Here is a 113,542-nt window from a genome sequence, read left to right as displayed (position 1 = left end):
GAATTACTAAGTCTTGAAAAAATTGAAGAAAATATTTACCGGGGGCAAAGCCGTAATCTGGTCGGTAAGCGGGTCTTTGGTGGGCAGGTGTTGGGGCAGGCCTTACGCGCGGCATCCTATACCGCAGATCGTCCGGCACATTCATTACATGCCTATTTTTTATATGGCGGAGATGTCAACGCACCGATTATTTATGAAGTGGACCGATTGCGTGATGGCAAGAGTTTTGTCAGTCGTCAGGTGCGTGCCATTCAGCATGGGCGGACGATTTTTACCGCCATGATTTCATTTGCCAGCCCGGAAGAAGGCTTGAATTATCAGATTTCTGAACCGGAATATCCTGCGGTTGAAGACCTGAAAAGTGAAGCAGAGCTCAAAGCACAGCTGGTCGAATTTGTGCCGGAAAATGTGCGTGCCAGTTTTATGCGTGACCGTCATGTGGACATTCGTCCGGTCAATCCACAAAATCCATTCCAGCCACAGCCTGAAGCCCCATCATACGCTCACTATATCCGCACCCATGGTCAGATTTCCCAGAAGGTTGATGAAATTTCATTGCATCAGGCTATTGCGGCTTTCTACTCGGACTTTACCTTAATGACTACGGCTTTGCGTCCACACGGTCTAAGTTATATTTCCCCAAGCCTGCAATGTGCCAGCATTGACCATGCCATGTATTTCCATAAGCCATTCCGTGTTGATGAATGGATGCTCTATGATATGGAGGCCACCATTAGTGCCAGTTCGCGCGGACTGAATTTTGGCCGTATGTGGCAAAATGGTGAGCTGGTGTGCAGCACCACTCAGGAAGGTTTGATCCGCTTGCGTGAAATTGAAACCCAATAAGGCTCAAAATGGCATAAAAAACCGGAGCTTCTGTCCGGTTTTTTTATGCTTGTCTTGATCATTGTGATTTAGTGGCAGCGAGGGATATCCTCGGAGATGTCTTTATGGCAGCCATGGTTTGGATGGGCAAATGCCAAGGGAATATGCAGAAGTAGCACGGTCATAAGCATGATTTTTTTCATATCGATTCTCTTTTAATTATTGGCTGGATGAGTATTTATTCATAAGCAGATTTTATGCCATCAGTTCCTCAAGGTATTGTTGATTCAGACAAAGTGAGCCACTGGCTTTAATCTATTTATGCTGAGCTTGTGACAAAAAATTCCTCGATTCTAAAAATAGGCCATGGCATAGTGCCTGACAGGACTTAATGATAAAAAGCATGTCGTGATGAGCTTAAATACACAAATATTGATTGCTGCGATTTTAGGGGTGGCATTTGGGTTTCTGTTAAACCTGTTTCCAAATACCCAGTTTTTCGATATCAGCCTCTATGGTTTGGGCCTAGCCAGCAGCATTTTTATTGGTTTATTAAAAATGCTGCTGATTCCACTGATTTTTAGTTCGATTGTGGTCGGGGTTTCGAATTTGCAGGCCGGTGGACAGTTGGGCCGAGTTTGGAAAATCACTCTACTGTGCTGTGTCACTACCACCACCTTAGCGCTCATTTTAGGCTTAAGCTGTGCGCATCTGTTTAATGTAGGCAAGGGCGTAGATATTGTGATGTTTCAGGATGCCATGAACAGTCATCAAACGCCCGATACCTTAACGCCATCGTCCTTCTTCACCAATTTTATTCAAAATACCCTGATTAATCCTTTTAAAGCCTTTGCTGAAGGCAATGTGCTAGCGGTAGTGGTATTTGCCCTGTTTATTGGCGTGGCTCTGGTCAAAGGCGGAGATAATTTCCGCAGTGTGCGTAAATTAAGCCTGCAATTTTTTGACATCATGATGCTGATGATTAGCTGGGTGATGAAGCTGGCACCGTTGGGGATTTTTGCCTTACTGGCGAAACTGATTTCAACCGAAGATATTTCCGTGTTAAGCCGTCTGGCGGAATTTGCCGCAGTGGTGACAGGCACCACCATTTTTCATGGTGCGGTGGTGTTGCCTTTGTTGCTATGGATTTTTGGCAAGATGAGTCCGATCACTTTCTTTAAGGGTACACGCGCTGCGCTGATTACCGCATTTGCCACCAGTTCCAGTTCGGCCACCATGCCACTGTCGATGAAATGCACGCAGGAAAATTTAAAGGTACGTCCACAAACCGCAGGCTTTGTCATTCCTTTGGGCACTCAGCTGAACATGGATGGCACGGCGCTGTATGAAGCTGCGGCCGCACTTTTTATTGCCAACCTGATGGGGCTGGACTTAAGTTTGGGCCAGCAACTGGTGGTCTGTGCAACTGCCATGATTGCCTCGCTGGGTGCGCCGGGTATTCCAAGTGCCGGTATGGTGACCATGATTATGGTGCTGCAATCAGTCGGTTTACCGGCAGAAGCCGTTGCCATCTTGCTGCCGATTGACCGTTTGCTGGATACCGTGCGTACCGTGGTCAATGTTCAGGGCGACATGATGATCAGTGTCGTGGTCGATCGTTATAGCCGTGAACCGCAAGTTGATTAGTCTAGTTCCAAGCTGGGATTAAATACAATTTCCCAGACATGACCATCGGGATCTTGGAAATAACCCGCATAGCCACCGTAAAAGGTAGCTTGTGCGGGTTTAATGATTCTGGCACCGGCATGTGCTGCTTGAGCCATGACCTGATCGACTTCCAGTGGGCTATAGACATTTTGCCCCAAGGTCATTTGAGTGGCGCACATCGGCGTCAGTTCCAGTCCGGTATCCTGTTGAATGCTGCTTTGCGGCCATAAAGCGAGTTTCAGGCCTGGCTGTAGTTCAATAAAGGCCACCGCACCATATTCAAACTCCTGCCCCATGATTCCTTCACAGTGTAGGCCCAAGCCGTCGCGATAAAAATGCAGAGATGCTTCCAGATCACGCACTCCGAGAGTAATGACTGAAATCCGTGCTTGCATAGGGTTATCCTTATTGTTGTTTTCCTGAACTTTTATCTTAGAACAAATCAAAAGCAGGACATAAAACCCGACTGTGTGGAAATTGTATACAGAAATTTTAGTGTTATATGGATGATAAAAAGGACTAGGTCACTTTGGGCAGATGAATAGAATTGCTCATGAATCAGCTGAGTTTGATGTTCCTTAAACGGGAGAGAAGTTTCATCATACTGTCCTTATTATTTTTCTGTGCAGTACTGTAGTTGAGCTTAAGGTCAGTATGAAAAAATGTCCCGCATTGTGATGAGCAATACAGGACACAGGAATATCAATGGATGAGGATTTTTGTCAGACAGACCCGATTAATCCGCTTGTCGGCTCTGATCGGTAGCATCTTCTGCAATTTCAGTCTCGCATTCTTCCTCTGCCAGTTCTAACGATTCGAGTGGTTCATCCAGATCATCAAGACTGGCTGCAGGGATGCTGTCCAGATCAAATTGGCTTGATTGTTCAAGGGTAAAGTTCAAACGGCCGCCCATCACACTGGCCAGCTCTTCGAGGCCTTGCTTGTTGAGGGATGAAAACAATTGAATGGAGAAATCCAGCTTCATTTTTTTCAATGCCGCTTTCACTTCCTGCAAGGCTTTGGATGCCGGTCCACGATTCAGTTTGTCTGATTTGGTCAGCAAGACATGCACGAACAATTTACGTGAATAGGCCCATTCCAGCATCATTACGTCAAAATGTTGCAGCGGATGACGGATATCCATCAGCAGTACCAGACCTTGCAAACTCTGACGATGAATCAGGTAGTTTTCCAGTTCTTTTTGCCAGACAATTTTCATTGCTTCAGGTACAGCTGCATAACCATAACCCGGCAAATCGACCAGACGCTGCTCTGGATTGCCAAGGCTGAAGAAGTTAATCATTTGGGTACGGCCCGGCTTTTTAGAGGCACGTGCCAGCTGTTTTTGGTTGGTTAAGGCATTAATCGCACTGGATTTTCCAGCATTAGAACGTCCAGCAAAAGCGACTTCATAACCAGTATCTTCAACGCAAAGGCTCAGCTTTGGCGCACTCATCAAAAATTCGGCTTTACGCAACCAGTTCAATGCGCGAACAGAGTACTCAGTAATGGCAGGATCAACTTTTTTCTCATAGCTGATCTTTTGCTTGGGCGCATGGGCTGTCTTACTGTTTTTGGATTTTCCTCTGCTGTGATGCATAACTCAACTTCAATAAATGATCTACAAGCGAACATTATAAAGGAAGTCGTTCGGGCAAGCGAACTTTGCAAGCGCAGGAATTAGAGATTGATCATCTGGATTGGAGATTGAGTGGTGTATTTGGCTGCCGGAGAGTTATTTAAAACCTGAGCTAGGGTGTATTGATCTAGGCTTAGATAAAACTGTTCTACTGCCTGATCGAGAAAGCCTTTTAGTCCGCACTGAGAACGCAGTACGCAGGGTGGGGTATTGCATTCGACAATCTGGTTTTCACCTTGCAGGATACGTACGACTTGACCCAGGTTCAATTCAAGAGCATCGGGGTTGAGTCCAATACCGCCGCCTTTGCCTCGCGTGGTAATCAGCCAGTTCTGTTTGCCCATAAAATGCACAATTTTCACTAAATGGTTTTTAGACACATGCAAGTCTTGGGCAATTTCTGCAATGGTATAAGGCATATCCCGTGGCTGGGCAATATACATTAAGATACGCAGAGCATAGTCGGTGAATTTATTTAATTGCATGATCGTGCTGATATTTTTCAAAAAATGAATAGATAAGGGCTAGTCTAGCATAACTAGACCAGCCCCCTCTTTATTTTATGCTGACCCAACAGGCTAGTGTTTTACGCCACCTGTGCCAAAGGCTTCACTGTGAATGTTTTCAGCAGGGATGCCGCGAGCAACCAGCGTCTTTTGCTGTTCAGCCATAAATGGCATTGGACCACACAGATAGTAGTCGGCATTGACAGGTAACAATGCGCTATCCAAGGTGCTTAAGTCCAGGCGACCGGCAACATCATAATCTTCACCTAATTTATCGCCTGAATGTGGGAATTCATAAGCGGTAAATGTGCTAAGACGAGGATATTTTGCTTTCAACTCCTGAATATGTTGATGCATTGCATGTACTTGTTTGCTACGGCAGGCATGGATAAAGGTCATAGGCTGTGGCATATCCAGAGTCACCAGCTGATTCAGCATGGCAATCATTGGAGTCAGGCCTACACCTCCACTAATGAACACATTACGCTTATGTGGGTCGATCAGGTAAAAGTTACCTGTTGGTGCAGAAACTTCAATTTCTGAACCTTCTGGCAAGCTATGTAGGGTGTTCGACACCCAACCTGGAACCATGTCGCCTTTTTGGTCTTCACGTTTTACCGAGATACGTAAATAATCCGCTTGTGGGCAAGTGGAAAGCGTATATTGACGAGGCTGTTTCAAGCCAAGTTCTTCAACGAAAACACGCACTGAAATATATTGGCCGGCTTCGTATTTCGGCAATGCGCCGCCATCGACAGGTTGAAGATAGAAAGAGGTGATTTCATCGCTTTCAACTACTTTCTTGGCAATCTTGAAGTTACGCCAGCCTAACCAGCTACCTTTGGTTTGTTGATGCTGATCGTAAATGGCTTTTTCAGTGCTGATGAACAGGTTTGCCAGTTGACCATAAGCTGCTGCCCAAGCGCCAATGAGTGGATCGTCCATTGAAATGCTTAGAACTTCACTGATGGAATGAAGCAGGTTTTCACCAACAATATTATAGTCAGGGGCTTGAATGTTCAGGCTAACGTGTTTGTGTGCGATTAACTCAACTACAGGCAAAAGCACAGAAGGATCTTCAATGTTTTCAGCATAAGCCAACACGGCGCCTGCAAGAGCTTGTGCCTGTGCACCACTGCGCTGGTGCCCCATATTAAATGTTTCTTTTAGATCTGGATTATTGCCCAACATACGGTTATAAAAATAACCAGTTAATGCTACGCCATTTTCACGGAGTACAGGAACAGTGGCTTTTACTAGGTCAATTTGCTGCGGAGTCATGTTTGATCTCTCATGGCGGTTATTTATAAGATGTATTCAAAATACATGTTATAAAATCTTTTTACAACACCTATTTTTGGTTAAACCATAAAAAAATTATGGAATATAAGAATATCCGATGGTTTGATTGCTTTTGATTTGTAAACCAGATTATTTTCTGCCATTAGTGAATCTTCTAAATAGCGGACTATTTTGCCCGGTCGAGCCTCCTAAGCTGCTTGTAGCACGGATGGCAAAAGTACAGGCAGTATCTTGAATCAGCTTTTTATACTGTTGGGCGGAACGTTCAGCGTGTTTTTTCTGCTCTAGTGTTAGGTGCTGTTATTGGTGCAGCTGTTGTGTGGACAGAACTTCTGCTTCGCTGGGTTACTGCTTTCTAAAGCGGTTTTTCTTTTTTGTTTGATGCACTTGCTGCTACTTGGTTTTGTAACTTTTCAATAGACATTCAAAATCCAGACTTTGTTTATCCATGCTGGTAATTACGCTATGGCTGATCAGTAGGTTAGGTTTTTCCGGCTGCATTGAATTAATTGGATTGAAGAAAGAGTAGGCGGGTATTCGGCCGCAGCCAAAAAATACCAGCCTCCCCATAGGTGAATTTTTCTGTCAAAACACGAGGATCATCTTTTTACCAGTTCCGACTACCCCGGCAATCAAACCGTGGTGCCGGGGAAAATTGTGAATGTAAAACAATTTTTGGGTGTGTACTGGTAGCGTTTTCCTGACGCTGATGATAGGTAGATCCTTTTTATTCTTTAATTTTTTGCTGGTTTAACTGCTGTAATGCCTGTTTGATATCCTGGATTAAATCTTGAGGATGTTCGAGTCCGATACAAAAACGGACTAAAAGTCCTTCTTTTAAGTGGGAATGTTCCAGTACACGCATATCTTTCAGGTTGTACAGCATGACCAGACTGATCGGTCCGCCCCAGCTAAAGCCCAGTTTAAACAGTTCCAGTGCATCGCAGAAGCGACGGATATCTTCCAGAGTATATTCGGGCTTAAAAATCACACTGACCAGACCGGCACTGTATTCTTCCCTGCAAATTTCTTTCCAATGTTGATGTCCTGCTGATTCAGCATCGGCAGGATGTAACACCTGTACAAACTCAGGTTGCTGTTTTAACCAATTCAGCAATGTTAAACAGCTTTTAGACTGGTGTTGATAGCGCACCTGCATTGAAGCCAGACTACGTTGTACCTGTGCCACATCATCGCCCGACACACTAATCCCTTGAATGGCATGCATCCGGAATAATTGATGATGCAGTTTCTGGTCACGGGTCACTATCGAACCCATCAAGATATCACCGCCACCACTTGGATATTTGGTCAATGCATGCACGGTCACATCTACACTTAAATGCTCATCGCCAAAATCGAAGGCATTAAAAGCCAGCCCTGCACCCCAGGTATTATCGAGTGCTGTCAGTATGTTATGCGCTTTGGCTTTTTTCACCAGATTGATCAGGTCGGGAAATTCCAGGGTCACGGAACCTGCTGCTTCTAACCAGATGAGTTTGGCTTTATTGGTAGGCTGGAAAGTCTCTGCATCAATCGGGTTATACACTTTAATGCTAATACCATAACGCGTTTGCAGGTTATGCAGGTGTTCCATATTTGGACCATAAATGTTGTCTGCCACCCAGACTTCATCCCCCTGGGTAAGAAAACATGAATTCACTAAATTAATAGCTGATAAGCCACTTGGTGCCAGCAGGCAATATTTTCCGCCTTCGATCTGGGCAATGTTGTCGCCTAAAGTAAAGGTTGTCGGTGTGCCGTGGGTGCCATAACTATAATCATAATCATCGCTCCAGTGGCGATTAAACAGTGCATCGGTGTTCTCAAAAATAATCGTCGATGCACGAAACACGGGAGGTTGAACGGTAGAAATATATTGTGGGGCTTTTCGTGGTGCGTGAATGAGTGCTGTTTGTGAGTTTTTTTTCAAGGTGATGCTCTAAGTCGTACCAAAATTAGTCTTAGCTTAAGAGAAACACGCAGATTAGGCTATATAAATGCCGAAATGTATAGAAACCTTAATTCACGCCTAAAGTTGGCTTCATTCTTGCTAAAACTATGGCAGAGCTAAAACAATAGGCGGAGGCGCATGAAGTCGCATTTAAGAGTACATTATTTTCAGCATATTGCTGGTGAAGGGTTCGGCAGTTGTTATCAATTCTTAAAACAGCATCACGCTAAAATTACCGCAACGGAATTTTTTGCCTTACCTGTAGATCGACCACTTGATATCGAGGCTTTGCCGCAAGTGGAAGATGTAGATTTGCTTATCATTATGGGGGGAACAATGAGTGTTAATGATGAAGCAAATTATCCCTGGTTAAAAGTAGAAAAGCGCTGGATCAGGCGTTATTTATCTATGGGTAAACCGGCCATTGGTTTGTGTCTGGGCGGGCAATTGATTGCCAATGCTTTGGGGGCGGCAGTCAGGCGCAATGAACAGCAGGAGTTAGGTTTGACAGAGGTACGTAAGGTGAAACATGTGTCTGAAGAGTGTTTTGAGTTGCCAGAACAGTTTAAGGTCATGCAATGGCACAGTGAAACCTTTGAAATCCCGAAAGGCGCTATTCATCTGGCGGAAAATGATGCCTGTCGCAATCAAATGTATCAAATTGGAAAAAATGTCTTGGGATTTCAATTTCATCCTGAAATAACCCCAGAGGTACTGCAACTGTTTTTAGAAAATGATGAAGAGTTAGAGAGCTTTTCCGGTCAATATGTGCAAACGGAACGTCAATTAAAAAGTATGTCAAAAAGTGACTTTATTAAAGGAAATCAAATACTAAACCAAGCGATAGAGTACGTTTTACAAAAAACTGCATGCTGAGTTATTTTTAAACAAAACACTAAAAGGATAAACAGAAAAAAAGAGGAAAAAGTTAAAAAGGGATTTGCTTAAGCGTTAAACAATCGCTATAATGGGCGACCCTTTGATGAAAGGGGGTTGGCTACGAATAAAGTAGTTAACATCGTGACAGTCGTGGCATCGATCATGACCTTAGTGATAATTCACTGCTCTTGACACTTGCCCACATAAAGTGGGGTGAGATGCGTCAAGAGTGATTCTTTATATATATTTGGCTTGGAGTTAACTGGTATGTCTAACCAGAGAATTCGTATCCGTCTTAAGTCTTTTGATCACCGTTTAATTGATCAATCAGCTCAAGAGATCGTAGAAACAGCAAAACGTACTGGCGCACAAGTGTGTGGTCCAATCCCGATGCCTACTCGCATCGAACGTTTCAACGTTTTAACATCACCACACGTTAACAAAGATGCGCGTGACCAATACGAGATCCGCACTTACAAACGTTTGATCGACATCGTTCAACCTACAGATAAAACTGTTGATGCATTGATGAAGTTGGATCTTGCAGCTGGTGTTGATGTTCAGATCGCTTTGGGTTAAGGCTTTCGGTTAATTAACGCTCTAAGTTAATTAGGCCGCTTTTTTAGAGGTTTATGCACATGGCTATTGGTTTAGTCGGTCGCAAGTGCGGTATGACTCGTATCTTTACAGATGCTGGTGTTTCTGTACCTGTAACAGTGATTGAGGTTGATCCTAACCGCATCACTCAAATCAAAACGCTTGAAACTGATGGTTATCAAGCGATTCAAATCACTACTGGTGAACGTCGCGAATCTCGCGTAACTAACGCTCAGAAAGGTCACTTTGCTAAAGCGGGTGTTGCTGCTGGTCGTCTGGTTCAGGAATTCCGCGTATCAGAAGCTGAGCTTGAAGGTCGTGAAGTTGGCGCTACTATCGGTGTAGATCTGTTTACAGTAGGTCAAATTGTTGACGTAACTGGCCAGTCTAAAGGTAAAGGCTTCCAAGGTGGTGTTAAGCGTTGGAACTTCCGTACTCAAGACGCTACTCACGGTAACTCTGTTTCTCACCGTGTTCTAGGTTCTACAGGTCAAAACCAGACTCCTGGTCGCGTGTTCAAAGGCAAAAAAATGGCTGGCCATTTAGGTGCTGAACGCGTAACTACACAGGGTCTTGAAATCGTTGCTATCGACGCTGAACGTTCAGTTCTGGTTGTTAAAGGCGCGGTTCCTGGTGCTACTGGTGGCGACGTAACTGTTCGTCCTACGATCAAGGCCTGAGGGGAAATAACGTGAATTTAAATACTGTTTCCGGCTCTGCTGTTGAATTATCTGAAGTTGCTTTCGGTCGTGAATTTAACGAAGCTCTTGTACACCAAGTTGTTACAGCTTACTTAGCTGGTGGTCGTCAAGGCTCGAAAGCTCAGAAATCACGTGCTGACGTATCTGGCGGTGGTAAAAAGCCATTCCGTCAAAAAGGTACTGGCCGTGCGCGTGCTGGTTCTATTCGTAGCCCGATCTGGGTAGGTGGTGGTAAAACTTTTGCTGCTCGTCCACAAGATTGGTCTCAAAAAGTTAACCGTAAAATGTACCGCGGTGCTATGCAATGCATCCTGGCTGAACTTGTTCGTCAAGATCGCTTGGTTTTAGTTGAAGAGTTTGCTGTTGCTGCTCCAAAAACTAAAGAGTTGCTTGCAAAACTTAACGACTTGAATGCTACTCGTGCATTAATCGTTACTGATGCTGTTGATGAGAACTTGTATCTTGCTGCGCGCAACATTCCACACGTTGATGTGGTTGATGCTGCTGCAATTGATCCTGTTAGCTTGATCGCGTTCGACAAAGTTGTTATGTCTGTAGCTGCTGCTAAGAAAATTGAGGTAGAACTCGGATGAACAACGAACGTATCTATCAAGTCCTGCAAGGACCTGTATTCTCAGAAAAAGCACAAGTTTTAGGTGAAACTGCTGGTGTTCAAGTTTTTAAAGTTGCATTAAATGCAAACAAACTTGAAATCAAAAAAGCAGTGGAACAACTCTTTGGTGTTCAAGTTGTTAAAGTTAACACAACGATCACTAAAGGTAAGACTAAACGCTTTGGTAAAACATTAGGACGTCGTTCTGATGTTAAAAAAGCATACGTCACCCTGAAAGCTGGCCAAGATGTTGAAATGGCTGACTTGGGCGATACCGCTGAAAGCGCAGCGGAATAAGGACGAGAATTATGCCTATTCAAAAATGTAAGCCAACGTCACCAGGACGTCGCTTTGTAGAGAAAGTCGTTCACGACCATCTTCACAAAGGCGCGCCTTATGCTCCGTTGGTTGAAGCTAAAAAACGTACTGGTGGTCGTAATAACAACGGTCACATTACAACTCGTCACGTTGGTGGTGGTCATAAACAACACTACCGTATCGTTGACTTCAAACGTAACAAAGACGGCATTCCAGCTGTAGTTGAACGTATTGAATACGATCCTAACCGTACAGCTCATATTGCTTTATTGAAATATGCTGACGGTGAACGTCGTTACATCATTGCGCCTAAAGGTTTGCGTGCTGGTGATAAAGTACAATCTGGTAACGATGCTCCAATTCGTCCAGGTAACTGCTTGCCACTTCGCAACATGCCTATCGGTTCTACTCTTCACAACATCGAGCTTAAAATCGGTAAAGGCGCGCAATTAGCTCGTTCAGCTGGTACTTCTGTTCAGTTGTTGGGTCGTGACGGTTCTTACGCTATCGTTCGTTTACGTTCTGGTGAAATGCGTAAAATTCACGTTGAATGCCGTGCTGTTTTGGGTGAAGTTTCTAACTCAGAAAGCAACCTTCGTTCACTAGGTAAAGCTGGTGCATCACGCTGGCGTGGTGTTCGTCCTACCGTTCGTGGTATGGCGATGAACCCAGTTGACCATCCACACGGTGGTGGTGAAGGGCGTAACAAAGGTATTCAACCTGTAAGCCCATGGGGTCAAAAAGCTAAAGGGTACAAGACACGTACCAACAAGCGTACGACTAAGATGATTATTCGCGACCGTCGCGTTAAGTAACAAGTAAAGGAATCTGACAATGCCTCGTTCTCTGAAAAAAGGCCCATTCGTCGATGCGCACTTGTTCGCTAAGGTTGAAGCGGCTGTAGCGAGTAACTCTCGCAAGCCGATCAAAACTTGGTCGCGTCGTTCGATGATTCTCCCAGATTTTGTTGGTCTAACAATTTCTGTTCATAATGGTCGTAACCATGTTCCAGTGATTGTATCTGAACATATGGTTGGTCATAAACTCGGTGAATTCGCGCCAACTCGTACCTATCGTGGTCACGGTGTTGACAAGAAATCTAAACGTTAAGGTGCGATGATGGAAGTTACTGCTAAATTACGCGGTGCCGCTATCTCGGCACAAAAAGCACGTTTGGTTGCAGATCTGATCCGTGGCAAATCTGTTGCTCACGCTTTAAATATCTTGAACTTCAGCAACAAAAAAGCTGCAGTTTTAGTTAAAAAAGCGTTGGAATCTGCGATTGCAAACGCTGAACATAATAACAGTTTAGATGTAGACGACCTTACAGTATCTACGATTTACGTTGATGAAGGCATCAGCCTTAAACGTATTATGCCACGTGCTAAAGGCCGTGCAGATCGTATTACTAAGCGTACTTGTCACATCACCGTTAAGGTAGGGGTTTGATATGGGTCAGAAGGTTCATCCAATCGGTATCCGCCTAGGTGTTGTGAAACGTCATAACGCTAACTGGTATGCGAATCCGAAACAATACGCTGAATACTTGCTTAAAGATTTGCAAGTTCGTGAGTTTTTAATTAAAAAACTTAAGAATGCAATGATCAGCAATATTCTTATCGAACGTCCTACAGGCGCTGCTAAAATTACTATTAGCACTGCTCGTCCTGGTATCGTTATCGGTAAAAAAGGCGAAGACATTGAGAAATTACAACGCGAATTAACATCTATTATGGGTGTTCCTGCGCAAGTAAGCATCAACGAAATCGATCGCCCAGACTTAGACGCTCGTTTAGTTGCTGAAGCGATCGCTTCTCAATTAGAGAAACGTGTAATGTTCCGTCGTGCTATGAAGCGTGCGGTTCAAAACACTATGCGTGCTGGTGCTAAAGGTATCAAAGTTGAAGTTTCTGGTCGTTTAGGTGGTGCTGAGATTGCTCGTACTGAGTGGTATCGTGAAGGTCGTGTACCTTTGCATACGCTTCGTGCAGACATCGACTACGCTACTATGCGTGCTGAAACTACTTACGGTACGATTGGTGTTAAAGTTTGGATTTTCCGTGGTGAGATTTTAGGTGGCATGAAACAAGTCATGAACCCTGCTCCTGCTGAAGAACGTCCAGCTAAACGCGGTCGCGGTCGTGGTGAAGGTCAAGAGCGTCGTGGTCGTCGCAATGATCGTTCTGCTGAAAAAGGAGAATAATCCATGTTGCAACCTAAACGTACTAAATTCCGCAAAGTGCAAAAAGGCCGTAACACTGGTCTAGCACACCGTGGTAGCACAGTATCTTTCGGTACTATCGCACTTAAATCTATTGAACGTGGTCAAATGACTGCGCGTCAAATTGAAGCTGCGCGTCGTACAATTAGCCGTCGTATTAAACGTGGTGGTAAGATCTTTATCCGTGTTTTCCCGGACAAGCCAATTACTGAAAAACCATTAGAAGTTCGTATGGGTAAAGGTAAAGGTTCTGTGGAATACTGGGTTTGCCAAATCAAACCAGGTAAAGTCTTGTACGAAATTGATGGTGTTAACGAAGAATTGGCTCGTGAAGCATTTACGCTTGCAGCTGCTAAACTTCCGTTTAAAACCACTATCGTGACTCGGACGGTAATGTAATGAAAACTAAAGATCTACGTGAAAAATCGGTAGAAGAGTTGACAGCTTTGCTTGATGAGCAACAGCTTAACCAATTCCGTCTTCGTATGGCTAAGGCAACTGGTCAATTGGGTAAATCGCATGAAGTTGCGCTTACTCGTAAGACTATTGCTCGTATCAAGACACTCCTTACCGAAAAACAGGGGAACGGACAATGAGTGAACAAACAGTTCGCACGTTAACCGGTAAAGTTGTAAGCGACAAAATGGACAAGTCTATTGTTGTGCTTATTGAACGCCGCGTTCAACACCCGTTGTATGGCAAATCAATCCGCCGTTCAACTAAATTACACGCTCATGATGAGAACAATGTTGCTAAAACTGGCGACGTAGTGACCATTAAAGAAAGCCGCCCAATTTCTAAAACTAAGTCTTGGACTTTAGTTGAAGTGATTGAAGCAGCTGCTGAGTAATTAGACGTTCTTGTTGCATCATCGGTTAATTTCGAGTACTCTTTGAGCCTTTCGAAATGTGACCGGTGATGCTCGGTTTTGGAGTAGGGCAATGATTCAAACCGAAAGTATGCTCGACGTAGCAGACAACAGTGGTGCTCGCCGCGTACAATGTATTAAAGTACTTGGTGGTTCACATCGTCGTTATGCTTCTGTTGGCGACATTATTAAAGTTACTGTAAAAGAAGCTATTCCACGCGCACGTGTTAAAAAAGGTGACGTGATGAATGCTGTAGTTGTACGTACAAAATTTGGTATCCGTCGTCCAGACGGTTCAGTGATTCGTTTCGACGATAACGCTGCTGTAATTTTGAACAACAACAAAGCGCCGATTGCAACTCGTATTTTCGGACCAGTGACTCGTGAACTTCGTACTGAACAGTTCATGAAAATCATTTCATTGGCTCCTGAAGTTCTATAAGAGGCACTCATGGCTAAGATTAAAAAAGGCGATCAAGTAATTGTGATCGCAGGTAAAGAAAAAGGCAAACAGGGTACTGTATTGTCAGTTTCTAATGACCGCGTTAAGGTTGAAGGCCTTAACTTGGTGAAGAAGCATCAAAAGCCTAACCGAGCTACTGGCGCTGAAGGCGGCATCGTAACTCAAGAAGCTGAGCTTCATATCTCAAACGTGGCAATTTTTAATGCTACAACCCAAAAGGCTGACCGTGTTGGTTACCAAACGATTGAAGGCGTGAAAACTCGCGTTTACAAATCTAATGGTGAATCAGTGGCGGTAGCGAAGTAATAGGTTGAAATAGGCAATGGCCAGACTTAAAACACGTTACAACGACGTACTTAAAGCTCAGTTACAAGAGCAATTGGGCGTTAAAAATGTGATGGAGATTCCTCGCATCACTAAAATCACCATTAACATGGGTGTTGGTGCAGCATCAGCTGACAAGAAATTGTTAGATGGCGCTCTTTCTGATATGCAAGCGATTGCTGGTCAAAAACCAGTTCTTACTCTAGCTCGCAAATCAATCGCTGGTTTCAAAATCCGTGATGGTTGGCCGATTGGTTGTAAAGTTACTTTACGCGGCGAACAAATGTACGAATTCTTAGACCGTTTGATCTCTATCGCGATCCCTCGTATTCGTGACTTCCGCGGTTTTTCTGCGAAATCATTTGATGGTCGTGGTAACTATTCGATGGGTTTGAAGGAACAAATCATGTTCCCTGAAATCGATTTCGATAAGATTGATCGTATTCGTGGTATGGACATTACCATTACTACGACTGCTCGCACCGATGACGAAGGCCGTGCGCTTATGCGTGCATTCGGCTTCCCGTTCAAATAAGAGGTCGATATGGCTAAGAAAGGTATGATTAATCGCGAATTGAAACGCGAAAAAACAGTTGCTAAATTTGCTGCAAAACGTGCTGAATTAAAAGCTACGATTGCAAATGTAAATGCGAGCGACGAAGAACGTTTCGATGCGATGATGAAGTTACAGGCATTACCACGTAATGCGTCTCCAGTACGTCTACGTAACCGTTGTGGTTTAACTGGTCGTCCTCATGGTTACTTCCGTAAGTTCGGTTTAAGCCGTAACAAATTACGCGATACAGTAATGCAAGGTGATGTACCGGGCGTTGTTAAGGCAAGCTGGTAAGGAGCACTATAAATGAGTATGCAAGATACCGTTGCCGACATGTTAACCCGTGTTCGTAACGCACAAATGGCAAAGAAACAAACTGTTTCTATGCCAAATTCTAAGTTGAAGGTTGCAATTGCAAACGTACTTCAACAAGAAGGTTATATTTCAAACGTAGAAGTTGCAGATGCTGAAGGCAAACCAACTTTAACACTTACGTTAAAATATTTTGAAGGCAAACCAGTTATCGAAACTGTGAAACGTGTAAGCCGTCCAGGTCTACGCCAGTATCGCGGTAAAGATGCACTTCCTAGCGTTAAGCAAGGTTTAGGTATTGCAATTGTTTCTACAAGCAAAGGCATCATGACTGATCGCGCTGCACGTGCTGCGGGCATCGGTGGTGAAGTTATTGCTTTTGTTTCTTAATAGGTGATTCCTCATGTCTCGTGTGGCTAAAGCCCCAGTAACTGTACCTAACGGTGTAACAGTTACTCAGAACGGCCGGCAGGTCGAAGTGAAAGGCAGCAAAGGTACATTGTCTTTCAACCTGCATGCGCTGGTCGAGCTAAAACAGGAAGAAGGTCAACTTCAAATTGCTCCTAAAGCTGAGTCGAAAGACGCTTGGATGCAAGCTGGTACTGCTCGCGCTGTGTTAAACAACCTTGTAAAAGGTGTTAGCGAAGGTTTCGAACGCAAGTTACAACTTATCGGTGTTGGGTATAAAGCTGCGGTTAAAGGTAACGTTGTTAACCTTAACCTTGGTTTCTCTCACCCGATTGATTACAACCTTCCAGAAGGTGTAACTGCTGAAACTCCTACAGCGACTGAAATCATTCTTAAATCTGCTGATAAAGCAGCTTTAGGTCAAGTTGCTGCAGATATCCGTGGTTACCGTCCACCAGAGCCTTATAAAGGTAAAGGTGTTCGTTATTCTGACGAAGTTGTACTTCGTAAAGAAGCTAAGAAGAAATAAGGCGCGAGGTTCTTATGAACGAAAAGAAACAATCCCGTTTGCGTCGTGCGAAAAGCACACGCTTGCACATTCGTGCATTGGGTGCGACTCGCTTGTGTGTAAACCGCACACCGCGTCACATCTATGCTCAAGTTATCTCAGCAGATGGTGGCAAAGTTTTAGCTCAAGCTTCAACTTTAGATGCTACTTTACGTGCTGGTACAACTGGTAACGTTGATGCGGCTCAAAAAGTGGGTGCTTTAATTGCAGAACGTGCGAAAGCAGCTGGCGTAACTAAAGTTGCATTTGACCGTTCTGGTTTCAAATATCATGGTCGTATCAAAGCCTTGGCTGATGCTGCTCGTGAAAACGGCTTGGAGTTCTAATCATGGCTAAAGTTGAACAAAACGAAGGTCTTGTTGAAAAGCTGGTTGCCGTTGATCGTGTAGCCAAAGTTGTTAAGGGTGGTCGTATCTTCTCTTTCACAGCATTAACTGTTGTGGGTGATGGTAATGGTCGCGTAGGTTTTGGTCGTGGTAAAGCACGTGAAGTTCCAGCTGCTATTTCTAAAGCACTTGAAGCTGCACGTCGTAACATGATTACTGTTGAGCTTGTTAACGGTACTGTACAACACCCTATTAATGCTCGTCATGGTGCAAGCCGCGTTTACATGCAACCTGCTTCTGAAGGTACTGGTGTAATTGCTGGTGGTGCTATGCGTGCAGTTCTAGAAGCTGTTGGCGTACATAACGTATTGACAAAATGCTATGGTTCTACAAACGCTGCTAACGTAGTGAACGCAACTTTTAAAGGTTTGCGTGACATGACTTCTCCTGAGAAAGTCGCTGCGAAACGTGGTCTTTCAGTAGAACAAATTCAAGGGTAATCAATCATGAAAACGATTAAAGTTACCCAGACTAAATCTTCTGCGCACCGCTTGAAAAATCACAAGCTTAGCCTCAAAGGTTTAGGTCTGCGTCGTATTGGTCATACTGTAGAAGTGCAAGATACGCCTTCTAACCGCGGTATGATCAACCAAGTCTACTATATGGTTAGTGTAGAGGAATAAGCCATGACTCTGCGTTTAAATACTATTGCACCTGCAGAAGGTGCTAAACGTGAAAACCTTCGTTTAGGCCGTGGTATCGGTTCTGGCGTTGGTAAGACTGGTGGCCGTGGTGTCAAAGGTCAAAAATCACGTAAGAGCGGTGGCGTACGTCCAGGTTTCGAAGGTGGTCAAACTGCGTTATATCGTCGTTTACCTAAATTCGGCTTCACTAGCCAACTTGCTTTAAAAACTGCTGAAGTACGTTTATCAGAGCTTGCAAAAGTTGAAGGTGATATCATTTCACTTGAAACTTTAAAAGCTGCCAATGTTGTACGTAAAGATATGACTCGTGCTCGTATCGTACTTTCTGGTGATATTACTCGTGCATTCACTGTACAAGGTGTTGCTTTGACTAAAGGCGCTAAAGCTGCTGTTGAAGCTGCTGGCGGTAAAGTCGAGGAGTAATCGCTAGTGTCTATGTCTCCTAGTTCTTCAGGTCATGTCAACATGATGAAAGGCCAGCCATTTCATGTGAAATATCGTGAAATTATTCGTCGATTAATGTTTTTGATTGGCGCATTACTGGTCTTTCGACTAGGAGCACATATTCCGCTGCCGGGTATTGATAATGTCGCTTTAGAACGTTTTTTCAAAGCTAATGAAGGTACTTTCTTAGGTTTGTTTAATATGTTCTCTGGCGGAGCATTAGAGCGAATGTCAATTCTTGCGTTGGGAATCATGCCATATATCTCTGCATCGATTATCGTGCAGTTGATGTCAACAGTCGTTCCTTCGCTGGAAGCGTTAAAGAAAGAAGGCGAGCAGGGTAAGCGTAAGATTAATCAATATACGCGTTACGGCACGTTATTACTTGCATTGGTACAAGGTGTTGGTATGTGTGCTGGTCTGATTAGCCAAGGAATTACCTTGACCTCAGGACTGGCTTTTTACATTCCTGCTGTAACTTCATTGGTTGCAGGCACTATGTTCTTAATGTGGTTGGGAGAGCAAATTACCGAACGTGGTGTTGGTAATGGGATCTCCATGATCATTTTTGCAGGTATCGTTGCTGGTTTGCCAAATATTGTAATTCAAGCATTCACTTCGGTGGATAATGGTCAATCGAGCTTAATTGGTCTGGCTGTATTTGCATTACTTTCAGTTGCGGTTCTTGCTGCGATTGTATTTATTGAAAAGGCACAACGTCGTATACCGGTTAACTATGCTCAAAAGCAACAAGGGCGTCGCGTATTTACTGCACAGCAGACACATTTGCCATTGAAATTAAATATGGCGGGGGTTATTCCAGCAATTTTTGCGAGTTCATTATTGCTGTTCCCTGCAAGTTTAGGTCAATGGTTGGGTAGTTCTGATCCAAATGCAGGAATCGTAAAGCGTAGCCTACAAGATTTGGCATTGGTATTATCGCCTGGACAACCTTTGTATTTGGTGCTCTTCGGTGCGTTAATTATCTTTTTCTGTTATTTCTATACTGCACTTGTGTTCAGTCCTAAAGAAGTATCAGAGAACTTGAAACGCAGCGGAGCTTATGTACCTGGTATTCGCCCAGGTGAGCAAACTGCTCGTTACTTAGATCATATTCTTAATCGTTTGACATTCATTGGTGCAATTTATATTACGGTCATCTGTTTGATGCCAATGATTCTGCAAAGTTCTTTTGGTATTCCATTCCATTTGGGTGGTACATCTTTGCTGATCGTAGTGGTTGTTGTGATGGACTTTATGGCTCAGCTACAAGCCCATCTCACTTCGCACCAGTATGACAATCAAACGTTAATGAGAAAAACGACTGCTCATCCTAAGGGATAAGCGCACTTGAGGTTTCATCATGAAAGTACAAGCTTCTGTTAAAAAAATTTGTGGTAGCTGTAAAGTTATCCGTCGTAATGGGGTTATCCGCGTTATTTGTAGCGCTGAACCTCGTCATAAGCAGCGTCAAGGTTAATCTGATCAAGACCTGTTGATTTCAGTAGGCTAATTAGGTTATTATCCGCCCCTCAAGATATTTGTGGGGCGGTTGATTATCTCTACTGCCTTTTTGGAGAAAGTGAATGGCTCGTATTGCCGGTGTAAACATTCCGGATAACAAGCATGCTGTTATCTCCCTCACGTATATTTTTGGTATCGGTCGCCACACTGCTAAGAACATCTTAGCTGCTGCTGGTATTGCACCAACTACTAAGATCCGTGAATTGGATGATGCTCAGCTTGATGCGATTCGTGCAGAAATTACCAAGGTTCCGACCGAAGGTGATTTACGTCGCGAAATTTCCATGAACATTAAACGTTTAATGGATTTAGGCTGCTACCGCGGTCTTCGTCATCGTCGCAGCTTGCCTGTCCGTGGACAACGCACCAAAACTAACGCACGTACCCGTAAAGGTCCGCGCAAACCTATTAAGAAATAAGATTTCTGGAAGCTAAAAGATGGCTAAAGATACTCGCACACGCAAGAAGGTCACTCGTACCGTCTCTGAAGGTGTTGCACACATTCACGCTTCTTTTAATAACACCATTGTGACTATTACCGATCGTCAAGGTAATGCACTGGCTTGGGCCACTTCAGGTGGACAAGGCTTCCGTGGATCACGTAAATCAACTCCGTTTGCTGCTCAGGTAGCTGCTGAAGTTGCTGGTAAAGCAGCTTTGGATTACGGTTTGAAAAACTTGGATGTCCTTGTAAAAGGTCCTGGTCCTGGTCGTGAGTCTGCGGTTCGTGCTTTAGGTGCAGTGGGTTATAAAATTAACAGCATTACCGATGTGACGCCAATCCCGCACAACGGTTGTCGTCCACCTAAAAAACGTCGTGTGTAAGGAGAATCATTCATGGCTCGTTATATTGGTCCAAAATGCAAACTCTCTCGCCGCGAAGGGACAGACCTGCAATTAAAATCTGGCGTTAAACCATTTGACGTTAAGACAAAAAAACATGCTAAAGCACCTGGCCAACATGGCGGGGCTCGTGGCAGCAAACAATCTGAGTACTCACTACAATTACGTGAAAAACAAAAAGTACGTCGTATGTACGGTGTGTTAGAACGTCAATTTAGTAACTACTATAAAGAAGCTGCTCGTGTTAAAGGCGCAACAGGTGAAAACTTGTTGAAACTGCTTGAAAGCCGCCTTGATAACGTAGTTTATCGCATGGGTTTTGGTTCTACACGTGCAGAAGCTCGTCAGCTTGTATCTCACCGTAGCATTACTTTGAATGGTCGTCGTGTTAACATCGCGTCTATCCAAGTTAAAGCTGGCGATGTAATCGCAGTTCACGAAGGTGCTAAACAACAATTGCGTATTAAAGGCGCAATTGAATTGGCTGCTCAACGTGGTATTCCTTCTTGGATGGAAGTTGACCATTCAAAACTAGAAGGTACGTTTAAAGCTGCACCGGATCGTTCTGATTTACCTGCTGAAATCAACGAAAGCTTGATTGTAGAATTGTATTCTAAATAATCCTTGAGGTAGCAATAATGACGCGTACTGCAAATGAGTTTCTAACTCCGCAAGCGATCAAGGTCGAAGCGGCTAGCGGGACCTCGGCAAAAGTGATTCTGGAACCATTAGAGCGTGGCTTTGGTCATACTCTTGGTAATGCTTTACGTCGTATCCTTCTTTCTTCTTTACCTGGCGCTGCTGTGGTTGAAGTTGAAATAGAAGGGGTTGAGCACGAGTACAGTACCTTGGAAGGCTTGCAGCAGGACATCGTCGAGCTCTTGCTGAACCTAAAAGGATTGTCGATTAAGCTGTTCGATCAAAACGAAGCATATTTGACATTAGAAAAACAAGGTCCAGGCGATGTAACAGCCGCTGATCTTCGTTTACCTCATAATGTTGAAGTGGTAAACCCTGAGCATTTGATCGGCACTTTAAGTGCTTCAGGCAATTTAAAAATGCGCCTGAAAGTTTCTCAAGGTCGTGGTTATGAAACTTCTGACTCACGTTTCCCAGAAGGCGAGACTCGCCCTGTGGGTCGCTTACAGTTAGATGCTTCTTATAGCCCAATCAAACGTGTGTCTTATACAGTAGAAAATGCTCGTGTAGAACAACGTACTGACCTTGATAAACTGATCATTGATCTTGAAACAAACGGTACAGTTGATCCTGAAGAAGCAATCCGTAAAGCGGCAACAATCTTGCAACAACAAATTGCAATTTTTGTTGATCTTCAGAAAGATCAAGCTCCTGTTGCTCAAGAGCCTCGCGAAGAAGTGGATCCAATCTTGCTTCGTCCAGTAGATGATCTAGAGCTTACTGTTCGTTCTGCTAACTGTTTGAAAGCAGAAAATATTTACTACATCGGTGATTTGGTTCAACGTACTGAAGTGGAGTTGTTAAAAACTCCTAACCTCGGTAAAAAATCGTTAACTGAAATCAAAGATGTTCTGGCTTCTAAAGGCTTACAACTCGGCATGCGTTTAGAGAACTGGCCACCAGCTAGTCTCCGTATGGACGACCGTTTTGCCTATCGTAGCCGTTAATTAAGTAGGACTATCACCATGCGTCATCGTAATAGTGGTGTGAAATTAGGCCGTACAAGCAGTCATCGTAAAGCGATGTTCCAAAACATGGCTAACTCTTTGTTCGAGCACGAGTTGATTAAAACAACTGTGCCTAAAGCTAAAGAGTTACGTCGTGTAGCTGAGCCTTTAATCACTTTAGCTAAAAACGATACTGTTGCAAACCGTCGTTTGGCGTTTGCTCGTACTCGTTCAGCAGCAACTGTTGGTAAATTATTTACCGTTCTTGGCCCTCGTTACAAAGAACGTAACGGCGGTTATCTACGTGTTCTTAAAGCGGGCTTCCGTGCAGGTGATGCTGCACCGATGGCTTACGTTGAGCTAGTAGATCGCGAAGTTAACTAATTTCGCAAGAAGAGCTTCAGTTGTTCTAAAAAAGACCGGTGTTTCACCGGTCTTTTTTATGCCTGATGATTTTTAATTCTCTGATAATTTAAACTTTTGTCCTGAACTGACATATTTTTTATGACTTTCATACAAACTTGACATTGAGTATTGTCAATTTTATGGTTTAATAAAATAAAGCTTAAACAGGTTATAAAAAGAACATGGAAAAACATATTGATGTGTTGATTGTCGGTGCCGGTATTTCGGGTATTGGTCTGGCTGTTCATCTTTCGAAAAATTGCCCACAACGCCAGTTTGAAATTATTGAACGTCGTGAAAGTTTTGGTGGAACTTGGGATTTATTCAAATATCCGGGAATCCGCTCCGATTCAGATATGTCGACCTTTGGTTTTAATTTTAAGCCGTGGCAAAAAGACAGCGTCTTGGCGGATGGTCCATCCATCAAAAATTATTTATCTGAAGTGATTGACGAGTATCAGCTTAAAAATAAAATCCATTTTCAGCATCGGGTTTTTGCGGCGAATTATGATTCGATCACTAAAAAGTGGGTGGTTGAAATTGAAGATACTGCTCAAAAAAAGCAAACCTGGGTGGCCAATTTTGTTTTAGGTTGTACTGGTTATTATAATTACGATCAGGGATTCCAACCTGAATTTCCAAATCAGTCTGCATTTAAAGGCGAGTTTATTCATCCGCAACATTGGCCTGAGCAGCTAGATTATTCTGGTAAAAAGGTCGTAATTATTGGTAGTGGAGCCACAGCGATTACCTTGGTGCCAGCCATGGCGAAAGGTGGTGCAGGGCATGTCACCATGCTGCAACGCTCCCCAACCTATATCGCCTCTGTGCCGTCAATTGATCTGGTCTATGACAAAATGCGTAAGATCTTACCAGAAGATCTGGCCTATAAATTAACGCGCGCGCGTAATATTGGCATGCAACGTGGTATTTATGCCCTGGCGCAGAAACAGCCGAAACTGCTCAAGAAGCTTTTGCTGAATGCGGTGAAATTCCAGCTCAAGGATAAAGTTGACATGAAGCATTTTACTCCAAACTATGAGCCTTGGGATCAGCGTCTGTGTGTGGTACCGGATGGTGACCTGTTTAAGATTCTGCGTGAAGGCCGTGCTTCAGTTGAAACGGATCAAATTGAAAAATTTACTGAAACGGGTATTCAGTTAAAGTCCGGTAAACATTTGGATGCGGATATTGTCGTTTCTGCAACCGGATTGAATATTCAGATTTTAGGCGGTATTCAGGCCACGATTGATGGCAAGCTGATGAATACCTCTCAACATATGCTGTATCAGGGCATCATGGTCAGTGATGTGCCAAATATGGCCATGATTATTGGCTATATCAATGCTTCCTGGACACTGAAAGTGGATATTGCAGCAGATTATATTTGCCGTCTGATCAACTATATGGATAAAAATGGCTATGATGAAGTGATTCCACAAGGTGACGCGACCGAGTTAATGCAAGATACCGTGATGGGCAGTCTGAGTTCAGGTTATATTGCCCGTGCTGCTGATGTCATGCCGAAACAGGGCAAGCATGCACCTTGGAGTGTCTCCAATAATTATCTGGCTGACCGTAAACAATTAAAGCATGCACGTTTTGATGATGGTGTGCTTAAATTTCATAAGCGTGAGCAACAAGATAAGAAAAGCTCGACACCGCGTTTAGTCTCATAATTGAATTTCATTATTTTTTGAAGAGAGAGCAGTAATGCTCCCTCTTTTATACTTATTGAATTATGGGTTCAAGTTGTCAGCTTTTATTCTGCTGCAAGCTGCTACAGATAGAGCACCAAGCATTGAACCGGTCTAGAAATAAACGTTGATTATAGCGAACGTGAAATCAATTCTTTCATAATTTCATTGGTGCCGGCATAAATCCGGTTGGCACGGTTATCAATATAGGCACGTGCGATTGGATATTCCATCATGTAGCCATAACCGCCATGCAGTTGCAGGCATTCATCCACGACTTTGGAAAACATTTCGGAAATTTTGTATTTCGCTGCTGCCGCTGCATCAATACCCAATTTTTCTTCTAGCTGTAATTCCATACAGCGGTCTAAATAAGCCCGACAGAAATCGATTTCGGTTCTTAATTCAGCCAGTTTAAAGCGGGTATTTTGAAAAGCACTGATCGGCTTGGCGAAAGCTTGTCGCTGTTTGGTGTATTGCACAGTATGCGCGAATGCTGCTTCGGCTCCCGCCTGACAAATGATGGCGACCAACATGCGCTCCCAGGCCAGTTCTTTCATCAGCATCATAAAACCCATGCCTTCCATACCGAGTAAGTTTTCTTTAGGCACACGGACATTGTCAAAGAACAACTCGCAGGTATCTTGTCCTTTCATACCAATTTTATTTAAAGGTTTGCCTTTACTGAAACCGGCACGGTCAGCTTCGACCATAATTAAAGAAAGATTAGCTGAACCTTTATCACTGCTGCCCGTTTTGCAGACCACAATCGCCATGTCACACAGGTAGCCATTGGTGATAAAAATTTTGGAACCATTGATGACATAATCACTGCCATCCAAAACAGCAGAGGTACGTACTGCTTGCAAGTCAGATCCTGTTCCCGGTTCGGTCATGGCAATGGCAGTAACGACTTCACCTGTAGCCATTTTTGGTAGCCAATTTGACTTCTGCTTCTCATTGCCGAAATTGCAGATGTAATTGGCCACAATATCCGAATGTAGCGAAAAGCCTGTGGATGAATCCATGGCATAAGCCTGTTCTTCAATCAGGATCATGCTGTAAAGACGGTCTACACCCGAACCTCCGTATTGTTCCGGCATGGTGGCACAAAGTAAGCCCAGTGCACCGGCCTTGTTCCACAAATCCCGGTCGACATGCTGTTGCTGTTCATATCTGGCAGTATTGGGAACCACTTCCTTTTCATAAAATTTGCGTACCGTTTCACGGAAAGCTGCATGTTCGGCATTAAACAAATGACGGGGCAGCATATTGGCTAAAGGTCGAATCGCAGCTGATTGCATTATTATTGTGTCCATCTAGAAATATGTTGTTTGATAAAAATTAAAAGATTGACGCATAAGCGACAATGAGATGAATGCTCAAATGTACAGATAAAATGATGAATTTGGTCAATTCGGGCAAATGGCTCGAAATAGAGGGGATGGATAGGGTAAACTAGCAAAAAATTTCACACTGTTGGGGAGCTAGCTATGAGCGAAGAAATCAGCTTGGAAGAACGCAAAGTCATTTATCGTGCTCGTCGCGGTTTAAAAGAGATTGATGTTTATTTTGACCCTTATGTAAAAAATTATTATCTACAGGCAGATGCAGCAGAGAAAGAAACTTTTGCTGAGTTGGTCGCGCAAGAGGACCCAGATCTGCTAGATTGGTTTATGGAAGTGTCTGAACCGCCACGTCCAGAAATGAGAGCATTGATTGCCAAGTTGAAACATTACGTCCATGGCTAACCGTTGTTTTCAGCTGAAACGCAGCCGTCTGGCCTGCATATTTCAGCTGAGCATTTTTACTCTGTTGATTGTACTTTTGCAGCAACTCTTGCCCGTATGGCTATGGTTGCTGTGTATTGTGCTGGGTGTAATGACCTATGCCTATGGCTTGAAAGTCCCTCAACCGATCTGTTTGGAATATTTGCATGCACGTGAATGGTCACTGTCGCATTTAAAATCGCAACAGGTTAAACGTGTGTCGGTTAGTCATTTGATTGATCATCAGCTTTATATTGTGGTGTATTTCCAGCATTTTCAGGAGAAGCCACTCTTGATTTGGGTTGATCAATTGCCTTTTAAGCAATGGAAAGCACTGAAAAAACTGGCTAAATTAAGCTAATTGTTAGACAGTTGTATAAAATTTATTTTAATTAAATTATTTATAATCAATTATATAGTTATATTTCTTGTTCTTTGTAAGACAGTTTGATGAGAAAAATCACAAATGTTGCAATTGTCAGACAATTTTTCCAGTGAATTATTTCAGCTAAATGTAAATTAAAACCACCAACAGCAACTGAGGAAATCATCATGGTGATTCCAACTTGGATGTTTCTGGTGATAGCAATTGTTTTGGCGATTGTTATTGGACGACTAGGAACAGTGCTGAAGGATCGATTTGCACAACATGAAAGCCGTTAGGCTTTGACCCCTTGATAAGTAGCATGTGCCGAACCGTCGCAATGCTACTTTTTTTTGCCCAAAATTTTTAACTTGATGGAATACAGTCAATTTTCCGTACGTCATTTCGTGGCACAGTAGCAAACCAAATTAGAGTGAATACTCTTTTATTCAAATTTTGCATCTGCTATGTTTAGGTGCTATGGACATAAACACAATTATAGAGGACAGGAAAATGTCGCAAGTCCAAAAAATATGCCAGGGTATGGCAGCCATCATCGTTACAGGTTCTTTATTATCAGGTTGTTCTCAAGTGGTTAAATCAGGGGCAAACATTGCCCTGGGTTTTAGTGAGAAACATATTGTACCGCCTATCTTGGCCATGGATGATGCCGATATGGCGTGCAATTCAGGCAATGCCTTAACGCCTGCTATTATGTCCACCAAAGATATGGGGGCAGACCCAACCCGTATTGCGGTTCTTTTATATGCTTCATCAGGAATTTGTGCTGAAAATCAGGCCTTGGAAGCAGAATTGCATTATTTACGCGCCTCTAAAGCGGGGCAAGTTTCAGAAGCACAAGATGCCCGTATCCAGCAAAAACGCTGGGCTGCCATTGCCGCACAGCGTCAGTATGCAGGCTACCAGCTATTAGAAAAGCGTTGGGCGACAAAATATAACAAGGCCCTAGGTGATGGGTGCCCAAAAATGAAAAGTGACCTCGATCAAACGGTATATTTAATGGGAATGATCAGTGGCTTACAGGCCATGACCAATGACATTAATTCTGGCGGTGCCGTCAATGTACCGAAAGATATTGCGGCAGTGGTGGAACGCGGTATGGTGTGCCTGGATAACGCCAAATTCTGGGGTGCGCCAGAAGCTGCACGTGCAGTCATTTGGACCTTGTTGCCGGGTGCGGGAGATGGTAAGCCCGACCCTTATCAGACTTTAAAACAGTCAGTGCAACTGGGTGAACAAAAAGGTGTACGCTTGTCACATGCCCTGTATGCGGTTGCAGCTCAAGCCAGTGGTGATGATGCCAAGATTCGTGATGCACTGAAAGCATTTGCCACAGCCCGCTCTGAAGAAAAACCGGTTAATCCACAGTTCAGACTGGTAGACAGTATGGCGCAAAATATGGTGCAGGGAATTTCAGACCGTTACTGGACTGAACATACTGGCATCCGCTCCAGTGATGATGGTATGCAACGTTTCTGGGATGATCAGGATAGTTCTGCAGAACTGGATGATTTATTTACTGAAAATGAGACTGCCGCATCCTCTTAAGTTGAATGGATGAAAGAGAATATAAGAACAAAATGGGTTGGAATGATGTTTTATTTTTAATCCGTTATTTCTAAACAGGGGGGCATGCCAATGAAAAACCCGTTTCTAATGCAAAAGATTATTTTTATTGCATTTGTAATGTCTTTTTCGGCCTGCCTTCAAGTTTTTGCAGACTCATTTATTTATTGGCAAGCTGATTTATTTAAAGAATTCTGGCGTTTATGGACTGCCCATTGGGTACATGTGGGATGGATTCATTATCTGCTGAATATGCTGGCTTTTGCCTGTTTACCTTTCATCTTTCCACGCGTCAAAATATGGCATTTCGTTGCTTTACTTTTATTACTTCCGCCATTTATCAGTCTGTGTTTTTATTATTTTTTTCCAGATATAGAAGCTTATGCCGGCCTGTCTGGAGTCTTGCACGGGGCGTATGTCACCGTTGCCTGTGTGCATCTGTTGTATAGAAAAGAGCGCAATTTTGCTGCCTTGGTGTTGTGCCTGATTCTGGGAAAATTGCTTTGGGAAAATACGGTAGGCAGTGTCGGTACAGCGGAACTGATTGGCAGTCCAGTCTTGGTTGAAGCACATTTGTTAGGTGTTATTGGAGGAGTCGTCATCGCTTTGGCTTATGTTTTATGGGAATATTTTGTTGAATAGTGGCAAGATTGACATTTAAAACAGAAAAGAAAATACATATTGTCATTTTCATTGATATCGAGTTAATGCAAATTTGTTGATAAGAATAAATAGATTGAATAGAGAAAGGATGTTTTCTATTCAGAAAAGGAAAGTGGCATTGCTGAAGTTGTAGCAATGATTAAAAGAAAAAATAGGAATGCACATGCAAAATGATGAAAACAGCAGATCAGGATTAGGTCTGTTACGTTATATATGGACAGAGTGGATCTCGACTTTTGTCATTCTATTACTACTTTTACTCACACTCATCATCGGTACTGGTGAGATGATTCATGGTCAGCTATTACGTGTGGGTGAACGTTTGTATGGCAATGAAGATATTGGCATGCAATATTCTTTTTTACGTGCAGAACCCACCAAGCCAAGCTGTGACTTACATCCGGATATTGATGCGCAAGTACAAAAACAAATGAAAGCCAATGCCAATGATGAGTTCGCTGATATTTTCGGGACTACATCGGAAGCAGATGTACGGGCTTCGGTTCTGGCAGGGCAGCAACAGTGCCAGGAAAAGTATCAATTCTATGACAAAGCCATTCAATATATGGATGATCATCCAACGATAAGAACTTACCGTACCATAGAAACCTCATTCTTTGGTGTTTTTAAATTTGGTACTGAAAACCGTGTCATTATTTTATTGTTGATGGTTGTGGTTGCTGCAATCACCGCTTCAGTCAAGTTTCATCATATTGGCTTACGTGCTCCAACCACCAAGCTGGATTATCGTGTTTATGCCCTGTTTATGGCATTGGGTAATGGTCTGCTGACAGCATCGGTACTCAGCCAATACCATTCCATTATCAACTCAGGCGTGACTTCCACGTATGAAACACTGACGGTTTACTGGTTGTGGATTTTCCTGTTTATTAGCTTAACCCTGATCAGTCTGTTACAACTCTTTAAACCACCTATGGCTAAACAGGAAGCTAAGGGTAATCTGGGACTGGCTTTACTGAGTGTACCTTTATATGCCTACATGGCATTAGTGACCGGGATTGTTTTTACCTTTGTCATGGATTATCCAATGGGGCAAGGGATTTACCTCGGAATTCTGGTGGAATTCTCTGGCATTTTCTTAAACCTGGCACTGTTTATCTGGGCGGGTATGCTATTGACCCAAACCCGGGTGATGGATTTATTCCTCGGTATTTTACGTCCCTGGAATTTGGCCCCTGAAACCTTGACCTGGCTGATTTTGATTGCCGCTGCGATTCCAACGGCCTATACCGGTGCTTCCGGCATTTTCGTTGTGGCAGCAGGTGCGATCATTTATAAGGAAGTATGGAATTCAGGTTCACGCCGTCAATATGCCCTGGCTGTTTCCGCCATGTCCGGTTCCTTAGGTGTGGTGATTCGTCCATGTCTATTGGTGATTTTGATCTCGATGCTGGATAGTCGTCATGTGACTTCTGACGAACTGTTTAATCATGGTATCTACGTCTTCTGGCTGACCGCGTTTATTTTCCTTGGGGTATCATTATATTTGGCTGAAACGCGTTTCCGTGTCAATTCACCGAAAATTGCGGTTCCAGGCATGTTGAAAGCCATTGTTCCGGTGATTCCTTATATCGTGATTACTGTTGTTGTCATTTTAATGTATACGATGGGTCTGGATACTCAAATGGATGAATTCACTGCTCCGGTGATTCTGCCGATAATCCTGATTGCTTACATTATGTTTGATAAATGGTGGGGTGACCGTTTTGTGACACCACCAGACCGTCATGCAGCATTAACCCTGGAACATGAAAAACAGTCGCCCTTTATGCGCGAACATACACCGCATGGGGGAGAAAAATCACGCGGCTTTGCCCATTCCATGTGGTTTGCTTCAGCAGAAACCGTTGGACATATTGGTGCGCTGATTATCCTGATGGCCTTGTCTGCAAGTGTAGGCGGTCTGATTGAACGTAGTGAAGTGGTTGAACTATTGCCAACGCATCTGGGCAATATCTATATTTCACTGGCCTTTATTGCACTGTTGCTGGCAATTGTCGGTATGACGACAGATCCATTTGGTGCGGTCATTCTGGTGGCTGCCACCATTGCACCGGTAGCTTATGAAAATGGTATTCATCCCATCCATTTCTGGATGATTGTACTGGTTGCCTTTGAATTGGGCTATGTCTCTCCGCCTGTGGCGCTGAATCATCTCCTGACTCGAATGTCGGTAGGTGATGATGAGGTACGCGCTGCCGATGCGGAAGCAAAGGTCAAATACACCAAGTTCTATTACCGTTATGAACGCTGGTTGCTACCGATTATGGTGCTGTTCCCATCCTTGCTGATTGTGACCTATGCACCGTATATTTTTAAAATGTTCGGGTGGTACCATTAATTGATCATGCTAAAAAAGCACCTTCGGGTGCTTTTTTATGACAGAAAGAAATGGCTGAATGATTAGACTGAACGTTTTTGCACCACGGGGCTGCACAGGATAATCGCACCCAGAATCAGTCCGAAGCCGATTAAACTATAATGATCGGGTGTTTCACGCAAAAAGATAAAGCCCCAGATTCCTGCAAAAATAATGGCAATATAATTCACCGGGCCAATTTGTCCGGCAGGTGCGAGTTTATAGGCATTGGACATGAAAATCTGGCTGATATTGGCCAGCAGTCCCGCGCCAATCAAGAAACCTAGTTCAGTCCAGGTATAAGAACGCCATAGCCAGAACATCGGAATCATGGAAATGAGGGTGCCGATAAAACAGAAATAAAACACGATTTTTTCTGGCGATTCAGTAATGGTAAGTGCACGAACCGTCACAAATGCCATGGCCGCCAGCAAGCTTGCCCCTAGTCCAATGATCGACATCTGGTTAAACATGCCGGCATCAGGTTTGGCCACAAAAATGACACCGATCAGGCCAATGGCTGCTGCGAGCAGCATAGATTGGGTAATTTTTTCTTTCAGAAACAACCAGGCGATCAGGGGAATAAAAATCGGGGAAGAATAGGTAAACACCATGGCATTGGACAGCTTTAAATGGGCAATCGCATAAAAGAAGCCATACATGGCGACCAGCCCGATCACGACACGCCAGCTATGCATCCAGATTTTTTCGGTTTTAAAAAATCCAATTCCTTTACGGTAAATAAACGGCAGAAAAATAAACAAGCCGACAAAGTTGCGAAAAAATACAATAGTGGGATTATCTACCGTGTGTGAGGCATAGCGAATACAGACGCCCATCAGAGAAAATAAAAAGGCAGAGCAGGTCAGTAAGGCAAGTGCTGTAAACAGGTTCCGATTGCTGGTCGGTAGGGACATGAAAGAAATCAGCTAAAACATGTGCTGATATTTTAGCTGAATATTCAACTATAAAATTATTGTTTTTGAGCCAATTGAGCTTCGAGTAATTTAATTTGTTCTTCTTTCAGGGCGATCAGCTCATCTGCATCGGCGTGTTGAGCTTTTAGCATGCTTTCCTGTTTATTTAACTGGCTTTGAATATCGTCCAGTTTGGCCACTTCTTCTTTGGCGAGTGCTTCATTTTCTGGAACAGCTTCTTTCAGAATTTTTTCATCCACCAGCTGAATGGTTTTCTGCTCGGCTTGAGCAAGCGGTTCAGTTGGTTTTTCAGCTTTAGCCACAGGTTTTGCAGGAGCTGTTAAACTGGCTCCTTCATGTTCAGGCAATGTTTCATTTGAAGTTGCAAAAAACCATTGATAGGCCAAAAAAAGCGCAATGATTGCAACCAATCCCCCCATAATGCCCAATAAAAGTTTTGGGCTATTTCTTTGATCTAATGTCATATTGAACCTGTTTTTATTTAGGCTGACGTGGTTTGAACTGAATGACACCAATCTCATCCGGCAGTTCCGGCATTTGTGGTTCTTCGACATGTGTTGGCCGGTTTTCGCTATAGCCACAGTCAATACATTCAATCCATTCATCGTCGCCAGAAGTTAGCATGACAACCCGATCCAGTGCTTCACATTTTGGACATTTAGCACCTGCAATGAAACGACGTTTGATAGTCATCATCCTAACCTTCCGAACAATCTTAGACAGTTAGTTTAAGCGTTTTTAGAGGGCTTCGTCCAACCTTGATGACGTAATAACGCATCTATTTTTGGCTCGCGTCCGCGGAAATTGATAAACGCGTCAAGTGCTGTATCTTTTCCGCCAACTGCTAGAATAAATTGACGAAATTCTTTTCCGGTCTGCACATTAAAGATTCCTTCTTTTTCGAAACGGTCGAAGGCATCACTGGCCAAAACTTCGGCCCACTTATAAGAGTAATAACCCGCAGCATAGCCTCCGGCAAAAATATGGCTAAAGCTATGCTGGAAACGGTTATAACTGGCTGTCGGTGCGACCGCATATTTTTGGCGAATTTCGTCCAGCGTCGCTTGTACCTGTTCGGCATTTAAAGCAGAACTGTGTTTGTGAATCGACAGGTCAAACAGGGCAAATTCTATTTGACGCAAGGTTTGCATACCAGACTGGAAGAAACGGGCATCCAGCAAGGATTTAAGCAAATCTTCTGGCAAATGCTGCCGGGTTTCGATGTGTTCACTCAGCAGATCGAGGCTGTCAGTATCCCAGGTCCAGAACTCCATAAACTGGCTTGGTAGCTCGACTGCATCCCAATCTACGCCGTGTGTACCTGCCACGGCAATATGGTCGACTTCTGTCAGCATATGATGCAGCCCATGGCCAAATTCGTGGAACAGGGTGTTGACTTCATCGTGAGTGAGCAGCGCAGGTTGATCGCCGACTGCAGGGGTAAAGTTGCAGACCATGTAGCAAATCGGTTTTTGCAGGCCTTGTCGGGTTTGCATGCGCGAGCGGAAACCACTCATCCAGGCACCACCGCGTTTGCCGCTACGTGCATACAGATCGAAATAAAAACCGCCGACTACCTTGCCTTGATCTTCCAGTTCAAAATAGCGCGCATCTGGATGCCAGACTGGTGCTTCACGTTCCACAATGTTGATGCTGTAAAGACGATTCACAATGCTAAACAGGCCTTGCAAAATCTTGGGTGCAGGGAAATACGGTTTCAGTGATTCCTGCGATAAGTTGAATTGTTGCTGTTTCAGTTTTTCCGAATAATAACCGGTATCCCACGGCTGTAACTCGAGTATGCCATCCTGAATGGCGATGGTTTTTAATTCGGCAATTTCTTTACTTGCAGGGGTTCGGGCATGTTCAGCCAGATCAACCAGGAACTTGTCTACAGTTTCGACATCGGGTGCCATTTTGCTGGCCAGCGATAACTCGGCATAGTTGTTGAAACCTAATAACTGTGCCATTTCATGACGCAGACTCAGGATTTCTTCCATCACCTGGGTATTGTCAAATTCAGGATACTCAGACAGGTCGGAAGCACGTGTGGTATAGGCTTTGTATAATTCCTCACGTAAGCCACGGTCATCGGCATAGGTCATGATGGCCAGATAAGCTGGAATATCTAAAGTCGCGACTGACTGATCCAGTTCACGTTGCTGACCATATTGTTTAAGTAAATCTACGCTGCTTTGTGGTAAACCTTTGAGTTGTTCTTCAGTTAGAGGCTTGAAGTAGATTTGTGTGGCATCTAATACATGGTTGGAAAAGTCAGATGACAGCTGTGACAAACGGGCAGAAATTTCTGCATAACGTTTTTTCGCTTCACCTTCTAAGGCTACACCTGACAGTTTGAAATCACGTAGTGCCAGTTTAATTGCACTTTGATGGGCTGCAGGGAGGGTACTGAATATGGACGAGTCATATACATGTTGATAGCTTTGATAGAGTACCGTGTGTTGACCCAGCTGGGTGTAGTATTCACTTAATGCTGGAAGCAGGGATTGATAAAGTTCACGCGTTTCTGTGTTATTCATCACGGCATTGAGATGTGACAATACACCCCAAGCTTCACTCATGTTGTTTTCCAGCGTATCAACTTGCTCTAACACATTAAGCTGTGCCTGAGCGTTCTCTGGAACTGCAGTTAAATCTTTTAAAAAACTTTGTCCTTGTTGAATGGCTTGTTCAATCTGTTGTTTTAAATCAGCCAGTTGAATCTGGTCAAATTGTGGAACGGGCAAGGTTGCCTTTTCTAAAGTCATTTCTAATACGCCATATCATTTTATAAACTTAATAATAGATGTAAGGCTTAGAGAAGGTTAAATCAAGGGCTATTATTTTTCAGTCGGTAAATACTTTCTAGATTAGACTCAATAAAAAGCCCTACCGGAGTAGGGCTTTGATCAGAAAATTAGTCTAGCTTAGTTTTCGCATTCGACTTTTTCTTTTTCGGTTTGGATTTTTTCTTCAGCTTGTCTTTGGCTTTTGCATCCGATTTGGCTGAAGATTTTTTATCTGACTTTTTAGCTGGTGCAGCAGATTTGGTTTTAGGCTTTTTCTTGCGAATCGGTTGTTCACCATCTTCACTGACCACGGCTTTCGCACGTGGGCTAAATACTTCTTCTGTTGTTGTCTTGGCCACACGTGGCGCGCGGCTACGAATAGCACGGCCGGCATGGGTCAGTTGTTGCAACAGTTCAAAGTCAATTTTGCGATCGTCCAGATTTACCGCAGCCACCTTAATTTTGACTTCATCGCCCAGACTAAAGGTTTGACCACGTGCCTGACCGATTAAGCTTTGGCTTGGCTGGTCATAGACAAAATAGTCATCGCCCAGTTGGCTGACGTGGATCATACCATCAACATAGAGATCTTTTAAGGTTACAAACAGGCCAAATTCAGCTACGGCACTGATCACACCGACAAATTCTTCACCTAAATGCTGCTTCATATAATGACATTTCAACCAGGTGGTGACGGAACGGGAAGCTTCATCGGCACGGCGTTCAGTTTGAGAGAAATGTTCACCGGCATCATCCAGAGCAGCACCGGAAAGCGCGAAAGGCTTTTGTTTTAAATGGGCCTTGATGGCACGGTGTAATAACAGGTCTGGGTAACGGCGAATCGGGGAGGTAAAGTGCGTATAGGCTTCATAAGCCAAACCAAAATGTCCGGCATTATTTGCACCGTAATAGGCTTGCATCATCGAGCGTAACAGCACCGCATGAATGCTTGGTGCATCAATACGGTCTTTAGTGGCTTCAATCACCGCCTGATAATCTTTTTGCGTTGGTTGTTCCGGGAACGGCAGGCCAAGCAATTTCACATATTCACGTACTTTCTGGATGCGTGAAAATTCAGGTGGCTCATGTACACGGTATAACATCGGAATGTCATTTTCCAGAGCATATTCTGCGGCTGCCACGTTGGCCAATAACATACATTCTTCAATCAGTTTATGTGCTTCGTTACGTGTACGCGGCAGAATTTCTTTAATACCACCTAGCTCATCGAAGGTCATGTAGGTTTCGACCGTTTCGAATTCCATGGCATGACGCTCTGCACGTAAACCTTTCAAGATCTGATAAAGCTGGAACAAGGTATTCAGCGATTTGCGTACATCCCGATCTTCAGGAACGGCTTTGCTGTCGCCATCAAAATACTGTGCCACCTGAGTATAGGTGAGACGCGCTTTGGAATGCATCACAGAAGGGTAGAATTCAAAACCAGTGACGCGACCGGCACGGGACAGTTTTAAATCGCAAACCATACAGAGACGATCGACATGCGGATTCAGTGAGCACAGACCATTAGATAAGGCTTCTGGCAACATCGGCAGCACAAAGTGCGGGAAATAGACTGAAGTGCCACGCTCTTTGGCTTCGTCATCTAGTGGTTTGTCATTGCGGACATAATGGCTTACGTCAGCGATGGCTACGACCACACGGTAGCCGCCACCTGGACGTTTTTCTGCATACACGGCATCGTCAAAGTCGCGGGCATCCTCACCATCAATAGTGACCAGAGCCAAATCACGTAAATCGATACGACCTTCACGGTCTTGTGCAGAAGGTTCCTTAAAGTGTTCTGCATCGCGAAGCACTTCTTCCGGGAATTCATAAGGCAAGCCAAATTCCAGAATGGTTTGTGGAATAATGATTTCCGTATCGGCCTTGTCTGCCATGGATTGCACGATATGACCGGTCGCCAGTTCTTCACGGGTCGGATAGTCATCAATCGCCACACGAACCGAATCACCTACTTTGACCTGGGCATGTTCAATCAGTTCTTTTTCCAGAGTAATCGGTTGATGGGCATTCGGATTGGCCGGCTGAATAAAGTATTCGCCATCGTGAACAGCCACTTTACCAATAATCTGTTTTACCCGATGTTGCACCACTTCGGTAATAAAGCCCCAAGGCTTGCCTTTGCGGTCGACCGAGGTTTGACGAACCTTGACGCGGTCGCCATTAAAGACCAGACGCAGCTCGCGTTCAGGTAGTAAAAGGTCTTCATGATCGGCAATCGAGGCACTGCCCAGACCTTTGGAATTGATATAGACCGTGGCTTCATGCGTCGGCTGGCTGGCGGCAAGCTGGAACTTATAGCCATCTTTCATCAACTGGCCATCCCGAACCATGGCGATCAGGCGATGACTGAGTGCATCAATACTTTTTTGATCTGCAATTTCAAAATGTTCTACTAAATCTGCATGAGATTGTGGTGCTTGTAATTTTTCAATCGTTTCAGAAATCAGAATACGGCTAGGAATAGGATTTTCATAGCGTTCAGCTTCAGCTTTAGCTTCAGGATCGACCCAATTTTTCATAATGTCTTTGGCTTCATGTCAGAAGATAGGATTAGCATAAGTCATGCTGCAACAGACTGCACGTAAATGATTGCAATAATGTGTTTTTCAGTTCAAATTTTGGGGGGAAGCTGAATATTTCACGGTCACCAGCCATAAAACAGACAGAAAAGGGCAGAGCAAAGTCGTAAATTGTTTAAAAAATAGATGATTGATTAAAAATATCAGAATTTTTTGAAATCTGACTTGAAGAAATGAAGTTTAATTTGTATTATGGCGGCTCGTTACGGTGAGGTGGCCGAGTGGCTGAAGGTACTCCCCTGCTAAGGGAGCGTGGGTCTTAAAGCCCACCGAGGGTTCGAATCCCTCTCTCACCGCCACGAATAACTTGAAATGCGCTCATAGCTCAGCTGGATAGAGCACTTGGCTACGAACTAAGGGGTCGGGAGTTCGAATCTCTCTGAGCGCACCAATCAAGTTAAATGTGGTAATTTTTATAGTAACGAATGCTGCAAAGCAACTCAAGTACGCGCTCATAGCTCAGCTGGATAGAGCACTTGGCTACGAACTAAGGGGTCGGGAGTTCGAATCTCTCTGAGCGCACCAACTTGAACACATCGACAGATGTAAAACTGGAAGAAACCGCACATGTTGCGGTTTTTTTTGTGTCTGAAATTTGGTGTAACTTAATCTTGTCAATTTTTCTATGAGTTGGGAAGTTTTTAAAAAGCATCTCATCTTCAATGTTTACTTCAGATATCTGAAGTAAACCTGAAATAAAAATACGCTTATAAAATTGATGATTTCTTATTTCAAATCAATCTGTGCAATCATCAAAAAACAAATTTTGTTTAAAAAATAGATGAAAAATCCAATTTCGCCCAATAACTGTCCATTTGATTGCAGATTTGTGAAAAAGCACTTAACAGAATGTTAAAAACGCGTATAATGCACCACATCAAGACGTCGCGCTCATAGCTCAGCTGGATAGAGCACTTGGCTACGAACTAAGGGGTCGGGAGTTCGAATCTCTCTGAGCGCACCAACTTGATCACATCGACAGATGTGAAATTGAAAGAAACCGCTTAATTGCGGTTTTTTTGCGCCTAGAATAAATTAAATGTATTAAAAAATTATTTCATCTGCTGTTTAATCTTTAATACCATTACGGTATTGCCATCTATTGTTCTAACATGTCGTGATAAGGCACATTTCGCGTTGCTCTCTACTGGCAGCATCAAACAGATTTCCCAGACTGTTGAGATGATCGGAACGCAGCTTAAAATCGAATAGAAGATTGATCACTCCCAATCCGGCTAAAACTTTATATTCTGTATTGCTGCCTGATGTAATTTAGGTGGGTAAAAACAATAAGGAAATGACGGAATCTGGTGTACTATCTAGCACAATTGTTCGAATAATTTGATGATGAATTATGTCAGAGACCAAGCCTGCTGTATCGGTACGTTATTTCCTAAACCTGGAAGAATCGCAAGACGGTTTTGCCCTGGCGACTTTTGGTAAAAAGCAGATTACCCGTTTTATTACCCCATTGGTGAGTATTGGAATTATTATCTGGGGGTTTTATCTCGGCTTTAATGGCGTGGGTCGCTATTACGTTGCGCTTGGCGCTTTCTTTTTAATTTTGCAATTGATTATGCGTTACTGGTTTTTACCGATGATGTTCAAACGTCAATTTGTGAAATATCAGTTTGGTAAAAGTGAACAGGGCATCGAGTTGTTTCAAGATCATGCCGATATTTATGCCAATGGCCGTAAACAGATTTTTAACTATAGCGAAGTGCAAAACTTTGCTGTGGGCAAGCTGACTTATATGATTGAATTGAAGAATCGTACCGTGGTGATTGTACCGAAACGTGCCTTCGAGCAATTGGCCGATCAAACCGTATTTGAAAACACATTTAAAAAGTAAGTTTGAAATAAAGTAAAAGTGCAATAAAAAAGGAAGATCATGAATACACGTCCATCTAAAATTGTCTGTATCGGTCGCAGCTATGCAGACCATGCCAAAGAATTAGGCAATGCCATTCCTGATCGTCCTGTTTTATTCATCAAGCCGCCCAGCAGTTTAGTGAGTTTGGAACAAGGCATTAGCTGGAATCCGGCATGGGGCAATTGCCATTATGAATGTGAACTCAGCCTGCGGATTGACCGTACTTTGAAAGCAGAAACTGATCCTGCCAAAGCCTTGCAAGCTGTCGGTGCAGTGACTTTAGGTCTGGATTTAACCCTGCGTGATTTACAGGATGACTTGAAAAAGAAAGGTCAGCCTTGGGAACGTGCCAAAGCCTTTGACGGTTCATGTGTCTTGGCAGATTGGGTGGACGTTGCTGAAGTCAAAGACTGGAAAGATGTCCATTATACTTTTCATGTAAATGATGAGCTGCGTCAAAAAGGCGATACCTCGTTGCTGATTTTTGATATTGCAACCTTGCTTGCAGATATCAGTCAGGTGTTTACTTTAGAGCCGGGTGATGTGGTAATGACCGGTACACCTGCGGGTGTGGCTGCATTGCAATCAGGCGATCAACTGAAAATGACGTTGCAAGGTCAAAGTCAGGATTTTGTCTGGAAAACCTTTGTTCAATAAGCGAAAAAGCTGAGTAAAAAGGCTGTTTGATACAGCCTTTTTTTAGTTCTGAATTTTTACATAACGGTCAGTTTGCATGGCAGGATCAAGCGTCTTTTTCTTGTCAGTACATCTGTGTAGTTATCCGAATAGCCATTGAAAAAGCCTTCATATGTGAAGGCTTTTTTTATGGCATCGTCAAGGTCAGTTAAGGTTATTTCTTTTCAAAAATAGCCGACAGAGGAATGGAGAGTTTTGCCGCCAGATAGTCATCAGATTCAACCAGAGCGGGTCCAAGTCTTTGCATCCATTCATCATCCGGGCGGATATTGGCAATATCTTTGCTGCGTGGAAGTGGATAAGGCAGCTGTTTATAAAAACTCCAGAAATCGACCTGAGCCAGATTGCGCGTGAGCACATATTCATCATCATCGGTACGTTTCACCAGATTTTGTTTTTCCAGCATCACTACATACGTCGGCCAGCGTCCAATTTCATCACGGCCTAAGACTTCCAGTGCTTCTTCATCAGAAACGCTTTCGCCACTTTGCTGTTTTTTATAAAACAACTCCATCAAATCCAGCAGCATAATCACGGGATGGCGTTTGGGTTCTTTGCCTGAATTAAATGCAGTCAGGGCATAACTGATTTCGACCCCCAGCAAAACAATGTTCCAGGACAGGAAAATCCATAACAGGAAAATCGGGATAGCAGCAAAAGCACCATAAACAATTTCATAACTGGTGAAATTCGACATGATGATGCCAAACAAATTTTTCAGTAATTCAAAGACGACGGTACTAAATGTACCGGCAATCAGGGCAGCTTTAATCGGAACACTACGGTTGGGAATGGTCCAGTTTAAAATGAAAAAACCTAAAATGGTGAGAACAAAGGAAATACCCCACAGGATAAATTCACCGTCGACCTCATAACCGGCAAAATTATTACTCAGTACATTTAACGAAGCTACAGTCGATGAAATAACAAAAGCACTGCCTAACAAAATTGGACCCAATGAAATAATGGTCCAGTAACGCATAAATCCAATAATCCCGCCTCGCGTTTCCTTGACTCGCCAAATCCGGTTAAATACGGTCTCGATACTGGAAAGCATCATAACTGTAGTCACAAACAGAAATAAAATACCAATCACTGTCAGATTGCTGGATTTATCGGTAAAGGCAGTAAAGGCTTTGTCAAAGGCGATGGTGGTTCGAGGTAAAAAATGGCTATAAATCAGTTGCTGTAATTGTTGTCTTGCAGGTTCCAGGGCTTTAATGGAAGAAATGATTACCAGAAAAACCGTCAGCATGGGGACCACTGCAAACAGCGTGGTATAGGTCAGAGATGCCGCTTGATCACGGCAACGATCGGCTTCAAAACGTCTTATGACAAATAAAGCAAACTGAAACCAGGTCTCATTATAAAAAGGAAGTTTTTTTAAATACTTTTCTAGCATCGTGATGAAGTCTCAATTTTTTTAGTCATCTTTATGAATTTTCAATACCAAGCTTAACCAAAAAATGGGAAAAATACCGTATAGTTTTCTCTTTTGGCTCCGTTTATAAAAATTATGCAGTCTTATGTCCTTGTTTTATATTACAGCAAATATGGCTCAACCAAAGAAATGGCGCATTTAATTGCTAATGGTGTTGAATCTGCAGGTATGGCGGTAAAAATTCGTACGGTACCCAATCTGTCGACTGTGGTGAAACAGGCTGAGCCGAGTATTCCGGAGGAAGGGGATATTTATTGTACCCTGGATGATTTGGCCAATTGTTCAGGTCTGGCTTTGGGTTCACCGACACGCTTTGGCAATATGGCCTCTGAGATGAAGTATTTCTGGGATCAGACCACCAGTCTTTGGTTGAATGGTGCTTTGCATCAAAAACCGGTCTGTGTCTTTACATCTTCTGGTTCGATGCACGGCGGACAGGAAAGCACATTGCTGACTATGCTTCCCCCTCTGTTTCATCATGGCATGATGATTATGGGCCTACCGAATGCCAACCCGGCATTATCCAATACCAAGTCGGGTGGCACGCCGTATGGAGCAAGCCATGTCAGTGGTCCGCGCCATGATTTGGGTTTAAGCCAGGATGAAAAAGTCTTGTGTGAAGAGCAGGGTAAACGCTTGGGCGAAGTGGTTAAAAAATTGCAGGTAAACTGATCTTTATTAAGAACTTGAGTTTCACTCACTCTATTTGTAAGGTATGTATCTATAAAAAACCCTTCTAAAAATGAAGGGTCTTTTTATTGCAATTTAAAGTTTAAGTGCTTATTCAGGTTGTTTAAATCTATGATTGCATTGCAAACATTTATAATCTAGAAACACATTCTTATCGATAATGACACCGGCTTTTTTACCGAAAATATTCCCTAAAACCCCACCTGTCACTCCTACGGCAATGGCACCTACAAATGTTCCTACTGTGCCACCGAAAATCACGCCTAATGGTCCGGCGACTGCCCCAATCGCTGCGCCTGTCGATGCACCTGTTGCAGCACCACCGACTGTTCCTGCCGTTGCCCCAGCGGAGGTCATTAAAATTCCACCAATGGTCTTTAAGTTCTTTTCGTGATCGCGTTTTTCAACTTCGGTCGATCCACATTTAGGACATTGCATAAGTTTTTCCATCAACAATTTATATTGACCGATCTTGAACTATAGGAAATAGAGAAGGTTTCAAGGTCAGCTGATATTTATGACATGTTGCTACAGTATGTCGCTTCTGCAACTGGATGTCAGGAGCATTTCATACCAACTTGATTCTAGTTGAAATAAAGTCGAAACAGTTTATCTGAGTTGTAAACACATTCATTCTTTATCGAATCTGGTGATGGCTGATTTTTTAATAATCATCAGTCATACAGCCATGAAAATGACTGTATTTTGCATACACTGCAACTTAAAACAGGCTAGGCTGGAGGCTGCACGGCTCCTCTCTTTAAGTCCAATTCCATGTGTCTTTGGCTTAAATTCTGCGATTTTGCGACGGATAAGAAGACTGTTAAAACAATCTTCTTATCCGTCGCCTTCCTGACCGGTGCCGGTATGGCAAATGCTCAAAACACTGAAGTGGTCGTAGATATAGGGCTGCAAACAGCCTTATCGCTAAAGTTAGAGTGTTTTTTTTTGAACGGATACTCATGCTTTTAAAAAATTCACTTTACTGCTGGAATTACTTTATAAATACGATTAATGGTGATTGGTTAATTGTATTTTTATAAAAATGAGATGTTTGTCACATTTAAATAAAAGAGTTAATAAAATCAAAGTTTACAACTTTCTAAACTTAAAAATGCTTTTATAGTTGGCGTTTTGGATTATGAAATTTTGATTTATTAATATAAAAAATATATTAATTTAATTAATTTTTTGATGTAAATTTTAATTTTAAAAATTTATATCATAATGATTTCTTACAATTCAAAAATAAACAATAATTAACAAATTAATAATTATAACAACAAGATAATTTGTTATCTTAAACCTAAGACATGTAAAACCTGATAAATTTTGCCTTTTGTTTTATTTATGTGATTTAATATTTTTAATATAAATTAAACCTTACTAAATAAAAAATAAATAAACATCCTGGAACGAAGGACGGGTAATGATTATGAAAATATCAGTGATCAATGTGAGTTTATTTTGTTGCTGTATTTTGGGCAATGCTTATGCCACATCGGATGAATGGAGCCAGCGCTGGAAATCGTCAAGTACTCGTTCCAGTGAAAATCTGGTGCAGGCCAATCTGATCGAGCTCAAGGATTCCGATTATTATTCTGGCTTGGGAAAGACCACTATAAATAGCACCTCGACCAGCTCTATCGGTACGGTGAATTCAGCTACGAGCAATGTGAATATCAATGGTTCAAATAACGGCGTGGACATTTCGAATGATACTTCGAATGAAGGCACCTTAAATTCCACGACCACTCAAAACAATCAGCAATGCCCCAACTTAAGCACCCAACCGGGGGGGGACTCACTATGCTGAATTTCCCGTTAAATAGAAGAAAAATATCTTCTGTGACTGTGTTGATCCTTTTTAGCCAGCTGATGAGCGGGTGCACGGGTATGGCGGTCTCAAACAAGAAACCGGTCAGTCTGGTACAGGGTCCCCCAATTACCGATATTTTCACCCCTTTTGATATGGCTTTATCCTGCCTGAAAGGGCAACTGCGCAGTGATGTCAGCTTTTCCGTTGGAGCGATTCTGGACCAGACCGGCAAAGATGTAGTGACCAATGGCGGCAGTGGCAAAATGGTGACCCAAGGTGCGGGAGATATGGTGCAGTCCGCCTTATTTCAGGCTGGGGTCAGTTTATTGAACCGGCGTGATCCGAGGATTATCGAAAGCGAAGCCAAGTGGGGCATTCGCGACCCACGACAAATTCAGGCTTCTGATTATTATGTCACTGGCAGCATCAACAGTCTGGATTTTATTCCAGGGAGCGGTGTGGATATGCAGATTGGTGGAGTCGGGCCGAATTATAGTCAAACCCGCATTATGGTCGGGCTGGATTTATCCCTGACTGATACCCGTAGCAGTAAGGTGGTGGCTAATGTTTCGCTGCAAAAACAGATTGCTGCGCAGGATTATGGTCTGAGTGCAGGTAGGTTTGCCGGGCATACTTTATTGAATATTCAGGTGGGCAAAGGGGAGCGAGAAGCAACTAATTTTGCTCTACGCCAAATGCTGAATCTGGCTACTTTTGAGTTGCTTAGTCAGGTTGTTCCGCCTGCAACCTTTGAAAGTTGCCGCGCGCAAATACCACCTGAATTTGGCCAATTGAGTTTAACCCGAAGTTCGGTTGCGCTGTATAAGTATAAGCAGAGTCAGCAGCAAAGTAGCGCAAATTTACCGAGTACTGTTCTGGAATCATCATCACATAAAACCAGTTCACCGAATGAGAAAAATAAAGCAACCGATTTACCTAGTAAAGATACTCAGCCACCTAAGAAAAAAGAGTCCGAGTTGATTGAAAATCCTGAAGGTGAGTCTGAACCGAGCAAACAGGATTTGATTAAATATATCAGTATGAAAAAGCCTTCATCTTTTTTAAAAAAAATGAATGAAGAAAAAGACAATGAAAAGACTTCGATGCTGTGGGATGTTAATCCGGAAATGGTGGAAAACTACTGGTCAAGCACGCAGCGTGATTAAAAATATATAAAAATGGGCTCGCTCCCATTATAAAAAAGAAGTGCTTAGCGAGAAGTACTTCAAAATTAGAAAAAAGGAAAATAACCATGAATAAGACTATCAAAACAATCGCCTTATCTGTTGCCTTCTTGTCCGGTGCAGGCATGGCTAATGCTCAAGAGGTCACTGTAGATACTGGGTTAAATGGTGCCTTAAATCTTTTATCTCAACATACCCAGCCAAATGGTACTGCGCTTAACCTTGCCATTAATACCGCTACTGTTGATGCAACGGTCAATGTAGATGGGCGGTATAACTCACTGAATAATGTGGGAGACAAAATTGCAGTAGAAACTTCAGCAATTGGTGCGGTAAACACCGGTAGTATTAATTTGCAACAAGGCAATTTGAGCGCAGTGAATACGGGAACAGTGGAGTCAACTCTTGATGCTGAAAGAAGTGCGGCGCGTAATTTGGAAGAATGGCGTTCTGAACGGTCATCAGAGTTTGAAAGTTCCATTAGTACATCGTTAAATACGGATACTTATGACCAATTCTCTGAAACTCTGAGTAATTACACTGCAGCGAATTTAGCTTTTAATTCAGCAGCTATTGATGCATCTGTAAATGTAGATGGAAAAGTGAATCATATTGATGGTATCAAAACTTCAGCTATTGGTGCTGTGAACACCGGTAGCATTACTGTGACCGTAAAGTAAATCCACCGTTCAATATGATCCAGGGTCTAACTATTTGCGGATAGTTAGACTTTTTTATTTTAGAGCAAAAAATGTTCAGTGAATATTGCTTTGTAGTTAAATTAATCTTTAAAAAGTCCTATTTGGTGTGAAAGTTCGGTTGTTATGAGATGTAAAACCTCGCTATTGACTAGGGCGTGTCATCAATTAAGCCATATCATGATTGAGGTAAGTAGATCGCTGAGAGGAAGTTTTGAGCCAATTTATCATAGCGCGTAGCAATACCTCGATACTGCTTGAGCTTGGCGAAGAAGTTCTCGATCAGATGTCTTGCCTTATAAAGATGTTGGTCATAATCACGCTGATCAATCGCGTTACTTTTGGACGGCATCACGATCTGACCCTTGATCTTATGGATTGGATCAATCACCCGATTCTTGGAATTGTAGGCTTTATCCATGAGCCAAGTCTGACTTAACGATAAGTCCAGCAGCACATCAGCACCATTTAAGTCATGAGCCTGCCCGGCAGTGAGATAAAATCCTGTTGGGTTGCCTAAAGCATCAGTACGGGCATGAATTTTGGTACTTAAGCCACCTTTACTGCGTTCGATTGCCTGTTCTTTTTTTCCCGGCACTGTGTTGATGAGCGCGCACAATGGTTGAGTCCAGCATGGCATATTCATTATCACTTTCATGTGATAGCCCTTCAAAAACTTTCTGCCATACACCTGCTTTAGCCCAACGGCTAAAGCGAGTGTGCATGACTCTAAAATCCCCAAAGCGTTCTGGTAAGTCTCGCCACGGAATACCTGAACGATACCGATATAATACTGCTTCAACAAATAGCCTGTTGTTTTTGGCAGTTACTCCAACAGTACTTGCTCGTCCGGGCAACAGATCCTTAATCTGTTCCCACTGATCATCTCTTAATGCATAGCGTTTAGTCATGAAAAAATAATGAGGATAGATTAGATTTTCTCAAGCTAATTGATGACAGGCCCTAGAGTTGATTCGAATTATTGGACAAAAAAGTGCAACGAATTTAATTTTTCTTGTATCTCATTTTGCAGCAGGGGCCAGCAAGCTGAATTCACATGGAGCAGGTGAGTAAGCACCGATTTTGTTAACATTATTCTGGATAGCTGTTTCACATAAAATATGCATTCTAAAAACAAACACCTATAAAAAAGAACGCCTGAGCGTTCTTTTTAAATTCAGTTGAAATTCTAGTCACGGACAAATTCAACAGTACCATTTTCTAAAGATTTAACACGTGCCAAAGATTCAACACGGTAACCTTTATCAAGTAACAATTGGCGCCCTGGCTGGAAAGATTTTTCAATTACAATGCCAATACCCACAACTTCTGCATTTGCTTGATGAATTAAATCGGCAAGACCTAAAGCAGCCTGACCATTTGCCAGGAAGTCATCAATCACTAAAGCTTTATCGCTAGAGTTGATGTGCTTGTTGGAAATGGCAATGGTACTTTCAATTTGTTTAGTGAACGAGAACACTTTGGAACGGTATAAATCATCTTTTAAGGTTAAAGACTGATATTTACGTGCAAAGATCACAGGCACACCAAGTTCTAAACCGGCCATGACTGCTGGAGCAATACCAGAAGCTTCAATGGTGATAATTTTCGTGATCCCTGCATCTTTAAACCGGGCAGCAAATTCTTTGCCAATTTGCTGCATTAATACAGGGTCGATTTGATGATTTAAGAAAGCATCAACTTTCAGAACTTGATCAGATAGAACGATACCTTCACTTAAGATTTTCTGTTCTAGTGCGTGCACGGGAGAATTCCTCTAAGGGCAGATGCTTTTTCAAGCAAAAGCGTATTTTAAAAAGGCTCTCAAAAAATGCAAGCGAAATTGCTCAAATCGATTAACTCGTTGGGCCTTTATAACCTGTTAACAATAAACCATAGGAAGTTTTGCCATCTTGATGGGTTACTTTTACGGGTGTGTAGTCCAGTTTAGGTGCTAACCAAAAAATGGTATCTCGATTTGGCTTACTGTGCTTGAGCACTACTTTAATGGTGTCGAAAGTGCCATAAGACGTTTTTACCTTTTCCATACCCTGTTTGACAAAACGACGTGATTCCACTTCTTTGGCATCGACAATCGCATAACTTGATCTCAGCCCGGATGATTTTAAGTCTTCACGCAGTTGTAATTCAGCATTCAGTTCATCCAGCGTACCGGCTTTCCAGGCAAATGAACGTGCTATGTCATCCTTCTTGGTATTAATGGTTTTAGCTGTGGGATTAAACTTGATACTCATTGTATTATTGTGAATGAGTACTTTACTGCTACGGCTGAAAGTATGGGAAATAATTTGGCCATTATTAAAGCCAAAATAACTGGTTTCTGTTGCAGAAGCCAAGCCAGCAGCTTTTGCAGCAAAAACATAAGTCCAGTTATTTCCCGACTTGCTTAATGTACGGGTAGCAGAACCCAGATTTTTGCCATTATAGCTAAATTGATAACTTGCCTGGAATGGACTCATGGCGAAGGTTTGGCTTGAGAAACCAGCAAACAACAGAGTAGTGCTTAATCCAGATGTCAACGCAATTGTTTTCAATACAGGGTGAGCCATCAGTAAATTGTTCCTCTGAATTTGGAATAAAATGTAAAACTTGTCTTTAAGCGGTATTATGCGCTTTGATTATGAAGATAAAATCTGAAATTTTGTTCGATCTGTATCTTTATGTAGTTTTTCCCTAAAAAATATAGGTTTTAATCAGTAATCATCATCTAATTTATTTTTGCTTAACCGGACTGACTTTGCTGTTCTGGTATTCTTCCGCAATCTCCCAGACCTCCATCGGCTCTTCGGACATTTTTCTGAATAATGCAGTCAGGTTGACATTGCCTATGACCACCAGTTCAGCTTCACGCAAAACCGCATGGTTGACATGCACTTTTGCTAAGGTATCAATGATAGAACGCTTTTTGCCTAACCATCGGTTTAAATCCAGATGCAATAAGTCATCTTTTACTTTAATGACATTCAACTTTTTAAGAATCATGCCCAAAGGGTCTTGATTGAGTACTTTTTGATAGAAAAATAAAGCAAATTTTACAGCAAGCTTTTGGAAGATATTTTTGAATTTGGCTTCAATCACTTGGGTGTCACTAATCTGTTCAAACACAATCAGTTGGGTGTCTTTATTCAGTTCCATCTGTACCAGTTTCAAATCGACTGAAAGGGTAATGTATAAACCCTTCACATCAAGCGTTGCATATAAGCGTAGCCAGTCTTCATGCAAGTCGGCATGCAGATCTTTCAGCATGGCAACATTGTCAGTAACAAAACGCTGAAAAGTTGCATTTAAAAAAACTTGAGAAAGGGGGAATTCACGCTCATCTTCAATAAACCCTTCAGCCTTTTCATACACCTGGCGTATACGTTTAGAGATATTGGATAGTAGCGTTTGCATATAAGGCATCCCAGCGAGTTAATCTTCTTAAACTTCGATAGATTCTGTCGAAAGTATTAAAAATACAGATATTCCACCTTGCAGTTTAACAAAATTAATTGCACCATTTTCATGATTTTAATTGTCTACAGCGTGCTTATTGACTGAGTTCTCGTTTCTTCATTCAAAACTAGACGCTGTGTTTATTTTATACTGCTTTTATGCAGTTTGGGGACCAGACATTTTGTCGGTTTAATGTGATGCTTAAGAAAATCAGTTTCGCACCTTTAATGCATGCATGGTGGAAAGATCCAATTTTCACAAGCGCAGTGATTGTAGCTGTTGCTTTGCATTTGATTATTTTGACTTTGCAGTTTGCCATGCCGCAAGAAAGTGATGCGGCAGTCAAAGAGATTGCCGTCATATTACGTCCGAGTGAGGACAAGGTGGAACATGCGGATTTTCTGGCACAGGCAGATCAGCAAGGTTCTGGAACTTTTCGTGAAGCACACCGTATGTCGAGCGATATGCCGGCAGCGATGACTGAACAAACGACCGGTGAACAGCAACAGGAAACTCTGGAGCGTTTACAACAGAAACGCGAACTCAGCTTTGAAGAAAAAGTGCTGATGACCACCTTAAGCTGGAAGAAAGAAGCAGAACAGAACCAGCGCAAAAAAGCCATGCAGGAGCTGAATAGCCAGTTTCAGGCCAAGGCCGCGATGGTGGCAAGTCTGGAAGCACAATATTTGCAACGTCAGCAAAACTTTAGCCGTCAGCAAAAAATTAAAACCGTAGATGGTATACAGGCCAAGCAGGATATTTCTGCCGCTTATTTGGAAAAATTCCGTGAGAAAGTAGAATTTTACGGTAACCGCTATTATCCCGATGCAGCCAAAGTGCAACGCCTCGCAGGAGAGGTCCGTTTAATGGTCATCTTAAATAAAAGTGGCGGAATTCGTGCCATTCGCCTGATTGAAAGTTCAGGTCATGGTTTACTGGATGAAGCGGCCAAGACTTCAGTACGTAAAGCTGCTCCATTCGGTGGTTTTGATAAAGGGATGAAAGATATTTCAGAACTGCGTATTGTGCGTACCTGGCGGTTTGACCCGGCTGAAGCTGAGTTTGAGGTGCATTGATTGAATGGCACTGATCTGCTTTTTAAAGTTTGATAAGTATTTATTTTGATTATGTTTTTAAGGTGAGGCTAATACATAGTGCCCCTTTTGACGCCCATCCGGCCATGTCACATTTAAGTCTTTTTCTGAAAGGTCTAGGCGAGTCGGAAAGATTTGTAAATATTGGCGGTATTGGGGAGCCGCTTTCAAGCCAATACATGTCCCATTTTTCCACCAGGTTCCTTCTGCATATTGGTCTAAGGCACCGACTGCCAGATACCATTTAAACTTGCCGTCTGGTTGCAGTAAAAGCTCAGAGCCGACTTCCATCACGCCTTCCAGATAATAATGGCCTACCCAGGCATTATCTGCTGGCTGGAACCTTACTTCCTTACATACAGATTCAACATTGGCATACAGTTGGGATGCAGGAAATAACGCTGAAATCAGGCAAAGTCTGAAAAGAATTCTGTTCATCATTTTTTCCAGCATTTATTGAGGGGTATTTTAAGATTTTATGCTTATTTGGCATAAATTAAACCCGACTAATCGAAATTAATCGGGTTTAATAAATGGGAGGGCTGCTAGAACTTACTGTTGCTCAGTATAGGGATTTTCAAATCCTAACTTCGCCAGAATTTCTATCTCCAATGCTTCCATTTCTTCTGCCTCTTCATCCGAGGTTTCATGGTCATAGCCCATCAAGTGTAAGGTGCCGTGCACCAGCATATGAGTAAAATGCTCAATCGGGGTTTTATTCTGATCAATGGCCTCTTGTAAAACCACAGGAATACAAATCACCAGGTCACCAATGGGTAGGGCATCCAGCATTGCCAGAACTTCTTCTGGTACATCGCTCGGGAAAGACAGCACATTGGTCGGCTTGTCTTTTTGGCGATACTCCAGATTCAGCTTATGGCTTTCGTTATTGTCTACACAGGCAATCCCGATTTCGCAGTTTTGATCGACATCGATAAAACGAAGTGTAGTTTCAATGACCTTTTTAATATAAGTGCGTTTTAGTACCAGTTCAGATGACTGGTAGTCTTGTTGCAATGATAGGTTAAGTTTCAAAATGAATCCTTAAAGTATCTTAGTCCTGAGCATCGGCAGCAGCATCATTTTCAGCAATCAATGCTTCCTGACGCGCTTTACGTTCTGCCCGTGCTTCAGCACTAAGACGGTGTTGTTCACTGTCCCATCCTTCATAGGCTTCGACAATTTTCTGTACCAGCCGGTGACGAACCACGTCACGGGAATGGAAACGGGTGATATGAATTTCGGTTACAGGTTCCAGTACACGTAAAGCATGGGCCAAACCGGATTGCTGACCGCGAGGTAAATCGACCTGAGTGATGTCACCGGTAATGACCGCACGTGAACCAAAGCCTAAACGAGTCAGGAACATTTTCATCTGTTCTGGCGTCGTGTTTTGCGCTTCATCCAAAATCACGAAAGAATGGTTGAGGGTACGGCCACGCATATAGGCGAGGGGCGCAACTTCAATCACCTGACGTTCAATCAGTTTGGCGACTTTTTCAAAGCCCAGCATTTCATACAGCGCATCGTAAAGCGGGCGCAAATAAGGATCGATTTTCTGGCTTAAATCCCCTGGCAAGAAACCGAGTTTTTCCCCGGCTTCAACCGCAGGACGAACCAGCAGGATGCGCTGGATTTCATTACGTTCCAGCATATCTACCGCAGCAGCCACGGCAAGATAGGTTTTACCGGTACCGGCAGGGCCAATCCCGAATGAGATGTCGCTTTGCAAAATACGCTGTACATAACGCTTTTGATTGGCACCGCGTGGATTAATCCGGCCTTTGCGGGTTTGCAACCACACGGCATCGAGACCGGTATGTTCATTGTCAGAAAAGTCTTCCTGCAATTCACGATCCGTCTGACTGCCCTGAATCATCAGATGCAGGGTGTCCGCGCTGACTTGCTGGCTGGTTTCAGTTTCTTCATGTAGACGCATCAAGAGGCTTTCGGCTCTCTCTACTGCATCAATCTCACCATCGATGTAAAAAGCATCACCTCGATGGGAAATTTTGACCTCTAAACGCTGTTCGATTTGTTTCAAATGACCGTTATAAGCACCCAGCATGCCTTTTAAACGTTCCATTGAAATACCAGGAAAAGTTACTGTACGTCGGATCGCTGCAGTCAAGAGAATTCCTTATAAAATGATCTTACTGATCACCTTACATTACGCCACGTCAGGCTCAAGATTCAAGAGCTCACCGTAAACAAAATTTAAAGTTTTAATTTCGGTAATTTCAATCTCTGCAAAACGCCCAACCCAGGCCGGATCACCAATGAAAGAGACCAGACGGGTATTGTCCGCCGTACCAATCAACAGGTTCGGATCTTTGTCAGAAACCTTTTCAATCAGTACACGCTGGATGGTGCCGAGCATGGCATCAGTTTTATCAATGCTTGAGCGTTTAATCCATTGCTGAACTTTGGCCAGACGTTCTTTTTTCACATCTTCAGGGGTGTTGTCTTCAAGTTCTGAAGCGGGTGTACCTGGACGTTTTGAATAAATGAAGCTGTAAGAGTGGTCGAAATCTAAATCCTGGATGAATTGATAAGTTTCTTCAAAGTTCTCATCGGTTTCACCCGGGAAACCAATAATAAAGTCTGAAGATAAATGCATATCCGGACGGACGGTACGTAGCTTTTTAATTTTTTCGATATAGACATCGATGGTGTGGTTACGCTTCATCGCTTTCAGCACATCGTTGGAGCCGCTTTGTACCGGCAAGTGCAGGTGCGAAACCATTTGTGGTAAGTCACGGTAGCACTGAATCAGGTCATCATTAAATTCAAGCGGATGTGAAGTGGTATAACGTAAACGGCCAATGCCCGGAATTTCGGCAACGAGACGCAGCAAGTCGGCAAAGGTGCAGATATTGCCTTCAAAAGTTTCGCCGCGGTAACCATTCACGTTCTGACCTAATAGGCTGATTTCACGAACCCCTTTTTCCGCCAGACCGGCAATTTCTGCAAGTACGTCATCTAAAGGACGCGATACTTCTTCGCCGCGGGTATAAGGGACTACGCAGAAAGAACAGTATTTGGAACAGCCTTCCATAATCGAAACAAACGCTTTATAGCCTTCAACACGCGGTTCAGGTAAAAAGTCGAATTTTTCGATATCCGGGAAAGAAATATCCACCAGCTTGATTTTTTCTTTCTTGGGCTTTTCTATTTGCTCAGAATGCTGATCCAGCATTTGCGGTAAACGGTGCAAGGTTTGCGGACCAAAAACCATGTCGACATAAGGTGCACGTTTCTGAATATTGTCACCTTCCTGAGAAGCGACACAACCGCCGACCCCAATCACCAGATCAGGGTTTTTTTCTTTCAGCTTGCGCCAGCGACCTAGTTCGGAAAAGACTTTTTCCTGAGCCTTTTCACGAATGGAACAGGTATTCATCAGCAGAATATCGGCATCATTTGGGTCAGTGGTGAGTACATAACCGTGTGAGTCGCCCAACAGGTCTGCCATACGATGACTGTCATACTCATTCATCTGACACCCTTGCGTTTCGATATACAGTTTTTTCACTGAACCGTCGGCTAGGGTGTGCTGTGGCTGGGTAACAGTGTTTTCTGAAGCAGCTTGGGCACTATTTGGAATGAAGGTTTGAACCGTCATGTAGGCTCCTAAAGGATAAATCGGTGAAATCGCAATTCAAGACTGACTGTATCAAGCTCACTCAGCGAGCGATATTTCTTTTTCCGTTCAATGCCTAATGGTATTGAAGGGAAAAAAAAGAGGCTGACTGCCATCTTGAAAAAATGCAATTTGAATACAAGAAAGGCGCATATTTTAGCAGGAATCGAAGCCAAACTTATAGCTCTAAATAAAGCTGCAAAAATATTGATTTGTGAAGTAAAAATGATTGAAAATTAATATTGTCTAATCATAAGGTTACATAACAGAACAGTAGAGTAGTGTAATAATAATTAAACTATTCAAAAATGATTAGGTGCGACCAAGGCAATATTAAATGACAGAAGGCGGGCATATGTTTAATCGGGTAATCAATAAAAATTATTATAAAGTGCTTGCTTTTGCTTTGGCATCTAGCGGTTTTATTTCGATTTCTTATGCGGCTGATGAACAGTTTAATGATGCTTTGCGTGCTGCCAATTCTGCAAATTTAGATTTATTACAACAATATCAGGCATCGATGCAGAACGATGTGCTGGGTTATTATCCGGAATACTGGTTATTGAACGCGAATTTATCTGCACAACCTTCCAGTAATATTGTTAATTTTGCTCAGCGTTATCCGCAATCGGCCATGGCGGAAAAACTGGCTGCCGATTATGTCGAAGAAAAAGTCAAGCAGGCAGATTTTGCGACTGCGCAGCCTATTTTGCAGTATGTGACCAATCCAGATCAGGCGGAAAGCTGTGCGGTTGCACAGGTTCGTGCCAAATCGGGTGATCCCCTGGTTTTTGCTGAATATAAAGATGTCTGGCTTGCCACCAACTCACAACCTGAATCCTGTACCGGTTTGGGACGTATGATGCTGTCGAGTCCCCTAATGACCGAGCAGGACAGACAGCAACGTTTGTGGGGACAGCTTCGCGCAGGCCAGTCGGGCTTGGCTTTGGCAACGGCACAAACGCTGGGGCTGAGCCTATCACTTGCACAGCTCAATCAAATTCAGGCCAATCCTTTAAATTATTTATGGTCTGCGCCCAAAGCCACCAGTGCAGATCAGGCTTATTTGATTTATGCCCTGGGACGTCTGGCCGATAGCGACTTAAATACTGCAATGGCTTCCGTTAAAAATGCAGCAGAGGGGACACCGCTACAAGTACAAAAAGCGCTCTATCGTACTGTGGGCTATATTGGGGGAACCACGGTGATGAAAAACAATTTTAACCGTGAAGTACTAAATTATTTGGATGCCAGTTACGGTTTGCCCTTTAGTGCAGAAGAAGCGGAAATTTATGCCCGTCAAGCCATTCGTTTTAGTGCATGGGAAAGCCTGATTCGGGCCATTGATGCGATGGGCGTAACCCAAAAGCAGGAAGATCGTTGGCAGTACTGGTTGGCACGGGCTTCAGAGCAGCGTGGTGATGCTCACTCTAAACGTGTGGCACAAGAAATTTTCAAAAAATTGGCACAGGGAGATGATTACCATAATCTGCTGGCCAGAGATAAGTTGGGGCAGAGTTACAATAATATTCCCGGTAATGTTCAACCTTCAAATAGTGATGTACAGCGTTTAAGCCAAAATATTCATTTTAACCGTGCTTTTGCTTTACGCCGTGTCAACGCACCGGATAGTTATGTGAATCGTGAATGGAACTGGGCAGTGCGTCAGGCATATTTAAAACATGATGATGGCTTACTGCTGGCAGCTGCAAAACGTGCGACGGATATAGGTTGGTACGACCGTGCCATTTACGCGGCTGACCGTACTGAATCCAAGCACAATTATTCCTATCGTTATGCCATGCCACATCAAAGTTATGTGGTCAGCCATAGTCGCAATGCCGGAATCGATCCTGCATGGGCCTATGGTCTGATGCGTCAGGAAAGCCGTTTTGTTTCACAGGCACGTTCACATGTGGGTGCAGGAGGGTTGATGCAAATTATGCCGGATACTGCGAAATTGGTGGCCCGGCAAATGGGCGAAACTTATAATCCGGCAGCTTTAACCGACATGAATACCAATATTCGTTATGGCACTTTTTATTTGTCGATGATTCAGAGCCAGCTCAGCAATAATCCTGTGCTGGCAACGGCTGGCTATAATGCTGGTCCAAACCGTGCACGTCGTTGGCAACCGGATGCCCAGCAGATAGCCGCTGACCAATATACTGAAACCATTCCCTTAACCGAAACACGTGATTATGTAAAACATGTCATGACCAACGCCACCCATTATGGAGTGTTGCTTGGACAAGGAGCGCAGTCGATTGAAAAACGGATGAATATAATTCCATTAAGAAATAATCCTTAATTTTTAGTTTTAGTTTTATTGATAGGTCTGACTTGTTGATGATATTTTCTGGGCGAACTTCAGTTTTACTAAGATGGGCACTGTTCGCGGTGAACAGTGCTGGACTAGGGCTGTTTGCACCTCAAACTTTTGCAGCCCCTTTGCAGGGTTATGTCATGGTGGTACAAATGACCCCTGCGGTATGCATGTTTGATGCCCAAAAATCAAAACAGCGAAAATGTCTGGAAGGCTATTCGCTGAATATTTCCGGTTTGTATCCGGAAACTTCGGAAACTGAGTGCAGGACCACATCCTCTGCGGCTTTATCTCCCTTGCAGGCGAAAGTCGTGGCACGAGTCATGCCCGATGAAAATGCCCGCATGCAACTTTGGCGGGGAATCGGCGGATGTGTACAGATGAATTCAAGTCAATATTTCCGTACCATCATTAATTATGCCGAACGTCTCAAAATTCCGAAGGAATTAACCAGTCCTGAAACGCGAGCCATGCATCAGACCAATCTTCGACTGCAGTTTCTGCGTTTGAATCCAGGTTTACCTGCCAATGCCATTAGATTTAGCTGTTCGACTTTGCAGGGAAATGCCATTCTGACCGAAGTGAAACTTTGCTACAAAAATAATGGACAGTACAAGCGCTGTTCAGCAGAAGTAGAAAATACCTGTCCAAATTTATTTACCATAAAAGGTTCTTACTAAGCTTTTTTATATATTTTATTTATATTTCCTATCATACTTTTGTTGAAATCCATTCTCTTTTAAATGCATCTGTCAAAGTATTGGAGTACAATCTTTGCCGTTTATGATTATTAAGATTAAATAGAACAGCTATTTAATTATTATGACGATCCTCTCAATTGGAGATAATTACATGAAGCAACCTGTTCGCGTTGCCGTTACTGGCGCTGCTGGTCAAATTGGTTACAGCCTATTATTCCGTATCGCTAGCGGTGAGATGTTGGGTAAAGACCAACCAGTTATTCTTCAATTATTAGAAGTTCCTTTTGAGAAAGCTCAAGCTGCGCTTAAAGGCGTAATGATGGAACTTGACGACTGTGCTTTCCCATTATTGGCTGGCATGATCGGTACTGATGATCCTAAAGTTGCATTCAAAGATGCTGACTACGCTCTTCTAGTTGGTTCACGTCCACGTGGTCCAGGTATGGAACGTGCTGACCTTCTTAAAGTGAACGGTGAAATCTTCATCGGTCAAGGTCAAGCATTAAACGAAGTTGCTAGCCGTGACGTTAAAGTACTTGTTGTAGGTAACCCTGCGAACACCAATGCTTACATCGCAATGAAATCTGCTCCAGATCTTCCAGCGAAAAACTTCACAGCAATGTTGCGTCTTGACCACAACCGTGCGTTGACTCAACTTGCTCAAAAAGCTGGCGTTGCAGTTTCTGACATCAAAACTATGACTGTTTGGGGTAACCACTCTCCAACAATGTATGCTGACTACCGTTTTGCAACTGTAAACGGCGAAAGCTTAAAAGACAAAATCAACGATGCTGCTTGGAACAAAGACGTGTTCCTTCCAACTGTTGGTAAACGTGGTGCTGCAATCATCGAAGCACGTGGTTTGTCTTCTGCTGCTTCTGCTGCAAACGCTGCAATTGACCATATGCGCGATTGGGCTCTTGGCACAAACGGCGAATGGGTAACTATGGGTATTCCTTCTGACGGTTCTTACGGTATCCCTGAAGGCGTAATGTTCGGTTTCCCTGTAACGACTGAAAACGGCGAATACAAAATCGTTCAAGGTCTTGAAATCGACGAATTCAGTCGTGAACGTATCAACTTCACTCTTAACGAGTTAGAAGAAGAACGTGCAGCAATTGCTGACATGGTTAAATAATTTAATCGATTAGATTAAATTGAAAAGCACTCCACTTGGGGTGCTTTTTTATGCCTGAAATTTGGTTTTGAACAAAAAATAACACGCTGTGATGCAGTGACAACTGAATGTGTAAGGGTTTGCGTCTAATTTAAAAGCTAACAATAAAGGTTTAAGGAGAATGAGATGTTTGATCAACAACCCACATTGGAGCTTTTATTTGAGCAGTTGGGACTCGACGCGAGCCAAGAGGCAATAGACCGGTTTATAGAAAGCCATCAATTGACGATGGATATCCCTTTGCATCACGCTCCATTCTGGACACAGGCACAGCATGATTTTCTAATCAGCCATTGGAAAAAAGATGATGAATGGGCCATGGTGGTGGATATCTTAAACGAACAATTGCATACTGAAGACCGGCTTTCAACCTCAACCCATCAGTGAACACAAATTGAAACAACAAACCTAGTTTTATCACTAGGTTTTTTTATGAATATTTTATAAGTTAATTAAATAATAAATGACAGTTTGGTTGATAAGGAGTGTGCCATGCTTATGAATAATAACCCATCCTTTAAAATGTTATTTGAACAACTTGGGCTGGCTTCTAGCCCTGCAGCTATTGAGCTTTTTATACGGACTCATCAATTACCTGCACATCAAAATCTGCATGATGCTCCCTTCTGGAATAAATCCCAGCGTGAGTTTTTAATTCGCTATTTAGTGGAAGATGCAGATGAGTGGGTCATGTTGATTGATGAACTGAACCAGCAATTACATATGAATGCCACCAAACTGCAACCTGCCTGATTTTTTGTAGACAGGTGATGTTTAAAACCTGCTGAGAAGAAGGAACTTTTAAGCAGGACAGATCATAAAAAACGCCTCATTGCAGGCGTTTTTTTATCGTTAAATCTGCAATTAATGAATTTTACTTTTGACTAAATGCACAAACCAGTCATGCTCACGGAATGGGTGAAAGGCTGGATGCTCTTGTACCAGAATCAAGTCAAAATCGGCAGTTTTACTGTATTTGGTGAGCCAATGTCGCGCTAAGGCGGTTTCACTCTTGGCCGCAGAAGCATAGGCCAGGAAAAAATAAACGTCCCCATACTGGTCGTGAGTGATAGGTTTTAAGATTTGCTGGGTAATCAAGGCAAATCTTTGTTCCTTGGTAATTTCAAAATACAACATATAGGCTTTGGCTAAATGCATAGATAAGTTCATATATAAACTTAACGGCATTTCTTCAAATTCAATACGGCCCTGTTCAAGCAGAACCACGGCTTCTTGCAGAAAATGAATCTGTTCCTGGCGTACGATGCTGAGTGTAACCAGTTGCATACGTAACTCAGCACGTTCTAAGGCAAGTTTTGGCGTATTCCCTTGTAAATACAACTGATCAGTTTCGCCAATACGTTGAATAATCTGTTTGGTGTTTTCCCGCATCGGTTACATCCTCATCTGTCAATGATTGCTATATGAGGATGTTTTTCCAGATTTAAAGCATCCTCTGCTGTGAATTACCAAATGGAATTGCCGCTGCGTAACCATGCGGTAATGGACAGGCGTTGATGCTTGGCTTTGAGTACTTCGTGCAATAAATCACTTTGGAATAGGGCTATGCGGTTCGGTTTTGGCGGGATAATGTGCCACTGATCATTTTTATCCTGCAAACGCAATTCGCCCCCCCAGTCCGCTTGCCAGTCTTCATGCAGATAATACACAGCAGAAATCACACGGCCATTTTTACCGTGGGGGTTGTCACGGTGCAGGGCATAAAACTCACCAGCGTTATAACAGGCAAAATGGGCTTCAACTTCCCGAATGCCTAGAAAAAAGGCTCGGTTCAGTTCTTCCCCCAGATTTTGCAAGGTTTTGATGTGCTGTTGGGCTTTTTCTAAATCTTCATTAATCCATAAAATATGATCACTGCGGATTTTGCTCATCACCCCATTTTGAATAGCTGCTTCTCTAAACTGATTCAAATGAGAAGTACATTCTTCAACCAATGCATGAATATATTCTTCAGGATAAACATCATCAATAATGCTAAAGCCCTGCTGATCTAGATCTTCAATCATTTGATCAACATTGCATGACTTTGGAAGGTGAATTGCATCCATACAGCTATACTCACAACAGGATAGAAAAATGCTGTTGTATTCTAGAGCAAGATATCCTGCGGAACGAAACATTTTTTCATGCTAAAATAGCGGTTGATATCAGGAATTAAAGAAACATGAATTACCGTCACCATTTCCATGCAGGCAACTTTGCCGATGTCATGAAGCATGTGTTATTGCTGCAACTTTTAACACGCTTAAATGCCAAAGATAAACCTTATCGCTATATCGATACGCATGGTGGGGCAGGTAAATACGATTTATCGACGTCTGCAGCGCAAAAATCAGGCGAGTTTTTAAATGGTATTCACCGTTTAATCAAGCTGGATGATTCAATCACCCGCAATGCGCCTGAAGGCGTAAAGCAATATCTTAAAATTGTTCAGGATATGCGTGAAGTTTCAGGTAAGGGTGCTTATCCGGGTTCACCCTGGTTTGCTCTGGAAGGCATGCGTGAAATAGATAAAGCCACTATTTTCGAAATGCAGCCTGAAGTCTTCCAGCAGCTGCGTTTTAATATTCGTGACCGCCGTGCCGGCCTGCATGAACGTGATGCGTATGAGGGCTTACTTGGGGTGATTCCGCCTAAAGAAAAGCGCGGTCTGGTCATGATTGATCCACCTTATGAATTGGAACGTAAAGATTTTCCACAATTGGTCGAATTGTTGGTTGCTGCGTATAAAAAATGGCCTACGGGTGTTTTTGCTGTATGGTATCCAATTAAAGATCGCGCCATGATTGAACGTTTTGAAAAGAAAATGATCAAAACCGGTATTCGCCGTCAATTGGTGTGTGAAGTTTGTGTATGGCCGGATGATACGCCAGTGGGTCTGAATGGTTGTGGTTTACTTGTGATTAATCCGCCATGGAAATTTTCTGAAGATGCGGATGAGGCTTTACAATGGTTGTTCCCGCATTTACGTATGAGTGAAAATGGTGGGCACGCCGCGGTTCGCTGGTTGGTTGGCGAATAAGAGATACGTTGAAAAAGATACGGTTACATTTAGGATCGACAAAGAATGACAAGTATAAACAAACCTGAAAGTGAATCTTCTCCACGTGATGAGCATGGTTTTGATGGCATCACCTTTGAAGTGGAAGAAGAAGAGCATACCCACGAGGGACAAAAGGTGAAACGTCGTGGCATCTATCTGTGGCCGAATCTGATTACAACAGCCGCTTTGCTATCGGGTTTTTATTCCATTATTGCCAGCATGAATGGAGATTTCACTCAAGCCATTTATGCTATTTTTCTGGCGGCATTATTCGATGGATTGGACGGTCGGGTAGCACGTGCAATTGGTGCTCAAAGCCCGTTTGGCGAGCAGTTTGACTCCTTGTCGGACTTGCTTGCTTTTGGTGTGGCGCCGGCTATTTTAATGTATAGCTGGAGTTTGAATGATTTGGGACGGATTGGACTGGCTGCCTGTTTTGTCTATACTGCCTGTGCAGCTTTCCGTCTGGCACGCTTCAACGTGCAAATTGGTGTGGTAGATAAACGCTATTTTATTGGTGTGGCAAGTCCGTTGGCTGCGGTGATCATTATTACCCTGGTCTGGGTCGCACAAGATTTTCCGCAAATTTTTGATATACGTGAATTGGGTATTCAGATCTTTAATGCGATTGCGATCATTGCTGTGGGATTACTGATGATTTCCAATATCAAATACTATTCATTTAAAACATTTGATCGCAAACGTGTACCATTTTTTGTGTTACCGATTGCAGTGTTTATCTTTGCCGCAATTACTTATAATATTCCTGTAGGGATTCTGGTGATTTCCATTATCTATGCATTGTCGGGTTTTGTGACTACTTTCCTGGCAAGAAAAAATACCGCCATATAAAAATGAGAACGCTATACTGAAAATAAAAAGGAGCACGATATGCAGTTGTTTCAAGATTTATTTGATCGCTCCAAACAACTCAATCAGGCTCCATTTCAGTTGCGCTTGGCCTATCATGCGCAAAAAGGTCGCTATAAAATCATTCATCAAGGTTTGATGATTCCTGGTCTACCCGCACCCTTACATTACCTCAATTTCATTAGTCTGATCGGCCAGCCGAATGCAGCAATGCTGCGCAATGAAAGTGCCATTCAAACCACAGCTTTAGATACTGCCACTACCATTGCCAGTATTAGCCCGCATATGGTGGGGCAATTAAATGCTTACTCGGTGGGTGAGGATTGTCGTTTTAGCAAAGAACATTTTCAGTTTTTAGACAGGGAAATCATTAGCGGAAATTTCCCCCATTTCCATATACAGCGTAAAGATAAAGAACTAAGTTTTGATTTATCAATTTGCACCAGCAATATTGTTTCTTATTTTACCCGGTTGCGTATGGGACTGGCAGATCATTGGTCTTTACTGTGTCAATGTGAAGGGCAGGTGACATACAAGGAACAAAAATTTGAGATTCAGCAGATGGGCTGTTTTGAATATGCTCGTTCCATTAATTTCCCCTATTTGCCTTTGGCATTTTTTACCTACCAAGTCATTAATCTGGAAAATCAGCGTCAACTGCTTTTGGCTCAAGTTCGAGATTCTTTCAATGGCATTTTACAGTCACGACTATATTTGCGAGATGGGAAAACAGGCATCTCGCAAATGTTTGATCAGAACGTGCGCTTTAAAGTCCATCGGGTTTATCCCAAAGTAAAAACACCGAATGGGCAAAGCATGTATTTGCCACGTGAGTTTGAATGGGGTTATGAAGATAAAGATGGCACCTGCATTTCCGTACAGGCACAAAGCCGCGGAGATTTTAAATTTGGCTTAGCTGCAGGTTATGTGGGTAGTTTTAAATATCAAGTCAGAATTAATTATCATGAAGAAACAGGTGAAAGTGGCTATTGTGAATATATCGATTGCCGATCACTGAGCTGGCAAGAAAAAAATAAACAGGAAAAAATGCGTGATGAACTAGCCAATCCTGTCCCGTTTGCGTGCAAAAAATAATAAAAACCTTCTATTTTGTGCAATAAGTAAACAGTCGTGATATTTTTGTTGAGTTATTTAAAAAAAGGAGTTGCATTGGATAAGGGATGGTGTAGAATGCACATCCATCGGCGGTGATGAAGATTAAAACTTCTGATAAAACAGTAACTTAGTTAAAATTAATTAAGTTGGGTTTTAGAAAGAAAGTTTAAAATAATTTGAATTACTGATTGACACTGAGAATATCTAGTGTAATATAGCCGACCTAGCTTGCTGGTGACGAACCAGTAAGAAGATCATTAAGAGATTATGAAGAACAACTTGTGTGGATTTTTACTGGTTGATTGATCGAAATTATTTTCATTGATTGATGGTAGAAATTACTCGAAGTTTATTTGAGAAATATTTGTCAGAAAATTGATGAGCCAGATTTGGTGTTTTGAATAAAGCACTATTGATTTTAAACTGAAGAGTTTGATCATGGCTCAGATTGAACGCTGGCGGCAGGCTTAACACATGCAAGTCGAGCGGAGTTGTGGTGCTTGCACCATAACTTAGCGGCGGACGGGTGAGTAATGCTTAGGAATCTGCCTATTAGTGGGGGACAACATCTCGAAAGGGATGCTAATACCGCATACGCCCTACGGGGGAAAGCAGGGGATCTTCGGACCTTGCGCTAATAGATGAGCCTAAGTCGGATTAGCTAGTTGGTGGGGTAAAGGCCTACCAAGGCGACGATCTGTAGCGGGTCTGAGAGGATGATCCGCCACACTGGGACTGAGACACGGCCCAGACTCCTACGGGAGGCAGCAGTGGGGAATATTGGACAATGGGGGGAACCCTGATCCAGCCATGCCGCGTGTGTGAAGAAGGCCTTTTGGTTGTAAAGCACTTTAAGCGAGGAGGAGGCTACTCTAGTTAATACCTGGGGATAGTGGACGTTACTCGCAGAATAAGCACCGGCTAACTCTGTGCCAGCAGCCGCGGTAATACAGAGGGTGCGAGCGTTAATCGGATTTACTGGGCGTAAAGCGTGCGTAGGCGGCTTTTTAAGTCGGATGTGAAATCCCTGAGCTTAACTTAGGAATTGCATTCGATACTGGGAAGCTAGAGTATGGGAGAGGATGGTAGAATTCCAGGTGTAGCGGTGAAATGCGTAGAGATCTGGAGGAATACCGATGGCGAAGGCAGCCATCTGGCCTAATACTGACGCTGAGGTACGAAAGCATGGGGAGCAAACAGGATTAGATACCCTGGTAGTCCATGCCGTAAACGATGTCTACTAGCCGTTGGGGCCTTTGAGGCTTTAGTGGCGCAGCTAACGCGATAAGTAGACCGCCTGGGGAGTACGGTCGCAAGACTAAAACTCAAATGAATTGACGGGGGCCCGCACAAGCGGTGGAGCATGTGGTTTAATTCGATGCAACGCGAAGAACCTTACCTGGTCTTGACATAGTAAGAACTTTCCAGAGATGGATTGGTGCCTTCGGGAACTTACATACAGGTGCTGCATGGCTGTCGTCAGCTCGTGTCGTGAGATGTTGGGTTAAGTCCCGCAACGAGCGCAACCCTTTTCCTTATTTGCCAGCGGGTTAAGCCGGGAACTTTAAGGATACTGCCAGTGACAAACTGGAGGAAGGCGGGGACGACGTCAAGTCATCATGGCCCTTACGACCAGGGCTACACACGTGCTACAATGGTCGGTACAAAGGGTTGCTACCTAGCGATAGGATGCTAATCTCAAAAAGCCGATCGTAGTCCGGATTGGAGTCTGCAACTCGACTCCATGAAGTCGGAATCGCTAGTAATCGCGGATCAGAATGCCGCGGTGAATACGTTCCCGGGCCTTGTACACACCGCCCGTCACACCATGGGAGTTTGTTGCACCAGAAGTAGGTAGTCTAACCGTAAGGAGGACGCTTACCACGGTGTGGCCGATGACTGGGGTGAAGTCGTAACAAGGTAGCCGTAGGGGAACCTGCGGCTGGATCACCTCCTTAACGAAAGATTGACGATCGGTAAGAATCCACAACAAGTTGTTCTTCATGACGATGTATCTGAGGGTCTGTAGCTCAGTTGGTTAGAGCACACGCTTGATAAGCGTGGGGTCACAAGTTCAAGTCTTGTCAGACCCACCACTACTGACGAAGTACGGAAAATCAGAAACATTGACTTATTGATAAGCTGGGGACTTAGCTTAGTTGGTAGAGCGCCTGCTTTGCACGCAGGAGGTCAGGAGTTCGACTCTCCTAGTCTCCACCATGTATCTTCGGATGCATAATAAGCAAACGGTTAGATAGCTTATAGAGCTTAGTAAGAAAGCGGCGTATAATGCGCGGCATTGTTATTAACCTCTGTGAATTATCACAGTTTCCTGACCTGACGAAGGCTGGAAAAATCATTAACAGAATATATTTGAGTTGAAATAAATTGTTCATACTCGTTTTGAAATCGACATTAGCAGTCATTTATGACTGGTTGATGAAGATTAAGAAATGAGTTACTAGCGATTAAACTGAATCAAGCGTTTTGGTATATGAATCTAATTGAAGCTGTACAGTGCTTAAGTGCACAAACGCCAACTGTATGAGAGTGATGAGAAATCATCATAATCTGTTGCTCATCCTACTTGTAGGGATGGACGACTGTTTGGGGTTGTATAGTCAAGTAATTAAGTGCATGTGGTGGATGCCTTGGCAGTCAGAGGCGATGAAAGACGTAATAGCCTGCGATAAGCTCCGGGGAGGCGGCAAATATCCTGTGATCCGGAGATTTCTGAATGGGGAAACCCACTTACCATAAGGTAGGTATCGCAACATGAATACATAGTGTTGCGAGGCGAACGAGGGGAAGTGAAACATCTCAGTACCCTTAGGAAAAGAAATCAATTGAGATTCCCTCAGTAGCGGCGAGCGAACGGGGAAAAGCCCATTAAGTCATATAAGCTTTAGTGGAATGCTCTGGGAAGTGCAACCATAGTAGGTGATAGTCCTGTACACGAAAGGGCTTATATGATGATGTCGAGTAGGGCGAGGCACGTGAAACCTTGTCTGAATATGGGGGGACCATCCTCCAAGGCTAAATACTCCTGACTGACCGATAGTGAACCAGTACCGTGAGGGAAAGGCGAAAAGAACCCCTGTGAGGGGAGTGAAATAGATCCTGAAACCGCATGCATACAAGCAGTGGGAGCCGACTTGTTCGGTGACTGCGTACCTTTTGTATAATGGGTCAGCGACTTATATTCAGTAGCAAGGTTAACCGAATAGGGGAGCCGTAGAGAAATCGAGTCTTAATAGGGCGTTTAGTTGCTGGGTATAGACCCGAAACCGGGTGATCTATCCATGAGCAGGTTGAAGGTTAGGTAACACTGACTGGAGGACCGAACCCACTGTCGTTGAAAAGCCAGGGGATGACTTGTGGATAGGGGTGAAAGGCTAATCAAACTCGGTGATAGCTGGTTCTCCCCGAAAGCTATTTAGGTAGCGCCTCGGACGAATACCATTGGGGGTAGAGCACTGTTTCGGCTAGGGGGTCATCCCGACTTACCAAACCGATGCAAACTCCGAATACCAATGAGTACTATCCGGGAGACAGACTGCGGGTGCTAACGTCCGTAGTCAAGAGGAAAACAATCCAGACCGCCAGCTAAGGCCCCAAAATCATAGTTAAGTGGGAAACGATGTGGGAAGGCATAGACAGCTAGGAGGTTGGCTTAGAAGCAGCCACCCTTTAAAGAAAGCGTAATAGCTCACTAGTCGAGTCGGCCTGCGCGGAAGATGTAACGGGGCTAAAACTATGTGCCGAAGCTGCGGATGTATACTTTGTATACGTGGTAGGGGAGCGTTCTGTAAGCCGATGAAGGTGGATTGAGAAGTCTGCTGGAGGTATCAGAAGTGCGAATGCTGACGTGAGTAACGACAAAGCGGGTGAAAAACCCGCTCGCTGAAAGACCAAGGGTTCCAGTCCAACGTTAATCGGGGCTGGGTGAGTCGACCCCTAAGGCGAGGCCGAAAGGCGTAGTCGATGGGAAATTGGTTAATATTCCAATACTTCAGTGTAATGCGATGAGAGGACGGAGAAGGTTAAGTCAGCCTGGCGTTGGTTGTCCAGGTGGAAGGAAGTAGGCATGCATCTTAGGCAAATCCGGGGTGCTCTATGCTGAGATCTGATAGCAAGCTGTACTTGTACAGTGAAGTGGCTGATACCATACTTCCAGGAAAAGTCTCTAAGCTTCAGTTACACTGGAATCGTACCCGAAACCGACACAGGTGGTCAGGTCGAGTAGACCAAAGCGCTTGAGAGAACTCTGCTGAAGGAACTAGGCAAAATGGTACCGTAACTTCGGGAGAAGGTACGCTGCTTTTGGTGATGGAACTTGCTTCCTGAGCTGAGAGCAGCCACAGAAACCAGGCCCCTGCAACTGTTTATTAAAAACATAGCACTCTGCAAACACGAAAGTGGACGTATAGGGTGTGATGCCTGCCCGGTGCTGGAAGGTTAATTGATGGGGTTAGCGTAAGCGAAGCTCTTGATCGAAGCCCCAGTAAACGGCGGCCGTAACTATAACGGTCCTAAGGTAGCGAAATTCCTTGTCGGGTAAGTTCCGACCTGCACGAATGGCATAATGATGGGGGCGCTGTCTCCAGCAGAGGCTCAGTGAAATCGAAATCGCCGTGAAGATGCGGTGTACCCGCGGCTAGACGGAAAGACCCCGTGAACCTTTACTGCAGCTTGACATTGAACTTTGATCTTACTTGTGTAGGATAGGTGGGAGGCTTTGAAGCTGGGACGCTAGTCCTAGTGGAGCCAATCTTGAAATACCACCCTGGTAATATTGAGGTTCTAACTCTGTCCCGTTATCCGGGACGAGGACCATGTCTGGTGGGTAGTTTGACTGGGGCGGTCTCCTCCTAAAGAGTAACGGAGGAGTACGAAGGTGCGCTCAGCGTGGTCGGAAATCACGCGTAGAGTATAAAGGCAAAAGCGCGCTTAACTGCGAGACCCACAAGTCGAGCAGGTACGAAAGTAGGTCTTAGTGATCCGGTGGTTCTGTATGGAAGGGCCATCGCTCAACGGATAAAAGGTACTCTGGGGATAACAGGCTGATACCGCCCAAGAGTTCATATCGACGGCGGTGTTTGGCACCTCGATGTCGGCTCATCTCATCCTGGGGCTGAAGCAGGTCCCAAGGGTATGGCTGTTCGCCATTTAAAGAGGTACGCGAGCTGGGTTTAGAACGTCGTGAGACAGTTCGGTCCCTATCTACCGTGGGCGTTGGAAATTTGAGAGGATCTGCTCCTAGTACGAGAGGACCAGAGTGGACGAACCTCTGGTGTACCGGTTGTGACGCCAGTCGCATCGCCGGGTAGCTATGTTCGGAAGGGATAACCGCTGAAAGCATCTAAGCGGGAAGCCTACCTCAAGATAAGATTTCCCCGAGACTTTATGTCTCCTAAAGAGCCGTTGAAGACTACGACGTTGATAGGTTGGATGTGGAAGCATAGTGATATGTGAAGCTGACCAATACTAATTGCTCGTGAGGCTTGACTATACAACACCCAAACAGTTGTTGTATAAAGCATCAATTGATTCGATATTAAGCAAAACAGCTTGATTTAGTGAACGCTAAAGAACAAAATATGACAGCTCAGATATACCTGTTAATGAATTCTATTTGACCAAGCATTGGCATCTAAATAAGACCAAACGCAAAGTCATAAACAGTTGTGCTGGCGACCATAGCAAGAGTGAACCACCTGATCCCTTCCCGAACTCAGAAGTGAAACCTCTTAGCGCTGATGGTAGTGTGGGATTACCCATGTGAGAGTAAGTCATCGCCAGCTCATTATTCCTAAAAAACCCCTGCCAAGTGCAGGGGCTTTTTTTTTGCTCGGAAATATAAGCAATAAAAAACCAGCATTTGCTGGTTTTAAGATCGGAATTTTTGCAAATTTTAAGCAAAAATATTACATGCTGCAGAGGTCAGTACCCAGAGAATTGCGATTGCAACGACAGGTTCAACAATCTTTGCCCAGTTTGGGGTGCTTACAACTGAAACTTCTTCAACATCATGCTGCTGGATATTCTGGTGAACCATTTGACTAAACTCCTTCATTGTTGAGTCTAATGATATATCTTCTTGCTCAATTGGTTTAGAGCCTTTTAATTCTGTTAGATCATTTGTTGACCAAACCCAATCGGAAGCCTGGCCAGATAGGTGTTCAATCTGTCCTATGATCAGTTCACGTAAACCTCTGATATTCAGGTTTCCAATATCATTAAGCTGTTTTAATTCTGCCAATTGTAATTTTAATATTTCAGTTACTGTTGGTTCTAATTCATTTTTAGGCAGGGTAGACTGATTTTTTGAAGATGTTGTAAGATGTCGCGCAACCTCTTGAATAAAAAGATCATCGGGTGAAGAAATCTCCTGATAAACTTTTTTATCGTCAGTTCTCCAAAGTGAAATGAGTTTACCTAATACCAGTGCATTAATTTCTAACAGATATGTTTTTCGATCTTCTCTAGAATAGTGTTCGAGAAGCTGAGGCTTTTGAGTGTTAATCTGCTCAGCAAAATATTGTACTAAATCAAAAGCCATTCACTTGCTCCATATTATTTTAATCTAATAACCGTAGGCTTGGTTTTTTCTTAGGTTGTTTAGTTTCTTCTGATGTTGTGGTTGATTTTAAAGTATCTTCAGTAATTTGGATACCTTCATATTCATTTGGATCAAAGAACAAACCTTGTCCATTCTCGCGTGCATAAATCCCTAATACTGCATTTAAGGGTACATAGATGTCACGTGAAACGCCACCAAAACGCGCAGAGAAGGTGATTGCATCATTGCTCATATGTAGTTTATGCACTGCGTGAGGAACGATATTTAAAACAATTTGACCGTCTTGAATAAACTGTTCTGGCACCATGGTATTAGGCTGGGTGGCATCAACCAATAAATATGGAGTCAGGTTGTTGTCACAAATCCATTCATAAATAGCGCGCGCTAAATAAGGTCGTGTAGGGCTAAGATTCAATTCTTGTTCAGACATGATTTTGCTCGATTAATTTACCAAAAATTCGCTGTAGCGGTTTTTTTCCTGCATGGTTAAAGATTTGATGAATGCAGGTCGACTAAAAATTCGTTGACAATATAAGTGAATAGGACGGCAATGCTGTTTAGGCAATTCGATACCCATCGCCTTTAACCGTATAAAAATAGGTGCCAGCATACAATCTAAAATTGTAAAATTTTCAGACATAAAACAGGGGAAATGCTGAAAAAGAGGTGTAAGAGAAATCAGGGTATCTCTGAGTTGCTTTTGAGCTTTCGCTTTCTCTTGTTCATTCAGGGTATCTGGATGTCGCAGCATGATATCTGCCAGTTTTAACCAGTCCTGTTCAAAACGCCAGATATATTGACGTTGCTCTGCTCGTGGCATTGGTGCATCGGCATACAGTTTGTTCTGACGGTAGCGATCGTCTATATATTCAGAAATAATGCTGGAATTAAATAATTTTAAATCATTTTCAATCAGCATGGGGAGTTGATTGTAGGGATTGAGACAGGCCAGATCCTCATCGTCTTCATCTACAATAATTAGATTATATTTGATTTGCTTCTCTGCAAGTACATAGCGTATCCAGTGGGAGCGAAAGTCATCCGCATGACTGTAAAGCGTGATTCCTTGTAGATGTGCATTTTCGATTGACATAATCCGAAACAATGATAAATGAATGGAATAGGATACTAAAATTCAAGCTAAAAAGCACGAAGCATAAAAGTGCAATTGGGGTTAAGATAAAAAGATGATAAGAAAAAATAACTGGAGGAAAACAAGATGCTGATCAAACTGGCGATAATCTTACTGTTTATTTTGATTGGTCTTGCGAATTATTATCTCACCAAATCTTTCTGGTGTCATGAAGGCGTGTGGGGTAAGGATGTGCATGAACAGTAAGATGAAATATTTATCCGGATTAAAATTTAAGTCCCATAAAAAAACCCTGGATAATCCAGGGTTTTTTGTCCGATTCGGTAAACGAATTAACGTTTAGAGAATTGAGGACGTTTACGAGCTTTACGTAAACCAAGTTTCTTACGTTCAACTTCACGAGCATCACGAGTAACGAAACCAGCTTGACGAAGAGCAGGTTTTAAAGTTTCGTCAGCAGCGATCAATGCACGAGTAATACCGTGACGGATAGCGCCAGCTTGACCACCAATACCACCACCAGCAACAGTGATGTAAAGGTCATATTTTTCAGTAGCTTCTAGAAGCTCTAAAGGTTGACGAACAACCATACGAGCAGTTTCACGACCGAAGTACTGTTCAAGAGTACGGTTGTTGATTACGAGTTTACCAGTACCAGCTGATAGGAAAACACGTGCAGTTGCGGTCTTACGGCGACCTGTACCATAGTTAGTAGCCATGTGCTGTATCCCTTAGATGTCCAAAACTTGTGGCTGTTGAGCAGTATGTGGATGCTCAGTACCAGCGTACACTTTCATTTTTTTGATCATTGCATAACCAAGAGGACCTTTTGGCAACATGCCTTTTACAGCGCGTTGGAAAATTTCTTCTGGTTTGTGAGCAACTAATTTCTCGAAATTAGTTTCACGAATACCACCAGGGAAACCAGTATGGCGATAATATTTCTTATCAAGTGATTTTTTACCAGTCACTTGAACTTGTTCAGCATTGATCACAACGATGTAATCGCCAGTGTCAACGTGAGGAGTATAAGAAGTTTTATGCTTACCGCGTAAACGACGAGCGATTTCAGTCGCAAGACGACCTAAAGTTTTGCCAGAAGCATCAACAACGTACCAGTCGTGTTGAACTTCAGCTGGCTTAGCGCTGAGAGTTTTCATTAAACCACTACCTATTATAGTTGGTTTGGACGGTGGAATCTGTCCAAACAAAAGGAGACCGAATTCTACCTGAAAGTCAGTAGAACCACAATGAAAATATAAAATTTCAAGTGCTATATTTTAAAAGAACAAGGATGAAAATGGAAGTGTTGGGGAATCTAAAACGGGGGGCGGTAAATGAAGATAAAAATATTGGCTTTTAGTTCTGCAACTGTGAATTTTGCATGTTCTGCTTAAAAGCAATAGATACGATTTTATCGACTTGAGGACCTGTACCATTCAGTATTTTAGATAAGCGATGATGAAAATTTAAAATTTTGTTTTTATTGAAATATTAGACACCTTTCATAAATTGAAATATGTTCAATCTGATTTTTAAAATCAGCACGGCCATCATCTGATGGATTTCATTTTGATGCCTTTGCGTAGGCAATATCTCTACTTTTGAAAGGTCAAAAGTAGACAAAAACCTTTTGTTTCTCATACACGACTTCCTTGTCGTGATGGGAAACGTGTGGCATCCATGCCACATTCATGAATCGAATACTTGCTAAAAAATCAATTTTTTATTTTCGTATTATGAACGACTTATAGTCATTAAAAACGATTTATGAAAGAAATCTATTAAAGTAAAAAATATCGACGTATTGCTAATTACCTGTTGTTTTGTTGATTAAACTAGTTGATCTATATGTGGTTTTGCGCAGCTTCAGCTTTCTTGTTTAGCATTCGCGTTATAATGTTGAATATTGAGCTTGCTTGGATAAATTATGCTTCCTTTATATGTTACGAGTGGTGAACCTGCTGGTATTGGTCCAGATATTTGTTTAAGTTTGGCAGATCGTGTTGATGAACGTCCGATTGTGGTACTAGCCGACATTCATTTATTAAAGCAACGTGCCGAATTATTAAAAAAAGAGATTGAACTAATTGAATATCAAGGACAATTAGAATCTGCAGCTCAAGGACAGCTTTATGTCGAACATGTGCCCTTAAATACAGAAGTGGTTTTGGGACAACTGAATGCCCAAAACGCAGCATATGTGCTGGAACAATTACGTCGTTCTGCAGATTACGCCATGACAGGCAAAAGTGTCGGTGTAGCCACCGCGCCCGTACAGAAATCCATTATCAATGAAGCGGGTATCCATTTTAGTGGTCATACTGAGTATTATCAGGAATTTGCTGGTGTCGATCGGGTGGTGATGATGCTGGCCACCAAGACTTTAAGGGTGGCACTGGTGACTACGCATCTGGCTTTACGTGATGTGTCTGATGCGATTACGCCTGAGCGCCTGCATCAGGTGATTGATATCTTAATCCACGATTTAAAAACCAAATTCAGGATTGATCATCCGCATATTTTAGTGTGTGGTTTAAATCCGCATGCTGGGGAAGAGGGCTATTTGGGGATGGAAGAAATTGAGGTGATTAATCCTGTGCTGGAAACTTATCGTGCGCAAGGGATCAATATGAGCCTTAGTTTGCCTGCCGATACGCTATTTACCCCGGACAATTTAAAAGATGCCGATGCTGTATTGGCGATGTATCACGATCAGGGCTTACCTGTGTTAAAATCTCAAGGATTTGGTGAAGCCATCAATATTACTTTGGGCTTACCGTTTATCCGAACTTCTGTCGATCATGGCACAGCACTCTCCCTTGCAGGTACAGGTCTGGCAAAAAGCTCGAGCTTGTATGTGGCTGTGGATTTGGCGCTCGAACTTGCGCTTCAGTGATCTTGTCTTTATTACACGTTGGAAATGTTTATGTATCAGATTAATGCCTTAAACCCCAAAGATGAAGGGCATCACACGCGTAAGCGTTTTGGGCAAAACTTCTTACATGACCAACGTGTCATTGCCAAAATTGTCCGTTCAGTGAATCCTCGTTCTGGCGATAACATTGTTGAAATTGGTCCCGGTCTTGCAGCATTAACTTCACCTTTAATTGGTGAATGTGATGCCTTAACTGTAGTTGAACTTGACCGTGACTTGGCGGCAGGTTTACCAGGCCGTGTGCCGCATCCTGAGCGTTTAACCATTGTTGAAACGGATGCCTTGAAATATGACTTTACTGAGTTGTTTCAAGAAGGCCGTCCGCTACGTGTGGTTGGTAACCTGCCATACAACATTTCAACACCGCTTCTGTTCCATCTCCTGGAATTTGGTGACAAAGTTAAAGACATGCACTTCATGTTGCAAAAGGAAGTGGTTGACCGTATTACCGCCTCACCCAATACCAAAGAATATGGCCGTTTGTCGGTGATGATCCAGTATTACTGCAAACCGACTTTCCTGTTTGAAGTGCCACCGGGATCATTTAATCCACCACCAAAAGTCACTTCTGCCGTCTTTCGTCTGGAGCCTTATGCTGTTAAACCGATTGTGGCCAAGAATGAAAAAGCCTTGGCCCGTCTGGTGTCCCATGTCTTTACACAGCGTCGTAAAACTTTACGCAATAGTTTAAAAGGTATGCTGGTTGAAGAGGGATTTGAGAAAGCAGGTGTCGATCCGATGGCACGCCCCGAGACTTTAACGCTGGCTCAATTTGTAGCATTAGCAGATCAAATGGTGGATTAAATGGCCGCTTCGAATATTCGATACAATTATGTGATTGGTGATGTTCAGGGCTGTTTTGAAGCTTTGAAAATATTACTTAAAACGATTCAGTTTGATGCAGATCAAGATTTTCTTTGGTTTGCGGGTGACTTGGTTGCACGTGGTGAAAATTCGATTGGGGCTTTACGCTTTATCAAAAAGCTGGTTGACAAGGGTGTTGCTGCAACGGTTTTAGGTAATCATGACCTTAATTTATTGGCTGTGGCACGTGGGACTAAAGAGATTAATCCCAAGGACAATATTGATGATGTTATTCATGCCTTGGAAAGTGATGACTTGATCGAATGGCTGCGTAAACAGCCTTTATGTTTATTTCCGAATGAACATACGGTTTTGACTCATGCAGGGATCCCGCTGAATTGGACAGCAGAACAAACAGCGGTTTTAGCTAAGGAAGTTGAGGCAGTAATTGGCCATGATGATTTTGACGTGGTCGATGCTTTTTTGGCTAACATGTATGGCAAAGAGCCAAATTGTTGGTCGGATGATTTGCAGGGTCATGCCCGTTTACGTTGCATTACTAACTACTTGACCCGTATGCGTTTAACCAATGCAGAAGGACAAATGGAATTCAGTTTTAAAGATTCTCTGGATGATCCTATGCCTGAAGGCTTTCAGCCATGGTTTGACTTTGAGTCCAAAGCGGCTAAAACCCATCAAATTATCTTTGGACACTGGGCTGGATTACAAGGGAAAACCATTACGCCCCAGATTCAGAATGTGGATGGGGGGTGTGTTTGGGGCAATCAACTGATTGCTTATCGATTAGAAGATCGACAATTGTTTAAAGTCGATAATCCTATGATGTCATCCTCAAGCTAAGCCATAATAAAAAAGCCACATCATGTGGCTTTTTTATATTTAAACTTGCTTAGTCAAGTCTGATCCAGGTCTGGCTGCGTCCCAAGGTGGAAATACCCATATAGGCTCTTAATGTTAAACGCTTGCCTGTTGCATTCAGTCTGATTTTGGCATCATAAACTTTACCCGCTAGTGGATCTATAACACGGCCTTTTTCGTAGTTATTGGTTCCAGATACATGTTTTAAGCCCTTCAGGATTTCCATACCTAAAATAGGCTGATTGGTATATGGTGCTGGGCAATTATTACATGTCTCTCGTGGAGTATAACCTGGGCGAGGAGTAACTTTAATAATTTTCCCGGTAAATGTATTATTGTTTTCTTTATTAATTTTAATAATCGCTTTCGCAGCACCGGTCTTATCATCAATTTGTTGCCATGTTCCAGAAATGTCTTCTGCGAAAACATTTCCACTGAAAAGTGCAGCAGCAAAAGCAGCCAGCAATAGATTCTTTTGCATATATAAGACTCTCACTTAATCTTTCATTTTCTAATTAACGGATATATTAGATAGATAAAGTAATTAGTCAATATACTCTAGAGTCAAGCAAACAGTTTTAAGCTGATTTGGATAAAAAGCCACAATATTGTGGCTTTTTAATTAAAAACAGGGATTTGAATTAATCGACCCGTAACCAGGTCTGACTGCGACCTAATGCTGAAATACCGATGTAGCCACGTAAAGTGAGACGTTTTCCGCTCGTATTTAGTCGAACTTTGGCATCATAAATTTTACCTGCTAAAGGATCGATGACCCGGCCTTTTTCATAGTTATTTGTACCTTCCACATGCTTTAATCCGGTGAGTACATCCATACCTAAAATAGGCTGATTGGTATAGGGTGCAGGGCATTTGTTGCATGTCTTTTGCGGTATATAACCTGGACGAGGGGTTACTTTGACGATCTTACCGGTATAAATATCGTTTGTATCTTTACTAATTTCGATAATTGCTTTGGGTGAGCCGGTTTTATCATCAATTTGTTGCCAAGTACCTGATAGATCTTGTGCCAATACATTCCCACTAAAAACTAAAATGGCAAGAGCAGCAAGTAAGATATTTTTTTTCATATATATTCCTGCGGTTGTGGTGAATAATTTTTTTAATTTAAAAACTATATTAGGATTGTTTATAAAATAGTCAATATAGTGATTCATGAAAATGAAGAATAATGTGAATTATTTAAAAATCAGTGAATAATAAAGCCAGGTAGTACAGCTTTTTGTCATATTTAGTCGTTTCTAATCCAGATTTGAGTTCGACCCAGAGCCATAACTCCTACTTATCCACATAATATAAAACGTTTAGCATTCAGTGTAATTCATCCTTTTAAGTTATTATTTTTCCTGTTAAAGAGTCTAGTACACGACCATGTGTATCATTTAATCTTGTTTAATCCAGGTCTGACTACGACCGAGTGCGGACACACCAACATAACCGCGTAGAGTGAGACGTTTACCATTCGGACTTAATTTTGCTTTGCCGCTATAGATTTTACCGTTCAGTGGATCAAGAACTTTGGCATTTACAAACTGATTATCACCGATAGATTTTAATCCCGTTAAAACATCTAATCCTAAGATAGGTTTGTCGGTATAAGGTGCTGGACAATTTACACAGGTCTCTTTCGGGGTATAACCTGGACGAGGAGTGACTTTTACAATTTTTGCCGTATAAGTTCCATTGCTTTCTTGGCGCATTTCCAGAATGGCTTTTGATGAGCCTGTTTTATCGTCAATGGTTTTCCATGTTCCGCTAAGATCATTTGCCAATACGTTCCCACTACAAACTAAACTGGCAAAAGCAGCAAATAATAGATTTTTCTTCATATCAATTCCTGTGTATGTGGAAAATATTTTTTTAATTTATATAAAGATATAGTTATCGTTTAAAAATTAGTCAACCCACTGCTTCATAAAAATGAAATATAATGTGAATTATTTAAATATCAGTGAAAAAAAAGCCACATAGTGTGGCTTTTTGTCATATTTAGTCATTTCTAATCCAGGTCTGACTACGGCCTAATGCTGAAACCCCAACATAACCACGCAGGGTTAAGCGTTTACCATTTGGACTTAATTTTGCTTTCATGCTGTAGATATGACCAGATAGCGGATCGATAATTTTACCATTCGCATAGTTGGGTCCTTCTATATGTTTTAAACCTTTCAAGACATCCATGCCTAGAATGGGCTGATTGGTATAAGGTGCCGGGCATTTGACGCAAATTTCTTTGGGAGTATAGCCAGGCCGCGGAGTGACTTTGACCACTTGTGCGGTATAAGTGCCATTATTTTCCTGGCGAATTTCAAGAATGGCTTTTGATGAACCGGTTTTATCATCAATATTTTTCCACGTTCCTGTAAGGTCTTGAGCTAGGGCAAAACTCGCTAAAGTTGAGCAGATTAATGCAATAGTAAGTTTCATCTTGACCATTTTGAATGTTCCTTCATTCCACTGACAGTACTCCTGATACTAGGAGTATTTTTGACAAGCAACAATCATTATCAATGCAAATGACTGTTTGGTCACATTTTTTGTAAATAAAGTATAAAAGTAGGCAGCCATATGGCAGTAAATACAGCATTCACTGCCATGCCAAATGCAGCATAGCGTCCTGCCACACTGCCTCTTTGCCATGCCTGTGCTGTTCCAATGGCATGCGCAGCCAAACCTAATGCCAGGCCCGAAGCGCGTTCATCATTGATATGGCGCAGGATCAAGGGAGAAAAGGCTGCTCCAATTACACCGGATAAAATCACAATCAGAATGACCATACTCATAGGTGCATGGAGCAGGGTGGCAATATTAATGGCGATCGGTGTGGTCACGGCGCGTGTAGCAAAAGCCATAATGCTGGAATCGCTCATATGCAATAAATAGGCAAGTCCCATAGGTAGCGCGACCGCACTGATACTGGCAAACACCAGAATTCCGAGCATGGCTTTCAGCGGCAAATCATCATAACGCATGGCAGCTAGGGGAATGGCCAATGCAACGGTGACATAGCCCAAAAGGCGATTAAAAAGTGGATTGACCTGTGCCATATAAGATTCATAACGAATCCCAAATACAAACAACAGTCCAATAATCAAAAACATCCCAATCACAATGACCGGAACTTGTGGCAGGCGTTTATTGACAGGTTTTGCGACAAGATAGGCGATCAGCGTGATCATAAAACCGGAGAGTACTGCGAACATATAATTTCCCTATAACCAGCGCTTGGACATTTTTGCATAGATCCAGAGTGGGATCAGTGTACTGATAAACATCACCAGCAGAAAAGCCGGTATTTCCTTGCCCATTTGAGTCAGCATAATCAAGGACCCTGCGCTAATTGGCAAAAAGGCAAAGGCACTTTCTTTCATGATCTTGTTATTGGTATCGACCAAGCGACTGGGTAATTTCTTGAAACTTCTCCAGATAAATAAAGTCACCAATAGGCTGATCAAGCCCACCAGATTACCCAGTTCAGGATGATGAAATTGTGTGGTTAACCATACGGCTCCTTCACGGAAGCAGATGATTAATGCCACGGTGCCAATCCAGGCTGGCCAGTCGATTGTTTTTATCCAGTCCATTTTTACCAACAATTATAATTACACTTGTCACGTTTTAACCGATTTATCTTTTTATTTCAAATTCCTCAAGCGGCCGTTTAAATTGTGCAGCCTTGTGCCCCAGAATTTCATCTATAGGCAAATGTGCCTGTTTAATCAGCTGTTCCAGCTTTTGCGGTGCCATAATCACATGCAAATGCAGATTACCGACATCATCATAATTTTCAGATTGAATGACATTCAATGCATAGAGTTGGGTGCGCAATTTGCCATAGGCAGGCTTTAACATCAGCTCAAAGCTTTGAATTTGGCCCATCAAACATTCTTGTACCGCTTGACGCAGCAGGTCTAAACCCTGGCCTGAGTGTGCGGATACATACACCCGATCGGGCATATGTGGTTTGGCATAAACAATTTTGGCATCTTCACCACTGACATCAATCTTGTTATAGACACGAAGTACCGGGACATTGGCACCAATTTCCTTGAGTACTGATTCTACCGCTTCAATCTGTTCCAGCATATCCGGGCTGCTGGAATCAATCACATGCAGCAGCAAGGTGGCTTCCAGCGTTTCTTCCAACGTTGCCTTAAAGGACTCGACCAAGGAATGTGAGAGATTACGCACGAAACCCACGGTATCTGCCAGCACCAAACGTCCAATACCATCCCATTCCAGGCGGCGCAGTGTAGGGTCTAATGTTGCAAACAGCTGATCGGCCGCGTAAACATCGCTGTTGGCCAAAATATTAAACAAGGTGGATTTACCGGCATTGGTATAACCGACTAAAGAGACGGTCGGAACAGCAGCCTTTTGCCGTGCAACACGACCTTGCATGCGGGTCTGGCGGACTTTATCCAGTTTGGTTTTGAGTTGCCCCATGCGGATACGCAGTAGACGACGGTCTGTTTCCAGCAGGGTTTCACCCGGGCCACGTAAGCCAATCCCGCCTTTTTGACTGTCGAGATTACTGCGGCTGCGCACTAAGCGTGAGGAGAGGTGCTGTAACTGTGCCAACTCAACCTGCAATTTACCTTCATAGGTCCGGGCACGTTGCGCAAAAATATCTAAAATCAGTTCGGTACGATCCACCACACGGCAGAGCATGATTTTTTCTAAATTACGGGCTTGAGCGGGTGTTAGCGAATGATCGAAAATGACCAGATTAGCTTCAAGGTCCTGTACCAGAGCGGCAATTTCTTCTGCCTTGCCAGAGCCGATAAACAGTTTGGGATCGGGTTTAATACGTTGAGCGCTAATATGGTCTAAAATTTCAGCACCGGCAGATTCTGCCAGTAAACGAAATTCTTCTGCATCAAGGTCATCTAATAGTTGTACCGACACACTCACTAAGATTGTTCGTTCACCACCCTGATGTTGCTCAAAATATTCCACTAAAGATGATCTCTACTGCGTCAAAATTTTATTTTAGTTGAAAATGAACAGGCAGAGGGAAAAATAGCAAAAACTTAACAAAGCATCGTAACAAGATATTCAGTCCAGGGCGTGTTTTTATGAGCAGGGATCTCTAGAAAGCAGTGATGAAAAGCAGAAAATCATGGAAATGTATCTGAGCCTTGTTTTTAATTTTCAGCACATGATTCAAGCTCTTTATTGGTGATGAAAATAAATGATTTACTGGTTTTATTGGCTGATTTAGGTTTTTATGATCAATGCAAGTTCAAAATGAACAGTATAGAATGGCAGCAAATAAATGATTAAACGCTGCAGCTAATAATTAGTGATCCATCTATGACCCAATCCTCCGTAACTGAAAGTTCATCGTTAAATGGCTTGTCTAAATTTTTCTTATATAGCAAAAAGTTATTGGCTGGTTTAGCGGCAATTATTCAAGGATTTTATCTGGTTTTGCGTCATCGCTTATATAAAGATCCGAACAATCCATGTAATACGCGTTATGTACAGCATTTCTGCCGCGAATTATGCAAGGTATTTAACCTTGAGATTCAAGTGCATGGAGTAATTCCACGTGAGCCGGCCTTATGGGTGAGTAACCATGTTTCGTGGCTGGATATAGCAGTGTTGGGTTCAAGTGCCCGGGTATTCTTTTTGGCCAAAGCTGAAATTGAAAAATGGCCTTTATTTGGCAAACTGGCCAAGGGCGGTGGCACATTATTTATTAAACGTGGCTCGGGTGATTCGATTAAAATTAAAGAGCAAATTACCACATTTCTAAAACGTGATATTCCGGTATTATTTTTTCCAGAAGCCACCACTTCGGATGGCAGCAAAATTAAAAAAATCTATGGCCGTATTTTAGGTGCCGCCATTGACGCAAATCGTCCGGTGCAAATTTGTCTGATTTGTTATGTGAATCAAGAGGGAGAGCTGGATACAGTGGCACCATTCATCGGTGATATTAGTTTTGCGGACCATGTTAAAAACGTTTTGGAAATGCCCAAGGTGATGGTTCATCTCATGGCTTTACCGGCAATCGCCGTGGAAGGACATGATGTTGAAAGTTTAACGGAAGCCGTACATACCCAGATGATTGCCGGTTTAGCACAGTTACAGCAGAAAGCACTGAAAAAGCCGCCTGAGTCTTTGCATGACTCGTGAATACCATTGCAGCTTACATAAAACCTTCAACCGGTAACCATGAAATTATTTTAACCCCGGCTTTTTGCCACCATTTCATCTTGGGTTCTTTCTGGTAAGTTTTAATGCTGCCATCATGACCTTTAATTTGCCAGTTGATTTTATTGTTGGCATCTAACACCAGTTTGTAGGCATATTTAGACAGGTTCTGATCCATGGTGGAGTGGACCGCTTTGGCCAGGTTCGGGCTGTCCAGCAATACTCCAATTTCGGTATTCAAATAGGCGGAACGTGGGTCAAGATTAAAAGAGCCAATAAACACCTGTTTTTCATCAATAGCCATCAGTTTGGCATGCAGGCTGGAACGGCTTAAACCTTTGATGCTGACTTTGGCTTTTTCTGCAATTTCCTGGGTATGGGCATTCAGGTTTTCACTTTCCGGAACAGACAGAAACTCGTAAAGCTGGACATTATTCTGAAGTAAATCCTTGCGATATTTGCCATAGAAAGCATGAACCAAAGCCACGTCATTGGCTTTAAAGGAATTGGTCAGTACCCGGACGTTAATATTGTTTTGCGCCAGATCACTCAGCATTTTCTCGCCTTTTTTTTCCGGGACAAAATAGGCTGAAATAATATCGACGCTGTGTTCGGGTTTTTCTAAACGGTTAATCAGCTGAAAATTCAGATGTTGTTCTTTTTTGGCCTTGGCCCGGATTTTACTGGGTGAATCACTGACGACTTCTGCCTTGACCCAGTCAAATTGAATACTGTTATTCAGCCAGTTTTCAAAAGCATGCGATCGGGTGGCTAAATCGAGATAATTCTGTACGGTAATGTTTTGGGAGTGTTCCTCAAGCTGTTTTTTCAGGCTGTCAAAACGCAAGGAATAATGTCGGGGATTGACAATTTGCTTGACCGGAAAAGCATAATCATCATTCCAGTATTCATCGAAGGAATGAATAATTTCATCCGATGCAGCGCCGACCAGCATCACGTCGACATCGGAAAACTGATAATTGTCACTAACGTTATAATACTGGTTACTCATATTGCGACCGCCAATTAATGCAATCTGGTTGTCTGCAATAAAGCTTTTGTTATGCATGCGACGGTTAATCCGTTTTAAGTCCAGTACCATGTCCATGGCACGATAATGTCTAAAACGGTAAGGATTATACAGGCGCACATCAATATTCTGATGCTGATCGAGGGCCAGATAAATGCCTTCCATCTTTTTGGCATTGTTGTCATCCATCAATAAACGGATCTTTACCCCTCGGTCTGCTGCCTGAATGATGGAGTGCAGGGCCAGCGCACCAATTTTATCGTTGTCCCAAATGTAGTATTGTAAATCTAAAGTTTTTTCTGCTTTATCAATTAAATGGATACGTGCTGCCAATGCCTCAAGCGGGTCGTACAGCACATGATAACCGGTCAGGTTCGGGTTTTGTTCCCTCAAGGGCACAATGATTTTAGCCAGTGAAGTCTGTTCGGTTTTGGTATCAAATGAATATTCAACAGGCTGTGGTATTTGTTTGGGAAGGGTGGAGCATGCCGGAATTCCGAGCAGCAGACTACAACTTAATAATACGGTGGTTTTATAGCTAGCTGTGCTAGGGGATTGACCACTGTTTAAGTGTGTGAGCTGATGAGAAGATCGCGTCATAGGGTGTAAACAATACCAAAAATTGGTTTGAGTATAATTGTGAGCTGTGAAAAGATAAATATCAGAATAGATGAATGATGTAATATCATCGTAATGATTAGAGACGATAATATGTGGGATTCGCACGCAGTTGCTTTTTATTTTTATATCTGTTTCGCTCTGCTTGCGGTGTGGGGTATCGCACAGGCTTGGTTAAGCCAGACACGGACAGAAACCATTCATCCCTTTAAGGCCTTTGTACATTTATTGGCTTTTTATTTATCTTATTTACTTTTCCCTTTATTTTTCTTTAGCCTGTTTGCTGGTTGGAGTGGTTATTACTCGATTCACCAAGCGGTGTTTATTTTCTTGCTGAGCTGCGTGCTGATTTATGCCCGTTTTATCGAACCTCAGCATGTCATGGTTAAAACCCTGCAATATCAGCTCAATCCGGAACAAAATCTGCAAAGCCCCGTCAAAATTGCCTTGATTGCCGATTTGCATATTGGTCTGTTTTCCGGGCACGAACGCCAACTGAAAATTATTGTCGATAAAATTAATCGGCAGAATCCCGATCTGGTGGTGGTGGCAGGGGACTGGACCTATGAACCTGAAAACAAACTGGCCGATGAACTGGCCATTTTGCAACACATCAATGCACCGGTGTATTCGGTGAATGGCAATCATGATGAGCAGTACCCGGGGCCACCGATTCAAAACCTGTTGCGGCATGCACTTAAAGTCAATAATGTGATTGATATTGAAGGACAGATGATTGAATTTGATGAGTTCAGATTGCTTGGTGTGGGCGATTTATGGGCTGGAAAAACTGATATGCGCTACATGCCGGATTTGCCGCAAGACAAACCCTGGGTGATTTTGTCGCATAACCCGGATACGGTGGATATGGTGCCGCAATTGCCAACCCGTCCTCTTATGCTGTCGGGGCATACTCATGGTGGGCAGGTGGAACTGCCTTGGCTGACCAACTACATCATGAAAAAAGTCTCCATCTTGGGGCATAAAAAGGGTTTGTACCAGCATGAAAATGCCGATGTCTTTGTGACGGTAGGTACAGGAATGGTCGGTGTGCCCTTTCGTTTTCGCGTACCGCCGACCATTGATATTATTGAATTGGTTTAAATCTTGAAGATCGGTTCTAGGAACAATTTTTGACATACCGTAAAACAAGATTGTTTTATAACAATGAGAACAAAATAGGAGAAGAGCATGTCTTTTTTAGAAGAGGTTGGTCAGTTTTTTGCTTTAACAGAACCTCAATCGGCACAGCTTGAAGCGGGTTTAATTGCCTTAGAAGCGTATTTTCAGCAAGCAGACGCGGATGTAGTGAACACGCAAGAATTTGCGCGCACATTTTATCAAAAGTTTCAGCAACTGATGACGCGATTCGGTATTGATGAAAATAATGTGGAAGCTTTGCTGGATCATTTATATGGCACAGAGCGATATCGCCAGCTGGTGACTTACATTGTTCCGAGTTATTACAATGCCGGTGGCGATCGAGCGGTGTTTGAAGAGCTATATCAAGAAATGCTCAGTGATGAACAGATCTGAGAAACATAAAAAAACCAGTATGATCACGCTGGTTTTTTTATGTCTAGATAACATTAAACCTGATTGTTTACATCATCATGTTTGGTTTCACGAATGGCCAGGAAGGCAAGCAGTGAAAGGATAGAAGCAGCAGTTAAATAATAACCTACAGCATATAAACCATAAGTCGTTGCAAGCTTGGTTGCAATTAAAGGTGCAAAAGATGCGCCAAAAATACCAGCGAGGTTAAAGGTTAATGCTGAACCGGTATAACGTACTGAAGTCGGGAAAATTTCAGACAGTACCGTACCAATCGGACCATAGGTTAAGCCCATGATCGCCAGACCAATACATAAGAATAAGAACACGACAACAGTGCTGCCAGATTCAAGCATGCTTGAGAACACCAGGCCAAACAATGCTGAAACAATACATACGCCAATTGAAGTGGCTTTGCGACCAAATTTTTCCGCAAAAACGGCAGACAGTGGAATGAATGCCGCAAAGCATAAAGTGGCAACCAGTTGCAGTTGCAGAAATTCGGAACGTGTGTAACCGAGTTTGGTGGTTCCCCAGTTTAAGGCGAACACTGTGGTTAAGTAGAACACCACAAAGGTACAGATGGCAGCGATGGTACCGAGAATCAGCATGCCCCAGTGTTTGGTCAACACTTCTTTAAATGGAATATTTACTTCTTTTTGCTTATCCAATACTTTTTGGAAGGCGGGTGTTTCATGCAGTTTCAAGCGAATCCATAAACCTACAATCACCAGTAAAGCACTTGAAATAAACGGAATACGCCAGCCCCATTGCATAAATTCCTGTTCCGACATGAATGCACCAAGGGTGATGAAAGAACCTGTCGCCAGGATAAAGCCGATTGGGGCTCCAAGTTGAGGGAACATACCGTACCAGGCACGTTTACCTTCAGGCGCATTTTCAGTGGCCAGAAGAACAGCACCACTCCATTCACCTCCCAAGCCCAGTCCTTGACCTAAACGGCAAAGCGCAAGCAATAAGGGTGCAGCAAGACCCACTTGTGCATAAGTGGGCAGTAAGCCAATACAGACGGTCGAAATACCCATCGTCAGTAAGGCTGCGACCAGGGTTGCCTTACGGCCAATCCGGTCACCCAAATGTCCAAACAGGGCAGCGCCAATCGGACGTGCAATAAAGGCAATCGCAAAGGTGGCCAAAGACTGAATGGTTGCTGTGGTTGGGTCCGTACTTGCCGGAAAGAACAGATGGGGAAAAATAATGACTGCCGCTGTTGCATAAATATAAAAATCGAAGAACTCGATTGTTGTACCGACAAGGCTCGCAGTAAGAACGCGGAATTTTGAATTGGTTGCAACTTCTGCTGAAGCAGCAATAGAATCTGATGACGCCATGGATGACCTTACACTTACTAAAAATAAAAAAAGCTTAGTTTTAAAAGCGTAATCTTTTTAAAAAAGGCGTAATTTCTTAAAAAAACAACGAAGAATCTTCTCTACTCAACTTGCTCAGGGTCACTGAAATGAAGAATGAGAGGATTAAATCACGTAAAGATAGATAGACAGAAAATGTGATCCTGCACCGATCAATACAAAAATATGCCAGATAGCGTGGGTGTATCTTACCTTTTTTAGCGCATAAAACAATGCACCCACAGTGTATGCAAGTCCGCCAACGATCAAATAGGTTAACGCCTCGGCACTTAAATAGCGTTGCATGTCATCCATGACCAGTAAGGCCAGCCATCCCATGACCAAATAGGCGATGAGTGAAATTTTCTGGAAACGATGAATGAAAACCAATTTGAATAATGTGCCAATCAGCGCAATCAGCCAAAGGGCAATTAATAAATAATGCGCTTTAGCCGTAGGCAGGGCGATGGACAGGAAAGGGGTATAGGTTCCTGCAATCAGATAATAAATGGCAGTATGGTCCAGTTTTTTGTACCAGCCACGCCGTTGCGGTGATTCGGCAAAATGATACAGGCTGGAGGCAGAAAAAAGTAAAATCATACTGAGTGCGTACACACACAAGCTGACAAATTGCCCGAGCGGTAAATCACTGCCTTTGATCAGCATAAAAATACTGGCAATAAGCGCTAATAATGCGCCAAGTGCATGACTGATCGCATTAATTTTTTCTTCATGTGGATCATAAGCCTGCAGTTGAGAAGTCGTCATTATTTATTTTCTATAATTAAAAATACACTTGTATAGTAATGCAATTTTACCTTTAAAGTAAGAAGTTTTAAACTGATGACCTAATTTATTCGAGTGATATGTATGTCTCAAGCGGCTTCTCCTTTTATTCAGGAACAAAAATTCTTAGATGCTTTTCAGCAAGCCATTGAAACACATAGTTTTGATCGAATGATTATTAGCCAGTATAAAGGTGAGCTGGAACATCTGGAGAAAATGATCTTAAGAGTCATTTCACTGCAAAACCAGCCTGTGCTCAGTTGTCTGTATCGTTATAAGACTCAAGATGTCACTAAAAATTACCCTTTGGCTGAAGCCGTGCCCTTGGTGCAGTCATTGTTGGCGCAATCGAAGCAGGCCAATCTGTTTACCGCGAGTGAAGAACTGCAACTGAAAAAAAACAAGAAGAAAGCCATGCTGAGCAGCAGTAAAAAGGCGATTACGATAGTGAATCCTGCAGAGACCCAGCAAGGCCATGACCGTACCAAGCATCGCTATGTCGATCAGGACAGCTATTTTCTACAGCCGCTGGGCATTACCGACCATAAAGCACAGATTATTCCGAGCATGGCACGTAAATGGAAACAGATTAATAAATTTGTCGAAATTTTCTCGGGTGCTCTGGATCAGATTAACCAACACGATCATGCATTGCGTGTGGTTGATTTTGGTTCAGGCAAAGGCTATCTGACTTTTGCTTTATACGACTATCTGGCTAAACATGGGCAGATGCCTTTTGTTACAGGCGTGGAGCTCAATCCGAAAATGGTGGAGTTTTGTCAGGATATTGCGCAGCGTTCCAATTTTCAGCAACTGGATTTTTTTCAGGGTGATGTGCGTACCTATCAGCCTGAACATCTGGATGTGATGATTGCGCTGCATGCCTGCGATGTGGCAACCGATTTTGCCATTCATACCGGGATTCGCTTAAATGCGCAAATGATCATGTGTGCGCCGTGTTGTCATAAAGAATTGCGTCCACAGCTGAAAAGCCCTGAAGTGCTGAAACCGATGTTGCAATTTGGCATTCATGCCGGACAGCAGGCGGAAATGCTGACTGATACCATTCGTGCTTTGCTGCTCAAAGCCTATGGCTATGAAACCAAAGTGTTTGAATTTGTGGCGCTGGAACACACCAGTAAAAACAAGATGATTCTGGCCACCAAACGTAAAGATTATAGTGAACCGGATCAGCAGGTTTTGGCGCAGATTCAGGCCTTAAAACAGATGTATGGCATTCAAAAACATTCGCTGGAGTTGTTGCTGAATGATCAGTGGGATCAGCAGGATATAGGCTGTAAGTGTTAATTCAAAATGAATAAAGCAGTTTTAAAGATGTTTTTATTTTTAGGAAGATGATGGTTGATGCCCTCATTTATAATATGCACAGGCAGTTGGAATAAATTGCAACATGATGCAAAACTGATTCGTGAGCAGGTTTTTATTCAAGAACAAAACATTGCTGCTGCCGATGAATGGGATGCGCAAGATGCCATCTCATTACATTTTGTGGTTTATGATCAGGCAAAGCCTATTGCGACAGCGCGCCTGCTGCCAAATCACAGCATTGGCCGGGTTGCGGTTTTAAAGGCTTATCGTAGACAGGGCATTGGCAAGCTGTTGATGCTGGAGATTATTCAGCAGGCTAAACATGAGCAGCGCAAATTTTTGAAACTCTCTTCTCAAGTACATGCCGTGCAGTTTTATGCAGGACTGGGCTTTACTGTGGAAGGAGAGCAATATCCGGATTGCGGCATTGCGCATATTGATATGTATTTAAAATTGCAGTAATTCAATAGCCATTAAAGTAGGTGTAAAAAAGCGGGATACCTCATCCCGCTTTTTTATTTTCTATAATCAGTGACCATGGGCAGCAGAGGCATCGTGCTCTGCCATATTGGCATGTTCTTGTTCTGTCATATTCATCTCAGCCGCAGTAGGTTCGGAAGCCGAAGATTGCTGCTGGTGTGTAGTATGCGTCTGATTGCGCTTTTGACTTGGCATATAGTCTGGTTCGTTGCTCACGGCAAGATAAAAGATGCCCATAAATAATGCACCTAAAATACACACAATAATGACGGCTTTCCAACCCCAAGATGATTTTTCAGGAGAAGAGTTATTTGTCATAAGAGGACTACCCACTGGATAAATAAAAAATTTAAAACTTATGTAACTTTATAACATAAAAGCCCTGCAAAAGCAGATGAGATTCTGTGGATTAAAAAGTCAGCATGCTCAAGCGTAAAAGAAGAGAAGCGTCTCGCTTCTCTTCTTTTACAATATTTTTGAACAATAAGATTTAAATTTTTTCGCCTTGGGCAATCTTGTCTTTGAGCAATTGCGGTGTCTTAAAACGTACGCCATATTTAGCTTCAAGGGTATTGGCACGCAGCAGGGCTTTTTCTAAACCGTATTGATTTAAAAATTGCAAAGCACCACCGGTCCACGGGGCAAAACCAATTCCGAAAATCGAGCCGACATTGCCATCGACTGTCGATTCCAGCACACCTTCTTCCAGACAGCGTAAAGTATCCAGAGATTGCACAAACAGAAAACGGTCAATCATTTCCTGTTCAGAAATGTCCGTATCTTTCTGCCATTTTTTCAGGCCCTCCCAAAGCTGCTTTTTAGCACCTTCCGGATAGTCATAGAAGCCTGTACCAGTAGCTTTGCCTTTACGGCCGAACTCGTGAATCATGCTGTGAATCACGTCATCCGCAGTTGAGCGTGGCAGGTCTTTGCCTTCGGCTTGCAGGGCTTTACGTGTTTCAGTCGCGACATGCTCTGAAAGGGTAAGCGAGACTTCATCCTGAATGGCCAATGGACCCACAGGCATACCAGCTTTCAGCGCAGCCATTTCAATACGGGCTGGATGTACACCTTCGGCCAGCAGGTGCAGACCTTCCTGAACAAAAGTGCCAAACACGCGACTGGTAAAGAAACCGCGGCTGTCATTCACCACAATCGGGGTTTTGCCAATTTGCTGCACAAAATCATAAGCTTTGGCTAAGGTCTCATTGGACGTATTTTGACCTTTGATGATTTCAACTAGCTGCATTTTATCGACCGGGCTAAAGAAATGCAGGCCAATAAAGTTCTGATCATTTTTAGAAGCTTGAGCGAGTTCTGTAATCGGTAGGGTCGAGGTATTGGAGGCCATCACACCGCCATCTAGCAGATAGCTTTCAGCCTCTTGCGTCACTTTGGCTTTCAGTTCTGGGCTTTCAAATACCGCTTCAATGATCAGGTTACAACCTTGCAAGGCTGCATTATCTGCCGTTGTCTGAATCAGTGCTAAAACCTGATCTCTTTTCTCAGCGCTTAAACGGCCTTGAGCCACTTTTTGATCCAGCCGTTTCTGGCTGTAGGCTTTGCCCTTTTCAGCCGCCTCTATTGATACATCTTTTAAAACAACCTGAATACCTTTAGATGCAGTGGCATAAGCAATGCCTGCACCCATCATGCCGGCACCTAAAATGCCGACTTTAGACGCTTTCCATTTGGCGATGTCTTTTGGACGGCTGGCACCAGATTTAATCGCATTTAAACCATGCCAGAAGGTGCCGATCATGTTTTTGGAAATTTGACCGGTGGCGAGGTAAGTAAAGTAACGCGATTCAATGGTTAGCGCAGTATCGACACCAACCTGAGCACCTTCTACCGCAGCCGCCATAATCGCTTCAGGTGCAGGGTAGCAGCCTTTGGTTTTGTCACGCAGCATGGCAGGCGCAATCGCCAGCATTTGTGCCACAGCAGGAGAAGATGGCGTACCACCTGGAATTTTATATCCCTTCACATCGAAAGGTTGTGCAGACTGCGGATGGGCTTTGACCCAGACGATGGCTTTGTCTAAAAGCTCCTGTTCAGAATCGGTTGTGTCGTGAATCAGCCCTAAAGATTTGGCTTTTTCTACACCAAATTGCTTGCCTTCCATGAGCAAAGGAAATGCATTTTGCAGACCTAGTAGACGGACTATGCGCACAATGCCGCCACCACCTGGCAATAAACCAAGCGTCACTTCAGGCAGGCCGAATTTAGCTTTGGCATCATTCAGGGCAATACGATGATGACAGCACAATGCAAGTTCCCAACCACCACCCAGTGCTGTGCCATTTAAGGCTGCAACGACAGGAATACCGCGGGTTTCGATATAACGCAGCTGGGCTTTCATCTCTTCAATCATATTGAAGAATTCGGTGGCATGTTCAGGGGTAGCCTGAATCAGCTCATCCAGATCACCGCCGGCAAAGAAGGTCTTTTTCGCGGAACGGAAAATAATCCCTGCGATATGGTCATCGGCTTTTAGCTTTTTTACAGTTGCTGTTAAGGCATCGCGGAAATCTGCATTCATGGTATTGGCAGACTGGTTGGGAGAATCTAAGGTTAATATGACGATATTGTCGGCATTTTTTTCAAATTGAATTGCGCTCATTTTTCTTCTCCTTATACCAATTCAATAATGGTTGCGATGCCCATACCGCCACCGACACATAGTGTTGCCAAACCACGTTTCTTGCCTTGGCGTTCCAGCTCATCCAGTAGGGTGCCCAAAATCATGGCACCGGTTGCACCCAGTGGATGTCCCAGAGCAATTGCACCGCCGTTGACATTGACTTTGGCCGGATCAACATTGAGTTCATTAATGAAACGCATCACCACGGCAGCAAAGGCTTCATTCACTTCGAACAGGTCTATATCATCAATCGTTAAACCGGCTTTTTCCAAGGCTTTACGTGCGGCTGGAGCAGGGCCGGTCAACATGATGGTGGGATCAGTACCAACCAGTGCTGTAGCTAATACTTTGGCACGTGGTTTTAAGCCTTGTTCTCGTACTGCCTTTTCAGAAGCCACCAAAACCACCGCTGCACCATCGACGATGCCTGATGAATTACCTGCGTGATGTACATGGTTCACAGCACCTACTTCTGGATATTTTTGCAGGGCAATAGCATCAAAACCCATTTGACCCGTCATGGCGAAGCTTGGATTCAGTTTGCCCAAGCTTTCTGCTGTGGTAGTCGGTTTGATGAATTCGTCTTTATCCAAAATCACCACACCGGCTTTATCTTTTACCGGCACAACTGATTTGTCGAAATAGCCATTGGCTTGTGCGGCAGCGGCCTTCTTTTGTGACTGCTCTGCAAAAGTATCTACATCGGCACGGCTGTATCCATCAATGGTAGCAATCAGGTCGGCACCAATGCCTTGCGGAATAAAGTCACAGGCCATATTGGTTTCAGGGTCCAGTGCCCAAGGGCCGCCATCTGAACCCATTGGTACGCGCGACATAGATTCAACGCCACCAGCAACCACTATATCTTCCCAGCCTGAACGGATTTTCATGGCCGCCATATTCACGGCTTCAAGTCCAGATGCACAGAAACGGTTGATTTGCACACCCGCTACATCATTATCCCAACCTGCAGCAATGGCGGCCGTTTTGGCAATATCAGCACCCTGGTCGCCAATCGGCGTGACACAGCCCAGGACAATATCATCAACCTTTGAAGTATCGAGTTGATGACGGTCTTTTAATTCATTCAGCAATGTGGTGAGTAGGGTGATCGGTTTCACTTCATACAGTGAACCATCCTTTTTTCCTTTTCCGCGTGGTGTGCGAATGGCATCAATGATATAAGCCTCGCTCATGGCATTTCCCTTTTATGATTTTAAAATTTTTATACTTTTTTGAGTGTAATGATTAATTTTCGAAGTGCAATGACGAGAACGGATCAGGTCAGATGATGTTTTTGGTCAATAAAAAAAGCCCAAGTCGAAACTTGGGCATACAGAGAAACTGAAAAGATTAAGGGTTGATCAGTGATAACCATGCAACTGACGATATAAACCTGGAGTCACCCCTGTCCATTTTTTAAAGGCACGGTGGAAGGTACTGGTTTCACTAAAACCGACCTGCTGTGCGACATCTTCGAGGGTCAAACCTGGATTCAGCAGCAGGTGAATGGCGGCATCACGGCGCAAGGCATCTTTCACGCCCTGATAGCTTTTGCCTTCCGCAGCCAGACGGCGACGCAAAGTTTGTGGAGAAAGATACAACATCGAAGCCACATCGTTGAGTGTTGGCATTTCTTCACCAATCTGGCTCTTTAACACTTCACGGATACGAGAAGTCAGCGAGTTGGTGTTTTTGAATTTAACCAGCAACTGTGCAGGGGCCGCTTTGAGGAATTCTTCCAGCGTTTCTTCATTTTGACGCAGCGGAAGATCCAGATAGTCTGCGGCAAAGGTAATTTCGGTACGTGGTGCATCGAATTGCATCACCGGTGCGAAGAACAGGGCATCATATTCATCGGCATGTGCAGGACGTGGGTAGCCAAAATGAACCCGTTCGAGTGGCAGACGGCGTTCGATGAGCCAAGAGGCCAGACCGTGCCAGATCATCAGCATGCTTTCGGTAATGAAGTGATCGGGATCCATGCTTTTAGGAATAAGCGGAACCAAGCGCGCTTCGTGTTTGTCACGTTCCAGAGTCACAGACCATTCATCGCCAAACAGTTTATAAAACTGGGAAGAAAGCTCTAAGGCATCTCCTAGCGTTTTCGCATGAATAATCAACTGACACATAATGGCAAAAGTGCCCAGACGACGTGGCTGTATATCAAAGCCGACATGTTCGTCCTGAGTCACCATCCAGAGCATTTGAATAAATCGGGTATATTGTTCCGGAGAAATACGGGCTTTAGGTTGACGTAATAATTCCGCTTCAATGCCGACATGTGACAATAAAGTTTCGACATCCATGCCCAGACGTTTTACGCCGGTTAAAGCCGCATTGACGAAGTGGATACTAATCGTATCGCGACTCATATTAAATCCTTCAGTCTCTTTCTCTTTTATATTCACTTGCAGTTGACCTAAATGACGCTAAAAATTGTTTGGGTGGCAATTTACAATAGTTGTTGCACCCTATTTACATCTTAAATTGCCGAAATGATCAAGGTAAATGGCTGAACATGACATTGTTTTATGAGTTTTATATTTCTAATATGCATATAAAATCAACATAAAAAGAGAAAAAACGGACATGACTACGGCTTTAAAAGGATTAAAAGTACTTGATTTTTCAACTTTACTCCCGGGTCCATTTGCCACTTTGTATCTGGCAGACCTCGGTGCAGAAGTGATCCACATTGAATCACCTACACGGACAGACCTGATTCGGTTATTGCCGCCTTATGCCCATGGACAGGCAACGGCGCACAGTTATTTAAACCGTAATAAACAGTCGGTTACTCTGGATTTAAAAGATCCGCACAACATTGAACTGATTAAACAGAAGATTACTGAATACGATATTGTGGTCGAGCAGTTTCGGCCGGGGGTGATGCAGCGCCTGGGCCTCGACTACGCCACGCTTGCAGCATTGAACCCTCGACTAATTTATTGCTCCATTACTGGCTATGGACAGACCGGAAGTTATAAAGATAAGGCCGGACACGATATAAATTATTTGGCCTTGGCTGGAATTGCCGGACATAGTGGCCGGCAAGAGGGTGGACCACCAGCATTGGGTATACAGGTCGCCGATGTTGCTGGAGGCTCCTTACATGCGGTCATTGGGATTTTGGCTGCCGTGGTGGAACGTGAGCGCAGCGGTTTGGGACAATATATTGATATTTCGATGACCGATTGTGTAGCCACTTTAAATAATATGGCAGCGGCTGCCACATTGGCAGGAAATACCAAACAATTTCCCGAACAGTCGTATTTAAATGGCGGCAGTTTTTATGACTATTACCAGACTCAGGATGGCCGTTATTTATCGATTGGGAGTTTGGAGCCACAGTTTATGTCGGGCTTGGCACACATTTTGGATCTTCCCATCCTTGGTGAAAAAGGGGCTTCGTTTGACCCGGCAGATCAGCACGTAGTCAAGCGGGCGCTTCAGGAAAAGATTCAATCGAAAACTTGGCAAGAGTGGCAAGTGATCTTTGCCGATCAGGATGTGTGTGTAGAGCCTGTTTTAACTCTGGATGAAGCCTTGGATTCTCGTTTGGCTCAAGAACGAAAATGGGCAATAGACGTGCCGCTGGCTCCGGACAGCAAGCAGACGGAAACCCAGTTGGCCTGTCCGATTAAATTTTCCCGCTCTCAGGCAGAATATTTATATATAGGACAGCATTTAGGCGCCGGAAACTGGTAGTTTTCACATAGATTAAAAACATTAACATTGAAAAACAATGTATTCACAATTTGCGCCCAATGTTAAATAAAAAACAGGAGTAGCATCAGTATTAGAAAAAAATAATATAAAGGTGAGCGGCTGTGAAGAAGTTATGGAGCACGTTCGGTGTCGGTGTGAGCCTGATCTCTTTAAGCGGTGCATTACATACTGTAAATGCAGGCAATGCATTTGATTCACAAAGCCCGTGGATGTTTGGTGACTGGAATGGTCAACGTATAGCATTACAACAAAAAGGTTATGACTTCAGTCTGGGTTATACCGGCGAAGTTGCGACTCTACTGGACTCAGATCATTATTCCAGTCATGGCACTGAATACGCAGATCAGTTTGCAATCGGTGTCCACTTCGATTTAAACAGAATTCTAGGCTGGCAAGACACTGAAGCGCAAATAACCGTGACCGAACGTAATGGCCGTAGTCTGTCGAATAGTTCAGCTGCCTTAAATGGTCATCTCAGTTCGGTACAAGAAGTTTGGGGCCGTGGGCAAACCTGGCGTTTAACGGACTTCTGGATCAAGAAAAAATTCCTGGAACAAAAACTGGATCTCAAAGTGGGGCGCTTTGGTGAGGGTGAAGATTTCAACAGTTTTGATTGTGATTTCCAGAATCTGGCGCTTTGTGGTTCTCAAGTGGGGAACTGGGTCAGTGATCAGTGGTACAACTGGCCAGTGAGTCAATGGGCTGCCCGAGCGAAATATAACTTCACTCCTGACGTCTATGCCCAGGTCGGTGCCTATGAATATAACCCTGAAAACCTTGAACGAGGCAAAGGCTTCAATTTAAGTACCGATGGTTCTCATGGTGCGATTATTCCTGCTGAAGTGGTTTGGACGCCGAAACTCGGCGTGGCAAAACTTCCGGGTGAATACCGTGTCGGTTATTACTACAGCATCGCCGATGCTACAGAAATAAAAGAAGCATCGCAAACTGAGCACAAACAAGGCGGCTGGGTTGTGGCCAAACAGCAACTGACTGCACATAACGGTGATTCATCTCGCGGTCTGAGTGCTTTTGTAAACTTAACTGTACATGATTGTGACATAAACAAAGTCAGTGACATGCAAAATATGGGTCTGGTTTATAAAGGTTTAATGGACTTTCGTCCTCAGGACGAGATTGCGATCGGTATAGCCCGCATCAAGATCAATGACGATGTCAATGATGCGAACATTCACAATAACAGTGTGGATGCCGGTGGCCTACAGAACGAAGAATACGATACGGAAATTTACTACGCTATTCATGCAACAAACTGGCTCACTATCCGTCCAAATATTCAATATATCCATCAGGTTGGTGCATATAAAAATGGCGAAAATGCCTGGGTGGGCGGTATTAAGCTACAAACAGCGTTTTAGTTTCTAGATGTCTATTTTCTAGATGATAAGTACTTGGGTTTTATCATTCGATGCTTGGAGCACAACTTTCTTTTGCAGATCGGTTTAATCCAGATATTTAAAATCTAAAAATTAAAAAGGTGCTCATATTTAACTTTAGGTATGAGCTTTAAAAGAATTCTAAAAATAGGTGGTCAATATGAGTACTCCATCGTCAGGTTCAGGGCTAAAAACGATTTTGGCTGTTGTGGCCATCATTTTCGGTTTAGTACTGCTGATTGGAGGAATATATCTTGCAGTGCTTGGTGGGTCTTGGTACTACATCATCGCAGGTCTATTCTTCATTGCTACTGCAGTTTTATTACACAAATTAAAAAGCTCGGCACTGCTGATTTACGCGGCGCTGCTATTAGGGACTGTGGTGTGGGGGCTTTGGGAAGTGGGCTCTGACTTCTTTGCGTTGGCACCTCGTCTGGACATTTTAGGACTATTTGGTCTTTTATTACTTATTCCTGCGGTGACTCGCGGATTTGAACATCCCAAAGGGGCAAAACTGGTTCTTGCAGGCACATTGGCCCTCACCATTGCCGTGATGATTTACTCGGTATTTAATGATCCACAGGAAATTCGTGGCGAGTTAAGCACTAAACAGCCTGCAACATCACAGCCTATTCCGGGGATTGAAGATGGTGACTGGCCGGCGTATGGCCGGACCCAGTCCGGTTTACGCTATTCTCCGTTAAAGCAAATTAATTCTGAAAACGTAAAAGATTTGCAAGTGGCCTGGGAATATCACACTGGTGAATTCAAAACTGAAAATGACTCTGGTGAAACCACCAATCAGGTAACACCAATTAAAGTGGGTGACAATATGTACATTTGTACAACTCACCAGAAATTGACCGCACTTGATCCGGCAACAGGTCAAGCCAAATGGACTTATGATCCTAAATTACGTGCTGATAATACCTATCAACATTTAACTTGCCGTGGTGTGTCTTATTATGATGCCAATAGCACGGCAGGCTTCGAAGCCAGTCTTGCTGCCAAGAAAACAGCTTCAGCCGATTGCTCTAAGAAAGTGATTTTGCCGGTGAATGATGGCCGTCTTGTCGCGATCAATGCCGACACGGGCAAGGCGTGTACTGACTTTGGTAAAAATGGCGAAGTCGATCTGCAAAAAGACATGCCATTTCCATACCCGGGCGGTTATATCCCGACCTCTCCGCCAGTGGTTACAGGTACAACCATTATTATTGGCGGTTCAACCACCGATAACTATTCGACTGAAGAGCCATCAGGTGTGATCCGCGGTTATGACGTCAATAGCGGTGAACTGCTTTGGGTATTCGATACCGGTGCTGAAGATCCAAATGCCATTCCTGCGCCAGGCCAGAAATTTGTTCATAACTCCCCCAATGCCTGGGCACCATTAGCCTATGATGCAAAACTGGATATGGTCTATGTACCTACGGGTGTCGGTACGCCAGATATTTATGGCGGGCACCGTACCGAACTGGATGAACGCTATGCCAACTCCATGCTGGCGCTGAACGCCTCTACCGGGAAGCTAGTCTGGAATTTCCAAACCACCCATCATGACTTATGGGATATGGATGTACCAGCGCAGCCGACTTTAGCTGACATTAAAGATAAATCTGGCAATCTTGTTCCTGCAATCTATGTGCTGACGAAAACAGGGAATGCTTTTGTGCTGGACCGTCGTACGGGTAAGGCAATCGTTCCGATTACAGAGAGGCCGGTGCCGCAAACGGTAAAACGCGGCGCACAAACCAAAGGCGAACGTTATTCACCAACTCAACCATTCTCTGATTTTGACCTGGCACCGAAAGAAAAATTAACCGACAAACAAATGTGGGGTGCCACCATGTTTGACCAGTTAATGTGCCGTGTAGCGTTCAAGAAATTAAACTATGAGGGCATTTATACGCCACCTTCTGAAAATGGTACGCTGGTATTCCCGGGTAACCTGGGTGTGTTTGAATGGGGCGGGATGTCGGTCAACCCCGACCGGCAAATTGCAGTAATGAACCCGATTGGCTTGCCATTTGTGTCCAGACTGATCCCTGAAGATCCGAACCGTAAGCAAACAGCCAAAGGCGCGGGGACTGAACAAGGTGTTCAGCCCATGTATGGTGTGCCTTATGGAGTTGAAATCAGTGCATTCCTTTCTCCATTCGGGCTGCCGTGTAAACAGCCGGCTTGGGGGTATGTGGCAGGTGTCGATTTAAACACCCATGAAGTGGCCTGGAAACGCCGGATAGGTAGCATTCGTGACAGTATGCCGGGTATTCCATTACCGCCATTTAAAATGGGGGTGCCAATGCTGGGCGGTCCAATCTCGACAGCAGGTAATCTCATGTTTGTTGCTGCGACACAGGATAACTATATCCGTGCCATTAACGTCACCAATGGTGATGAACTCTGGAAAGGCCGTCTACCAGCAGGTGGTCAGGCAACGCCAATGACATATGAAGCCAATGGTAAACAATATGTAGTCATTATGGCTGGTGGTCATGGTTCATTTGGCACCAAAATGGGCGACTCTATCGTGGCTTATGCCTTACCCGATAAAAAATAAGCTACCTATTTATTCGGTTAAATTTGAAAAGTCCGATTCGTCGGGCTTTTTTATGAAAATAAATGCTAAAGAATAAATAAAATAAGCAATATCGTTGAAAATGAATTAAAAAAGGCTGAAAGGCTTTATATCCGTGCAGCTTAGACACACTTATCAATAAAATCGCTATGAAATATGTAAAAAACGCATTTTGTTGATAGATCAAATCTCGTTATGCTGTCCGCCGTTATAATAGAAACTACTAGCTGTACGCCATGTATTTATATACTGATTTTGACCAGCAACTGGTCAATGAACGTGTTGCACAATTCCGTGACCAAACGGAACGTTATTTAGCCGGTAAATTGACGGAAGATGAATATCGTCCGCTTCGTCTGCAAAACGGCCTTTATGTACAACGTTATGCGCCAATGTTGCGTGTTGCAGTGCCTTACGGTCTGATGAATTCAAAACAATTGCGTAAAATTGCGCAATTGGCTCAAGACTATGACCGTGGTTATGCACACGTATCAACACGTCAAAACATTCAGTTTAACTGGCCTGCACTAGAGAACGTACCGGACATGCTGCAAGAACTGGCATCTGTACAAATGCATGCCATCCAGACCTCTGGTAACTGTATCCGTAATACCACCACTGACCAGTATGCAGGTGTGGTTGCCGGTGAAGTGGCTGACCCACGTCCGACTTGTGAATTGATCCGTCAGTGGTCAACCTTCCATCCGGAATTTGCCTTCTTGCCACGTAAGTTCAAAATTGCGGTTTCTGCATTGGAAGAAACTGACCGTGCGGCAACGTCATTCCACGACATCGGTGTTTACATCGTGCGTAATGAAGCAGGCGAGATGGGCTATAAAATCAAAGTCGGTGGTGGCTTGGGCCGTACCCCGGTGATTGGCAGCTTTATCCGTGACTTCCTGCCACGTGAAGATTTAATTGCGTATTTGGAAGCGGTACTGCGTGTGTATAACTTGCATGGTCGTCGTGACAACAAATATAAAGCCCGTATCAAGATTTTGGTAAAAGCGTTAACGCCTGCCGTATTTGCAGAAAAAGTGGAAGCTGAATTTGCACATACCATCAAGACTTTGAAAATCGATGCAGACACCTTGGCAAAAATGGATCAGAACTTCACGCCATTTGCTTACCAAGACTATGCCGATGAAGACTTTACTGAGCAGTTTGCAGCGCATCCGAAGTTCAAGCAATGGTTTAATATCAATACCAATGCGCATAAAGTGCAAGGTTATCGTATTGTCACGATTTCTCTAAAACGTGCCGGTATTGCTCCTGGTGATATGACCGTTGAAGAGATGAACCTGATTGCAGATCTTGCAGACAAGTACACCTTCGGCGAGTTCCGTACCACCCACGAACAAAATATTGCCTTGGTGGATGTGCCGCAAAAAGACTTGTTTGAATTGTGGCAGATCTTGGATCAGCACAATCTGGCTCGTGCGCATATTGGTTTCTTGACCGATATCATCTGCTGCCCAGGTGGTGACTTCTGCTCGCTTGCAAACGCAAAATCTATTCCTATTTCAGAAGCGATTTCACGCCGTTTTGATGATCTGGATACTATTTACAACCTAGGTAAATTGGATCTCAATATTTCAGGTTGTATGAATGCCTGCGGTCACCACCATGTCGGTAATATCGGTATTTTGGGTGTAGACAAAAAAGGTGCAGAATTCTACCAAATCACGCTTGGTGGTAATGCTGACCATGATGCTTCAATTGGTGACATCCTTGGGCCATCATTTGCAGCAGACCGTATTCCAGATGTAGTGGAAGAAATTCTAAATACCTATCTTGACCTTCGAAATGACGGTGAAGAGTTTATTGATACTTACCGCCGTGTTGGCATTCAACCATTTAAGGAGCGTGCATATGCTTAATACCGCACTACAAGTGCTCTCTAAAGATGGCACGATTGCAGACAATACTTACCAGTTAATTGGTGAAGATGGCGTATTACCAAAGGGTGACGTGGTTTTAACGGTTGAACAGTTAGACCAGATTGCCCATGTTTCAGGTAAAAAAGCACTTTACATCACTGTAGATGCCTCTCCTGAAACCCACGAATTTCCGCTTGATCAGTTAGATGCAATCTTTATTGAATTTGCTGGTTTTAATGATGGCCGTGGTTATTCTTTTGCAGCATTGCTTCGTCGTCAAGGTTACCAAGGTGAACTTCGTGCCACTGGCGATGTATTCAAAGACGTGTTGAACTATATGAAGCGTTCAGGTTTTGATACTTTCGTGATTAAAGAAGGTAAAGATATTGCTGAAGCTGCTGCAGGTTTGGGTGATTTCACTAATCCTTATCAAGCTTCAACTGCAGTGCCAAAAGCACATTATCAAACAGGTGCTTGATTGTTTTAAGCAAATGTTAAAAAGCCGGATTGATTCCGGCTTTTTTATGCATGTTTAAATAAAAAACCGAGATTACATGGCTTCTAATTGGCAATTGACCATCCATTTAATCCCGAACTGATCGGTAAAGGCGCCATAGAGTGCACCCCAAAATGTCTTTTCTAAAGGCATTTCTATTTGTCCATTCACAGATAAAGCATCAAATAAGCGTTTTGCTTCTGCCTGCTCATGGGCATTGAGATTAATTGAAATATAGTGATTATTCCCTTGAGTGAAAACGCTATTGGTCTGTGCACAGAATTGATCATTGATGTCAGATCCCATCAGTTCTGTGAATGCATTAATCAGTAAGGATACATGCAGAATAAGATTTTTATCTGCCTCAGATAGCGTGATACCTTCTTGCGCTGGCAATTCACCATAACGGGTCAGATTGGAAAACTCGCCACCAAAAACAGATTTATAAAAGTTAAATGCTGCTTCGGTTTCGCCTTGGAAATTAAGATAATGATTGAGTTGCATGAAAAGCCTTTGTTGTTGTTTTGATGGTTCTAATCTAGCAGGCTTAAGCTTAAATTTAGATGATGAAAATATAAAAAAGTGTAAGCATAAAAAATCCCTCAACAGAGGGATTTTTTATCTTCCTCAAGGAGAAAAGATAGTTAAAGAGAGGGGCATTACCTGACTCCCTCTTTAATTAAGGCAGACTTCAAAGCAATTAAAGCAGTTCAATCGCTACAGCAGTCGCTTCACCACCACCAATACACAGGGTAGCAATCCCTTTTTTACCACCAGTACGTTTTAAAGCATGAATGAGCGTCAAGATAATACGCGAACCTGTAGAGCCAACCGGATGACCAAGGGCACAAGCACCACCGTTAATGTTGACTTTAGCTGGATCAAGTTTGAAGTCATCCATTGGACACATGGTCACCATGGCAAAAGCTTCGTTAATCTCCCAAAGATCGACGTCTTGAGCATCCCAACCGGTTTTATTTAAAACTTTCTGAATGGCACCGACCGGAGCAATGGTGAACTCAGATGGATGTTGAGAATTTGAAGCATAGGCCACAATTTTAGCCAGCGGCTTTAGGCCTTTTGCTGCAGCATTATCACTCGAAGTTAAAACTAGTGCAGATGCACCGTCCGAAATTGAGCTGGCATTGGCCGCAGTAATGGTGCCGTCTTTAGCAAAGGCAGGGCGAAGTGTTGGAATTTTCGTAATATTGACATTGAACGGTTGTTCATCTTTATCAACCACTACATCGCCTTTACGGGTAGATATGGTTACAGGCACGATTTCATCAGCAAAATAACCTTCGTTCACGGCTTTTTGTGCACGTTCTAATGAACGAATTGCAAAGTCATCCATTTGTTCACGCGTATAGCCACGAGTATTTGCCATGTCTTGTGCAAAAGAACCCATTAAACGGCCTGTTTCCGCATCTTCAAGACCATCTAAGAACATATGGTCTTTAATTTCAGCATGACCCATGCGCAAACCACCACGCGCTTTAGGCAATACATAAGGAGCATTGGTCATAGACTCCATGCCACCTGCAACCACAATTTCAGCAGAACCGGCTTTTATCATATCGGCCGCTTGCATCACTGCTTTCATACCTGAACCGCATAGTTTGTTAATAGTGACTGCACCAGTTGAATCAGGTAAGCCGGCTTTGCGCATTGCCTGACGGGCTGGTCCTTGCTTTAAGCCGGCAGGCAACACGCAGCCCATAATGACTTCTTCGACATCGGTTGCTTGTAATCCAGCACGTGCAATCGCTTCTTTGATACATGCTGCTCCAAGTTCTGGGGCTGTTACACTGGCCAAGCTACCTTGGAAGCCGCCCATTGCAGTACGTGCCCCATTTACGATTACGATGTCTGTCATTGTTCTTTCTCCGAGATTGATTTTTTTAGGGAATTACTTTCCAAGCTTAAGCAGTATATTGAAAAATGAGCCGGAATAAACAAAGATTGTAGGATGTCTTTAGACTGATAAGTTTTTTAGCAGCTCGATAGGTTTTCTATCCGCATATGTCCCATCGCACTCAGAACCAGCTTCCGATGATGATCAGAAACCATTGAACAATAATAAAAACTACCATTTGAACCTATAGGCAGGCCATTTTCAGCTTGAAAAGTTAAACTGGGAACACTCAAAGTTCCTCTCCAGTCTAAGTGCCCATATTTTAAATTGGTTGATTCTGTATAGATAATTTTTTCACCTGTATCAATTTGTCTATTTTTATTGCTGTCGAGAAAAACCAGTAAACCGGCAGTCCATTGGTTTGTTTGACAATTCATTTTATTTTCACTGGGACATAACACTACATTGCTATGATAGAGCGTAGCTTGAGATTTAGCCAATTGAATTGTTGAAATCAGTTTATTGGTGGTGGCGTTGACTTCCTGTTTGGCTTTTATGTCTTGAAAATAAGGTAAAGCGATTGTTGCCAGAATTGCAAAAATAGCCAAAGTAACGATGAGTTCAACTAATGTGAAGCCATTTTTTTGTTGAAAAAGCATTGAAAATAATCCTGTAATATATTTTTTTTTAATTATGTATGTTATTAATGTTTTGTTTTTTAATTGTTTTTTTGCAGGTAATATTTATTTCTCAACTTTATAAGAAAGCTGTTAAAATAATTTGCAAGTGACAATAAGCTATTCATCAGAATAAATTGAGTAAAAAATTACCGAATTACAACGGAAATTGTAAGTAATTTTGTCAATAATTTACTTGATTAAAATTATCAAGCACTTGGAAAAAAAATAAAGTGTTTGTATGATTCAAAGTGAATAGCTTAAGAATAAGACTGGGGTATAAAAAAGCCTATCTCAGAATAGCCAAATTCTAGGCTTGAGCTTGAACAACAATTGTTATCTCTGGAGGATAAATCCATGAAAATGAGTCGTATCGCACTAGCTATGCTAGTTGCTGCACCTTTAGCTGCAGCGAATGCTGGCGTAACTATTACCCCATTATTGGTTGGTTATAATTTTAACGAAACTCAGCACAACAACAACGGTAAACTATTTTCTGATGCTGATGGTGACGATGCTTCTAATGTGGTTGAGCTTCAAGACGATTTATTCGTTGGTGCTGCGCTTGGTGTTGAACTAACTCCATGGTTAGGCTTTGAAGCTGAATACTCTCAAGTTAAAGGTGATATCGAAGCTACTCGTCAAAGTGATGTTGTTGAAGGTACTAAAGTAGCTGAGTACAAAAAACAGCAAATTGCTGGTAACTTCTATGCAACTTCTGATTTGATCACTAAAAACTATGACAGCAAAATTAAGCCTTATGTATTGTTAGGTGCTGGTCATGTTAAATATGAAGGTCAAGGCGAAGCTGCTGGTTGGGAAGAAGAAAGCACAATTGGTAATGCAGGTCTTGGTGCTTTCTGGCGCTTAAACGATGCTTTATCTCTACGTACAGAAGCTCGTAGTACTTATAACTTTGACAATAAATTCTGGGACTACACAGCTTTAGCGGGTCTTAACGTAGTTCTTGGCGGTCACTTGAAGCCTGCTGCTCCTGTAGTAGAAGTTGCTCCAGTTGAGCCTGTAGCTCCAGTTCAACCAGCTCCACAAGAGTTGACTGAAGATCTTAACATGGAACTTCGTGTGTTCTTTGATACCAACAAATCAAACATCAAAGACCAATACAAACCAGAAATCGCTAAAGTTGCTGAGAAATTAGTCGAATATCCAAACGCTACTGCTCGCATCGAAGGTCACACAGACAACACTGGTCCACGTGCATTGAACGAACGTTTATCTTTAGCTCGTGCTAACTCTGTTAAATCTTCACTTGTAAATGAATACAATGTAGATCCAGCTCGTTTGTCTACTCAAGGTTTCGCTTGGGATCAACCGATTGCTGACAACAACACTAAAGAAGGCCGTGCTATGAACCGTCGTGTATTCGCGACTATTTCTGGTAGCCGTACTGTTGTTGCAGAACCTGCTCAACAAGCTCCTGCAGCTCAATAATTTATTATTGAGCTGAGTTAAAAAAGCAGCCTTACGGCTGCTTTTTTATGTTCGCTACATAAGCATAACTTGTTTAATACACTGTTTCATTTCGATCTTGTTCTAATAAACACCTATATACAATAAAAAGAGGGTGAAAAAATGGCACAGATGTTAACGACAACAGATGGAACCTCGATTTATTATAAGGACTGGGGAGAGGGGCCGGTTGTGGTCTTTTCCCATGGATGGCCTTTATCTAGTGATGCTTTTGAAGACCAGATGTTATTTCTTGCAGAACATGGCTATCGGGTGATTGCATTTGATCGACGTGGTCATGGACGCTCGAGTCAGCCTTGGGCTGGACATAACATTGATCAATATGCACAAGATATGCATCAACTCATTGAGTATCTTGGATTAACTGAGTTCGCTTTAGTCGGACATTCTACCGGTGGGGCAGTCGTTACCCGTTATACGGCAAAATATGGTCAGCATAAAGTCACTAAACTTGCACTTATTGCAGCCGTAACTCCCCTCATGATTAAACGAGATGATTATCCAGACGGTGTAGATTCGGACGTGTTTGATGAGATGCGCGCAAATTTATTGGCCAATAGAGCTGATTTTTATCTGGATTTTGCTAAAGCATTTTATGGATATGACAAGCTGTTAAATAAAACTTCGGAAGGGGTAATACAAAATTTCTGGCGTATTGCAATGCAGGGTTCAATCAAGGCGCATTATGATTGTATCCACGCCTTTTCAGAAACCGATTTACGTGACGATTTAACCCAGATTACAGTACCGACCTTGGTGCTTTATGGAACAGCAGATGACATTGTTCCGCCAGGAATTTGCAGTCAGCAGACCGTTAAACTCTTAAAACAGGGTGTGGAAGAGCAAATTAAGGGAGCACCGCACGGGTTGTGTACCACTCATAAAAATGAAGTCAGTTTTGCCTTGAAGGAGTTTCTGGCACATCATTGATATAAGTTAAATAAAAAAACAGCCTTTAGGCTGTTTTTTTATTTAAATACCAGATTTAGTCCTGATCAGGATTCATCGGTTTAACATCCATATCTTGATAAGAAACCAACTTGGTTTTGTTTTTCCATTTATAACCCAGCCAGATTACTAGAAATAATGGAATACTGATATAGGTGGACAATACACCGAGCCAATCACCCGTAATAAAGGCTTGATAGTTCTGTCCGAGTACGACAATCGTACAAAGAATAAAGGCAAACCAAGGGGCAAATGGGAAAAACTTAGCTTTATACGCTAAATCTTCCAGTTTATAACCTTGTGCCAAATAACCTTTACGGAAACGGTAGTGTGAAATGGCAATACCCAGCCATACAATGAATCCGCACATTCCCGACATATTCAGCAACCAGTTAAATACTTGTTGTTCCCCAATAAAAGTGGTGAGAAAGCAAAGTGCGGCAATTGCTGTGGTGGCATACAGTGCATTCATGGGTACACCACGCGAATCCAGTTTACCAAAGATTTTTGGTGCACTGCCTTTGCGTGCCATGTCAAACAGCATACGGGTGGATGAATACATGCCTGAGTTACCTGCGGACAGGATCGCAGTTAAGATTACGGCATTCATTAAACCTGCGGCGAAAGCAAAACCGACTTTTTCATACAATAAGGTAAAAGGTGAAAGGGTAATGTTTTCACTTGCTGCCGCTTGTAACAGGCGTGGATCATCATAAGCCACTAGTGTACCAATGATGAAAATACACACTACATAGAATAATAAAATACGCCAGAAAATTTGCTTGATGGCTACTGGAATGGTCTTTTTAGGATCTTTCGATTCACCCGCAGCCACACCCACCATCTCTGTGCCCTGAAAGGAGAATCCGGCAATCATGGCGACACCAATCATGGCCTGCAAACCACCAACAAAAGGTGCATCCCCTTTGGTCCAGTTGGCAAAGGTCACCATATTCGGTGTCAGCATGATTTTAGCAATCATGGCAATACCAATAATAATAAAGACAACGATTGCAATGACTTTAATCAGGGAGAACAAAAACTCACTTTCACCAAAGCCTTTTACAGAGAGTGAGTTAATGGCAAAAATCACGCTCAGAAAAATAGCACTCCAGTAGAATCCGGGAATATCAGGAAACCAGAATTTCATAATAAACTGGACAGCAACCAGTTCAAAAGCAACCGTAATGGCCCAGTTGTACCAATAGTTCCAGCCCAAAGCAAAGCCAAAACCACCTTCTACATATTTTGTACCGTAGGTAAAGAAAGCACCTGAGGTCGGGTTATGGGTCGCAAGCTCGCCCAGACTGGTCATCAGGAAATAAATCATGATTCCAATCAGGCAGTAAGCCAATAAAGCACCGCCTGGACCAGCATTGGCAATGGTTGCACCAGAAGCCAGGAATAAGCCTGTGCCGATAGAACCACCAATGGCGATCATATTCAAATGACGTGCACCCAGCTTACGCTGTAAATGTGCAGATTGAGTTTCGCTCATCGTTGTTCCTTAAGATTTCTTTTCGGTGCTAGTGAACAGCACTTTAAAGCCTTGTTGATCGGCTTTGGTTGTACATTTGCCAAAGCTTTGTTCAATGAGTAATGGATAATTTAAAAAGCGGTTTGCCACAATCCAGAGTTCACCACCCGATTTCAAATGACGGCGTGAAGTTTTGCACAAGCTTTCACTGGCATCATAATTGGTCTGAATACCTTGATGGAAAGGCGGATTGCTGACGATGGCATGCAAGAAAAGAGGCGCATCTTCAATACCCGTCACAGCAGTAATTTCAAGCTGTTCGGGAGAAAGGTCATTTTTTTCAAAAGTCATGCGGGTAGAGGCCAATGCAAAAGCATCAACATCCAGGGCAAAAATGCGGTTTTTAGGATTCAGTTTGGCCAGATAAGCACTGATAATACCGGCACCACAGCCAAAGTCGGCAATTTTACCTGAAGTGACCTGTGATAAAAACGGTAAGAATACTGCTGTGCCGACATCTAAACGATTTTGGCTGAATACGCCGGGCAGGGCACAAATAGTGAGATCACCTTTTGGTGTTGCTACCGTATATTCTTGGGCCCAATTTGCCAAAGTCTTTTCTTTAACCGTCGATTCAATCTTGACTTGCCAGAGCTGGCAATGACGTGCACTGTCCAGTTTAAAGGCTTTACCATAAGGCTGTAGCTGTTTGGCTGCGCGTTCAACGCCGCCTTTTTTCTCACCCACCAGGAAGATGGAAGCCCCTAAACCTAGACGGCTGACGACATTATGCAGGACATAATTTAACAGTTCTTTGGACTTCGGTACAAAGATAATGGCCTGGTCAAAACTGCCTTCAGGAAGCTCTACCCCAAAATGTACAGCGGCCTGTTGTGACTGAAAATATTGAAATTCATTATAATTCCATGTCCACAAACAAGGGCTGATGTCTTTCTCTAGATTGGAAAGTAAATCATCAGTCGGTGCATTGACTAAAAGCACACGTCCAGAAAGGTATTCATGCTGTCGAATGACAACTTCACTTCTTGGATCCATTTTTTATCTCGCCATTGAAAAACTCTGCCCAGACAATGCTGGGCAGAGTTGATGCTGAAATGAAATTATTGCTTCGATTCAGGAAGAATAATATTTAAAAGCAATGCTGCAATACCACCAGTCGCCACACCGGAACTGAAGATGTTACGGAATAATTCAGGAAGATGTTCCAAAATTTGTGGGACTTGTGCAACCCCCAAACCGAGTGCCAGTGAAATGGCAATAATTAACAGGGCACGACGGTCAAGATGAATCCCTGACAAGATATTAATACCAGAAGCCGCTACAGCACCAAACATCACCATGACTGCACCGCCAAGCACGGCTTGAGGAACTGCTTGAATCACGCCAGCAACTGCAGGTAACAAGCCCAAAATCACCAGTAATGCTGCAATCCAGATGCCGACATAACGGCTTGCAACGCCAGTAAGCTGAATGACGCCATTATTTTGTGCAAATACCGAACTTGGGAAAGTATTGAATAAGCCGGCGAGCAAAGAGTTGGCACCATTCACCAGCACACCGCCTTTAATACGCTCCATCCATACTGGACCATCGACTGGCTGATTGGAAATCTTTGAAGTTGCGGTAATGTCACCAATCGCTTCTAAAGATGTGACCAGATAAATAAAGGCCATTGGAATAAACAAGCTCCAAGAGAAGCTTAAACCAAAATGCATCGGTGTTGGAATCTGAACCATTGGCGCATCTTTCATGCCTGAAAAATCAAGATGGCCCATAAAGCCGGCAAGAGCATAACCAATAATCAGGGCAATCAGAATGGCGGAGCTTTTGATCCAGGTAATACGGACACGGTTCAGGACAATAATAATCGCCAGTACCGTACATGACATGATCAGGTTATCGGCGTTGGCAAAGGTTTTATCGCCCATGGCCTGATAACCGCCCCCCATACTGATTAAACCTTCCTTAATTAAGGTCAAACCAATCAGCAGGACGACAATACCTGTAACAAGGGGAGTGATCAGTTGTTTTACCCAAGGTAAAATACGTGATACACCCATTTCAATAAATGAGCCGGCAATTACTACACCAAAAATAGAAGCCATCACTGCTTCAACAGGGGTACCTGCTGCGACCATGGCTGAACCAATGCCGATAATCGGACCAATAAAGTTAAAACTGGTGCCTTGTACAATTAAAAGACCCGCGCCCAAAGGGCCAACTTTTTTACATTGTAAAAAGGTTGCAATCCCGGAGATTACCAAAGACATGGAAAGAATCATGTTGGTGTCTTCTTTTGAAACGCCTAAAGCAAGACAGATCAAAAGACCAGGGGTGACAATCGGGACAATAATCGCAAGTAAATGTTGCAGGGCAGCGAGAAAAGCGATAAATGGTTTGGGGCGATCGTTTAATCCGTAGACCAAATCAAGACGATCTTGTTGTTTGGGAGAGTTTTGTAAATCAGACATGTAAGAAAGGTACAACAGCAATTTGGCGTTATTCTAATCGAGTTACAGGAGTTTACAAACGAAAAAAAGGACGAATAGTCAAAAAAACTTGTAACTGTCAATAAACTGTCACTACTAAAAGTTTAGTTTTTTCTGTATAATTTGCCCTCAAATTTAAAGTTTAAAGCGTATCGAATTTACATGTCAGATATTAAAACTCTCCGCAACATTGCCATTATTGCGCACGTTGACCACGGTAAAACAACTCTTGTAGACAAACTTTTACAACAATCAGGTGCACTCGGTGAACGAGCGGGCGAGATTGAGCGTGTCATGGATTCAGGCGCTATTGAAAGTGAACGTGGTATTACCATTCTTGCAAAAAACACTGCAATCAAATGGTTAGATGAACGTACTAATACTGAATACCGCATTAACATCGTCGACACCCCGGGGCACGCCGACTTCGGTGGTGAAGTAGAACGTGTATTATCGATGGTAGACTGTGTATTGCTACTTGTGGACGCACAAGAAGGTCCAATGCCACAAACACGCTTCGTAACACAAAAAGCCTTTGCACGTGGTTTGAAACCAATCGTGATTATCAACAAAGTCGACAAGCCAAGTGCACGTTGTGACTGGGTGATCGATCAAGTTTTTGATCTGTTTGATAATCTTGGTGGTACTGACGAACAGTTAGACTTCCCGATCGTTTATGCTTCAGGTCTTCGTGGTGTTGCTGGTCCTTCTCCAGAAGAACTTGCTGAAGATATGACACCGTTGTTCCAAACAATCGTTGATATCGTTGAGCCACCAGCAGTTGATGTTGATGGTCCATTCCAAATGCAGATTTCTTCACTTGACTATAACAGCTTCGTTGGTGTGATCGGTGTTGGTCGTATCCAGCGCGGTTCAGTGAAATTAAATACGCAAGTGACTGTGATCGATAAAGATGGTAAGATGCGTAACGGCCGTATCTTAAAAATCATGGGTTACCATGGTCTAGATCGTGTTGACGTTGAAGAAGCTTCTGCAGGCGATATCGTTTGTGTAACGGGTATTGATGCACTCAACATTTCTGACACAATCTGTGATCCGAAAGCTGTTGAAGCTTTACCGCCATTGTCTGTAGATGAACCTACCGTATCGATGACGTTCCAGGTCAACAACTCACCGTTTGCTGGTAAAGAAGGTAAATTCGTGACTTCACGTAACATCCGTGAACGTCTAGATCGCGAATTGATTCATAACGTAGCACTTCGTGTTGAAGATACTGACAGTCCAGACCGTTTTAAAGTGTCTGGCCGTGGTGAACTTCACCTTTCAGTTTTGATCGAAAACATGCGTCGTGAAGGCTTCGAGATGGGTGTATCTCGTCCGCAAGTAATCTTGAAAGAAATCGACGGCCAAATGCAAGAGCCGTACGAAAACGTAACTTTTGACGTTGAAGAACAGCATCAAGGTGCTGTAATGGAACAAATGGGTCACCGTAAAGGCGAGATGACCAATATGGAAGTTGACGGTAAAGGCCGTATCCGTATTGAAGCAACTGTTCCTTCACGTGGCTTGATCGGTTTCCGTTCTGAATTCTTGACCATGACTTCTGGTACAGGGATCATGACATCAAGCTTCTCGCACTACGGTCCAATGAAACAAGGTACTGTTGCTAAACGTCAAAACGGTGTGTTGATTTCTATGGTTCAAGGTACTTGCCTGGGCTATGCATTGTTCACACTACAAGACCGTGGCCGTCTATTTGCTAAACCACAGTTGGAAGTTTATGAAGGAATGATCGTGGGTATTAACTCGCGTTCTGACGACATGGTGGTTAACCCGACTAAAGCAAAACAGCTCACTAACGTACGTGCATCAGGTACTGATGATGCCTTAACACTTGTACCTAATATTGAATACACGCTTGAACAGGCGCTTGAATTCATCGAAGATGACGAGTTGGTTGAAGTAACACCGAAATCAATTCGTATCCGTAAGCGTTACTTGACTGAAAACGAACGTAAGCGTAACCGCGGTAAATAATTTTTCTGTTTAGCAGATATAAAAAACCGCTAACTAAGGTTAGCGGTTTTTTTGTGAGCATAAGTTACAAAATGAAACTGCTCTGTGAGCAAAAATTGCTAAAGTACCCCTAACAACAGATTAATTATCACCCTATAAAAACACTGAAAATGGTCTAAGGAGTCAAGTATGAGTATTGTTCAAGAATTTAAAGAGTTTGCCATCAAGGGCAACATAATGGATTTGGCTATCGGGGTTATCATTGGCGGGGCATTCGGTAAAATTGTCGACTCATTGGTGAAAGATATCATCATGCCCATCATTACCCTGATTACGGGTGGAGGCGTTGATTTTACCCAGAAATTTATCGTCCTCGGGGATAATCCGGAGAATCTGCAATCTTTGGATGCATTGACCAAAGCCGGAATTAACGTGCTGACCTATGGTAATTTCCTCACGATTTTAATTAACTTTATTATTTTGGCTTGGGTGGTGTTCCTGATGGTAAAAATGTTAAACCGTATGCGCCGTACAAAAGAGGAAGTGCCGGCAGCACCTGCCCCAACACCGGAAGATATTCAGTTACTGCGTGAAATCCGTGATGAATTGAAACAACGTCCACAAATGTAATTTCTTTTCTGAAATAAAAAACGGTGCTGAATGTACCTTTTTTTATAAAATCCCTCCCAACCTCCCTTTGATAAAGGGAGGAGTGGTCCACTGCTGTCCCACAAATATCACAAGAAGAACCTCAATTGAGGTTCTTCTTGTTTTCGCCATTTTTTATCAGGCGCAAAGAGTGACCTTAAATGTTTCCTTTCAAATAAATTGACCTGAATAATTCGCAGTAAACGCTGAACACTCCATTCTTCTTGTGCCATGTGTTTAGCGAAGTTCACCAGTAAATAGGCGATTAATGCAATCCATATTTGCGTTTGTATCGCATTGCGGCTTCGACCTAGAAATGACTTCAGT

116 protein-coding genes, 6 tRNA genes, 3 rRNA genes and 3 pseudogenes (1 of these 128 cut by a window edge) are annotated in these 113,542 nt (G+C 43.1%); 78 read left to right on the top strand and 50 right to left on the bottom strand.

The window, feature by feature from the left end; genetic code table 11:
- Both B9T38_RS05255 and B9T38_RS05250 read left to right on the top strand, forming a co-directional pair.
- A protein-coding gene (locus tag B9T38_RS05255) for an acyl-CoA thioesterase (RefSeq protein WP_086195783.1) crosses the window boundary here: on the top strand, positions 1-846 show its 3' portion. The gene continues 27 nt to the left of window position 1, outside the view; the window shows 846 of its 873 coding nt (coding positions 28-873); its start codon lies off the left edge, out of view; it ends in the stop codon at positions 844-846.
- Positions 847-1,236: 390 nt separating this feature from the next.
- Complete coding sequence (locus B9T38_RS05250) at positions 1,237-2,472, top strand: dicarboxylate/amino acid:cation symporter (protein WP_086195782.1); 1,236 nt, start codon at positions 1,237-1,239, stop codon at positions 2,470-2,472.
- Here the strand turns inward: B9T38_RS05250 and B9T38_RS05245 are convergent.
- The 5 genes from B9T38_RS05245 to B9T38_RS05225 form a co-directional block, all read right to left on the bottom strand.
- Complete coding sequence (locus tag B9T38_RS05245; RefSeq protein ID WP_086195781.1) at positions 2,469-2,888, bottom strand: VOC family protein; 420 nt, start codon at positions 2,886-2,888, stop codon at positions 2,469-2,471. The genes B9T38_RS05250 and B9T38_RS05245 overlap by 4 nt on opposite strands.
- Before the next feature lie 341 nt (positions 2,889-3,229).
- Entirely contained in the window at positions 3,230-4,093 is an 864-nt protein-coding gene (gene yihA / locus B9T38_RS05240) for a ribosome biogenesis GTP-binding protein YihA/YsxC (RefSeq protein ID WP_086195780.1), read from the bottom strand.
- 80 nt (positions 4,094-4,173) lie between these two features.
- Positions 4,174-4,617 carry an RrF2 family transcriptional regulator gene (locus B9T38_RS05235; protein ID WP_086195779.1) on the bottom strand — a complete coding sequence of 148 codons (444 nt, stop codon included), beginning with the start codon at positions 4,615-4,617 and terminating at the stop codon, positions 4,174-4,176.
- A 93-nt stretch (positions 4,618-4,710) separates the two neighbouring features.
- Positions 4,711-5,919, bottom strand: a complete 1,209-nt coding sequence (gene hmpA / locus B9T38_RS05230; protein ID WP_086195778.1) for an NO-inducible flavohemoprotein — start codon at positions 5,917-5,919, stop codon at positions 4,711-4,713.
- A gap of 748 nt (positions 5,920-6,667) precedes the next feature.
- Positions 6,668-7,873, bottom strand: coding sequence for a PLP-dependent transferase (locus tag B9T38_RS05225; protein ID WP_086195777.1), 1,206 nt, complete (start codon positions 7,871-7,873; stop codon positions 6,668-6,670).
- A gap of 159 nt (positions 7,874-8,032) precedes the next feature.
- Between B9T38_RS05225 and B9T38_RS05220 the strand changes: the two genes are divergently transcribed.
- The 30 genes and pseudogenes from B9T38_RS05220 (at position 8,033) to B9T38_RS05075 (ending at position 24,293) form a co-directional block, all read left to right on the top strand.
- Complete coding sequence (locus B9T38_RS05220) at positions 8,033-8,770, top strand: type 1 glutamine amidotransferase (RefSeq protein ID WP_086195776.1); 738 nt, start codon at positions 8,033-8,035, stop codon at positions 8,768-8,770.
- Positions 8,771-9,040: 270 nt separating this feature from the next.
- Positions 9,041-9,352 (top strand): 30S ribosomal protein S10, encoded by a 312-nt coding sequence (gene rpsJ / locus B9T38_RS05215; RefSeq protein ID WP_000070912.1) that lies wholly within the window; start codon positions 9,041-9,043, stop codon positions 9,350-9,352.
- Positions 9,353-9,411: 59 nt separating this feature from the next.
- Entirely contained in the window at positions 9,412-10,050 is a 639-nt protein-coding gene (rplC, locus tag B9T38_RS05210; protein ID WP_086195775.1) for a 50S ribosomal protein L3, read from the top strand.
- Positions 10,051-10,061: 11 nt separating this feature from the next.
- The gene (gene rplD / locus B9T38_RS05205) at positions 10,062-10,664 is read left to right on the top strand and encodes a 50S ribosomal protein L4 (protein ID WP_086195774.1); all 603 of its coding nucleotides are present in this window, start codon (positions 10,062-10,064) and stop codon (positions 10,662-10,664) included.
- Complete coding sequence (gene rplW, locus B9T38_RS05200) at positions 10,661-10,981, top strand: 50S ribosomal protein L23 (RefSeq protein ID WP_086195773.1); 321 nt, start codon at positions 10,661-10,663, stop codon at positions 10,979-10,981. Before rplD ends, rplW begins: the two co-directional genes overlap by 4 nt.
- Positions 10,982-10,992: 11 nt before the next feature.
- A complete protein-coding gene (gene rplB, locus B9T38_RS05195; RefSeq protein ID WP_086195772.1) occupies positions 10,993-11,817 on the top strand; it encodes a 50S ribosomal protein L2 in 825 nt (274 codons plus the stop codon).
- 19 nt (positions 11,818-11,836) lie between these two features.
- Positions 11,837-12,112, top strand: a complete 276-nt coding sequence (gene rpsS / locus B9T38_RS05190) for a 30S ribosomal protein S19 (RefSeq protein WP_004869548.1) — start codon at positions 11,837-11,839, stop codon at positions 12,110-12,112.
- Between the two features lie 9 nt (positions 12,113-12,121).
- The gene (rplV, locus tag B9T38_RS05185) at positions 12,122-12,451 is read left to right on the top strand and encodes a 50S ribosomal protein L22 (protein WP_086195771.1); all 330 of its coding nucleotides are present in this window, start codon (positions 12,122-12,124) and stop codon (positions 12,449-12,451) included.
- Position 12,452: 1 nt separating this feature from the next.
- Positions 12,453-13,269 (top strand): annotated as a pseudogene (gene rpsC, locus B9T38_RS05180) (30S ribosomal protein S3).
- Positions 13,209-13,622, top strand: a complete 414-nt coding sequence (rplP, locus tag B9T38_RS05175; protein ID WP_067669331.1) for a 50S ribosomal protein L16 — start codon at positions 13,209-13,211, stop codon at positions 13,620-13,622. Before rpsC ends, rplP begins: the two are co-directional and overlap by 61 nt.
- Positions 13,622-13,819 carry a 50S ribosomal protein L29 gene (gene rpmC / locus B9T38_RS05170; protein WP_004650482.1) on the top strand — a complete coding sequence of 66 codons (198 nt, stop codon included), beginning with the start codon at positions 13,622-13,624 and terminating at the stop codon, positions 13,817-13,819. The genes rplP and rpmC overlap by 1 nt, the downstream gene beginning before the upstream one ends.
- Positions 13,816-14,073 carry a 30S ribosomal protein S17 gene (gene rpsQ, locus B9T38_RS05165; RefSeq protein ID WP_086195769.1) on the top strand — a complete coding sequence of 86 codons (258 nt, stop codon included), beginning with the start codon at positions 13,816-13,818 and terminating at the stop codon, positions 14,071-14,073. The genes rpmC and rpsQ overlap by 4 nt, the downstream gene beginning before the upstream one ends.
- A 91-nt stretch (positions 14,074-14,164) precedes the next feature.
- Positions 14,165-14,533, top strand: a complete 369-nt coding sequence (gene rplN, locus B9T38_RS05160) for a 50S ribosomal protein L14 (RefSeq protein ID WP_004657680.1) — start codon at positions 14,165-14,167, stop codon at positions 14,531-14,533.
- Positions 14,534-14,542: 9 nt separating this feature from the next.
- Positions 14,543-14,860 (top strand): 50S ribosomal protein L24, encoded by a 318-nt coding sequence (rplX, locus tag B9T38_RS05155; RefSeq protein WP_086195768.1) that lies wholly within the window; start codon positions 14,543-14,545, stop codon positions 14,858-14,860.
- A 16-nt stretch (positions 14,861-14,876) separates the two neighbouring features.
- Complete coding sequence (gene rplE, locus B9T38_RS05150; RefSeq protein WP_086195767.1) at positions 14,877-15,413, top strand: 50S ribosomal protein L5; 537 nt, start codon at positions 14,877-14,879, stop codon at positions 15,411-15,413.
- Between the two features lie 9 nt (positions 15,414-15,422).
- A complete protein-coding gene (gene rpsN / locus B9T38_RS05145; RefSeq protein WP_086174452.1) occupies positions 15,423-15,728 on the top strand; it encodes a 30S ribosomal protein S14 in 306 nt (101 codons plus the stop codon).
- Positions 15,729-15,740: 12 nt separating this feature from the next.
- Positions 15,741-16,136, top strand: coding sequence for a 30S ribosomal protein S8 (rpsH, locus tag B9T38_RS05140; RefSeq protein WP_086195766.1), 396 nt, complete (start codon positions 15,741-15,743; stop codon positions 16,134-16,136).
- Positions 16,137-16,149: 13 nt separating this feature from the next.
- Positions 16,150-16,683, top strand: coding sequence for a 50S ribosomal protein L6 (gene rplF, locus B9T38_RS05135; protein ID WP_086195765.1), 534 nt, complete (start codon positions 16,150-16,152; stop codon positions 16,681-16,683).
- Positions 16,684-16,697: 14 nt separating this feature from the next.
- Complete coding sequence (rplR, locus tag B9T38_RS05130) at positions 16,698-17,048, top strand: 50S ribosomal protein L18 (RefSeq protein WP_086195764.1); 351 nt, start codon at positions 16,698-16,700, stop codon at positions 17,046-17,048.
- A 2-nt stretch (positions 17,049-17,050) separates the two neighbouring features.
- Entirely contained in the window at positions 17,051-17,548 is a 498-nt protein-coding gene (gene rpsE, locus B9T38_RS05125; protein ID WP_086195763.1) for a 30S ribosomal protein S5, read from the top strand.
- A gap of 6 nt (positions 17,549-17,554) precedes the next feature.
- A complete protein-coding gene (gene rpmD / locus B9T38_RS05120) occupies positions 17,555-17,731 on the top strand; it encodes a 50S ribosomal protein L30 (RefSeq protein ID WP_067762901.1) in 177 nt (58 codons plus the stop codon).
- Positions 17,732-17,734: 3 nt separating this feature from the next.
- Positions 17,735-18,175: a 50S ribosomal protein L15 gene (rplO, locus tag B9T38_RS05115; RefSeq protein WP_086195762.1), complete on the top strand. Its 441-nt coding sequence runs from the start codon at positions 17,735-17,737 to the stop codon at positions 18,173-18,175.
- Between the two features lie 45 nt (positions 18,176-18,220).
- On the top strand, positions 18,221-19,540 hold the full coding sequence (gene secY / locus B9T38_RS05110; protein WP_171263179.1) for a preprotein translocase subunit SecY: 1,320 nt from the start codon (positions 18,221-18,223) through the stop codon (positions 19,538-19,540).
- A 19-nt stretch (positions 19,541-19,559) separates the two neighbouring features.
- Positions 19,560-19,676, top strand: a complete 117-nt coding sequence (rpmJ, locus tag B9T38_RS05105) for a 50S ribosomal protein L36 (RefSeq protein ID WP_000867907.1) — start codon at positions 19,560-19,562, stop codon at positions 19,674-19,676.
- A gap of 106 nt (positions 19,677-19,782) precedes the next feature.
- Positions 19,783-20,139 (top strand): 30S ribosomal protein S13, encoded by a 357-nt coding sequence (gene rpsM, locus B9T38_RS05100; protein ID WP_086174447.1) that lies wholly within the window; start codon positions 19,783-19,785, stop codon positions 20,137-20,139.
- A gap of 19 nt (positions 20,140-20,158) precedes the next feature.
- Positions 20,159-20,545 carry a 30S ribosomal protein S11 gene (gene rpsK / locus B9T38_RS05095; RefSeq protein WP_001040166.1) on the top strand — a complete coding sequence of 129 codons (387 nt, stop codon included), beginning with the start codon at positions 20,159-20,161 and terminating at the stop codon, positions 20,543-20,545.
- A 12-nt stretch (positions 20,546-20,557) separates the two neighbouring features.
- The gene (gene rpsD / locus B9T38_RS05090) at positions 20,558-21,184 is read left to right on the top strand and encodes a 30S ribosomal protein S4 (RefSeq protein WP_086195760.1); all 627 of its coding nucleotides are present in this window, start codon (positions 20,558-20,560) and stop codon (positions 21,182-21,184) included.
- Positions 21,185-21,201: 17 nt separating this feature from the next.
- Positions 21,202-22,209, top strand: a complete 1,008-nt coding sequence (locus B9T38_RS05085; RefSeq protein WP_004869497.1) for a DNA-directed RNA polymerase subunit alpha — start codon at positions 21,202-21,204, stop codon at positions 22,207-22,209.
- Positions 22,210-22,227: 18 nt separating this feature from the next.
- Positions 22,228-22,593 carry a 50S ribosomal protein L17 gene (gene rplQ, locus B9T38_RS05080; RefSeq protein WP_004281488.1) on the top strand — a complete coding sequence of 122 codons (366 nt, stop codon included), beginning with the start codon at positions 22,228-22,230 and terminating at the stop codon, positions 22,591-22,593.
- A gap of 203 nt (positions 22,594-22,796) precedes the next feature.
- Positions 22,797-24,293 carry a flavin-containing monooxygenase gene (locus B9T38_RS05075; RefSeq protein WP_086195759.1) on the top strand — a complete coding sequence of 499 codons (1,497 nt, stop codon included), beginning with the start codon at positions 22,797-22,799 and terminating at the stop codon, positions 24,291-24,293.
- Between the two features lie 149 nt (positions 24,294-24,442).
- On the opposite strand, the gene B9T38_RS05070 is transcribed toward B9T38_RS05075, so the two are convergent.
- Positions 24,443-25,615 (bottom strand): acyl-CoA dehydrogenase family protein, encoded by a 1,173-nt coding sequence (locus B9T38_RS05070; RefSeq protein WP_086195758.1) that lies wholly within the window; start codon positions 25,613-25,615, stop codon positions 24,443-24,445.
- Between the two features lie 189 nt (positions 25,616-25,804).
- Here B9T38_RS05070 and B9T38_RS05065 point away from each other — a divergent pair, with 189 nt between their 5' ends.
- Both B9T38_RS05065 and B9T38_RS05060 read left to right on the top strand, forming a co-directional pair.
- On the top strand, positions 25,805-26,062 hold the full coding sequence (locus B9T38_RS05065; RefSeq protein ID WP_086195757.1) for an FAD assembly factor SdhE: 258 nt from the start codon (positions 25,805-25,807) through the stop codon (positions 26,060-26,062).
- Complete coding sequence (locus B9T38_RS05060; RefSeq protein ID WP_086195756.1) at positions 26,055-26,441, top strand: hypothetical protein; 387 nt, start codon at positions 26,055-26,057, stop codon at positions 26,439-26,441. Before B9T38_RS05065 ends, B9T38_RS05060 begins: the two co-directional genes overlap by 8 nt.
- A gap of 58 nt (positions 26,442-26,499) precedes the next feature.
- Here the strand turns inward: B9T38_RS05060 and B9T38_RS17085 are convergent, their stop codons facing one another.
- Positions 26,500-26,634 carry a hypothetical protein gene (locus B9T38_RS17085; RefSeq protein ID WP_286086727.1) on the bottom strand — a complete coding sequence of 45 codons (135 nt, stop codon included), beginning with the start codon at positions 26,632-26,634 and terminating at the stop codon, positions 26,500-26,502.
- Between the two features lie 323 nt (positions 26,635-26,957).
- Here B9T38_RS17085 and B9T38_RS05055 point away from each other — a divergent pair, with 323 nt between their 5' ends.
- The 3 genes from B9T38_RS05055 (at position 26,958) to B9T38_RS05045 (ending at position 31,056) form a co-directional block, all read left to right on the top strand.
- Positions 26,958-28,013, top strand: coding sequence for a hypothetical protein (locus tag B9T38_RS05055; RefSeq protein WP_086195755.1), 1,056 nt, complete (start codon positions 26,958-26,960; stop codon positions 28,011-28,013).
- A gap of 90 nt (positions 28,014-28,103) precedes the next feature.
- Positions 28,104-28,673: a rhombosortase gene (gene rrtA, locus B9T38_RS05050; protein WP_086195754.1), complete on the top strand. Its 570-nt coding sequence runs from the start codon at positions 28,104-28,106 to the stop codon at positions 28,671-28,673.
- A 184-nt stretch (positions 28,674-28,857) separates the two neighbouring features.
- Positions 28,858-31,056 (top strand): TRAP transporter large permease subunit, encoded by a 2,199-nt coding sequence (locus B9T38_RS05045; RefSeq protein ID WP_086195753.1) that lies wholly within the window; start codon positions 28,858-28,860, stop codon positions 31,054-31,056.
- 62 nt (positions 31,057-31,118) lie between these two features.
- Here the strand turns inward: B9T38_RS05045 and B9T38_RS05040 are convergent, their stop codons facing one another.
- The 5 genes from B9T38_RS05040 to rnr form a co-directional block, all read right to left on the bottom strand.
- On the bottom strand, positions 31,119-31,991 hold the full coding sequence (locus B9T38_RS05040; protein ID WP_086195752.1) for a DMT family transporter: 873 nt from the start codon (positions 31,989-31,991) through the stop codon (positions 31,119-31,121).
- A gap of 56 nt (positions 31,992-32,047) precedes the next feature.
- On the bottom strand, positions 32,048-32,476 hold the full coding sequence (locus B9T38_RS05035) for a hypothetical protein (protein ID WP_086195751.1): 429 nt from the start codon (positions 32,474-32,476) through the stop codon (positions 32,048-32,050).
- A gap of 13 nt (positions 32,477-32,489) precedes the next feature.
- A complete protein-coding gene (locus B9T38_RS05030) occupies positions 32,490-32,699 on the bottom strand; it encodes a YheV family putative zinc ribbon protein (protein ID WP_171263178.1) in 210 nt (69 codons plus the stop codon).
- A gap of 41 nt (positions 32,700-32,740) precedes the next feature.
- On the bottom strand, positions 32,741-34,780 hold the full coding sequence (locus B9T38_RS05025; RefSeq protein WP_086195749.1) for a M3 family metallopeptidase: 2,040 nt from the start codon (positions 34,778-34,780) through the stop codon (positions 32,741-32,743).
- 149 nt (positions 34,781-34,929) lie between these two features.
- Complete coding sequence (rnr, locus tag B9T38_RS05020; protein WP_213033052.1) at positions 34,930-37,350, bottom strand: ribonuclease R; 2,421 nt, start codon at positions 37,348-37,350, stop codon at positions 34,930-34,932.
- A 264-nt stretch (positions 37,351-37,614) separates the two neighbouring features.
- Here rnr and B9T38_RS05015 point away from each other — a divergent pair.
- From B9T38_RS05015 to B9T38_RS04990, 6 genes are all read left to right on the top strand, one after another.
- A tRNA-Ser gene (locus tag B9T38_RS05015) sits at positions 37,615-37,706 on the top strand.
- 15 nt (positions 37,707-37,721) lie between these two features.
- Positions 37,722-37,798: transfer RNA gene (locus B9T38_RS05010), tRNA-Arg, on the top strand.
- A gap of 57 nt (positions 37,799-37,855) precedes the next feature.
- Positions 37,856-37,932, top strand: a tRNA-Arg gene (locus B9T38_RS05005).
- Positions 37,933-38,294: 362 nt separating this feature from the next.
- Positions 38,295-38,371 (top strand) — tRNA-Arg (locus tag B9T38_RS05000).
- 390 nt (positions 38,372-38,761) lie between these two features.
- A complete protein-coding gene (locus tag B9T38_RS04995; protein WP_086195747.1) occupies positions 38,762-39,259 on the top strand; it encodes a YcxB family protein in 498 nt (165 codons plus the stop codon).
- A 39-nt stretch (positions 39,260-39,298) separates the two neighbouring features.
- On the top strand, positions 39,299-39,937 hold the full coding sequence (locus tag B9T38_RS04990) for a fumarylacetoacetate hydrolase family protein (RefSeq protein WP_086195746.1): 639 nt from the start codon (positions 39,299-39,301) through the stop codon (positions 39,935-39,937).
- Positions 39,938-40,130: 193 nt separating this feature from the next.
- Here B9T38_RS04990 and B9T38_RS04985 read toward each other — a convergent pair whose 3' ends face one another.
- The gene (locus tag B9T38_RS04985; protein ID WP_086195745.1) at positions 40,131-41,378 is read right to left on the bottom strand and encodes a YihY family inner membrane protein; all 1,248 of its coding nucleotides are present in this window, start codon (positions 41,376-41,378) and stop codon (positions 40,131-40,133) included.
- A 114-nt stretch (positions 41,379-41,492) separates the two neighbouring features.
- Here B9T38_RS04985 and wrbA point away from each other — a divergent pair, with 114 nt between their 5' ends.
- Complete coding sequence (gene wrbA, locus B9T38_RS04980) at positions 41,493-42,089, top strand: NAD(P)H:quinone oxidoreductase (RefSeq protein WP_086195744.1); 597 nt, start codon at positions 41,493-41,495, stop codon at positions 42,087-42,089.
- A 108-nt stretch (positions 42,090-42,197) separates the two neighbouring features.
- On the opposite strand, the gene B9T38_RS04975 is transcribed toward wrbA, so the two are convergent.
- Positions 42,198-42,557, bottom strand: coding sequence for a hypothetical protein (locus B9T38_RS04975; RefSeq protein WP_086195743.1), 360 nt, complete (start codon positions 42,555-42,557; stop codon positions 42,198-42,200).
- Positions 42,558-43,542: 985 nt separating this feature from the next.
- On the opposite strand from B9T38_RS04975, the gene B9T38_RS04965 reads away from it, so the two are divergent.
- The 3 genes from B9T38_RS04965 to B9T38_RS04955 all read left to right on the top strand — a co-directional run bounded on the left by B9T38_RS04965 (position 43,543) and on the right by B9T38_RS04955 (position 45,790).
- Positions 43,543-43,923, top strand: coding sequence for a hypothetical protein (locus tag B9T38_RS04965; RefSeq protein WP_086195913.1), 381 nt, complete (start codon positions 43,543-43,545; stop codon positions 43,921-43,923).
- Positions 43,917-45,092, top strand: coding sequence for a CsgG/HfaB family protein (locus B9T38_RS04960; RefSeq protein ID WP_086195741.1), 1,176 nt, complete (start codon positions 43,917-43,919; stop codon positions 45,090-45,092). Before B9T38_RS04965 ends, B9T38_RS04960 begins: the two co-directional genes overlap by 7 nt.
- An 86-nt stretch (positions 45,093-45,178) precedes the next feature.
- Positions 45,179-45,790, top strand: coding sequence for a hypothetical protein (locus B9T38_RS04955; RefSeq protein ID WP_086195740.1), 612 nt, complete (start codon positions 45,179-45,181; stop codon positions 45,788-45,790).
- Positions 45,791-45,986: 196 nt separating this feature from the next.
- Here B9T38_RS04955 and B9T38_RS04950 read toward each other — a convergent pair.
- From B9T38_RS04950 to B9T38_RS04935, 4 genes and pseudogenes are all read right to left on the bottom strand, one after another.
- Positions 45,987-46,719: pseudogene (locus B9T38_RS04950) on the bottom strand (IS5 family transposase).
- Between the two features lie 278 nt (positions 46,720-46,997).
- Positions 46,998-47,573 carry a xanthine phosphoribosyltransferase gene (locus tag B9T38_RS04945; RefSeq protein WP_086195739.1) on the bottom strand — a complete coding sequence of 192 codons (576 nt, stop codon included), beginning with the start codon at positions 47,571-47,573 and terminating at the stop codon, positions 46,998-47,000.
- A gap of 91 nt (positions 47,574-47,664) precedes the next feature.
- A complete protein-coding gene (locus B9T38_RS04940) occupies positions 47,665-48,378 on the bottom strand; it encodes a DUF3108 domain-containing protein (protein ID WP_086195738.1) in 714 nt (237 codons plus the stop codon).
- 163 nt (positions 48,379-48,541) lie between these two features.
- Positions 48,542-49,222, bottom strand: coding sequence for a hypothetical protein (locus B9T38_RS04935; RefSeq protein WP_086195737.1), 681 nt, complete (start codon positions 49,220-49,222; stop codon positions 48,542-48,544).
- A 239-nt stretch (positions 49,223-49,461) separates the two neighbouring features.
- Here B9T38_RS04935 and B9T38_RS04930 point away from each other — a divergent pair, with 239 nt between their 5' ends.
- Positions 49,462-50,340 (top strand): energy transducer TonB, encoded by an 879-nt coding sequence (locus tag B9T38_RS04930; protein WP_086195736.1) that lies wholly within the window; start codon positions 49,462-49,464, stop codon positions 50,338-50,340.
- Between the two features lie 57 nt (positions 50,341-50,397).
- Here the strand turns inward: B9T38_RS04930 and B9T38_RS04925 are convergent, their stop codons facing one another.
- From B9T38_RS04925 to miaB, 4 genes are all read right to left on the bottom strand, one after another.
- Positions 50,398-50,796, bottom strand: a complete 399-nt coding sequence (locus tag B9T38_RS04925; RefSeq protein WP_086195912.1) for a hypothetical protein — start codon at positions 50,794-50,796, stop codon at positions 50,398-50,400.
- 114 nt (positions 50,797-50,910) lie between these two features.
- Complete coding sequence (gene ybeY / locus B9T38_RS04920) at positions 50,911-51,393, bottom strand: rRNA maturation RNase YbeY (RefSeq protein WP_086195735.1); 483 nt, start codon at positions 51,391-51,393, stop codon at positions 50,911-50,913.
- 19 nt (positions 51,394-51,412) lie between these two features.
- Positions 51,413-52,489 (bottom strand): PhoH family protein, encoded by a 1,077-nt coding sequence (locus B9T38_RS04915; protein ID WP_086195734.1) that lies wholly within the window; start codon positions 52,487-52,489, stop codon positions 51,413-51,415.
- A gap of 39 nt (positions 52,490-52,528) precedes the next feature.
- Positions 52,529-53,983 carry a tRNA (N6-isopentenyl adenosine(37)-C2)-methylthiotransferase MiaB gene (miaB, locus tag B9T38_RS04910; protein ID WP_086195733.1) on the bottom strand — a complete coding sequence of 485 codons (1,455 nt, stop codon included), beginning with the start codon at positions 53,981-53,983 and terminating at the stop codon, positions 52,529-52,531.
- Between the two features lie 355 nt (positions 53,984-54,338).
- On the opposite strand from miaB, the gene B9T38_RS04905 reads away from it, so the two are divergent.
- The 5 genes from B9T38_RS04905 to B9T38_RS04885 all read left to right on the top strand — a co-directional run bounded on the left by B9T38_RS04905 (position 54,339) and on the right by B9T38_RS04885 (position 58,958).
- Entirely contained in the window at positions 54,339-56,312 is a 1,974-nt protein-coding gene (locus B9T38_RS04905) for a lytic transglycosylase domain-containing protein (protein WP_171263174.1), read from the top strand.
- 38 nt (positions 56,313-56,350) lie between these two features.
- A complete protein-coding gene (locus tag B9T38_RS04900) occupies positions 56,351-57,007 on the top strand; it encodes a ribonuclease T2 family protein (protein ID WP_086195732.1) in 657 nt (218 codons plus the stop codon).
- A gap of 172 nt (positions 57,008-57,179) precedes the next feature.
- On the top strand, positions 57,180-58,166 hold the full coding sequence (locus tag B9T38_RS04895; RefSeq protein ID WP_086195731.1) for a malate dehydrogenase: 987 nt from the start codon (positions 57,180-57,182) through the stop codon (positions 58,164-58,166).
- A gap of 165 nt (positions 58,167-58,331) precedes the next feature.
- Positions 58,332-58,592, top strand: coding sequence for a DUF2789 family protein (locus tag B9T38_RS04890; protein ID WP_086195730.1), 261 nt, complete (start codon positions 58,332-58,334; stop codon positions 58,590-58,592).
- A gap of 105 nt (positions 58,593-58,697) precedes the next feature.
- The gene (locus tag B9T38_RS04885; RefSeq protein ID WP_086195729.1) at positions 58,698-58,958 is read left to right on the top strand and encodes a DUF2789 family protein; all 261 of its coding nucleotides are present in this window, start codon (positions 58,698-58,700) and stop codon (positions 58,956-58,958) included.
- A 111-nt stretch (positions 58,959-59,069) separates the two neighbouring features.
- On the opposite strand, the gene B9T38_RS04880 is transcribed toward B9T38_RS04885, so the two are convergent.
- Together B9T38_RS04880 and B9T38_RS04875 are read right to left on the bottom strand one after the other, a co-directional pair.
- Entirely contained in the window at positions 59,070-59,597 is a 528-nt protein-coding gene (locus tag B9T38_RS04880) for a hypothetical protein (RefSeq protein ID WP_086195728.1), read from the bottom strand.
- A 74-nt stretch (positions 59,598-59,671) separates the two neighbouring features.
- Positions 59,672-60,274: a 2OG-Fe(II) oxygenase gene (locus B9T38_RS04875; RefSeq protein ID WP_086195727.1), complete on the bottom strand. Its 603-nt coding sequence runs from the start codon at positions 60,272-60,274 to the stop codon at positions 59,672-59,674.
- A 116-nt stretch (positions 60,275-60,390) separates the two neighbouring features.
- Between B9T38_RS04875 and B9T38_RS04870 the strand changes: the two genes are divergently transcribed.
- From B9T38_RS04870 to rrf, 8 genes are all read left to right on the top strand, one after another.
- Positions 60,391-61,248 (top strand): 23S rRNA (adenine(2030)-N(6))-methyltransferase RlmJ, encoded by an 858-nt coding sequence (locus B9T38_RS04870; protein ID WP_086195726.1) that lies wholly within the window; start codon positions 60,391-60,393, stop codon positions 61,246-61,248.
- 45 nt (positions 61,249-61,293) lie between these two features.
- Positions 61,294-62,121: a CDP-diacylglycerol--serine O-phosphatidyltransferase gene (gene pssA, locus B9T38_RS04865; protein ID WP_086195725.1), complete on the top strand. Its 828-nt coding sequence runs from the start codon at positions 61,294-61,296 to the stop codon at positions 62,119-62,121.
- 39 nt (positions 62,122-62,160) lie between these two features.
- Positions 62,161-63,234, top strand: coding sequence for a DUF6670 family protein (locus B9T38_RS04860; RefSeq protein ID WP_086195724.1), 1,074 nt, complete (start codon positions 62,161-62,163; stop codon positions 63,232-63,234).
- A gap of 441 nt (positions 63,235-63,675) precedes the next feature.
- Positions 63,676-65,213: ribosomal RNA gene (locus tag B9T38_RS04850) — 16S ribosomal RNA — on the top strand.
- A 61-nt stretch (positions 65,214-65,274) separates the two neighbouring features.
- Positions 65,275-65,351 (top strand) — tRNA-Ile (locus B9T38_RS04845).
- Between the two features lie 48 nt (positions 65,352-65,399).
- Positions 65,400-65,475: transfer RNA gene (locus B9T38_RS04840), tRNA-Ala, on the top strand.
- 399 nt (positions 65,476-65,874) lie between these two features.
- Positions 65,875-68,767: ribosomal RNA gene (locus tag B9T38_RS04835) — 23S ribosomal RNA — on the top strand.
- A 177-nt stretch (positions 68,768-68,944) separates the two neighbouring features.
- Positions 68,945-69,059: ribosomal RNA gene (gene rrf, locus B9T38_RS04830) — 5S ribosomal RNA — on the top strand.
- The 16S, 23S and 5S rRNA genes sit together here with 2 tRNA genes alongside, the layout of an rRNA operon.
- A 110-nt stretch (positions 69,060-69,169) precedes the next feature.
- Here rrf and B9T38_RS04825 read toward each other — a convergent pair.
- From B9T38_RS04825 to rplM, 5 genes are all read right to left on the bottom strand, one after another.
- Positions 69,170-69,817: a hypothetical protein gene (locus B9T38_RS04825; protein WP_086195723.1), complete on the bottom strand. Its 648-nt coding sequence runs from the start codon at positions 69,815-69,817 to the stop codon at positions 69,170-69,172.
- Between the two features lie 19 nt (positions 69,818-69,836).
- On the bottom strand, positions 69,837-70,268 hold the full coding sequence (locus B9T38_RS04820; protein ID WP_086195722.1) for a ClpXP protease specificity-enhancing factor: 432 nt from the start codon (positions 70,266-70,268) through the stop codon (positions 69,837-69,839).
- A gap of 12 nt (positions 70,269-70,280) precedes the next feature.
- Positions 70,281-70,931: a glutathione S-transferase N-terminal domain-containing protein gene (locus B9T38_RS04815; protein WP_086195721.1), complete on the bottom strand. Its 651-nt coding sequence runs from the start codon at positions 70,929-70,931 to the stop codon at positions 70,281-70,283.
- A 332-nt stretch (positions 70,932-71,263) separates the two neighbouring features.
- Entirely contained in the window at positions 71,264-71,650 is a 387-nt protein-coding gene (gene rpsI, locus B9T38_RS04810) for a 30S ribosomal protein S9 (RefSeq protein WP_068974925.1), read from the bottom strand.
- Positions 71,651-71,662: 12 nt separating this feature from the next.
- Positions 71,663-72,091 carry a 50S ribosomal protein L13 gene (rplM, locus tag B9T38_RS04805; RefSeq protein WP_004811299.1) on the bottom strand — a complete coding sequence of 143 codons (429 nt, stop codon included), beginning with the start codon at positions 72,089-72,091 and terminating at the stop codon, positions 71,663-71,665.
- Positions 72,092-72,861: 770 nt separating this feature from the next.
- Here rplM and pdxA point away from each other — a divergent pair.
- Genes pdxA through B9T38_RS04790 form a run of 3 tightly spaced genes read left to right on the top strand, consistent with a single transcriptional unit; the run spans position 72,862 to position 75,534 of the window.
- Positions 72,862-73,830 carry a 4-hydroxythreonine-4-phosphate dehydrogenase PdxA gene (gene pdxA, locus B9T38_RS04800; RefSeq protein ID WP_086195720.1) on the top strand — a complete coding sequence of 323 codons (969 nt, stop codon included), beginning with the start codon at positions 72,862-72,864 and terminating at the stop codon, positions 73,828-73,830.
- A gap of 30 nt (positions 73,831-73,860) precedes the next feature.
- The gene (gene rsmA / locus B9T38_RS04795) at positions 73,861-74,673 is read left to right on the top strand and encodes a 16S rRNA (adenine(1518)-N(6)/adenine(1519)-N(6))-dimethyltransferase RsmA (protein WP_086195719.1); all 813 of its coding nucleotides are present in this window, start codon (positions 73,861-73,863) and stop codon (positions 74,671-74,673) included.
- On the top strand, positions 74,674-75,534 hold the full coding sequence (locus B9T38_RS04790) for a symmetrical bis(5'-nucleosyl)-tetraphosphatase (protein ID WP_086195718.1): 861 nt from the start codon (positions 74,674-74,676) through the stop codon (positions 75,532-75,534). It begins immediately after the preceding gene.
- A 49-nt stretch (positions 75,535-75,583) separates the two neighbouring features.
- On the opposite strand, the gene B9T38_RS04785 is transcribed toward B9T38_RS04790, so the two are convergent.
- From B9T38_RS04785 to hflX, 7 genes are all read right to left on the bottom strand, one after another.
- Positions 75,584-76,033: a DUF2147 domain-containing protein gene (locus B9T38_RS04785; protein ID WP_086195717.1), complete on the bottom strand. Its 450-nt coding sequence runs from the start codon at positions 76,031-76,033 to the stop codon at positions 75,584-75,586.
- A gap of 160 nt (positions 76,034-76,193) precedes the next feature.
- A complete protein-coding gene (locus B9T38_RS04780; RefSeq protein WP_086195716.1) occupies positions 76,194-76,643 on the bottom strand; it encodes a DUF2147 domain-containing protein in 450 nt (149 codons plus the stop codon).
- A gap of 312 nt (positions 76,644-76,955) precedes the next feature.
- A complete protein-coding gene (locus B9T38_RS04775; RefSeq protein ID WP_086195715.1) occupies positions 76,956-77,402 on the bottom strand; it encodes a DUF2147 domain-containing protein in 447 nt (148 codons plus the stop codon).
- Positions 77,403-77,562: 160 nt separating this feature from the next.
- Positions 77,563-78,009, bottom strand: a complete 447-nt coding sequence (locus tag B9T38_RS04770; RefSeq protein ID WP_086195714.1) for a DUF2147 domain-containing protein — start codon at positions 78,007-78,009, stop codon at positions 77,563-77,565.
- Positions 78,010-78,101: 92 nt separating this feature from the next.
- Positions 78,102-78,776 carry an LrgB family protein gene (locus tag B9T38_RS04765; RefSeq protein WP_086195713.1) on the bottom strand — a complete coding sequence of 225 codons (675 nt, stop codon included), beginning with the start codon at positions 78,774-78,776 and terminating at the stop codon, positions 78,102-78,104.
- A gap of 9 nt (positions 78,777-78,785) precedes the next feature.
- On the bottom strand, positions 78,786-79,157 hold the full coding sequence (locus B9T38_RS04760) for a hypothetical protein (protein WP_086195712.1): 372 nt from the start codon (positions 79,155-79,157) through the stop codon (positions 78,786-78,788).
- Positions 79,158-79,200: 43 nt separating this feature from the next.
- Entirely contained in the window at positions 79,201-80,532 is a 1,332-nt protein-coding gene (hflX, locus tag B9T38_RS04755; RefSeq protein ID WP_086195711.1) for a ribosome rescue GTPase HflX, read from the bottom strand.
- 357 nt (positions 80,533-80,889) lie between these two features.
- On the opposite strand from hflX, the gene B9T38_RS04750 reads away from it, so the two are divergent.
- Positions 80,890-81,717, top strand: coding sequence for a lysophospholipid acyltransferase family protein (locus tag B9T38_RS04750; protein ID WP_086195710.1), 828 nt, complete (start codon positions 80,890-80,892; stop codon positions 81,715-81,717).
- 13 nt (positions 81,718-81,730) lie between these two features.
- On the opposite strand, the gene B9T38_RS04745 is transcribed toward B9T38_RS04750, so the two are convergent.
- Positions 81,731-83,365 (bottom strand): phospholipase D family protein, encoded by a 1,635-nt coding sequence (locus tag B9T38_RS04745; protein WP_086195709.1) that lies wholly within the window; start codon positions 83,363-83,365, stop codon positions 81,731-81,733.
- A 111-nt stretch (positions 83,366-83,476) separates the two neighbouring features.
- Here B9T38_RS04745 and B9T38_RS04740 point away from each other — a divergent pair, with 111 nt between their 5' ends.
- Together B9T38_RS04740 and B9T38_RS04735 are read left to right on the top strand one after the other, a co-directional pair.
- Positions 83,477-84,487, top strand: a complete 1,011-nt coding sequence (locus B9T38_RS04740) for a metallophosphoesterase (RefSeq protein ID WP_086195708.1) — start codon at positions 83,477-83,479, stop codon at positions 84,485-84,487.
- 87 nt (positions 84,488-84,574) lie between these two features.
- Positions 84,575-84,919: a hypothetical protein gene (locus tag B9T38_RS04735; protein ID WP_086195707.1), complete on the top strand. Its 345-nt coding sequence runs from the start codon at positions 84,575-84,577 to the stop codon at positions 84,917-84,919.
- A 53-nt stretch (positions 84,920-84,972) separates the two neighbouring features.
- On the opposite strand, the gene B9T38_RS04730 is transcribed toward B9T38_RS04735, so the two are convergent.
- Positions 84,973-86,289, bottom strand: coding sequence for an MFS transporter (locus tag B9T38_RS04730; RefSeq protein ID WP_086195706.1), 1,317 nt, complete (start codon positions 86,287-86,289; stop codon positions 84,973-84,975).
- Between the two features lie 144 nt (positions 86,290-86,433).
- The gene (gene trhA / locus B9T38_RS04725; RefSeq protein WP_086195705.1) at positions 86,434-87,075 is read right to left on the bottom strand and encodes a PAQR family membrane homeostasis protein TrhA; all 642 of its coding nucleotides are present in this window, start codon (positions 87,073-87,075) and stop codon (positions 86,434-86,436) included.
- 102 nt (positions 87,076-87,177) lie between these two features.
- Between trhA and B9T38_RS04720 the strand changes: the two genes are divergently transcribed.
- Together B9T38_RS04720 and B9T38_RS04715 are read left to right on the top strand one after the other, a co-directional pair.
- Positions 87,178-88,401 carry a class I SAM-dependent methyltransferase gene (locus B9T38_RS04720; protein ID WP_086195704.1) on the top strand — a complete coding sequence of 408 codons (1,224 nt, stop codon included), beginning with the start codon at positions 87,178-87,180 and terminating at the stop codon, positions 88,399-88,401.
- Positions 88,402-88,458: 57 nt separating this feature from the next.
- Positions 88,459-88,884 (top strand): GNAT family N-acetyltransferase, encoded by a 426-nt coding sequence (locus tag B9T38_RS04715; protein ID WP_086195703.1) that lies wholly within the window; start codon positions 88,459-88,461, stop codon positions 88,882-88,884.
- A 66-nt stretch (positions 88,885-88,950) separates the two neighbouring features.
- On the opposite strand, the gene B9T38_RS04710 is transcribed toward B9T38_RS04715, so the two are convergent.
- The 4 genes from B9T38_RS04710 to B9T38_RS04695 all read right to left on the bottom strand — a co-directional run bounded on the left by B9T38_RS04710 (position 88,951) and on the right by B9T38_RS04695 (position 93,921).
- Entirely contained in the window at positions 88,951-89,220 is a 270-nt protein-coding gene (locus B9T38_RS04710) for a DUF4199 domain-containing protein (protein WP_086195702.1), read from the bottom strand.
- Between the two features lie 172 nt (positions 89,221-89,392).
- Entirely contained in the window at positions 89,393-91,525 is a 2,133-nt protein-coding gene (locus B9T38_RS04705) for a 3-hydroxyacyl-CoA dehydrogenase NAD-binding domain-containing protein (protein ID WP_086195701.1), read from the bottom strand.
- Positions 91,526-91,536: 11 nt separating this feature from the next.
- Positions 91,537-92,742, bottom strand: a complete 1,206-nt coding sequence (locus B9T38_RS04700) for an acetyl-CoA C-acetyltransferase (RefSeq protein WP_086195700.1) — start codon at positions 92,740-92,742, stop codon at positions 91,537-91,539.
- Positions 92,743-92,910: 168 nt separating this feature from the next.
- Positions 92,911-93,921, bottom strand: a complete 1,011-nt coding sequence (locus tag B9T38_RS04695; RefSeq protein ID WP_086195699.1) for an AraC family transcriptional regulator — start codon at positions 93,919-93,921, stop codon at positions 92,911-92,913.
- A 217-nt stretch (positions 93,922-94,138) separates the two neighbouring features.
- Between B9T38_RS04695 and B9T38_RS04690 the strand changes: the two genes are divergently transcribed.
- The 5 genes from B9T38_RS04690 (at position 94,139) to B9T38_RS04670 (ending at position 101,614) form a co-directional block, all read left to right on the top strand.
- Complete coding sequence (locus B9T38_RS04690; protein WP_086195698.1) at positions 94,139-95,257, top strand: CaiB/BaiF CoA transferase family protein; 1,119 nt, start codon at positions 94,139-94,141, stop codon at positions 95,255-95,257.
- 155 nt (positions 95,258-95,412) lie between these two features.
- Positions 95,413-96,657, top strand: a complete 1,245-nt coding sequence (locus tag B9T38_RS04685) for a carbohydrate porin (protein WP_251992210.1) — start codon at positions 95,413-95,415, stop codon at positions 96,655-96,657.
- A gap of 178 nt (positions 96,658-96,835) precedes the next feature.
- Positions 96,836-99,238 carry a glucose/quinate/shikimate family membrane-bound PQQ-dependent dehydrogenase gene (locus tag B9T38_RS04680; RefSeq protein WP_086195696.1) on the top strand — a complete coding sequence of 801 codons (2,403 nt, stop codon included), beginning with the start codon at positions 96,836-96,838 and terminating at the stop codon, positions 99,236-99,238.
- Positions 99,239-99,492: 254 nt separating this feature from the next.
- Positions 99,493-101,136, top strand: a complete 1,644-nt coding sequence (locus tag B9T38_RS04675) for a nitrite/sulfite reductase (protein WP_086195695.1) — start codon at positions 99,493-99,495, stop codon at positions 101,134-101,136.
- On the top strand, positions 101,129-101,614 hold the full coding sequence (locus tag B9T38_RS04670; RefSeq protein ID WP_086195694.1) for a DUF934 domain-containing protein: 486 nt from the start codon (positions 101,129-101,131) through the stop codon (positions 101,612-101,614). The genes B9T38_RS04675 and B9T38_RS04670 overlap by 8 nt, the downstream gene beginning before the upstream one ends.
- Before the next feature lie 72 nt (positions 101,615-101,686).
- Here the strand turns inward: B9T38_RS04670 and B9T38_RS04665 are convergent, their stop codons facing one another.
- The 3 genes from B9T38_RS04665 to B9T38_RS04655 form a co-directional block, all read right to left on the bottom strand.
- Positions 101,687-102,136 carry a VOC family protein gene (locus tag B9T38_RS04665; RefSeq protein WP_086195693.1) on the bottom strand — a complete coding sequence of 150 codons (450 nt, stop codon included), beginning with the start codon at positions 102,134-102,136 and terminating at the stop codon, positions 101,687-101,689.
- 196 nt (positions 102,137-102,332) lie between these two features.
- Positions 102,333-103,508: a thiolase family protein gene (locus B9T38_RS04660; protein WP_086195692.1), complete on the bottom strand. Its 1,176-nt coding sequence runs from the start codon at positions 103,506-103,508 to the stop codon at positions 102,333-102,335.
- 116 nt (positions 103,509-103,624) lie between these two features.
- Positions 103,625-104,146 carry a GspH/FimT family pseudopilin gene (locus B9T38_RS04655; protein WP_086195691.1) on the bottom strand — a complete coding sequence of 174 codons (522 nt, stop codon included), beginning with the start codon at positions 104,144-104,146 and terminating at the stop codon, positions 103,625-103,627.
- A 375-nt stretch (positions 104,147-104,521) separates the two neighbouring features.
- Here B9T38_RS04655 and omp38 point away from each other — a divergent pair, with 375 nt between their 5' ends.
- Both omp38 and B9T38_RS04645 read left to right on the top strand, forming a co-directional pair.
- Positions 104,522-105,616 (top strand): outer membrane protein Omp38, encoded by a 1,095-nt coding sequence (gene omp38, locus B9T38_RS04650; protein WP_086195690.1) that lies wholly within the window; start codon positions 104,522-104,524, stop codon positions 105,614-105,616.
- A gap of 141 nt (positions 105,617-105,757) precedes the next feature.
- Positions 105,758-106,585 (top strand): alpha/beta fold hydrolase, encoded by an 828-nt coding sequence (locus B9T38_RS04645; RefSeq protein ID WP_086195689.1) that lies wholly within the window; start codon positions 105,758-105,760, stop codon positions 106,583-106,585.
- 55 nt (positions 106,586-106,640) lie between these two features.
- On the opposite strand, the gene B9T38_RS04640 is transcribed toward B9T38_RS04645, so the two are convergent.
- The 3 genes from B9T38_RS04640 to B9T38_RS04630 all read right to left on the bottom strand — a co-directional run bounded on the left by B9T38_RS04640 (position 106,641) and on the right by B9T38_RS04630 (position 110,572).
- Positions 106,641-108,101: an amino acid permease gene (locus tag B9T38_RS04640; RefSeq protein WP_086195688.1), complete on the bottom strand. Its 1,461-nt coding sequence runs from the start codon at positions 108,099-108,101 to the stop codon at positions 106,641-106,643.
- Positions 108,102-108,110: 9 nt separating this feature from the next.
- Entirely contained in the window at positions 108,111-109,136 is a 1,026-nt protein-coding gene (locus tag B9T38_RS04635) for a methyltransferase (RefSeq protein WP_086195687.1), read from the bottom strand.
- Between the two features lie 65 nt (positions 109,137-109,201).
- Positions 109,202-110,572 (bottom strand): uracil-xanthine permease family protein, encoded by a 1,371-nt coding sequence (locus B9T38_RS04630; protein WP_086195686.1) that lies wholly within the window; start codon positions 110,570-110,572, stop codon positions 109,202-109,204.
- Positions 110,573-110,752: 180 nt separating this feature from the next.
- Between B9T38_RS04630 and typA the strand changes: the two genes are divergently transcribed.
- Positions 110,753-112,588 carry a translational GTPase TypA gene (gene typA, locus B9T38_RS04625; protein ID WP_086195685.1) on the top strand — a complete coding sequence of 612 codons (1,836 nt, stop codon included), beginning with the start codon at positions 110,753-110,755 and terminating at the stop codon, positions 112,586-112,588.
- Positions 112,589-112,756: 168 nt separating this feature from the next.
- Positions 112,757-113,197: a large conductance mechanosensitive channel protein MscL gene (gene mscL / locus B9T38_RS04620; protein WP_086195684.1), complete on the top strand. Its 441-nt coding sequence runs from the start codon at positions 112,757-112,759 to the stop codon at positions 113,195-113,197.
- A 107-nt stretch (positions 113,198-113,304) separates the two neighbouring features.
- Here mscL and B9T38_RS04615 read toward each other — a convergent pair.
- Positions 113,305-113,542 (bottom strand): annotated as a pseudogene (locus B9T38_RS04615) (IS4 family transposase); the annotation flags it as partial.

The sequence above is a fragment of the Acinetobacter sp. ANC 4218 genome, from assembly GCF_002135245.1.
Lineage (GTDB): Bacteria > Pseudomonadota > Gammaproteobacteria > Pseudomonadales > Moraxellaceae > Acinetobacter.
Note: the sequence above shows the minus strand (reverse complement) of the source record. Positions and strands in the feature narration are given on the sequence as shown.

What these genes read in the sequence shown, in the direction of transcription:
- B9T38_RS04750 (WP_086195710.1), top strand. Translation starts at nt 80,890, where the DNA reads ATGACCCAATCCTCCGTAACTGAAAGTTCATCGTTAAATGGCTTGTCT.
- B9T38_RS04710 (WP_086195702.1), bottom strand. Translation starts at nt 89,220, where the DNA reads ATGACAAATAACTCTTCTCCTGAAAAATCATCTTGGGGTTGGAAAGCC.
- B9T38_RS04815 (WP_086195721.1), bottom strand. Translation starts at nt 70,931, where the DNA reads ATGTCAATCGAAAATGCACATCTACAAGGAATCACGCTTTACAGTCAT.
- B9T38_RS04715 (WP_086195703.1), top strand. Translation starts at nt 88,459, where the DNA reads ATGCCCTCATTTATAATATGCACAGGCAGTTGGAATAAATTGCAACAT.
- wrbA (WP_086195744.1), top strand. Translation starts at nt 41,493, where the DNA reads ATGCAGTCTTATGTCCTTGTTTTATATTACAGCAAATATGGCTCAACC.
- hmpA (WP_086195778.1), bottom strand. Translation starts at nt 5,919, where the DNA reads ATGACTCCGCAGCAAATTGACCTAGTAAAAGCCACTGTTCCTGTACTC.
- B9T38_RS04825 (WP_086195723.1), bottom strand. Translation starts at nt 69,817, where the DNA reads ATGGCTTTTGATTTAGTACAATATTTTGCTGAGCAGATTAACACTCAA.
- B9T38_RS04630 (WP_086195686.1), bottom strand. Translation starts at nt 110,572, where the DNA reads ATGTCTGATTTACAAAACTCTCCCAAACAACAAGATCGTCTTGATTTG.
- rplX (WP_086195768.1), top strand. Translation starts at nt 14,543, where the DNA reads ATGGCTAAGATTAAAAAAGGCGATCAAGTAATTGTGATCGCAGGTAAA.
- rpsQ (WP_086195769.1), top strand. Translation starts at nt 13,816, where the DNA reads ATGAGTGAACAAACAGTTCGCACGTTAACCGGTAAAGTTGTAAGCGAC.
- B9T38_RS04635 (WP_086195687.1), bottom strand. Translation starts at nt 109,136, where the DNA reads ATGGATCCAAGAAGTGAAGTTGTCATTCGACAGCATGAATACCTTTCT.
- B9T38_RS04700 (WP_086195700.1), bottom strand. Translation starts at nt 92,742, where the DNA reads ATGAGCGAGGCTTATATCATTGATGCCATTCGCACACCACGCGGAAAA.
- B9T38_RS05025 (WP_086195749.1), bottom strand. Translation starts at nt 34,780, where the DNA reads ATGACTTTAGAAAAGGCAACCTTGCCCGTTCCACAATTTGACCAGATT.
- B9T38_RS05220 (WP_086195776.1), top strand. Translation starts at nt 8,033, where the DNA reads ATGAAGTCGCATTTAAGAGTACATTATTTTCAGCATATTGCTGGTGAA.
- B9T38_RS04740 (WP_086195708.1), top strand. Translation starts at nt 83,477, where the DNA reads ATGTGGGATTCGCACGCAGTTGCTTTTTATTTTTATATCTGTTTCGCT.
- B9T38_RS04955 (WP_086195740.1), top strand. Translation starts at nt 45,179, where the DNA reads ATGAATAAGACTATCAAAACAATCGCCTTATCTGTTGCCTTCTTGTCC.
- B9T38_RS04995 (WP_086195747.1), top strand. Translation starts at nt 38,762, where the DNA reads ATGTCAGAGACCAAGCCTGCTGTATCGGTACGTTATTTCCTAAACCTG.
- rpsK (WP_001040166.1), top strand. Translation starts at nt 20,159, where the DNA reads ATGGCTAAAGATACTCGCACACGCAAGAAGGTCACTCGTACCGTCTCT.
- rplW (WP_086195773.1), top strand. Translation starts at nt 10,661, where the DNA reads ATGAACAACGAACGTATCTATCAAGTCCTGCAAGGACCTGTATTCTCA.
- B9T38_RS04870 (WP_086195726.1), top strand. Translation starts at nt 60,391, where the DNA reads ATGAATTACCGTCACCATTTCCATGCAGGCAACTTTGCCGATGTCATG.
- rpsS (WP_004869548.1), top strand. Translation starts at nt 11,837, where the DNA reads ATGCCTCGTTCTCTGAAAAAAGGCCCATTCGTCGATGCGCACTTGTTC.
- B9T38_RS05085 (WP_004869497.1), top strand. Translation starts at nt 21,202, where the DNA reads ATGACGCGTACTGCAAATGAGTTTCTAACTCCGCAAGCGATCAAGGTC.
- B9T38_RS04785 (WP_086195717.1), bottom strand. Translation starts at nt 76,033, where the DNA reads ATGCAAAAGAATCTATTGCTGGCTGCTTTTGCTGCTGCACTTTTCAGT.
- rplR (WP_086195764.1), top strand. Translation starts at nt 16,698, where the DNA reads ATGAACGAAAAGAAACAATCCCGTTTGCGTCGTGCGAAAAGCACACGC.
- B9T38_RS04905 (WP_171263174.1), top strand. Translation starts at nt 54,339, where the DNA reads ATGACAGAAGGCGGGCATATGTTTAATCGGGTAATCAATAAAAATTAT.
- rplM (WP_004811299.1), bottom strand. Translation starts at nt 72,091, where the DNA reads ATGAAAACTCTCAGCGCTAAGCCAGCTGAAGTTCAACACGACTGGTAC.
- B9T38_RS04885 (WP_086195729.1), top strand. Translation starts at nt 58,698, where the DNA reads ATGCTTATGAATAATAACCCATCCTTTAAAATGTTATTTGAACAACTT.
- B9T38_RS04925 (WP_086195912.1), bottom strand. Translation starts at nt 50,796, where the DNA reads ATGAACAGAATTCTTTTCAGACTTTGCCTGATTTCAGCGTTATTTCCT.
- B9T38_RS04985 (WP_086195745.1), bottom strand. Translation starts at nt 41,378, where the DNA reads ATGCTAGAAAAGTATTTAAAAAAACTTCCTTTTTATAATGAGACCTGG.
- pssA (WP_086195725.1), top strand. Translation starts at nt 61,294, where the DNA reads ATGACAAGTATAAACAAACCTGAAAGTGAATCTTCTCCACGTGATGAG.
- rpsJ (WP_000070912.1), top strand. Translation starts at nt 9,041, where the DNA reads ATGTCTAACCAGAGAATTCGTATCCGTCTTAAGTCTTTTGATCACCGT.
- B9T38_RS04960 (WP_086195741.1), top strand. Translation starts at nt 43,917, where the DNA reads ATGCTGAATTTCCCGTTAAATAGAAGAAAAATATCTTCTGTGACTGTG.
- B9T38_RS05075 (WP_086195759.1), top strand. Translation starts at nt 22,797, where the DNA reads ATGGAAAAACATATTGATGTGTTGATTGTCGGTGCCGGTATTTCGGGT.
- B9T38_RS04695 (WP_086195699.1), bottom strand. Translation starts at nt 93,921, where the DNA reads ATGAGTCGCGATACGATTAGTATCCACTTCGTCAATGCGGCTTTAACC.
- B9T38_RS17085 (WP_286086727.1), bottom strand. Translation starts at nt 26,634, where the DNA reads ATGATGATTTCCTCAGTTGCTGTTGGTGGTTTTAATTTACATTTAGCT.
- B9T38_RS04730 (WP_086195706.1), bottom strand. Translation starts at nt 86,289, where the DNA reads ATGGCGTCATCAGATTCTATTGCTGCTTCAGCAGAAGTTGCAACCAAT.
- miaB (WP_086195733.1), bottom strand. Translation starts at nt 53,983, where the DNA reads ATGACGGTTCAAACCTTCATTCCAAATAGTGCCCAAGCTGCTTCAGAA.
- B9T38_RS04880 (WP_086195728.1), bottom strand. Translation starts at nt 59,597, where the DNA reads ATGCGGGAAAACACCAAACAGATTATTCAACGTATTGGCGAAACTGAT.
- B9T38_RS04930 (WP_086195736.1), top strand. Translation starts at nt 49,462, where the DNA reads ATGCTTAAGAAAATCAGTTTCGCACCTTTAATGCATGCATGGTGGAAA.
- rplN (WP_004657680.1), top strand. Translation starts at nt 14,165, where the DNA reads ATGATTCAAACCGAAAGTATGCTCGACGTAGCAGACAACAGTGGTGCT.
- B9T38_RS05060 (WP_086195756.1), top strand. Translation starts at nt 26,055, where the DNA reads ATGGCTAACCGTTGTTTTCAGCTGAAACGCAGCCGTCTGGCCTGCATA.
- B9T38_RS04705 (WP_086195701.1), bottom strand. Translation starts at nt 91,525, where the DNA reads ATGAGCGCAATTCAATTTGAAAAAAATGCCGACAATATCGTCATATTA.
- B9T38_RS04760 (WP_086195712.1), bottom strand. Translation starts at nt 79,157, where the DNA reads ATGGACTGGATAAAAACAATCGACTGGCCAGCCTGGATTGGCACCGTG.
- omp38 (WP_086195690.1), top strand. Translation starts at nt 104,522, where the DNA reads ATGAAAATGAGTCGTATCGCACTAGCTATGCTAGTTGCTGCACCTTTA.
- B9T38_RS04665 (WP_086195693.1), bottom strand. Translation starts at nt 102,136, where the DNA reads ATGCAACTCAATCATTATCTTAATTTCCAAGGCGAAACCGAAGCAGCA.
- pdxA (WP_086195720.1), top strand. Translation starts at nt 72,862, where the DNA reads ATGCTTCCTTTATATGTTACGAGTGGTGAACCTGCTGGTATTGGTCCA.
- rpsN (WP_086174452.1), top strand. Translation starts at nt 15,423, where the DNA reads ATGGCTAAGAAAGGTATGATTAATCGCGAATTGAAACGCGAAAAAACA.
- B9T38_RS04780 (WP_086195716.1), bottom strand. Translation starts at nt 76,643, where the DNA reads ATGAAAAAAAATATCTTACTTGCTGCTCTTGCCATTTTAGTTTTTAGT.
- trhA (WP_086195705.1), bottom strand. Translation starts at nt 87,075, where the DNA reads ATGACGACTTCTCAACTGCAGGCTTATGATCCACATGAAGAAAAAATT.
- rplF (WP_086195765.1), top strand. Translation starts at nt 16,150, where the DNA reads ATGTCTCGTGTGGCTAAAGCCCCAGTAACTGTACCTAACGGTGTAACA.
- rplP (WP_067669331.1), top strand. Translation starts at nt 13,209, where the DNA reads ATGTTGCAACCTAAACGTACTAAATTCCGCAAAGTGCAAAAAGGCCGT.
- B9T38_RS04675 (WP_086195695.1), top strand. Translation starts at nt 99,493, where the DNA reads ATGTATTTATATACTGATTTTGACCAGCAACTGGTCAATGAACGTGTT.
- rpsH (WP_086195766.1), top strand. Translation starts at nt 15,741, where the DNA reads ATGAGTATGCAAGATACCGTTGCCGACATGTTAACCCGTGTTCGTAAC.
- mscL (WP_086195684.1), top strand. Translation starts at nt 112,757, where the DNA reads ATGAGTATTGTTCAAGAATTTAAAGAGTTTGCCATCAAGGGCAACATA.
- B9T38_RS05035 (WP_086195751.1), bottom strand. Translation starts at nt 32,476, where the DNA reads ATGACATTAGATCAAAGAAATAGCCCAAAACTTTTATTGGGCATTATG.
- B9T38_RS05245 (WP_086195781.1), bottom strand. Translation starts at nt 2,888, where the DNA reads ATGCAAGCACGGATTTCAGTCATTACTCTCGGAGTGCGTGATCTGGAA.
- B9T38_RS04975 (WP_086195743.1), bottom strand. Translation starts at nt 42,557, where the DNA reads ATGGAAAAACTTATGCAATGTCCTAAATGTGGATCGACCGAAGTTGAA.
- rpsE (WP_086195763.1), top strand. Translation starts at nt 17,051, where the DNA reads ATGGCTAAAGTTGAACAAAACGAAGGTCTTGTTGAAAAGCTGGTTGCC.
- rpsD (WP_086195760.1), top strand. Translation starts at nt 20,558, where the DNA reads ATGGCTCGTTATATTGGTCCAAAATGCAAACTCTCTCGCCGCGAAGGG.
- rplQ (WP_004281488.1), top strand. Translation starts at nt 22,228, where the DNA reads ATGCGTCATCGTAATAGTGGTGTGAAATTAGGCCGTACAAGCAGTCAT.
- rpmC (WP_004650482.1), top strand. Translation starts at nt 13,622, where the DNA reads ATGAAAACTAAAGATCTACGTGAAAAATCGGTAGAAGAGTTGACAGCT.
- B9T38_RS04820 (WP_086195722.1), bottom strand. Translation starts at nt 70,268, where the DNA reads ATGTCTGAACAAGAATTGAATCTTAGCCCTACACGACCTTATTTAGCG.
- rpmJ (WP_000867907.1), top strand. Translation starts at nt 19,560, where the DNA reads ATGAAAGTACAAGCTTCTGTTAAAAAAATTTGTGGTAGCTGTAAAGTT.
- B9T38_RS04940 (WP_086195738.1), bottom strand. Translation starts at nt 48,378, where the DNA reads ATGGCTCACCCTGTATTGAAAACAATTGCGTTGACATCTGGATTAAGC.
- rpsM (WP_086174447.1), top strand. Translation starts at nt 19,783, where the DNA reads ATGGCTCGTATTGCCGGTGTAAACATTCCGGATAACAAGCATGCTGTT.
- B9T38_RS05250 (WP_086195782.1), top strand. Translation starts at nt 1,237, where the DNA reads ATGAGCTTAAATACACAAATATTGATTGCTGCGATTTTAGGGGTGGCA.
- B9T38_RS05045 (WP_086195753.1), top strand. Translation starts at nt 28,858, where the DNA reads ATGCAAAATGATGAAAACAGCAGATCAGGATTAGGTCTGTTACGTTAT.
- B9T38_RS04670 (WP_086195694.1), top strand. Translation starts at nt 101,129, where the DNA reads ATGCTTAATACCGCACTACAAGTGCTCTCTAAAGATGGCACGATTGCA.
- B9T38_RS04990 (WP_086195746.1), top strand. Translation starts at nt 39,299, where the DNA reads ATGAATACACGTCCATCTAAAATTGTCTGTATCGGTCGCAGCTATGCA.
- B9T38_RS05065 (WP_086195757.1), top strand. Translation starts at nt 25,805, where the DNA reads ATGAGCGAAGAAATCAGCTTGGAAGAACGCAAAGTCATTTATCGTGCT.
- rsmA (WP_086195719.1), top strand. Translation starts at nt 73,861, where the DNA reads ATGTATCAGATTAATGCCTTAAACCCCAAAGATGAAGGGCATCACACG.
- B9T38_RS04640 (WP_086195688.1), bottom strand. Translation starts at nt 108,101, where the DNA reads ATGAGCGAAACTCAATCTGCACATTTACAGCGTAAGCTGGGTGCACGT.
- rplE (WP_086195767.1), top strand. Translation starts at nt 14,877, where the DNA reads ATGGCCAGACTTAAAACACGTTACAACGACGTACTTAAAGCTCAGTTA.
- B9T38_RS04875 (WP_086195727.1), bottom strand. Translation starts at nt 60,274, where the DNA reads ATGGATGCAATTCACCTTCCAAAGTCATGCAATGTTGATCAAATGATT.
- B9T38_RS04900 (WP_086195732.1), top strand. Translation starts at nt 56,351, where the DNA reads ATGATATTTTCTGGGCGAACTTCAGTTTTACTAAGATGGGCACTGTTC.
- rrtA (WP_086195754.1), top strand. Translation starts at nt 28,104, where the DNA reads ATGAAAAACCCGTTTCTAATGCAAAAGATTATTTTTATTGCATTTGTA.
- secY (WP_171263179.1), top strand. Translation starts at nt 18,221, where the DNA reads ATGAAAGGCCAGCCATTTCATGTGAAATATCGTGAAATTATTCGTCGA.
- B9T38_RS04680 (WP_086195696.1), top strand. Translation starts at nt 96,836, where the DNA reads ATGAGTACTCCATCGTCAGGTTCAGGGCTAAAAACGATTTTGGCTGTT.
- B9T38_RS04790 (WP_086195718.1), top strand. Translation starts at nt 74,674, where the DNA reads ATGGCCGCTTCGAATATTCGATACAATTATGTGATTGGTGATGTTCAG.
- yihA (WP_086195780.1), bottom strand. Translation starts at nt 4,093, where the DNA reads ATGCATCACAGCAGAGGAAAATCCAAAAACAGTAAGACAGCCCATGCG.
- B9T38_RS04645 (WP_086195689.1), top strand. Translation starts at nt 105,758, where the DNA reads ATGGCACAGATGTTAACGACAACAGATGGAACCTCGATTTATTATAAG.
- rpmD (WP_067762901.1), top strand. Translation starts at nt 17,555, where the DNA reads ATGAAAACGATTAAAGTTACCCAGACTAAATCTTCTGCGCACCGCTTG.
- B9T38_RS04660 (WP_086195692.1), bottom strand. Translation starts at nt 103,508, where the DNA reads ATGACAGACATCGTAATCGTAAATGGGGCACGTACTGCAATGGGCGGC.
- B9T38_RS04935 (WP_086195737.1), bottom strand. Translation starts at nt 49,222, where the DNA reads ATGCAAACGCTACTATCCAATATCTCTAAACGTATACGCCAGGTGTAT.
- rplC (WP_086195775.1), top strand. Translation starts at nt 9,412, where the DNA reads ATGGCTATTGGTTTAGTCGGTCGCAAGTGCGGTATGACTCGTATCTTT.
- B9T38_RS04720 (WP_086195704.1), top strand. Translation starts at nt 87,178, where the DNA reads ATGTCTCAAGCGGCTTCTCCTTTTATTCAGGAACAAAAATTCTTAGAT.
- B9T38_RS04890 (WP_086195730.1), top strand. Translation starts at nt 58,332, where the DNA reads ATGTTTGATCAACAACCCACATTGGAGCTTTTATTTGAGCAGTTGGGA.
- B9T38_RS05055 (WP_086195755.1), top strand. Translation starts at nt 26,958, where the DNA reads ATGTCGCAAGTCCAAAAAATATGCCAGGGTATGGCAGCCATCATCGTT.
- B9T38_RS04745 (WP_086195709.1), bottom strand. Translation starts at nt 83,365, where the DNA reads ATGACGCGATCTTCTCATCAGCTCACACACTTAAACAGTGGTCAATCC.
- B9T38_RS04965 (WP_086195913.1), top strand. Translation starts at nt 43,543, where the DNA reads ATGAAAATATCAGTGATCAATGTGAGTTTATTTTGTTGCTGTATTTTG.
- B9T38_RS04765 (WP_086195713.1), bottom strand. Translation starts at nt 78,776, where the DNA reads ATGTTCGCAGTACTCTCCGGTTTTATGATCACGCTGATCGCCTATCTT.
- rplB (WP_086195772.1), top strand. Translation starts at nt 10,993, where the DNA reads ATGCCTATTCAAAAATGTAAGCCAACGTCACCAGGACGTCGCTTTGTA.
- B9T38_RS04895 (WP_086195731.1), top strand. Translation starts at nt 57,180, where the DNA reads ATGAAGCAACCTGTTCGCGTTGCCGTTACTGGCGCTGCTGGTCAAATT.
- rplO (WP_086195762.1), top strand. Translation starts at nt 17,735, where the DNA reads ATGACTCTGCGTTTAAATACTATTGCACCTGCAGAAGGTGCTAAACGT.
- B9T38_RS04770 (WP_086195714.1), bottom strand. Translation starts at nt 78,009, where the DNA reads ATGGTCAAGATGAAACTTACTATTGCATTAATCTGCTCAACTTTAGCG.
- B9T38_RS04860 (WP_086195724.1), top strand. Translation starts at nt 62,161, where the DNA reads ATGCAGTTGTTTCAAGATTTATTTGATCGCTCCAAACAACTCAATCAG.
- B9T38_RS05040 (WP_086195752.1), bottom strand. Translation starts at nt 31,991, where the DNA reads ATGTCCCTACCGACCAGCAATCGGAACCTGTTTACAGCACTTGCCTTA.
- B9T38_RS05235 (WP_086195779.1), bottom strand. Translation starts at nt 4,617, where the DNA reads ATGCAATTAAATAAATTCACCGACTATGCTCTGCGTATCTTAATGTAT.
- B9T38_RS04655 (WP_086195691.1), bottom strand. Translation starts at nt 104,146, where the DNA reads ATGCTTTTTCAACAAAAAAATGGCTTCACATTAGTTGAACTCATCGTT.
- typA (WP_086195685.1), top strand. Translation starts at nt 110,753, where the DNA reads ATGTCAGATATTAAAACTCTCCGCAACATTGCCATTATTGCGCACGTT.
- rpsI (WP_068974925.1), bottom strand. Translation starts at nt 71,650, where the DNA reads ATGGCTACTAACTATGGTACAGGTCGCCGTAAGACCGCAACTGCACGT.
- rplV (WP_086195771.1), top strand. Translation starts at nt 12,122, where the DNA reads ATGGAAGTTACTGCTAAATTACGCGGTGCCGCTATCTCGGCACAAAAA.
- B9T38_RS04690 (WP_086195698.1), top strand. Translation starts at nt 94,139, where the DNA reads ATGACTACGGCTTTAAAAGGATTAAAAGTACTTGATTTTTCAACTTTA.
- B9T38_RS05070 (WP_086195758.1), bottom strand. Translation starts at nt 25,615, where the DNA reads ATGCAATCAGCTGCGATTCGACCTTTAGCCAATATGCTGCCCCGTCAT.
- B9T38_RS04775 (WP_086195715.1), bottom strand. Translation starts at nt 77,402, where the DNA reads ATGAAGAAAAATCTATTATTTGCTGCTTTTGCCAGTTTAGTTTGTAGT.
- B9T38_RS04735 (WP_086195707.1), top strand. Translation starts at nt 84,575, where the DNA reads ATGTCTTTTTTAGAAGAGGTTGGTCAGTTTTTTGCTTTAACAGAACCT.